The organism is Haloarcula sediminis (genome assembly GCF_035656455.1).
In the GTDB taxonomy this organism is placed as follows: Archaea; Halobacteriota; Halobacteria; order Halobacteriales; family Haloarculaceae; genus Haloarcula; species Haloarcula sediminis.
The window spans coordinates 110,134-220,301 of record NZ_JAYMGA010000005.1 but is presented as its reverse complement, the minus strand read 5'-3'; the positions used below and the strand labels follow the sequence as shown (position 1 = coordinate 220,301).

The following is a 110,168-nucleotide window of genomic DNA, read 5'->3' as shown; positions in this document are numbered from 1 at the left end:
TCCGTTGTGTCGAGGACCGCCTGGACGAGCTGGCGTCGGGTGAACCGGCGACCTTCGAGCCGGTGGGACACACGCCGTCGGTCACGCCCGCGGTAACTATCGACACCGCACCCGAGGGCACCGAGACGGGCGATGCCGACACCGGGGAGCCCGCGCCCCTCCAGCGTCGGTAGTGTCCCCTCGCACCCATCTCAATACACTTATCCCCGGCCGCTGACGTAGCGTGGGTATGAGCACGGTCACGGTCACTCTGCCGGACGGGTCCACGCTCTCGATGGACGAAGGCAGCACGGTCGAGGACGTCGCCTACGAAATCGGACCGGGACTCGGTTCGGACACCGTCGCGGGCGTCGTGGACGGCGACCTGGTGGACAAACACACCCCCCTCACCGAGGACGTCGAACTGGTCATCGTCACACCGCAAAGCGACGAGTACGTCGACGTGTTGCGCCACTCGGCCGCCCACGTTTTCGCCCAGGCGCTCCAGCGGGAGTTCCCCGAGGCGACACTGACCATCGGACCGTGGACCGACGACGGCTTCTACTACGACATCACCGGGGTCGACTTAGACGAGGACGACCTCGAAGACATAGCGGCCGAGGCCGAGGAGATAATCGAGGCCGACTACGACATCGTCCGCGAGGAGGTCTCCCGTGAGGACGCCTTCGAGCGATACGAGGACAACCCGTTCAAGCAGGACATCCTAGAGACCGAGGCCGCCGACGAGGACCCCGTCTCCTTCTACCGGCAGGACGACTTCTACGACCTCTGTCAGGGCCCCCACGTCGAGTCGACGGGCGAGATCGGCGGCTTCGCGCTGCTTGAGATCTCCGCCTCGTTCTGGCGCGGCGACGAGGACAACGAGACGCTGACCCGGGTGTACGGCACCGCCTTCCCGACCGAAGACGGCCTCGAAGAGTACCTGGAGATGCGAAAGCAGGCCCAAGAGCGGGACCACCGGAAGATCGGCCAGGAGATGGACTTGTTCTCCATCGACGAGACCACGGGGCCGGGGCTCCCGCTGTACGAGCCAAACGGCAAGAAGATACTCAACGAGCTCTCCGATTACGTCGGCCAGCTCAACCGCGACGCCGGCTACGACGAGATAGAGACGCCCCACGTCTTCCGCACCGAGCTCTGGAAGAAGTCGGGCCACTACGAGAACTACGTCGACGACATGTTCCTCCTCGATGTGAACGACGAGGAGTACGGGCTCAAGCCGATGAACTGCCCGGGCCACGCGACCATCTTCGACCAGAAATCCTGGTCCTACCGGGACCTCCCCGTGCGGTACTTCGAGGACGGGAAGGTCTACCGCAAGGAACAGCGCGGCGAGCTATCGGGCCTCTCTCGCACCTGGGCCTTTACTATCGACGACGGCCACCTGTTCGTCCGGCCCGACCAGATAGAACAGGAGGTGCTGGCGACCGTCGACATCATCCTCGACACGCTGGATACCTTCAACCTCGATTACACCGTCCAGTTCGCCACCCGCCCCGAGAAGAGCGTCGGCGGCGACGAGATATGGGAGAAAGCCGAAGACCAGCTCGAATCCGTCCTCGACGAGCAGGGCATCGACTACGTCGTCGAGGAGGGCGACGGCGCCTTCTACGGCCCGAAGATCGACTTCGCCTTCGAGGACGCGCTCGGCCGGAACTGGGACGGCCCCACGGTCCAGCTCGATTTCAACATGCCCGAGCGGTTCGATCTGACCTACACCGGCGAGGACAACGAGGACCACCGCCCGGTGATGATACACCGCGCGCTGTATGGCAGCTACGAGCGCTTTTTCATGGTGTTGACCGAACACTACAACGGGAAGTTCCCGCCGTGGCTCGCCCCCGAGCAGGTCCGCATCCTCCCGGTCAGCGACGACAACATCCCCTACTGCGAGCAGTTGCGGGACGAACTCGGCGACTACCGCGTCGAGATAGAGGACCGCTCCTGGACCGTCGGCAAGAAGATTCAGGTCGCCCACGACGACCGCGTCCCCTACATGCTCATCATCGGCGACAACGAGGAGGAAGCCGGCACCATCTCGGTCCGGGACCGCAAGGAGCGCGAGGAGAAGGACATCGAACTCGACGAGTTCGCCGACCACCTCGAAACCGAGGTCGAACAACAGCGGACCGCCGTCACCTTCCTCGCTGGTCGGTAACCCCGTTCGCCGCGTTTCGCTCTCTCCTGTCGGCGTAAAACCATTTTCCGGCCCCACTGGGATTTATCCCGCCGTCTCCCGTCGAGTTGCCACAATGGCAGCACTCTCCACGGGGGCGCTCGTCGTTTTCGCACTCATCGCTGTCGCCCTGACTCTCTTCGTCACCGAGTGGCTCCCGCCGGATATGACCGCACTGGGGGTGCTCGTCTCGCTTGCCGTCCTCGAACCCTACACCGGCGTCCCGGCCCGCGAGGCCATCGCCGGCTTTGCCAGTCCCGCCGTCATCACTATCGTCGCGATGTATATCCTCAGTGCGGGCGTCGAGGCGGCCGGGCTGGTCGACTGGCTCGGCGGGAAGCTGGCCGAGCTGACCGGCGGCGACGAAGGGCGCCTGCTCGCGGCCATCGTCGGAACGACCGGTGTCAGCGCCGGCTTCGTCAACAACACGCCCGTCGTGGCCGTGTTCATCCCGCTCGTGACCGGGCTCTCGGACCGATACGGCATCTCCCCGTCGAAGCTCCTCCTGCCGCTTTCCTTCGCCGCGATGCTGGGCGGGACGCTGACGCTCGTGGGGACCTCGACGAACCTGCTCGCGAGTGACGTCTCCCGGGAGCTTCTCGGTCGGCCGCTCGCGATGTTCACGCTGACGCCGGTCGGGGTCGTCGTGTTGCTGGTGGGAGTCGCCTACCTCCTCACCGTCGGCCGCGCGCTCGTTCCCGAGCGCGTCCCCCCGTCCCAGGACTTCACCGAGGAGTTCGACATGGACCGGCACCTGGCCAGGCTGACGGTCCGCTCGGAGTCGCCGCTGGTCGGGGCTACGGTCGGCGAGACGCTGGATGGCGGCGACCTCCTCGTCGACGACGGCCAGCTCATCACGGACGGCGGACCCGAGGGCGACATCGACGTGGATGTCCTCCAGATAGACCGCGACGGCGAGTCCTTTTTCGCGACGGCGACGGACCGCTCGCTCTCGCCCGGCGACGTACTCACCGTCCGCGGGAGCCGGCAGGCAGTCAACCGGTTCGCCGAGCGGTTCGACCTCCGACAGCTCTCCCGGGACCCGGTCACCGAGTCGATACTGCTCGACCCGGACCACGACGGCGTGCTCGCAGAGGCCGTCGTCCACGCCGAGTCGCGGCTGCTCGGTCGGGAACTGGGCGACATCGACCTGCGCTCGCGGTTCGATACGACCGTCCTGGCCGTCCGCCGCGGGGAGACGGTCATCCGCGAGGCGCTCGACGGCGTCACGCTGGCCGCCGGTGACACGCTGTTGCTCCAGACCCCCGTCGACAAGGTCGGCCATCTGGAGGAGGAGGGGTATCTCCTGCTCACCGACGGGCCGCCTGCGCTGTTCGACGTACACGCCGACGACGGGGCGCCGTCGCTGTCCCCGCAGGCGCTCGTCCCGGTCGGCATCCTCGTCGCCGTCATCGCCCTGGCGGCGGTCGACCTGGTCGACATCTACATCGCCGCGCTGGGCGGCGTCGTCGCGACGGTCGCGACGGGCGCGCTGACGACCGCTCGCGCCTACGACGCCGTCAGCTGGAACGTTATCTTCCTGCTGGCCGGACTGCTCCCGCTCGGCACGGCGATGCAGGCCACGGGCGGGTCGGCGTACGTCGGCGAGTTACTGGCCGGCGCGGCCGGCGTGCTCCCGCCGCTGGCGCTGCTCGCTCTGTTTTACCTGCTGACGGCGGTGCTTGCGAGCATCATCACGCCGGTCGCTACTATCGTCCTGATGGCGCCCATCGCCGTCGCGACGGCACAGGGCGCCGACGTCGCCGGCTTCCCGGTCCTCGTGATGGTGACTTTCGCCGTCGCGACGGCGTTTCTCACGCCCATTGGCTACCAGACGAACCTCATGGTGTATGGCCCCGGGGGGTACCGGTTCACCGACTACGCCCGCGTTGGCGCGCCGCTGCAACTGCTGCTCTGTGCTGTGACGACGCTGTCGGTGGCCGCTATCTGGCCCCCGTAAACGGCGGTGCAGGTCCGCGCGCCCGGTCGGTCGCTATCCCGACTGTTCGTCCTCTTTCAGCTCGTCCAGCTCCGCCTCGACCTCGCTGTCGTCGACGCTGCTGACGGCGTCGTCCTCTAGCTCCGCCTCCAGTTCCGTCTCGACGGCCTCGTCGCCGGCTCCGTCGTCCGTCGTCGCGCTCTCCTCGCCCATCTCGGCTTTCAGCGTGTCCAGCTCGGCGTCGACCTCGCCGCCCTGCTGGACCGCCTCCAGTTCCTTGTCCAGCTGGCTGCGGTCGTCGAGCTGGTTTTCCAGCACGCCGTCCTCGCGGAGCTCGTCCATCGCCTGCGAGCGGGCTTCCATGTCCTCGGTGCGCTCCTCGGCGCGCTCGATGGCCCGGCTCACGTCCTCCATCTCGTCGCCCGCGCCGGTCATGGCCTCGTTGACCCGCACGGAGGCCTTGGCGGCCTCGTGGCGGGCTTTCATCGTCTCCTTTTTGGTCCGGAACTGCTCTATCTGGCGCTGGAGCTCGTCTTTCTGCTCGACCAGCTGGTCCTGCTGGGACTGGAGCTGGGTTATCTGACCGTCCAGCTCCTCTATCTGGCTCATCTTCTGCTTTTTCTTCTCTAGGGCCTTCCGGGCGAGGTCGTCGCGGTCCTGCTCGACGGCCTGGCGGGCCTGGTCGTTGTGCTTCTCGACGTTCTCCTCCAGGCGGCGCTTCTGGATCTCCAGGCGTTTTTTCTGTGTCGTCAGGTCCGCGATGCCCTGCTTGACGTCCTGCAGTTCGTCCCGGAGCTGCTCGTAGCTGTAGTCCAGCGTCTCGGTCGGGTCTTCCGAGCGGTTCAGGACCGCGTTCACCTTCGACCTGATGACGTACGATGCGCGCGAGAGGATTCCCATGACCCACAGTTCGGGTCTCTGACCTTAAACTTCTTTCATGGGTGCGGGTCGACAGCTACACGGCCCTCGTGGCCGACAGCCGAGCCATGAGCGACCCCGTCGTCGTCCCCGGCGGCCGCGATGTCCGCGGGCGCCTCGACAGCTCCGAGGCCGACAGCGCCGTCGTCGCCTGTCCGCCCCATCCGCGACACGGCGGCTCCCGTTCGGACCCGCGGCTCCGGGCGGTGAGCGACGCGCTGGCGCCCGACATCGCCTGTCTCCGGTTCGACTACGGCCCCTGGGACGACCAGCGGGGGCCGGCGCTGTGTGCCGGCGACGCCGAGCACGCCCTCGCCTGGGCCGGGGACCGCTACGACCGCCTCGGCCTGTTCGGCTACAGCTTCGGCGGCGGTGTGGCGCTGCGGGCAGCCGCCCGCACCGACGCGACGCTGGCCGCCTGCTCGGTCCTGGCACCGGCCGCCGAGGCCGACGCGCTCGACGGGGTCGACTGCCCGCTGCAGGTCGTCGTCGGCGAGCGCGACACCGCCGTCGACCCAGCGCCGGTGGCCGACCGCGCGAAGGAGCTGGGTCACACCGTCGAGCGCCGCCCGTCGGGCCACGCCTTCCACGGTGACCACGACCGGGTCGGCCGCCTCGTTGGTGCGTTCTTGAGAGCGCGGCTGTGACGTGGGGGCCGCAGTTGCCGGCCGTGTATTTATTGTTCTATAGTGCACAATAGCGGTATATGTCAACCGCCGACCCGGCCGTCGAGCGGGCGAGCCACGGGGCGGTGTCCCTCGCCGCCGGTTTCCTGGCCGGTTTCGCGCTGTTTCTCGCCATCGGCGCCTCGACGGGCGATGCGGCGTTTTCGGCGCTGGCGCTGGCGGCGCTGGTCGCAGTCACCCGGTTGCTGAGCCGCGGTAGCTGAACCGTGCGTATCCGCTCGACATGCGACGAGCAAGTGGCCTAAAGACTGACTATGGCGGTCGTGCTACCCTAAGTGAGGTGTTTCCGTGAACAGTGGTTCTACAACGAAATCAGACGACGAGACGGAGCTGTCCGAAGACCGTATTTTCACACTCCTATCGATGGGGCGGCGACGCGAACTGCTCCGGACCGTCGACCGGCTCGGCGGGGAGGCGGCCGTCGGCGACGTCACGGCCGAGATAGCCACTGGGGAACACGGCGAGGGCGCGGCGGCTAGCGAACAAAAGGCGGTGTACGTCTCCCTCCACCAGACACATATCCCGCGGCTAGTCGAGGCCGGCGTCTTGGTCACCGACGCCCGTGAGGGGTCCGTGCGGCTGACCGACCGCGGGGACGTGCTGCTCGCGTACCTCCGGTTCGACCCGTCGACACCGAAGGCGGGGCTGCTCTCGCGGGTCCTGCGACCGGGTCGGCACGGGCGGGCGAAGTGACCCGGCGACCCGGACAGTGCCACTCGCTGGCGAAGATGGCGGGGTCCGAAACCGTTTTGAGGGCACGGGAGCCACCGACAGTATGCCGACCGAACCCGAAACGGACTACGACCCGGAACTGGGTCGCAAGTTCATCTTCGTCACCGGCGGCGTGATGTCTGGTCTGGGGAAAGGCATCACCGCCGCAAGCACGGGCCGCCTTCTGAAAAACGCCGGGTTCGACGTGACTGCGGTCAAGATTGACCCGTATCTCAACGTCGACGCCGGGACGATGAACCCCTTCCAGCACGGCGAGGTGTACGTGCTCAAGGACGGTGGGGAGGTCGACCTCGACCTGGGGAACTACGAGCGGTTCCTCGACATCGACATGACCTTCGACCACAACATCACGACGGGCAAGACCTACCAGCACGTCATCGAGAAGGAACGCGCCGGCGATTACCTGGGTCGGACGGTCCAGATTATCCCGCACATCACCGACGACATCAAGCGACGCATCCGGGAGGCCGCCGAGGGCAACGACGTCTGTATCATCGAGGTCGGGGGGACCGTCGGGGACATCGAGGGGATGCCCTACCTCGAAGCGCTGCGCCAGTTCGCACACGAGGAAGACGAGGAGGACATCCTCTTTACCCACGTGACGCTGGTGCCGTACTCGAAAAACGGCGAGCAGAAGACCAAACCGACCCAGCACTCGGTGAAGGAACTCCGGTCTATCGGGCTCCAGCCCGACGTGCTGGTCGGTCGCTGTTCGGACAAGCTCGACATCGACACCAAAGAGAAGATCGCGCTGTTCTGTGACGTCCCCACCGAGGCCGTCTTCTCGAACCCCGACGTCGACGACGTCTATCACGTCCCGCTGATGGTCGAGGAGGAGGGGCTAGACGAGTACGTCATGGAGCGACTCGACATCAAAGACGAGGCCCTGCCCGAGAGCGAGCGGGAGAACCGCTGGCGTAACCTCGTCACCCAGCAGACCGAGGGCGAAGTCGACGTGGCGCTCGTCGGCAAGTACGACCTCGAGGACGCCTACATGTCCGTCCACGAGGCGCTGAAACACGCCGGCCTGGAGAAAAACGTCGACGTCAACGTCGACTGGGTCAACTCCGAGAAGATGCCCGACCACCACGAGTCCCGGATGCGCGAGGCCGACGCCATCGTCGTCCCCGGCGGCTTTGGCACCCGCGGGACCGAGGGCAAGATCGAAGCCATCCGGTACGCCCGCGAGAACGACGTGCCCTACCTGGGGCTGTGTCTGGGCTTCCAGCTTGCGGTCATCGAGTACGCCCGCAACGTCCTGGGGCTTGAGGGGGCCCACTCGGCGGAACTCGACGAGGAGACGCCCCACCCCGTCATCGACATCCTGCCCGAGCAGTACGAGGTCGAGGACATGGGCGGGACGATGCGGCTTGGCGCCCACGAGACCGACATCGAACCGGACACGCTGGCCGCGGCGCTGTACGGCGGCGACTCCTGTACGGAACGCCACCGGCACCGCTACGAGGTGAATCCGGAGTACTTCGAGGAACTGGAGTCCGCCGGGCTGAAGTTCTCCGGACGCTCTGCCAATCGCATGGAGATACTCGAACTCGCGCCCGAGGAGCATCCGTACTTCATCGGCACGCAGTTCCACCCCGAGTTCCGGTCCCGACCCACGAGAGCGAGCCCGCCCTTCGTCGGCCTCCTCGAGGCCGTCGTCGGCGACGAACCGCACGTGTCTGACGACACGGGGACCACGGAGGTGAGCCACTGATGGTCAACCCCGATGAGTTCATCGACGAGAAGATCGAGGAGATAGCCGACGCGGTCGGCGAGAAAAACGCCGTCATCGGCCTCTCCGGTGGCGTCGACTCCTCGACGGCCGCGGCGCTGGCCTACGAGGCCATCGGCGACCAGCTCACCGCCGTCTACGTCGACACCGGCCTCATGCGGAAAGGCGAGACCGACGAGATTCGCGACACGTTCGACTACATGGACTCGCTGCGTATCGTCGACGCGAAAGACCGCTTTCTCGACGAACTCGAAGGCGAGACCGACCCCGAGGAGAAGCGCCACATCATCGGCGAGCAGTTCATCCGGGAGTTCGAGAAGGTCGCCCGCGAGGTCGACGCCGACTACCTCGTCCAGGGGACCATCTACCCCGACCGCATCGAATCGGAGGGGACCATCAAGTCCCACCACAACGTCGGCGGGCTCCCCGAGCGCATCGACTTCGACGGTATCGTCGAGCCGATGCGGGACCTCTACAAGGACGAGGTCCGCGAGGTCGCTCGCGCGCTCGACTTAGAGGAGATAATCTCCGAGCGGATGCCCTTCCCCGGCCCCGGGCTGGCGGTGCGCATCATCGGGGAGGTCACCGAGGAGAAACTGGAGGTGGCCCGCGAGGCCAACCACGTCGTCGAAGAGGAGCTAGAGGAGTACGAACCCTGGCAGGCCCTGGCCGCCGTCATCGGCAAGGCCACGGGCGTCAAGGGCGACAACCGCGTCCACGGCTGGGTCGTCGCCGTCCGCTCCGTCGAATCGCGCGACGGGATGACTGCCCGCGCACAGGAACTCGACTGGGACACCCTCCAGCGGATGCAATCGCGCATCACGGGCGCCCACGAGAACGTCGCCCGCGTCGTCTACGACGTGACACACAAACCGCCCGCGACAATCGAGTACGAATGAACGTCGTCCTCGTCGGGGACGACCCCGAACGGATGCGCGAGGCGCTTGAAAGCGAGGGCTACACGGTCACCGTCGCCGACGTGGGCAACCGCCCCGGCCTGGAGGAGGCCGGCGTCATGGACGCCGAGGTGTACCTGCTGACCGAGATGGCCCAGGCCACCTCTATCGCAGTCGCGAAGGACCTCAACCCCGACTTGCGGGTCGTCGTCTACGCCGAGGGGTCGCTGCCCGACTTCGCCTCCCGCCAGACCGACCTCGTCGTCGACCCCGGCCTGCTGGGGCCCGACGCGGTCGCAGAGGAGCTGTAGCGGCTCGCCGCGCCTGTTTTCAGAGCCGTCCCACCACGTCCGCCAGCCGCTCGCTTCCGCCCGTCTTGAACGGGACGCCGTGGCCCATCCCGGCGATCTCGAACTCGGGCGCCCGTTCGACCAGCGACCGGATGCTCCGCTCGACGTCGTCGGTGTCGTAGCTCAACAGCCACGGCGACGGATGGAAGCGTCCGTCGGCCCGTTCGACGACGAGGTCCCCCAGAAACGCCGCCGAAAGCGTCTCGCTGACGTAGCAGACGTGACCCGGCGTGTGTCCGGGCGTCTCGTAGACGGTGAACGACCCCACGGTGTCGCCGTCTGTCAGCGGCTCGACCGGGTTGTCGGGCGGCGAGACGAGCGGGCGGCCGAGTCGCTGGATGAACCCCTTGTGGTTCGACAGCGGCGCCGTCCGGTCGCCGGTGACGAAGGGAGTGTCTCCCGCACCGACGTAGATGGTCAGGTCGGCGCCGTCGAACGCCGAGAGCCCGCCGACGTGGTCCACGTCGTAGTGTGTGAGCAAAACCCGGTCCAGGTCCCGGAGTTCGAAGCCCGCGTCCCGGAGCCCGCCGATGAGGGCGCTGGCGTGAAAGCGCGTCCCGGTGTCGACCAGCGTCAGGGCGTCGTCGTCGACCAGATAGGCGTTGGTTCCACTGAGGTCGTACCACCACACGTCCTCGGAGAGCGGGGTGACCATAGCGGCCGTTCGGCCTCCGGGTGGAAAATTCGCCCGAAACGCTGGTCAGAACGGCAGCTGCGACCGGACGAACTGGTAGGCCGTCTTCCCCTTCGAGGGGTTGCGAATCCACGCTAGCTCCTCGTCGGTCAGCTCGAAGTCGAATATCGCCATGTTCGCCTCCAGATGCTCGCGGCTCGACGCCTTGGGGATGGCGGCGACGCCCTCCTGCTGGACCAGCCAGCGCAGCGCGACCTGGGCCGGCGACTTGCCGTAGCGGTTGCCGATAGTGACCAGCGCGGGGTCGTCAAGCACGCCCCCGCGTGCCAGCGGGCTGTAAGCCGTCAGCAGGACGTCGTGGATGCGACAGTAGTCCAGTAGTTGCCGCTGGTCCCAGTAGGGGTGGTACTGGACTTGGTCGGTGAGTATCGGGGCGTCCGAGAGCTCGCGGGCCCGGTCGAGGCGGGCCGGTGAGAAGTTGCTGACGCCGATGTGCTCGACCAGCCCGTCGTCGACGAGGTCGTTCATCGCGTCGAGGGTCTCGGAGAGGGGCGCCATCCACGGGGTGTTGGGCCAGTGGATGAGCAGGCAGTCGAGGTAGTCGGTACCGAGGTCGTGCAGGCTCTTGCGGACCGACCGGCGGACGCTTCTGGCGTCCCGGTTGGAACCGTCGAGTTTGGTCACGAGGAACACGTCCTCCCGATCGACGTCGGCGGCCTCGATGCCCCGACCGACCCGGCGCTCGTTGCCGTAGGCCTGTGCGGTGTCGACGTGGCGGTACCCAAGCTCCAGGGCCGTCTCGACCGTCTCGGTACACGCCGGGCCGGTCAGCTGCCAGGTGCCCAGTCCGAGCGCGGGGACCGAGGCGTTCTGGACCTCGATAGCGTCCATACGACACCTACTCCTGCCAGCGGGATAACGGCGACGCCAAAACCGGCGCTATCGTTCGAGGACGGTCCCGCCCGCGCCGACGGCAACGTCAGTGGCGCCGCGGACGACGGCCTGCAGGTTCGCGCCGGTCGGGGTCTGGCGCTGTGTCCAGCCGTCGGCCAGTTCGTACACCGCGCCGCCCCCGCCGACCGTCAGGCCGGCGCCGTCGGCGTCAGTCACCTCGATGTCCCGTAGCCCGGCGTCGCCGGTGTCGGTCGGGGTCCACTCGCTGCCGTCCCAGCGGAAGACCATCCCGCCGCCGCCGCCGGAGACCCGGACGTCGTCGAACCCGTCGCTATCGACGCCGTAGAAGTTGACGTTGGCGTCGGCGAGGCCGGTCTTGTTCCACGTCGAACCGTCCTTTGTTCGGAAGACGGACTTGTTGCCGTCGACGATGTGGCCCGAGCGCTCGTCGCAGAAGTCGACGGCGTTGATGGCCGACCCGGAGCCCGGCGTCACGTAGTCCCACGTCTGGCTCGCGCCGTTCTCGAAGGAGTAGTACAGCTTCCCGGAGTCGCCGGCGACGTAGACGTTCGCCTCGCCGGCCGCGCCGGTCACCGCGACGTCGTTGAAGTTGTTGGTCACGTCGTTGGGCGCGCTGTGGTCGGTGACGACGCCCGTCGAGACGTCGTACTCGCCGATGGCGCCGGAGCTACCGACGAACCACAGCGCCCGCCCGTCGTCGGTGACGTCCGCGCCGTAGAGGTTGTTGCCGTTGCCGGTCGGCCCGCCGTCGAGGACCTTCCTCCAGCCCTCGGCGGCGCGTTCGAGGACGATACCGCCGCCGCCGACGGCGTAGGCGCCCGCGTCGGTGTATTCGACGTCGTGGAGCGTGTTCCCCGTGGGGGCCTCGACGGACTCCCAGCCGCCGGCCGCCAGAGCACTCCCGGGGAGTGCCGTCGTGCCTATCGCCGCTGTCAGTGACGCGCCGATACCTCGGAGGACGTTGCGTCGAGTCGGAGAGCGGTCGGACATTGCACTCGGAGCGTGTGGGGAGTAACACTTGAAGGGGGTTCGTGGTTAATGCCGATTCAGACCGTTTGTACGCTTTGGGGCCGGGATTTCGACGGTTTGAGCCACTCACACCGCTGGAACCAGTACACGCCCGGTCGTCGGGATAAACCGGCCTAAAACGAGTAAAGCGTGACGGCAAAACCGAGTCTGAGCGACAGTCACCCGTCGAGCTGGTCGACCAGCACCGGGGCTTCGGTCGCCAGAATCTCCCTGACCGCCAGCTCGGCCGCCCCGGCGTCGCCGGGCAGACAGAAGACGAGCGTCCCGTCGCTGACGCCGGCCGTCGACCGGACGCCAACGATGCCGGTGCCGACGTGGTCGGCCAGCCGGGCGCGAAACGCCTCGCCAAAGCCCGGCAGCGCCTTCTCCAGCAGCGGATGGACCGCCTCGACGGCCATGTCGTCGGCCGTCAGCCCGACGCCCCCGACCGTGACGACCACGTCGACGGCCTCGCGACCGACCAGCGTGTCGACCATCTCCTGGATGCCGTCGTAGCCGCCACGCAGCCGCTCGCGCCGCACGACCGCGTGTCCGGCCGCCTCGAACGCCGCTGTCACGGTGTCTTCGAGCGCGTCCCGGTCGCCGGACACCGTCACCACAGCCACGTCGACGGACCGACTCGGCGTGGCCCGTGGCGGCGCTTCGGCCGCTGTCTGTTCCGGCTCGCTTTCCGTGAGGGCTTTTTCGGTCTCGGCCGGCTCGTCTCGCCCGGCCGTCTCCCCGAGTGGGTCGGCCGCCTCCGCGTCGGCCGCGTGGGCAGTGGCGTCTGCTGACCGGGACTTGTCCCTGCCTGTCTCGGCCGCCCCCGCCTCGTTCGGGCCCGCATCTTCGGCCAGCGGGTCCGTGCCCGCGGCGTCGGCCGTCTCGGTGACGGCGTCCTCGTCCGGTTCCGCGGTCCTCTCCGCCCCAGCGTCGTCCTCCTCGGAGGCAGCGCCCTCGGCCAGCGGATCGTCGGTCCCCTCCGCCCCAGCGTCGGCCGTCTCGGCGACGGCGTCCTCGTCCGGTTCCGCGGCTTCCTCGTCCCCATCCGTGGCGTCGTCCTTGCTTGCGTCTGTGGTCTCCGACGACGAGTCCGCGTCGTCGGTGGGGCCACGGCGCGTATCGCGGGACTGGAAATCGACCATGCCGGGACAACGGCCTACGCCGAGTAAACGCTTCCCCCGGCGTGACGGGCGCTCCCGACGGACGATAGTTCTGGGGACTAATACGGAAAATTTATGGCGGTTTTGGACGAGAAATAGCGTATGCAAGGGGTCATCCACGTAGTGTGTCACGAATGCCCGTTCGAGGGGCTCTACGCGTCGCCGAGGGCCGCCACGGGGAAACGCGAGGCCCACGAACACGAGCACGACCACCGTGTCAGTCACCTCGAAATCAGCCGTCCGGAGCCGCTGACAGACGCCTGAGTGTGGCCGCCGCCCGAGTCACGGGGCATGTCCCGGACCGCCAGTGTTTTGCGCCCGCTGACCCGACGGTGAGCCATGCAGGCAGTACACCGGGTCCCGGCGCTCGTGCGGCCCACTCGCTCGTTTCAGCGGCCAGCAACGCAGGCGGGTGCGTTCGATGGGTAGCGACGCGACCGACGACGACGACTACGTCCACCGGCCAAGCGGTGAACCGCCCCGCCAGGCGGAGACCGGCGAGGAGTTCGGCACGGAGGGGTGGATACTCGTCGGTATGATTCTCCTTGGCTTTCTCGTCGTCCCCGTCGCCATCTTGCTCCTGCCGGCCGCACAGGGTGTCGTCCGGTCGCTCGGGCTGACACTCCGGGCCGCCTATCTGGCCCTGCCGCTGGTCCCGGCGTTCCTGCTTGGGGCCGTCGCGGTGTGGTCGGCGCTGCGCTCGCGCCGGTCGTAGGCGCGGCCCGCCGTTCGCGAGACCACTGTGACAGGCCGTAGTATCGGAGGCGATACTGGGCCGCGAACGTTTATACCGGCGTCTACCCACCACAAAAGCAAATGGTCTCCGCGCCCCTCGCGGCGGTTCTGCTGGCCGCCGTGGTCGGGATGGGTGTGGCCGTTCTGGCCTGGCTCCACCGCGACCGACCGGGTGCCGGCCCGCTGGCGGCCTTCGTCGTCGCGGCCAGTCTCTGGGCCGTCGCACACGGGCTCGAACTCGTGGTCCCCGGCGTGGTGTTGATGGAGCGACTGCTCCAGATACAGCTCACGCTCTCGGTCGTCGTCCCCGTCGCGTGGCTCGTGACGGTGCTTGAGTACACCGGCCACCCCTACTGGCTCTCCCCCAGACGCGCCGCGCTGTTGTTGATAGAGCCCGCCGTCTTCGTCACGCTGGTGTGGTCGAACGTCACACACCAGTACGTCTGGTACGACGTGACGGTCGTGACCGCCGCCGAGACCTCCACGCTCGTCCCGGTCTGGGGACTGGCTCGCTGGGGGCACCTCGCGTACATGCTCGTGTTGATACTGGCCGGCGGCGTCCTCCTCATCCGGACCATGCTGCGGACTAGCGACCGCTTTCAGGGACAGGTGCTCGCACTGCTGGTCGCCATCACCGTCCCGACGGTCGGCCACTCGATCCACGCGTTCAATCTGGTGCCCGCGCGCTTTGACCCGACGAGCCTGGGATACGTCGTCTCCGGTGTGGTGCTGTCAGGGGCGATGCTCCGCGGTCAGCTGCTAGACGTCGCTCCGATCACGCGCGACCTGGGCCGGGAGGCGGTGTTTGCCGAGATAGATGACGCGGTCATCATCGTCGATGGGTCGGGCCGCATCGTCGACGTCAACGCCGCCGCCACCGTGTTCTTCTCGGAGGCCCCCGCGGCGCTCTCGGGGCGGGAACTGGCCGCCGAGCTGCCCGAACTGGCCGAGACCGTGCCCGAGGAAGGCGAGCGCGCCCAGACGGAGACCCGTCTGGAACACAGCGGCGCCGTCCGATACTACGACGTCCGTATCACGCCGCTGTACCGGTCCTACGGCGTCGTCTCGGGCCACCTCGTCAGCCTCCGGGACGTGACGGACCGCCGCCAGCGCGAGCAGCGCATCGACGTGCTCAACCGACTGCTCAGACACAACATCCGCAACGAGATGAACGTGGTCCGGGGCAACGCCGACCTACTGGCCGACAGCGTCGACCCGGACGAACGGGACCGCATCGACCGCATCGTCCGGACCGTCGACAGCATCGTCGACCGGAGCAACAAGATCGGTCGCGTCTCCGAGGCCCTCGAAAGCGAGCGCGCCGAACCGGTCCGACTTCCGGAGCTACTGGCGACCGCGGTCGCCGAGGCCCGGGACCGCTACCCCCAGGCCGACATCACGCTCGACTGCCCCGAGGAGTGCTGGGTCGACGGCTCGCCGGCGCTCTCGCTCGCGTTCGAGGAACTGCTGGATAACGCTGTAGAGCACAGTGAGGGGGCGCCGACCGTCGACATCACGGTCTCCGTGCGGGACGAGGGTGTCGCCGTCCGCGTCAGTGACGACGGTCCCGGCATCGCCGACCACGAACAGGCCGTTATCCTGGCCGGGGAGGAGACGCCGCTCCAGCACGGTTCCGGCGTCGGGCTCTGGCTCGTCAAATGGCTCGTCCGCAACGTCGGCGGCACGCTCTCCTTTGTCGGCGGCCCGGGGACGACCGTCGAGATAGCGCTTCCGGCGGCGACGCGTCCGGCGGCTGTAGACGGCCAGTCGGCGGTGGACGATACACCACTGGACGATTCGACGGCGGGTAACTCAGCGACGGACGATTCGACGGCGGACGGTCCGTCGACAGTCTGAGCTACCGTTCCTCGTCGCGCCGCATCGCGATTTCGAACCACGGACACAGCCGGAGCTGCCGGTAGTACTCCGGGTGTTCGTCCAGCCGGTCGTAGGGCACCCACATGAGCCCGTCTACCTCCTCGGGGTTGGGAGCAAGCGACGTGTCGGTCAGCGTCGCCTGCAGGACCGCACACACCTCCCACTCCAGGCCGGCGTTCTCGTAGTAGCGTTTGTACTCGAAGCGGTCGGTCACCCGGAGGTCCCCGTACTGGTCCGGAGTGACGCCGAGTTCCTCTTCGAGGCGTTCCTCGGTCGCCTCGACCTGTGTCTGGCCCTCGACGGGATGGGAGGCCACGGTACCGTCCCAGTGGGTGTCCCAGAGGCGTTTGTCGGCCGCCCGCTGGGCCAGCAGGATGCGGTCGTCCTCGTCGAACAGCAGCGCGGTGAACGCCCGATGGCGGATGCCGTCGCCGGTGTGGGCGTCCAGCCGGTTGACAGTCCCCTGTGGGTTGTCGTCGGCGTCGACCGCGATGACATCTTGTTCGGCGTTCCTGTGTGTCTCGGCGGCGTCGGAGGTCATAGCTGCTAGCACACCCGGTGGTGTCTTACGCGCTTCGACTTGCTACGGGGCTCGGGCGGGCAAATACGCCAGGCCCCGCCGCCGAACGCCCGGGGGCCGGCCGACGCTGTGCGCTCGGCCGCGGCAAAACACGCGCGACCGGTGTCAGTCCCAGCGGTCCCCGTCGGTCGGGTCCGGACCGCTGGCGTCGCCGTCCGCGTCGCCTGACTCGCTGGGCCCGCTGGCGATGTCCTCCGGCGTGCCGCTGGTGGCCGTCGTGTCGCCGGCCGCGGTGCGCTGGACGACTTCCATCTTGGTCGGCCCGTCCGGAATCGCCGGCAACTCGCCGATCTCTTCGCGGTAGGCGTCCGCGAAGCCGGTCGCCCAGATGTATGCGACTGCCGACAGCCCGACAAACGTCACGACGAACCCTATCGGAGCGCCGATGATGGTGACTCCTAGGACACCGCTGACGACGCCGACCGCGAAGTTGACCACGACTGCCAGCCCCACGGCCCGCAGCATCACCCTGTTGGTGATAAACGTCCGCAACACGTCGATATCGAAGCCGGCGCTCAGGTCGTCTTTGATGATGAAGTTACAGATCATTATCGGCGCGACGATAGCGATGGCGACGACCCCAACCAGATAGAGGACGCCACCGATGAGCGTCCCGAGCGCCGCGATGGTGCCACTCCCTAAGAGGGCCCCCAGCAGGAGCAACACCCCGGCCGGCAGGAGCGTGACGACCCCGACGACGAGGCCGTATACGAACAGGATGGCGAAGCCCTTCGCGCCGTTGATACTTAGCTGGACGATGTCGTAATCGCCCCATTCCGGCGGCGTCTCGGTGTCCCCCCGCAGGACTCGCCGCATGACCTCCAGTATGTAGCCATACACCGTGAATATCGGGAGGAAGATGAGGAAAGCCAGCAACATCGCCACGCCACCGATCGCGACCCGTTTGACCCAGTCTTCGCCCTGTGTCTGGTAGCGAAGTGCCGCTTCGATCATGTCGTCGTAGCAATTCGCTAATGTCTGTAAATAACTTGTGTCTGTCAGAGACCACTCCCGTCTGCGACTGGGATACGCCTTGGCGGTCTCGATAACGTGATTTATCTCAAACTAGGCGTTGTCTCTCAGTTCTCGCCCTCTGGGGGGTCCTCGACATGGGTCCGTTCCGTCGCTCCGGACACCAACAGCTCGGGACTGTTCGGACCGAAGATGAAGTGGCCGGGGAGTTTTGACCCCAATGACGGCCGGGCCGTCGGTTGGAGTGGGCCAACTCGGATTTGAACCGAGAGCCTCCCGGTTATCAGCCGAGCGCTCAACCTGATTGAGCTATTGGCCCAGGTGAGCGCATTCGATTATTCCCGAGGGGTATAGAAAAGGGTGACGTTTCATCACTGGTAGTGTGAAACCGCCACAGGGGAGTCTGCTGTCGAACGAGTGTCAGCTGTCCTCGCGCTCCTCGAAGTCCACGTCGGTCGCCTTATCGGGGTCGAAGCCGCTGCCGTCGCCACCGGCCGAGCCGCTCGGCCCGGAAGCGCCGGTGTCGGCCGCGCTGTCCTGGTTGGGGAACCCGCCGATGTACACCTGGCCGGAGGCGAAGCCGCCGGTCTTGGCGTCGATGTAGGGGCGGACGGCCCACCGGCGCACCGCCGCCCGAATCGGGATGCGGGTGATGGGAACCGCAAGCAGCAGGCCGACGAAGTCGGTGACGAGCCCGGGCGTGAGGAAGAACGCGCCGGCGGCGACGAGCAGCCCGCCGTCGATGAGTTCGTCGGTCGGGACCTCGCCGGTCGCGAGCTTCTGCTGTATCTTCCGGAGCGTGGTCCGGCCCTCAGCGCGCACGAGCAACATACCGACGAGGGCGGTGAGGACGACCAGCGCCACGATGACCAGCGGTGGGACCGGATAGACGACGCCCGTCGCGAGCGCAACGAGCAGTACCGCGTCGAACAGCGGAATGAGCAACAACAGGGCGATAGCCCGGAGCATACCCCAGATTGCAGGGCCTAGCTCAAACGCTTTTGGATAGCGAGACCGACCAGCGGGAGGTCTCGACAAAGCGCAGCGGCGAGTGTAACGAGCCGCGAGCAGCGAGGTGTCGAACGGAGTGACACCTCGGATTGCGAGCGGGGAACGGAGTGAGCCGCGAGCAGCGAGGCGTTCGTTGTGCTCACGCCTCGAACCGTTACAGTGACCGAAGGGAGCCGTGGAGCGACCGTCGCTACCGCTCGTGAACGCGGACCTCGACGGGGTCGGTCGGCGAGAGCGTGATGCGCATCGCGAGGTCGAGCGGCGGCTCGGTGACGGTCTCGAATCGGTAGCGACCCGCGAGCGTGGCGATGGCGAGTTTCGCTTCCATCCGGGCGAATCGCATCCCGATGCAGTGCCGTGGGCCGCCGCCGAAGGGGTAGTAGGCGTAGTCCGGTAGCTGGGCCTCGAAATCGTCTGTCCAGCGCTCGGGGCGGAAGGCGTCGGGGTCGTCGTACCAGCGGCCGTCGCGGTGGACGAGCCACTGGGGAATCGTCAGCTGGGCGTCCGAGCCGATGTCGTAGCCCCCGAGGGTCACCGGTCGAGTGGGCTGGCGGAAGGTCGTGAACGCGGGCGGATACAGCCGGAGCACTTCGGTCAGTACGTCGTCGAGATACGGCAACTCGAAGAGGTCCTCGGGGGTCGGGTCCGCGCCGTCCAGCACCGAGTCGAGTTCGTCGTGGAGTTTCCGCTGGCGCTCGGGGTGATGGCCCAGCAGGAACCACGCGTAGGTCAGGGTCAGCGCCGTCGTGTCGTGGCCAGCCACCAGAAAGGTAAGCAGCTGGTGGCCCAGCCGTTTCCGGCTCATCGTCGCCTCGTCCAGCGACAGCAACAGCGAGAGGACGTCGTCGCGGGCCTCGCGCTCTTTGGCGCTCTCGGCCCGGCGCTCGGCGATGATGTCGTCGAGCGTCGCCTCGAAGTCCGCGCGGGCCGAGCGGACCCGGCGGTTCGTCGGCGTCGGCACCGCGAGCGGGACGTAGGCCGACAGCGACCGCGGGTCGAGTCGCTCCCGCAACGCCGACAGCAGCGGTTCCAGGGTCCCGGCGGTGCGGTCGATGTCCACGTCGAGCAGCGTCTTCCCCAGCACGCGCAGGGTGTACTCGCGCATCTCGGGCAGCACGTCGACGCGCTCGCCGTCGGCCCAGCCGTCGCCGGTCGCGGCGGCGAAGTCCGTCATCGAGTCGCCGTAGGCCGCTATCTTCTCCCGGTAGAAGGCGGGCTGGAGCGCGGTGCGTTGCTCTTTCCACTCCTCGCCCTCAAGCAGAAAGAGCCCCTCGCCGACGTACTCCCCGAGCGCCCGCTGGAGCAGCGCGCCCTTCTCGTAGTTGCCCGGGTTCGTCACCAGTATCTGCTCGACGAGGTCGGGGTGTGTCACGAAGTAACCGGTCGTCCCCGCGACGTTGTACCCCACCACGTCGGCGTCCATCGCGCCCACGCGGTCGTAAAAGCCAAGCGGGTCCCGCAGCATCGAGAGCGTGTTGTCGAGGACGGGTACGCGGCCCGGGCGTGGCGGCTCGTCACCGGGCGTGACCGGGCCCGGCCGGTCCGCCTCCTGGGTTGCCATTGTATGGGCTTGGGACGGTGGACAGTTCGGTCTTTCGTCCTAGCAACTGTGGTCACAACCATTGTGTCCGTACTCAAACATACTAACAGCCAGAAAGCCCCGAACCGTTCGACTCGGGGTGCTCGCTGCGCTCCTCGCTCGTTACACTCGCTGTGGTGCTTACGTCGCCCGCCTTCGTCGAACGGTTCGCCCCTTTCAGTCCCGCCCGTAGCCGGTTGACCAAACAGTGCTCGGTGGGACTGAAAGGGGCGGCTGGCTTCGGGAACCCCGACGACGCAAGCACCACAGGAACGAACGGAGTGAGTGACGAGGAGCGTGGTTCGAAAGGCGCGCAGCGCCTTTCGTCATCACGAGAGAGCTTCGCTCTCTCGAACGACAGCGAGTCGCGGGACCGAAGCCAGCCGGGGCTTTCTGGCTGTAGACACCAGCGTTGCCGATAGCAACTGAAGTTACCAGTCGACAGACACCCTTCGTTCATCCTAGCCGCACATTTTGTCCAGAGTGACAGCCCCTATGTGTGCCCGTCACCGAGAGCGGGTATGGACGAGTTCGCAGCTGAGACAAAGGTGGAGTGGCGCGAGTGGGGGCCCGAGGCGTTCGAGCGGGCCGCCGACAGCGACAAGCCACTTCTGCTCTCGCTGACGGTCCCCTGGAGCCCGGAGTGTCGGGCGATGGACCGTGGCGTCTTCGGCGAGCCACGCATCGCGGCCAACATCAACGACGGGTTCGTGCCGGTCCGGGTCAACGCCGACCGGAACCCGCTGGTCAGGGAACGCTACACCATGGGCGGGTTCCCGTCGACGGTGTTCCTGACGCCGGCGGGCGAGGTCATCAGCGGCTCGACGTTCCTGGGGCCCGACGGCTTTCGCGGCATTCTCGATTCGGTGCGGGAGTCGTGGGACGCCAAGGGGGCCGCCGCCGGCTCGGTCCCGCGCCAGCTACAGGACGAGGCGCCGCCGGCCGGCAAACTGCGCCCGCGCATCGAGGAGCACATGGTCGAACAGCTGTTGGGGTCGTTCGACGAGGAGTTTGGCGGCTGGGGCTCGGACGTGAAGTTCCCGCTGGCCCGGACCGTCGAGTTCGCGCTGGTGCGGGCCCGCGACCAGGCCACACGCACCCTGGAAGCCATCCAGACCCACCTGCTCGACACCTATGACGGCGGCTTCTACCGCTACGCGACGGGGCGGGACTGGTCGAACCCGCGCAGGGAGAAGCTGTTGGACGAGAACGCGGCGCTGGTACGTGCCTTCGCCCACGGCTACCGCTACACCGGCACCGAGGCCTACCGGGACACGGCCATGCGGACCATAGAGTACTTGACGACCGACCTCTGGACCGGGGACGCCTTCGCGGGCAGCCAGGCCGGCGACGACGACTACTACCAGGCGAGCCCGACCGACCGGGAGGACGCCGACGCCCCACACGTCGACGAGACGGTCTTCGCCGACCGGAACGGCCTCGCCGTCGACGGCCTGCTGTGGGCCCACGCCTACACGGACGACGAGCGGGCAAAGCGCCACGCCCGGCGCGCGCGTGAGTACGTCTGCACACAGCTCGTCGACGGGGACGGCGCGGTGATTCACGACGACGACGCCGACAGCCACCGCGGGCTGCTCATCGACCAGGCCGGAGTCTTGCAGGGGCTGACGACCAGCTGGCAGGTGCTCGGCGAGGGCGGCCCCGCCGCGGCCGTCGCCGACTGGACCGTCGAGCACCGCCAGCAGGACGGCGGCGCGTTCCGCGACGGGCCCGACACCGGCGCCGGCCTCTGTGGCCGCTCTATGCATCCGCTGGACTCGACGGTGGAACTCGCAGACGCCCTCGTGGACCTCGCGGCGCTGACCGGCGAGGACCGGTATCGGGCCGTCGCTCGGGACGCCGTCGAGTCTTTCGCCGGGGCGGCCGAGCGGATGGGCGTCGAGGTGGCCGGCTACGCGGGAGTGGCCGCCCGACTTCGGGACCCACAGCGGCTCGTCGTCGGCACCGAAGCGGGGACTGACCTCCACCGCGCCGCGCTCCGGCTGGCCGACCACGAGACGACTGTGGTACCCGACCCCGACGGCGACGGCGTGGCCCGACACTACGAGGGGCAGTCGGTCACCGCCGAGGGCGAGACCCCGCGGGAACTCGACGCGGCGCTGACCGGGGGCTCGTGAAACAGTAAACCTCCGATTAGTTTTTGTCCACCGACCGTGAGGGTGGCGTATGGCAAGTCTGCGCGACCTGGGCCTCTCGGAGTACGAGGCCCGTGCCTTCCGGTCGCTGCTCGATACCGGACCGACGACGGCCAAGGAGCTGTCCCGGGCCAGCGACGTACCGATGGGACGCATCTACGACGTGCTCAACAGCCTAGAGACCTACCGCCTGGTGCGAAGCCAGACGGCCAGCCGGCCGAAGAAGTACGTCGCCGTCGAGCCCGAGACGGCGCTCGACCGGCTGTTAGACGACAAGAAAGAGGAGCTCGAAGCGAAGGCGGCGCAGTACGAGGACATCGTCTCGGAGCTGGGCGACCAGCTGGAGGCCGGCACCCACGTCGATGAACCGTTCTGGACCGCCGCGGTCGGGCCGGAGGAGACGCTGAACCTCCTGCTTGAGCGGCTGGCCGCCGCCGACGAGCGTATCGTCATCGTCGGCTCCCCGCCCGCACGGCAGCTGGACATCGTCGAGGCGACCGAGCGGGTCGTCGACGAACTGGTCGCCGCCCTGGAACGGGGCGTCGACGTCTCCCTGCTCGTCGAACGGGACCTCTTCGACCGGCTCCCCGAGGGGGTCAACCGCGCGTACTACGAACGGCTCTCGGCGTACGAAAACTACAGCGCCCGCCACAGCGAGCGCGTCTCTACGACGTTCGAACTCCTCGACGACACCGAGGTCTGTATCGAGGTCCCACACCCGATCGGCAGAGACGAGACGTTCGGCGTCATCGACCTGAAAGACCCCTCCTTCACCGCCGATGTGAGCGAGGCCTTCGCCGAGCACTGGGCCGAGGCCACGCCCGTCGGCCCGCCCTGAGAACGGGGCGACTACTGTTCGTCCGCCACTTCGTCACGCAGGTCTTCCAGTTTCGCCACGCGCTCGGCGTGGGCGTTGTGCTGGTGGATGGACTCGTCGTTGGACTGCTCCATGTAGACGATGGCGTCGTCGGGCAGATCCGGGAACCGGTCGACGACGCCCTCGGCCAGCGCCCGGACGCAGTCCTCGACGAACTTCGCGTCCTTGTGGGCCTCGAAGGTCATGTGGTCCTCGTCGGGCCGCTTTGCGAGGTTGTAGATGCGGGCGCTCATCGAGTCCCGGGCGACCTCGATGAGCTCGTTGAGGTCGACCTCTGGGGCCCCGTCGCTCTCGACGGTCAGCGTGGCGTGACCCCGCTGGGAGTGGCCGGCCTGGGGCATCTTCTCTAAGAACTCGTCGATGACCTCGTCCTCGACGGCCATCTGCTGGAGCGTCTCGCGGGCGCGGGCCGCGGACATCCCTTGCGAGCAGGGACAGACGGTCATCCCGGTGACCTGTGCGCCGATCTCCTCGCTGGTGCCGTCCTCGGTCGCCGTCGCCGAGGCGATGATAGTCGCTGTCGACTGGGTGGCCATCTCGCTTTCGGGCGTGGACTCGTGGGTGACGTAGTCGGCTTCCATCCGAACTTCCGCCTTCGTGGTGTAGTCGTGTTTCTCCAGGAGAAGCTCGGCGGCGTCGCCACAGACGTCCTCCACGCGGTAGGCCTCCTCGGACACTGCGGTCTCTAGGGTCTCGTCGATGACCTCCATGTTCCGGGACATGTCCGCGCCCTTCCGCCAGGAGGGGAGGTCGACGAACACTTCGAACTCCGCCATGAGCACGATAGGGTCCCGGTCACGCCGGCCCAGCTTGACGAGCTTCTCGACACCGGTGACACCGACGCGATTGAGACCGACCGTCACGTCCGGACTCGTCGCCTGCACGTCCGGGAGTTGCTGACTCATTGGCCCCGCTTAGGACGAGGCTCGGTTAGTGCTTTCGGAACCCACAGATCGACGAATAGACCGGTGTTACCGGTCCGACGGGGCGACCGGCACAGCGACCTGTCAACCCACAGTCGGCGGGTCTGCCCGCTCGATATCGCGGAACGCCCGGTCGAAGTCCGTCGGCTCGAAGCCGGCCACCAGCTCCGACAGCGCCGCTTTCGCCGCCTCGATGTCGGCTTCGAGTTCGCCGAACCGTTCGCTCTCGGCCAGCTCCTCGAGGGACTTGCTCTCGACCAGGGCGGCCCGTTTGGCCGTCAGCGCGTAGTACTCCCGGAGCTGTTCGTCGTAGGTCAGACACCGAACGAGACGGGCGACTGTCCCCTGTAGCGCCCCCTCGGTGACCGGCTTCTCGATGTAGTCGTCGAAGGGCATCTCGATGATGTCGAAGTCAGCCGCCTCGCCGGTCACCATCGCGACGCGCGTCTCCAGCCCGCGCTCGCGTATAGCTTCTAGCACTTCCGCGCCGGAGAGCTTCGGCAGCCGCCGGTCCAGCAACACGATGTCGACCGACGGCGAGAGCGCTTCGAGCGCCGCCGGGCCGCTGTAGACCGTCTCGACATCGTACTCCCCCTCCAGTTGCGATGCGTAGATCTCCGCCACGTCGACGTCGTCGTCGACGACAAGTATCCGAGCCCCCCCGGGTTCTGACATTGTCTCGGCTTACAGGAGACACAAGGATACCAAAAGCGTTGTGGCACAATCAACACGGCGTCACCCGTGCTCTCGCGGCGTCACTCCCCCACGATATCGTCGTAGCGAGCGCCCGTCTGTTTGAGCGTGGCCGTGGAGTAGAGCCGGTCGTGGTCGACGGGGAGATACGCCGTCGAGAGCTCGTCTATCTTTTCGTCGACGGCGTCAGCCTCCCGACCGTGAATCATCGTAAAGAGGTTGTAGGGCCAGTCCTGTTCAGGTCGGCGCGGGCGGTGGTAACACAGCGTGACGTAGGGGAGTTCGCCGACGCGTTCGCCGAGTTCGTCGAGCCGGTCGTCCGGGACGTCCCAAACCACCATGCAGTTGTTGTCGAAGCCGGTGGTGATGTGATTGACCACGCAGCCGATGCGTTTGACACAGCCGTCGTCCCGAAGCCGCTCGATGGCCGCGAGCACGTCGTCCACGTCGGCCCCGACGGTGGTCGCAATGTCCCGGTAGGGCGTCGCCGAGAGGGGGAACCCCTCCTGTATCGCCAGCAGGAGCCGGCGGTCGAGGTCCGAGAAGTCGGCCGCGGCGTCCTCGCTGATTCGGGTGGCGCTGGCGTCGGTGCCGTCGACTGACTCCCGGGCGAATCTGTCAGCGTTGACCACCGGGAACTCCAGGTCGATGTAGTAGTCGGTCAGCATCGGCAAGACGAGCACCGAACAGCCGGTTTGGGTCTCGATGTCCGCCAGAATCTCGTCGCGCTTCTCGCGGGAACCGGCGGTGACGACGAACCACATGTTCCACTCGTGGTCGCGGGCGTAGTTGTGGTTTACCTGCCGGTAGTCGTTGATGACGGCGGCGACCTCGTCGAACCGGTCCTCGGGGACCGACACTGCGGCCAGTGTCGAGGAGCCGATGACCGGCGGGTTCAACACGGCGCCAAAGCGCCGGAAGATCCCGTCGTCACGGAGCGACTCGACGCGCTCGAGTGCCTCGTCGCCCGGGATACCCAGCTGCTCGCCGACAGCGTCGAAGGGTCGTTCCCGAACTGGGAACCCGCTCTGGAACCCGTCGATGAGTGCGGCGTCGACATCGTCGATACGCTCCTGCCAGTCACCCGCCCGGAGGCTCATTGGTCCGAGTTAGGAGTCGACAGGTGTATCGCTTTCGGGAGCGAGCGGAGTTCCCGCAAAATGAGAACGAAACGGAGGGGCTTTGAAAGCCCAGTTCTAACCGCTCCCCATGGCACAAGCGACCCGCGAGTACGGTGACTGGCCGCTGAAGCGGCTGATGACCGAGGTCGTCGGCTCGGGCCACAAGTCCGCCGACGACATGACCCGCGCGCAGTCCCGGGAGGCCTTTGAGCGCATCCTCGACGGCGAACCGGACCACACCACACTCGGCGCGTTCTGGCTGGCCAACCGGTGGAAGCGAAACACACCCGTAGAGCTGGCCGCGTACGTCGACGTGATGGCAGAGGAGTCAGTCGTCACGGCCGAACCCGAGGCCGACCCCGTCGACTGCGGCGCGAACTACGACGGCAAGGGCCGCTCGGCCATCCTCGGTGTGGCCGCCGGGCTCGTGGCCGCCGCCGCAGGGACCCCTGTGGTCGTCCATTCGGGCGACCGCGTCCCCACACAGAAACAGGACGCCTACAAGCACGTCCTTGACGAGCTGGGCGTCCGAACCGAACTCGACCCCGAAGAGAGCGCAGACATGGTCGACGACGTGGGCTTTGGCTTCTACTACCAGCCCGCGTTCAACCCCGGCATCGACGCTCTCTTCGACCGCCGTGACAACATGGGCGTTCGCTGTTTCGTCAACACCGTCGAGACGCTCGCGAACCCGTCCGGGGCGAGCGTCCACCTCGGTAGCTTCTACCACCTCCCGTTTGCAAAGAAGATGGTCCGCACGCTCATCGAGTCGGAGACGACGGACCTCGAACGGGCGCTGTTCTTCCAGGGGATGGAGGGGTACGACGACGTCCGCCCCGGCGAGACCATCGTTGCCGAGTGGCCCGTCGAGGGCGGCGACGCGGACGAGGATGGCATCGCCGACTTCGAGATCCGTACGGGCGAGTACGGCATGGACGTAACTAGCGACGACCTCGCCGTCGAGGACGTGGCCGGCGAGTCCGCCGAGATCACCGAAGCGGTCCTGACCGGCGAACGCACCGACGGCTTTGCCGACGCCGTCGCGCTCAACGCCGCCCTGCGCATCTACGCTCGCGGGGACGCCGACAGCATCGAAGACGGGCTCGAACAGGCTCGCGCGGCCATCGACGACGGCAGCGCCGCCGACGCGCTCGACGCCCTCCGGGACTTTTAGACGAAAGCGGCTTTTCTCGGGCGGCCCAAACGCCCGTATGGCTTCGACCGACGGGTGGACGGTCCCGCTCGAAGACGAGTCCTGGCGCCACGACACCGTCGAGACGAACGGCGTTCGGCTCCACGCCGTCACCGCCGGCCCCGAGGGCGGCGAGCTGGTCGTGCTTCTGCATGGCTTTCCCGAGTTCTGGTACGCCTGGCGCCACCAGATATCGGCGCTGGTTGAGGCGGGCTATCGCGTCGTCGCGCCGGATATGCGCGGGTACAACCGCTCGGAGAAGCCATCGGGGGTCGACGCCTACCACATCGACGAGCTCGTGGGCGACGTTGCCGGGCTGGTCCACACGTTCGACCGCGAGTCGGCCCACGTCGTCGGCCACGACTGGGGCGGGCTGGTGGCCTGGCAGACCGCTATCGACCGCCCCGCAGTCGTCGACCGGCTGGCGGTCCTGAACGCGCCCCACCCGTCGGCCTACGAGCGCGCGTTGCGCTCGAACCCGGCCCAGCTCGGCAAGTCCTGGTACGTCGGCTTCTTCCAGCTCCCGGGCCTGCCGGAGTGGGCGCTTGGGACGATGGACTTTGCCGCCATCGAGCGACTGCTCGGCGACGGGACGGTCCGGGCCGACGCCTTCTCCGAGACGGATCTCCAGCGCTACAAGCGAGCGCTGGGACAGCCGGGCGCCCGGACGGCGGCGCTCAACTACTACCGGGCGATGGCCCGTCGGACGGCGAAGTTGACGCTGACTCAGGGCGGCGTCGGCGACCTGCCGGTTCGGGCGCCGACACTGCTCGTCTGGGGGGAGCAGGACGCGGCGCTGGACGTCTCCCTGACCGAGGGACTGGCGGAGTGGGTCCCCGACCTTCGCGTCGAACGGCTCCCGGACGCGAGCCACTGGGTCCAGTTCGACGCGCCAGAGCGGGTGAGCGAACTGCTGCTCGACCACCTCGATTGAGCGAGCAGCCGCCACTCCCGCTGCTTCACGGGGCTTACGAGACGCTTTGTGCCTCGCTCTCCCCGTTCCGCATCGAGGGTTCCAGTCACCCTCGCACCGCCCGCGGGACGACGTGTCGGCCTCCCGCGGCGCGCCTCGCAACAGCAGTCAGGACACAGTGGTCATGGCCACGCCCCCGTACAGGAACGCTCGGCCATAGTGGGCAAGTTTTTCCCCGCCGGTGTCCTCCTATCTGTATGAGCGACCTGACAGCGACGCTCCACACGACAGAGGGCGACATCGAAGTGAAACTGTACGAGGACAAGGTTCCAAACACCGTCGAGAACTTCGTCGGGCTGGCCGAGGGCGCCGACGATTACGACTCCGCGGAGGTCGGCCCCGGCACCGGCGCCTGGGAGGACCCCGACTCGGGCGAGAAGCGGATCGACCCGCTGTACACCGACATCGAGATCCACCGCGTTATCGAGGATTTCATGATTCAGATGGGCGACCCGACCGGCACCGGTCGCGGCGGCCCCGGTTACACCTTCGAAGACGAGTTCCACGACGACCTGACCCACGACGAGGCGGGGCTGCTCAGCATGGCCAACCGCGGTCCCGACACCAACGGCTCGCAGTTCTTCATCACGCTGGGCCCCCAGCACCACCTCAACGGCAAGCACGCCGTCTTCGGCGAGGTCACCGACGGGATGGACGTCGTCGAGACAATCGGCAACGCCGACACGGACCCGAACGACGCCCCGACCACGCCTGTCGTCCTCGAATCCGTCGAGATACACCGATAGTTACGCGGTGGGTAACGGCTTTGTCGACGGCGCTCCTTTGCCCGCGCAGTGGCACACATCGACCGACTCACGGTCTATCCGGTAAAGGGGTTGGACCACCTCGACGTAGAGCAGTCGCGGGTGCTCCCCGGGGGGACACTCGAACACGACCGGGAGTTCGCGCTGCTGGACGACGGCGAGCGCGTCAACGCCAAGCAGTCCGACCGCTTTCACGCGCTGTCGACCACTTACGACCCGGAGACGGTGACGCTCCGCGTCACCTCGCCCGAGCGCCGTGAGTTCCCCCTCGACACCGAGACGGGGCGGGCCGAGGCGGCGGCGTGGCTGGCGGACGCGCTCGAACTCGACAGCGACCCCCGGCTCGACCGGCGCACGGACCTGGGACACGTCGACCGACAGTCCATGGGGCCGTCGGTCGTCAGCACCGCGACCCTGGAGGCGGTCGCCGGCTGGTTCGACGGGATGACCGTCGACAGCGCGCGGCGGCGACTGCGCGCGAATATCGAAGTCGGCGGCGTGCCGGCGTTCTGGGAGGACCGTCTCGTCGGTGCGGACGCGCCGGCGTTCCGGGCCGGCGACGTGCGCATCGAGGGAGTAACCCCCTGTGGCCGCTGTGTCGTCCCCTCGCGGGACCCCGACACCGGCGAGCCGACCCCCGAGTTCCGCGAACAGTTCATCACGAAGCGCCGCGAGACCTTCCCCGAGTGGGCCGACAGGGACGCGTTCGACCACTACTACTCGCTGATGGTCATCGCCCGGGTCCCCGAGGCCGACCGCGGGAAGACCGTCGGCGTCGGCGACGACGTCGAACTCGTGGGGTAGGTTCTGCGGAAACCGACAGCGGAAAGACCGTCGACGCGCTACCCGCAGGTATGACAGAGGCCGACGAACCCGTCGACCCCAGCGAGTTCGGGGAGCAGAACGCGCCGCCGGTCGAGGAAATGCCCTACAAGCTCATCTTCGAGGCCAACAAGTGCTTTGGTGCGGGCAAGTGTGCCGAGGTGTCGGTGAACTGGTCGCTGGACCTGGACACCGGCATCGCACAGCCGGACGCCTACTTCTTCGGCGAGGACGACCTGGAACACAACATCGCGGCCGCCGACAGCTGCCCGGCGAAGAAGGACCGCGGCGTCATCCACGTCGTCGACCGCCGGACCAACGAGGAGATCGCGCCCGACCCCAACGGCGACGGCACTCTCTCCGTCGACTGGTAATATCGGGGGCTGTCCCCTCGTGGCGGTGTTCGCTGCCGCGAAACCGCCACGAGCGTCCGGTCGACAGCAACCGAAACCCGTTTTCCCGCGCAGTGTGCAGGGTGAGACGCGCGAGGGTAGCCGAGCCTGGCCAAAGGCGGTGGGCTTAAGACCCGCTCCCGTAGGGGTCCCTGGGTTCGAATCCCAGCCCTCGCACTCTCCTCGATACGCTCGCCGCGAGCGGCGCCACCGGTTTCCGGAACCGAAAACGGGCGCCTGTTTCGGACGCAGTGTCGTCCAGCGAGCGGTCAGCTCGAGTCCTGGGCCACGAACAGGTCGAAACCGGTGTCGGACGGGTCGTCGTCCGGCGTGAGATAGCCCGCCGCGAACGCGGTGTATGCCGTGCCGCCGTTCAGACTCACGTCGAAGTCCGCGACCACGTCGCCGTCGTTGCTCTCGGTGTCGCCCCGCACTTCGACGGTGTAGTCGTTGCCGGGCACTTCGATAGAACCTGACTCCGTGTAGGCGACGCCGTCGAACAGCACGGTGTCACCGCCGGCGGCAGTGACGTCCACCGCGGGCGCGTCGGGTGAGAGGTGGACCAGCCGGAGCCGGGCCGTGTCGCCGCCCGGTGCGCTGGTGTCGTCTTCCAGGATGAGGGGCGCGAACGCTTCGTCGGCGCCGTCGCTTATCTCGCCGGCCGCCGCGACGGTGTAGGCCGTGTCGGCCTCGACGGTAATCGAGTCGTCGAACACCGACGTGCTCTGGTCGCCGGCGGCGGTGATCTCGACGTCGTGGTCGCCGGCGGCGACTTCCAGATAGTCGCTCGTCGCGCCGAAGGGAACGTCTTCGAGCACGGCCGTCCCGTCGACGTACACGTCCACGTTCGGTGCGTCGGGCGACATGTGCGAGACGCGTACCATCGCCATACCCGCCATCTCGCCGCCGTCAGTTTCGGTCTCCGTTCCCGCCGTTGTCCCGGTCTCGCTCCCCGTGGGCGTCCCGTCTCCGCTGCTTCCCCCACAGCCGGCGAGACCGACAGTCGCCGCCGTACCGATACCGAGCAAGACCGTCCGTCGACTTGTATCCGATGACATCACCTGTTCCGAGGAGTGTCGGATATATAATATATTTTGCAACTCGGGCTAAACTCTCACTCAATTTCGGCTCAAGTCCGCCTAGAAAGGTTGTACGTCCCGATACCGCTACATCCTGCCGAAAAGGTTTTATCGACTATTCGCAGAGATATTGCATATGCGACACACGGTCCCGGTGGTCGCTGCTGGGTCGAGCCCACCGGCGTGCCCGCGATGGCTCCCGGTCCCGGAGCGGCGGGACCTCGCCGGCGCTCGCCCCGGAATGTCGGTAGATTCTTTATATGCCCTCCGGAAGCCACTACCGAATGGATACGGTCCTCTGGCAGACGCTTGCCGGCACGCGTGGGGGACCGAACCGCGCCCGCGTCCTTCGTGCGCTGGACGAACAGCCACGCAACGCCAACCAGCTCGCCGATGACCTCGACCTGGCGTACAATACGATTCGACACCATCTGGAGGTTCTCGAAGAGAACGGTGTCGTCACCAGCAGCGACGCCGACTATGGGGTCATCTACCTGCCCAGCGAGCGGGCGCGGAACAACTGGGAGACGGTCGAACGGATACTCACACAGGTGGACGACTGATATGACTCGACCACGACGACGGACCACGGACGGCGGGAGGTGCGAGGCGTCATGAGTCTCGTCCTCGACGTCGCGAGAATCGCCGCCGCTATCAACATCCTGCTGTTGGGTGGCCTCATCGCCATCTGGGTCCGGACGTATCGGGAGATACGTGCGCCCATGACGCTGGGCTCTATCGCCTTCGCCATCTTTCTCCTTGCCGAGAACGCCGTTGCGCTGTACTTCTACTTCAACGCCCCGGCGGGGATGCCGGCCCTGGCGGTCGAGGTGATGGCGGTCCTCCAGGTTCTGGAGGCCGTCGGTATCGCCGCGCTGAGCTACGTCACCTGGAAGTAACGAACGACGCGCTTTTGCGGCCCAGCGCCTTACTGTGGCCAGATGACCGACGTTCCCGACGACGTCGCGGACGTGTTCGACGCCCGCGAGACGTTCGTTCCCGGCGGCAGCGGCTACGTGATCGAGACGACGAGCTTCGAGGGCCACGTCACCGCAAGCGAGGGCGAAAAGTGGCGCACCGACTACGAGGTGACGGTCAGGGCACCGACACTCCAGGCCTCGACGGCCGACGAGGTGGGCCCCGCCGTTCGCGACGGCTGGTTCGAGACGCTGGAACGGCGGCTCGAAGACGCCCCCAAGGCCACCCGCGTCGCGGTCGACCTCGACGACTACACCGTCGAAGAAGACGACGAGGAGGTCGTCGTCACCTATCGCTTCAGCCTGGGTGGGGAACGCGAGGCCGCCGACGTGGCCAAGGCCTTCGTCGAGTACGTCGAAGGGACCTACGTCGAGGGTATCATCCCCGGCTACGAGTACGTCGGCGTCGTCGCCGACCTCATGAGCGCCGCGAGTTCGGGCGGCAGCGAGGGCAGCCGCGGCGGGACGCCGCTGTAGTGGGTACGCCGGTCGCCAGATACGCAGTCGAATCCCTGTTTACGTGTTCGAAAAGTACCGTCAGCAGTGGCCGGGAGTCGCCTCTGTGCGACGACCCGGGGAAGGGCAGGCCTGTCAAGAAAGCATAAGAGAGGGGGAGCGTCCGCGGCCGGAGGTCGCGGTTCGAACGCGGCGCGCGGACTACGGCACGCCGAAGGCGTGCCACGGGAGCACGCCGCGGTTTTTCCCCACGTTTTTGCCCGAACGAGCGCGGCGACGCCGCGCTCGTGACGGTGCAAAAAGTGGTCTCTAGTCCATCGCGATGTACGTCTGCGTGGACTCGACGCCCTCGATCTCCTGGACGTGGGTCGCGGCGACGTCCTTGACGGCGGCGGGGGTGTCGACGCTCACCTTGGCGATGAGGTCGACGTCACCGGCGACGATGTGGGCCTCTTCGACGCCGTCGATGCCCTCGATCGCCTGACGCAGCCGGTCGGCGTCGCCGGTGTGGGCCTTGACCATGACGTAGGCGGTGACCATTCTAGGCACCTCCCAGCGCCTTGGCGGGGCCGCTCTCGCCGACGACGATGCTCCGGACATCCGAGAGGGTGTCGAAGTCGGCCAGCACGACGAGGTGGTCGCCCGCGTCGAGCGTCTCGTCGGGGTCGGGGATGTCAAGCGGCGCGTCGCCTTTCCCGTGGGCGAGCAGGCGAGTGTTTGCGGGCAGTTCGAGTTCGGAGAGCGAGTAGCCTTTCATGGGTGCGGAGTCGGTGATAGTGAACTCGACGAGCTGGAGGTGCTGGGCGATGTCGGCGATGGCGCGGATGTTCCCGCCCAGCAGGGCGTTTTTCGCGGCGATGGCGCCGAGCCGCTCGGGGTAGATGACCTCGTCGACGTCGGACGCGTAGCGCCGGTATATCTCCTCGCGGTAGTCCTCGTCGATACGCATGACGGTGCGACAGCCGTGTTCCTTGCCGATCATACAGGCGACGAAGTTGTCGTTGAGGTCGCCGGTGAGCGCGCCGATGGCGTCCGCTTTGGCCAGGTCGGCCGATTCGAGTGTCGCTTCCAGTGCGCCGTCGCCGGCGATGACGTCGAAGCCGGCAGCTTGGGCCCGCTCGACGGCGCCTTCGTCGCTTTCGATGAGGGTGACGTCGTGTCCGCTCTCCCGCAGTACCCGTGCGGTCCGCAGTCCCACACGGCCAGCACCCACGATAACGTATAGCATAGACGGCAGTACGGGACGGGGACGAATAAAAGTACCCCGCCATTTGTCCCGTTCCAGTGGGAGTCCCGAATCCGAAGCCAGCAACCGCGCGAACGTTTTTGATACTGTGGTACGTCATGACACAGTATGGCATCCGCGTTCATCATGATAAAGACGGTCGCGGGCAAATCCGACGACTTGCTCACGGACGTCCGGGAGACCGAGGGGATAACCGAGGCACACATCGTCGCCGGACGGTACGATATCATCGCCGAGGCCACCGGCGAGGGGGTGTACGACGTGATGCAGTCGGTGTCGACACGCGTCCGTGACCTGGACGGGGTCGCGGATACACGGACCTACATCTGTCTGGAGTAGCGAGACGCCGACCGGAGGACCGTCTTTCGGACGAGCGCTCGGTGACCGAACGGCATCGCAAGCCAGACGCGGCCGGCGAGTCGCGCAGTTCCGACACGGCAAAGGTCGTCGGCCCGCTAGGGCGGGTATGGTCAGCGTCGTCGGACTCGCCGGACTGCTCGTCATCGTGCTGCTCAACAGCGCTGTGACAGCACTCATGACTCGATTTTTCAGGGTTCGGCTGAAAACCAGATGGGGCGGCTTCCTCTACTCCGTCCTGCTCTGTCCGTTCGCGATGTTCGTCGTGTTCATGCTGTTTGCGGTGCTTGGCTTTGGCTCCGGACTGGGGCTCAGCAACGGGACGGCGGTCGCGCTCACGATACTCGTCCCGCTCGCGCTCGGGATGACGTTCGATTACATCTGGATGCCCTCGCCCGACGAGGTCGAACTGCCGACCTCGGCGTAGCTACCGACACACGGCGTCTCTGACCCGCTCGTAGACGGTTTCCGGGTTCTGGGTGGCGTCGACACGGACGAACCGGTCGGGGTCGCTTTCGATGAGTCGCTCGTAGTTCGCCCGGACGTCGGCGAGGTAGTCGGCCGTCTCGAACTTGTTCGTGGCGCCGCTGCGGCGGGCGGCCGTCTCCGGGTCGAGGTCGAGATACACCGTGCGGTCGGGCGGTCGGGTCCAGGGCTCGTGGACCTGTCTGACGTACGCTAGCGGGTCCTCGAAGTGTTCGTTACCCGCCAGGGTGGCGCCTTGGTAGGCGTATCTGGAGTCGGAGTAGCGGTCCGAAACGACCAGCCTGCCGTCGTCGAGGGCGGGTCGGACGGTGTCGGCCAGGTGGGCCGCGTGGTCGGCGGTGTACAAGAAGAGCTCCGCCAGCGAGTCGGCCTCGTCGTCCCCGATAGAGCGCATGACGGCCTCCCCGTACCAGCTATCGGTCGGTTCGCGGGTGAACGTGGCGTCGTCCGGCAGGGCGTCGTCGGCCCGCAGGCGCTCCCACACCGTCGTCTTCCCGCTGCCGTCGAGTCCCTCCAGCGTCACGAGCATACCGGCCCGTCGGCGGCCGGGTACGTAAGCGCCCCGAACCGCCCTGCCCCAACTGGTTTCGCCCTATCTTTACGGTCGTTCGGCGGAAAGGAAGGGTATGGACGTACTTGTAGTCGGCGGGACTGGCTTCGTTGGACAGTATCTCTGCCGGGAACTCGACGACCGCGACCACGACGTGACAGCTCTGTCCAGGGACCCCCACGACGCGGAGCTTCCCGACGGTGTCACACGGACGGAAGGCGACGTGACCGACTACGACAGCATCGAAGGGGCTTTCGAGGGCCGGGACGCCGTCGTTTTCCTGCCCGCGCTCTCGCCGCTTTTCAAGCCCGACGGCGGCGACGAGATGCACGAGGTGGTCCACCTGGGCGGGACCGAGAACTGCGTCAAAGCGGCCGAGGAACACGGCGTTTCACGTTTCCTCCAGATGAGCGCGCTTGGGGCCGACCCCGACGGCGCGACTCACTACCTCCGGGCGAAGGGGAACGCCGAGGCCGTCGTTCGGGACTCCGACCTCGACTGGGTCATCTTCCGGCCCTCGGTCGTCTTCGGTGACGGCGGGGAGTTCGTCTACTTCACCAAGCGGCTCAAGCAGATATTCGCCCCCGGGGTGCCGCTGTACCCGCTGCCCGGCGGCGGGCGGAAGGCCCACTTCCAGCTCATCTGGGTCGACGACCTCGCCCCGATGCTCGCCGACGCGCTAGAGGGCGACGAACACGTCGGCCAGACCTACGAGGTCGGCGGCCCCGAGACGCTGAGTCTGCGGGAGGCCACGGAACTGGTCTTTGCGGCCGAAGGCAAGTCTATCAGTATCGTTCCCCTGCCGATGCCGCTGGCCAAAATCGGGCTCCCGGTGCTTGGCTCGCTCGGGTTCCCCATGGGACGTGACCAGTACGAGGGGCTGGACTTCGACAACACGCCGACGACCAACGACGTCGAAGCCTTCGGTCGCGACCCCGCCTCCTTGCGGTCGTTCCGCTCGTATCTCGGCGTGGAGTAGCTGCCCTGTGTTGTCAGGGTAGATAATTTCTGTCGCTGTTCCTGTCGACTTTCACTACGGTCCGGGTTCGACTCGAACCTGGACAGACTGGCCGTAGCCGCCCGGTACTGCCTGCTGGCGATTTTCGCGCCCGGCGAACGTCAGCGAGCTTTTGTTTCCTGTTCGAACTTTCATCGCTGAGATTTGGGCAAAAAACTTATACGCGCTATCCTACTTACCACTTTCAACCGGAGAACTATATCAATGAAACTCGCGATGATCGGCTTCGGGCAGGCCGGTGGCAAAATCGTGGACAAATTCCTCGAGTACGACGAGAAGACGGGCTCGGGAATCGTCCGCTCGGCCGTGGCCGTCAACACGGCCAAGGCCGACCTGCTGGGGCTAGAACACATACCGGAGGAGAATCGGGTACTCATCGGCCAGGCCCGCGTCAAGGGCCACGGCGTGGGCGCTGACAACGAACTCGGCGCCGAGATCGCCGAGGAGGACATCGACGAGGTCCAGGGGGCCATCGACAACATCCCCGTTCACGAGGTCGACGCGTTCCTCGTCGTCGCCGGGCTCGGCGGCGGGACCGGCTCGGGAGGGTCGCCGGTCGTCGCGAAGCATCTCAAACGCATCTACACCGAGCCCGTCTACGGGCTTGGCGTCCTGCCCGGCAGCGACGAGGGAGGCATCTACACGCTCAATGCTGCCCGGTCGTTCCAGACGTTCGTCCGCGAGGTGGACAACCTCATGGTGTTCGACAACGACGCCTGGCGCCAGACCGGCGAGTCCGTCGAGGGCGGCTACGACACTATCAACGAGGAGATCGTCCGACGGTTTGGGGTCCTCTTTGGTGCCGGCGAGGTCGAGGCCGGCGACAACGTCGCCGAGAGCGTCGTCGACTCCTCCGAGATAATCAACACGCTCGACGGCGGGGGCGTCTCGACTGTCGGCTACGCCTCCGAAGACGTCGAGGTCAGCTCCGGCGGCGGCGGGCTGCTCTCGCGGTTCAAGGGCGACAGTGGTGGCGACGACGGGATGGACACGGCCAACACGACCAACCGAATCACGTCGCTTGTCCGCAAGGCAGCACTCGGACGGCTGACGCTGCCCTGCGAGATAGAGGGCACCGAGCGTGCCCTCCTCGTGATGGCCGGGCCGCCGGAACACCTCAACCGGAAGGGTATCGAGCGCGGGCGCAAGTGGCTCGAAGAGCAGACCGGCTCCATGGAGGTCCGCGGCGGAGACTACCCGACCAACGCCCCGAAGGTCGCCGCATCCATCCTGCTGGCCGGCGTCCACAACGTCCCCCGTATCAAGGAGCTCCAGCAGGTCGCCATCGAGGCTCAGGACAACATCGACGACATCCGCAAGGAAAGCGAAGATAACTTAGAGAACTTGGTTGAAGACGATGAGGATGAACTCGATCCGCTATTCTAGGGCGACCGTTGCACTGCTTTGCGTTGTCGGACTGCTGGCCGTCGCGGGCACAGCGGCTGCTTTCACAGTCTCGACAGAGGGCGACGTGCCCAACGAAACAGCCGTCGGCAACGAGGTGTCGGTGACGTACGTCATCGACGACCCGTACACCGACGCGCCCGACGAGTGGACTCTCACCGGTGAGACCGAACTCGAAAACGTCAGTTGGACCGTGACGGTGCTCCGGGCCGGGAGTCCGGTCTCCGACGGTGAGCAGATATACGGCGGCCAGTCCTTCGAGCGCGACCTCGACATCGACAACAACGGCGACCAGGTGCGCGTCGAACTCACTGGCACGACTCCCTCCATCGGGAACTACACCTACGAGCCGGAGGAACAATATACGGTCGCGAGCCTGACCCGCGTGACCGGGAGCAACGAGAACCAGTTCCGAAACGATTCGGCCCACCACTACACGGACCAGAGCCGTGAGGCGCGACAGGCCATCGACGCCGCTGGAACGGCCATCGAGGAGGCCGGCGGCAACAGCGAGGCCGAGAACCTCCGTTCCAACGCCATCTCCGCCTACGAGAACGGCAACTTCGAGAACGCTATCTCCCTCGCGGACCAGGCCCAGAACACGGCCGAACAGGCCCAGCAGAGCCAGCAGACGACCCAGACGCTGCTGTACGCGGCCGGGGCAGTCGTGTTGCTCCTGCTGGTGGGTGGCGGTGGCTACTACCTCTACAGCCAGTCCAAAGAGGACGACTACAGCAAGCTGTAATGCGACTCGTCGTCCCCGTCTCGGGGTCTGACCCGAAAACCCGACTTTCCCCCGTTCTCACTCCCGAAGAGCGACGCGAGTTCACCGAGTCGATGCTCGCGGACGTGCTGGGGGCACTCGACGCGGCGGGCCACAGCCCCGAGGTCGTCTCGACGGCGCCGGTCGACTGTGACGCGCCGGTCACCGTCGACGACCGGGGACTCGACGCACTGGTGAACGACCTACTTGTCGAGACGGACGGGGCGCTCGCAGTCGTGATGGCGGACCTCCCGCTGCTTACGCCCGCAGCTGTCAGGCAGCTGTTCGACCCCGACGAGGACGTGGTGCTGGCCCCGGGACTGGGCGGCGGGACGAACGCCTTCGTCTGTCGTCATCCCGGCTTTCGGGTGGATTACCACGGCGCGTCGATTCGGGACCACCGGCGTCTCGCCAGCGAAGCGGGGGCGAGTGTCGCGGAGGTAGACTCACGCCGGCTGGCGACCGATATCGACGAAGCGGCCGACCTCGCAGAGGTCCTGCTCCACAGCGACGGTGCCACCGACGACTGGCTCCGCGATGCAGGGTTCGAGCTGGTCGTCGACGACGGCCGCGTCACGGTCGACCGGGCGTAGGAGGTCACCGGAGGCGAGACGCTTACGGTTCTCTGGCCCGAACCAGTGAGCGTGCAGTACGACCGGTTGACCAAGGGAATCGCGGTCGTCTTCGCCGCCCTCACAGCCGTGCTGACCGTGGTCGGGCTCCTCTCCAGCCCGGCCGTGCTCTTTCTGGCGCTGATGTTCGGGGCCTCGACGTATCTGATGTACTACCACCTCAGCGGGAAGATGGCTGCAAGCGTCTACGAGCGCGTCGAACAGCGGGCCGCGACCGACGCTCGCGGCGCCCGCCGTGGCGACGGTCGCGGCGGGTTCGGTGCGGGGCCGCGCGAGGAGTGGGAGCCCCCCCGAGACGGACGGGCGCGCCGGACCGCAGAGCGCGTTCGCCAGGAGCGGGCCCGCCGCCAGGGGGCCCGGCGTGGCCGGCAGCAAGCGCGACAGCGTGTCGCCCAGTCTTCCGGACCCACGCCCGCGGAGGCCTACGACCGGCTCGACCTGTCGCCCGGTGCCGACGAGAGTACGGTCAAGCAGGCCTACCGAGAGCGGGTCAAGGAGACCCACCCGGACACGGACAGTGGAAGCGAACGCGAGTTCAAGCGGGTGCAGGCGGCCTACGAGACGCTCACCGACGATTAGGACCACAACGACCAAACCCACGCCGGGGTCATTCCCCGTATGACAGAGACACCGCCGCTGGTGGTCGATATCGACGGGACGCTCACCGACGAAAGCCGGGCCGTCGACCCGCGCGTGTTCCCGGTGCTGTCCGAGTGGCCCGAGCCGGTCGTCGTCGCGACGGGGAAGGCGATGCCTTACCCCATCGCGCTGTGTGAGTTCGTCGGCATCGACTACACGGTCATCGCGGAGAACGGCGGCGTGGTGTTCGTCGAGGCGACCGACACGCTCCGTATCGAGGGGGACAAGGCGGCGTGTCTCGCCGTCGCCGAGGCGTACCGCGACCTGGGCTATGAGATGGGCTTTGGCGAGGTCGACCTGGCGAACCGCTGGCGGGAGACCGAGGTCGTCGTCGACCTCTCCCAGCCCGCCGAACCCTTGCGACGCCTGGCAGAGGAGCACGGACTCGCGTTTCTGGACACGGGATTTGCCTACCACGTAACGGACCCACGCACCGACAAGGGAACCGGACTAGAGACCGTCTGTGCCGAGTTGGGGCTTGACCCGACGGCGTTTCTCGCGGTCGGCGACTCCGTGAACGACGCGGCGGCGTTCGACGTGGCAGGGGAGTCGGTGGCCGTCGCCAACGCCGACGAGACGGCGCTGGCTCGGGCTGACAGGGTGACCGAGGCGAGCTACGCCGACGGCTTCCTTGAGGCGGTCGAGCCGTACCGGTATAGTGGCCAGTGAAATCCAATGCGCGCTCTACCGCACGGAGCCGTGCGGTCGATGCGTGCACCGTTTCAATCGTCACTACAGGGGCGAACTGGCGACACCGACACGTGGGACAGCGGGGGGCGTGTCGCGCGACGGCAGGCCCCCGCTGGTGGCTGCCCTACATAGGGGCGGCTGGCCCCGGCATCGGGTATAAACCTTCGCTGTGAGAGATAGAGACAATCACCGTACTCAACAGGGGTAAGCGACCCCATACCCGGGGAAAGCTTTTGTCTGGCCCTCCGTTACGGACCCTCATGAGCCCCGACCGGGCCGTCCTCCAGCGCGCGCTGGACCGCGGCGAACAGGAGGGCGGCAGCGTCGAGTTCAAGGAGCGGCTCACCGAGGACCTCCACCTGTCGGAGGGACGCCTGGAGTCGCTTGCCGCACAGCTCCGTCACCGCGTCCTGTCCGGGGACGGCGAGGCCACCTACGTCGTCGGCGTGACCGACGACGGCGGGCTGGCCGGCATCTCCCCGACCGAGTTCTCCGAGTCGATGGACGTGCTGAGCCTGCTCGCCGAGGAGGCGGGCGCCCACATCGAGGAGGTCCAGACGTGGGGCGTCGACAGTGCTGGGGGCGACAGCAGCGAGGACGCCACACAGGGGATCGTCGGCGTCGCCACCATCCGCGAGGGTGCGGTACTGGAGGACGACGACCACATCGTCGTCGGGACGGCGGGCCACGTCGACCACGGCAAGTCCACGCTCGTGGGATCGCTCGTCACTGGCGAGGCCGACGACGGCGAGGGCAACACGAGGGGCTTTCTCGATGTCCAGCCCCACGAGGTCGAACGCGGGCTCTCGGCTGACCTCTCCTATGGCGTCTACGGCTTCGACGGCGACGGGCCGGTCCGGATGGACAACCCCCACCGCAAGACCGACCGGGCCCGCGTCGTCGAGGAGTCCGACCGGCTCGTGAGCTTCGTCGACACCGTCGGCCACGAGCCGTGGCTCCGGACCACGATTCGGGGGCTGGTGGGCCAGAAACTGGACTACGGCCTGCTCACCGTGGCCGCCGACGACGGCGTCACCGAGACGACCCGCGAGCATCTGGGTATACTGTTGGCCACCGAACTCCCGACCATCGTCGCGCTCACGAAGACCGACCTGGTCACCGACGATCGGGTCAGCGAGGTCGAACGCGAGGTCGAGCGGGCGCTGCGGGATGTCGACAAGACGCCGCTGCGGGTCGAGCGCCACGGCGTCGACGCCGCAATCGAGGAGATCTCCGAAACCGTGGTCCCCGTTGTGACGACCAGCGCCGTGACACAGGACGGGCTGGACACGCTCGATGAGATGTTCGAGCGACTCCCCAAAACGGGCGGCGAAGTCGGGGAGTTCCGGCTGTACATCGACCGGACCTACAACGTCCAGGGGGTCGGTGCCGTCGCGTCCGGGACGGTGAAATCCGGCGAGGTCGAGGCCGGCGACGAACTCCTGCTCGGTCCGATGCAGGACGGTGGCTTTCGCGAGGTCGAGGTCCGGTCCATCGAGATGCACTACCACCGCGTCGACGAGGCCAAGGCGGGCCGTATCGTCGGCATCGCGCTCAAGGGGGTCCGGGAGGCCGACATCGAGCGCGGGATGGTGTTGCTCCCCCGCGAAGCCGACCCCCATCCTGTCCGGGAGTTCGAGGCCGAGGTGATGGTGTTGAACCATCCGACCCGAATCGGCGACGGCTACGAGCCGGTCGTTCACCTAGAGACCATCAGCGAGGCCGCGCAGTTCTATCCCGAGGGCGGCCAGTTGCTCCCCGGCGACGCCGGCCGGACGACCGTCCGGTTCAAGTTCCGATCGTACCTGGTCGAGGAAGGCCAGAAGTTCGTCTTCCGCGAGGGCCGCTCGAAAGGCGTCGGCACGGTCACCGACGTGGGGGCGGAGTAGCCGCTGTTAGGTACCCTCGCTTTATCCGTCGAGCGACTCCGTCGTCGCATGGAGCTGCTCGTCTTCGGTGCCAGTGGCCGCGTCGGTGAGCGCCTCTGTGCGTCCGCCGTCGCCGACGGCCACAGTGTAACAGCCTTCGTCCGTGACGCTGCCCGGGCGCCCGACGGGGCCTCGGTCGTCGAGGGTGACGTGACAGACTCCGACGCCGTGACTGACGCCGTCGGCGACCAGGACGCCGTCTGTAGCGCGCTTGCTCCCGATGACAGCGTAGCGCCCGCCGTACTCGATACCGGCATCGGAAACCTCGTCGCGGCGATGGAAGCCAGCGGCGCCGAGCGCCTGGTCGCCGTCGCCGCCGCGGGGATCCTTCAGGCTACGCCGGGACGGCTCCGCCTCGATCTGGCCGGCTTTCCGGAGCCGCTGCGACCGCTCGCCGCCGTCTACCGGGCGGTGTACGACCGACTCCGCCCCTCGGGGCTCAACTGGACGCTCGTCTGTCCGCCGCGGATGCCCGACGGCCCGCCGACGAACCACTACCGAACCGCAGTCGACTACCTCCCGGAGGGTGGCCAGTCGGTCTCGACCGGCGACGTGGCGTCGTTCGTCTACCAGGCGGCCGTCGACGGGCGCCATAGCCGTGAACGAGTCGGCATCGCCTACTGAGAAACGGCAAAGTGCCCGTCCTCGACGGTGAGACAGCCGAACACCACCGCCCAGTCTAGCAACTGTTCGACCCGCTCCCGCCAGTTTCGCTCCCACGCAGGGTCGCGCTCGCGCTCCCAGCGCGGAATCGCCTCGCGCACCGCCTCGAAGGCCGCCGCGGGGCTGTCCGCCCCCGTCTCTACGGCCCTGAACAGCTCGTCGACGAGGAACACCCGGTCGTGGTAGGCCGTCGCCAGCGCGTCGCGGTCCAGGCCGTTGCGGGTACGGTGATACCCCCTGTCGGTCTCGGTGACCAGCCCGAGCGCCCGCAGGAAGGTCAGGTACTCACGGGCCCGCTCGCGGTCGCCCACGTCGGTCGCGCGCTGGATAGCCAGACAACAGTCCGCGGCGTCGTCAGGGACGAGCGGTACCGCTGCCCGCACTGTTCGGAGAAAGTCGAGCGAGCGCGCCGGCGGAGCGACCTTGTAGCGCACAGTGGCCCCCTAGAGCCCGAAGCTCTCGGCCAGTACGTCGCCGCTCGTCTCGCCGACGACGTGGGTGTCGCCCCCGACTACGTCCACCGTGACTTTCGCCGGCCCGAACAGCTCGACGGGTAGCTCGGCGAACGCCCAGTCGACGTCCTCGAAGACCCCTTCGAGCGGTCGGCCGTACTCCGCGCCCGCGACGGAGGGTATCTCGTCGACGTCGATGTCGTCGACCGGCTCGTCGACGGTCAGGTGGACCTCGCTCCCGTAGGCCAGCGCGTCCGTGGTCCGGGCCATCGCCGACGCCTCGTCGGCGGCCACGGGGGCGACCGGCGCGCGCCCGTTCGCCGAGAGCACTTCCGCCGGGTCGTAGCCCAGCTCGGCCAGCCGGAAGACGGCGAGTTCGGCGGCCCGCGCCGCACTCACGACGCTCCCGGTGACACTCGCGGTGGCGAAGGCCGGCAGGAACACCCCCGTCTCGGGGACGCCGGTCCGCTCGGCCACCTGCGCGGCGACGGCCTGGTCGGGCAACTGGTCGGTCTCGACCGCGAGGACGGCGAACTGCTCCTCTTCCCGATAGCCGATGCGTCCGAAGATGTCCTCTTCGGCGACCAGCGCCCGGGCCGGCCCGCTCCCCAGCCCCTCGAAGTTCTCTGTCGTCAGCTCCCAGCCGCCTTTCTGGGAGCAGAGCAGCGCCAGCGCCGGGTGGTCCGTCGCGAGTTCGACGTGTGTCAGCGGGGCGTCCCCGACGCGTTCCATTCCGGTCTGGACCGTCGCCAGCCCGGCCGTCTGGAGTTCGGCCAGCACCAGCCCGGCCTCGACGGCGCCGGGGACCTCGACCCCGAAGTCGAGCACCGCGGCGTCGCCCTCTAAGGCGTGGACGTCTATCGTCAGTTCGTCGGCGAAGTCGATGGCCTCGTCGACCAGCTCCGTGGCCATCCGGTTGAGCGTGTTCATACCCCGCTTTCGCCAGCCGGCCTTTTATACGAATTGTTGTCGTCTCTTTTCGGTATCGCGGGCCCAGGTACCGCGACCACCGGCAAACAGCTACGACAATCCGGATTAATCGCCCCCTTCGCCGCCGCTCCGTGCCGCCCGCCCCAGTTCGTCCTCGACCCGGTCGACCTTCTCGCCCGCGCGCTGGTCGACCCCGCGCTTGTCGTCGATTTTCAGGAACGTCTCGACGCGGTCGGACTGGGCACCGACGGCCTCGTGGGCGGCGTGGGCCGCCGCGAACAGCTCCCCGCTGTCGTCGGCCTCGATGATGGTCCCCATCGGCGTCGTCTCGTACTCGACGTCGAAATCGTCCAGCGCGGCCACCGCGTCTGCGACGTAGGGAGCCATGCTCTCCTCGACGACCGGTGCGACGGACAGGAACCCGATACAGGTCATACGCCCGCCTGGGCCCGGCCGCCCCTAACGCTGGTGCTTGTCGGCGCCCGAGCCGTCCAGTCTGAACATTTATTGTAGTCCAACACACACGTTGTGACAAATGTCGGCTGGGGGGAACGTCCTCGTCGTCGAAGACGACGACGAACTCCGGGCGGTGTACGACCGGGTGCTCTCCGAGTTCTACTCGGTCTCGACGGCCGCGAGTGGGGCCCGGGCCGTCGAGACGGTGACTGACGACACCGACGCCGTCGTGGTCGACCGACCGCTCCCGGAGATGCCTGTGGCCGCGCTCGCCAGCGCGCTCACGAGCCGATACGACGACTGCTGTGTCGGGCTCGTGACCGGTTGCGAGCCCCACTTCGATGTCTCCCGGTGGCTGGGCGTCGACGACTATCTGGTAAAGCCCGTGACCACCGAACAGCTGCGAGCCACCGTCGACCGACTCATCGCGCTGGCCGAGTACGGCTGTATCTACCGGCGACTGAGCCAGAAGCGCGTCAGAAAGAGCGTGCTGGTTCAGGAGAAACCGGCCGCCGAACTCAGCCGGTGCGACAAATTCCAGCGTCTCGAGGCCGAGATCGACCGACTGGAGGCCGAACTTGACGACATCGCCGACGAAGTGAGCGAGACGACGCGCGGCCTGACACACTGAATCGGCACCACGACGGCTGAACCGGCCGGGAGCGCGCTCTGTCGCGCGACCCGGGGACGGGCAGGGCTGTCTGAGTAATCGTACGCCGAGCGCAGCGAGGCGTTTCACCGGAATCGAACGGTGCGCGGTCGCTTGCGACGCGAGAGACGAACGGCGCACTGCACCGTGAGTCAGTGAGATTCGGCCGTTTTCCCCCACGTTTTGTGAGGCGCCGGCTGCGGGCCGGCGGCCCGCAACCGAACGACGCGGCGGCTTTGCCGCCACGCTCTCCCCGCAGCGAGCATAGGCCCGCGAGGACACCCGACGCGATTCGAGAGCGCGCGACGCGCTCTCTCGTCATGCCGAGACGGCTTTGCCGTCTCGTAGCAACGTAAAAAGCGGGAACGCGCTGGCTGGGATTTGAATCACGGGAAGACGTTCCGGTTCGCTTCGCTCACGGACTGCGACTTCCCTGAGTCAAATCCAGGGGCGGCTTCACGACTCACGGATGCCGAGCACACGCTATGCGGTACTCGGCGGCGTTGTTCGTCGTAGAAATGCGCTGGCTGGGATTTGAACCGGAGCCAGACGTTCCAGTTCGCTTCGCTCACGGGCTGCGTCTGGCAGGGCTCAAATCCCAGTTGCACTGCACGATATACAGAACGCGACGCGATGAAACGCGTCGCTTGAGAGTTTGTATGTAGAGAAGTGCGCTGGCTGGGATTTGAACCCAGGTTGTGACCATGGCAAGGTCACGTGATACCAACTACACTACCAGCGCTCACTTCGTTCGCCCTGACCCTCGCGACCACGTGGGGTCGCTCGGTACCAGCGCGCACCGTTTCGCACGTCGCCTCTCTGCATTCCAAAGTGGCGGGGGTGATAGTAAAAAGCCTTCCGCTTTGCGGGGAAAATCGCGGGGCGGAACGGGGCCGTTCGTGCGGGAAGTCACCACGGTGCGAACTTTCGGAAGCGGCAAACTGTGGGTTGTCGATTCAGGTGGGAGGGGGGCCGTAGTGGCGTGTGAACGCGTCTCAACGCACGCGCGAAGCGGGGTCTTTTTACCGTAGGGACGGAGTAGTATCGCTACAGTCTAGTGGCGTGACGTGGAAGCGTCACGGCATGACGACCAGCGTACTCGTGCCCGACTCCCTCACACGGGAAGCCGAGGACCGCCGCGAGGCGACTCGGAAGCTCGGATACGTGGCCCGCGCGGCCACGGTGTTCCGGGTGGACCGGCTGACAGTGTATCCCGACCCGGACGGTCGGGGCAAGTGGGAAGACGGGTTCGTCGAAACCGTGCTGCGGTACGCCGCGACGCCGCCACACCTCCGAAAGGAGATGTGGGGCAAGCGGGACGAACTAGAGTACGTCGGCGTCCTGCCGCCGCTCCGCGTGCGTTCACAGACCGGCTCCGGATCCGAGGGTTCGGGGTCGTTAAGACAGGGAATCGTGACCGAGGTCGGAGCTGATGGGCGCGTACGGGTCAATTGCGGTATGCAACACCCGATCTCCCTTCCCGTCCCAGCGGATATGGACGTGGAAGCCGGGGAGCGCGTGACCGTCAGGGTCTCTTCGCGACGGCCGGTCCGGGCGAAACTCGTCGACGCCCCCACGTCGGGGTTCGACGTCGTTTCCGCGGACCTCGACATGGCACTCTCGCGTGACGACGCCGGACTCACCATCGCGTCATCGCGGTACGGTGAGCCGGCAACGACTCGTCGCCTGGGCGAACTGGCCCAACGACGGGACACCGAGGGCGGCATGACAGTCGCCTTCGGGGCACCCGAGCGTGGGTTACCGTCCATACTCGATGTGGACCCGGACGCCGTCGGGGACCAGCAGCACGACGAAACCACAGGGTTCGACCTCTGGCTGAATACGGTTCCGAACCAGGGCAGCGAGGTCGTGCGAACGGAAGAAGCACTGTTCGCCTCCCTCGCCTGTCTAACCCTCACGGAGTAAACGAATGCCACAACCAAGCAGACCACGCAAAGGCTCGCTGGGCTTCGGCCCGCGCAAGCGCTCGACGAGCGAGACGCCTCGCTTCAACAGCTGGCCCTCTGACGACGGCCAGCCGGGCGTCCAGGGGTTCGCCGGCTACAAGGCGGGCATGACACACGTCGTGCTCGTCAACGACGAACCCAACTCCCCCCGCGAGGGGATGGAGGAGACTGTCCCGGTGACAGTCGTCGAGACGCCGCCGATGCGCGCCGTCGCCCTGCGTGCGTACGAAGACACGCCGTACGGTCAGCGTCCGCTGACGGAGGTCTGGACCGACGAGTTCCACTCGGATCTCGACCGGACCCTCAACCTGCCGGAGGACCACGACCCGGACGCTGCTGAGGAACAGGTACGCGACGCTCTCGAAGACGGCCGACTGGGCGATGTGCGTCTCATCACGCACACCGTCCCCGACGCCGTCCCGAGCGTCCCGAAGAAAAAGCCCGACGTGATGGAGACTCGCGTCGGCGGTGGGTCCATTTCGGACCGCCTCGACCACGCCCTCGAACTCGTCGACGACGGTGGCGAGCACTCGATGAACGACGTCTTCCGCGCCGGTGAGTACACCGACGTGGCGGGCGTCACCAAGGGCAAAGGGACACAGGGTCCCGTCAAGCGCTGGGGCGTCCAAAAGCGGAAGGGCAAACACGCCCGCCAGGGCTGGCGCCGACGCATCGGCAACCTCGGCCCGTGGAACCCATCTCGCGTGCGCTCGACGGTCCCCCAGCAGGGGCAGACCGGCTACCACCAGCGCACGGAGCTGAACAAGCGCCTCATCGATATCGGTGAGGGCGACGAGGCCTCCGTCGACGGCGGCTTCGTCAACTACGGCGAGGTCGACGGGCCCTACACGCTCGTGAAAGGATCGGTCCCCGGCCCGGACAAGCGCCTGGTGCGTTTCCGGCCCGCGGTCCGACCCAACGACCAGCCGCGCCTCGACCCCGAGGTGCGCTTTGTCTCCACCGAATCGAATCAGGGATAATCCATGCAGGCAACAATCCACAATCTGGACGGCGAGGCCGACGGCGAGGTCGAGCTCCCCGATGTCTTCGAGACACCGGTGCGACCCGACCTCATCGCCAAGGCCGTACACGCCGCCCAGGCAAACCGAAAGCAGGACTACGGTACCGACGAGTACGCCGGACTGCGAACGCCGGCCGAGTCGTTCGGTAGCGGCCGCGGGCAGGCACACGTCCCCCAACAGGACGGCCGTGCCCGCCGCGTCCCGCAGGCGGTCAAGGGCCGCGCGGCCCACCCGCCCAAAGCCGAGAAGGACCGCTCTGTCGACATCAACGACAAGGAGCGCCAGCTCGCGGTGCGGTCGGCGCTCGCCGCCACGACGGACGCCGAACTCGTCGCCGAGCGCGGCCACGAGTTCGACCGCGATGAGGTCCCCGTCGTCGTCTCCGACGACTTCGAGGACCTGGTCAAGACCCAGGAGGTCCTGGGGCTGCTCGAAGCGCTCGACGTCGCGGCAGACATCGAGCGCGCCGACGAGACCAAGATCAAGGCCGGGAAGGGCTCGATGCGCGGTCGGAAGTACCGCCGCCCCTCCTCTATCCTCTTCGTGACCAGCGACGAGCCGTCGAAGGCGGCCCGCAACCTCGCGGGCGTCGACGTGGCCACGGCCCGGGAGGTCAATGCCGAAGACCTCGCACCCGGCGCCGCGCCCGGTCGACTCACCGTCTTCACCGAGTCCGCACTCGAGGAGGTGTCCGAGCGATGAGCTGGGACGTGATCCGATACCCACACGTCACCGAGAAGGCCATGAACGACATGGACTTCCAGAACAAGCTCCAGTTCGTCGTCGACGACGCCGCCGGCAAGCCGGAGGTCGCCGAGGCCGTCGAAGAACAGTACGACGTGACCGTCGTCGGCGTGAACACACAGAACACGATGGACGGCGAGAAGAAGGCCGTCGTTCGCCTCTCAGAGGACGACGACGCGCAGGAAGTCGCCTCCAGAATTGGGGTGTTCTAACGATGGGACGACGAATTCAGGGACAACGACGCGGTCGCGGGACGTCCACGTTCCGGGCGCCCTCGCACCGCTACAAGGCGGACCTTCAGCACCGGAAAGTCGAAGACGGCGACGTTATCTCCGGGACCGTGGTCGACATCGAACACGACCCGGCCCGCTCGGCGCCCATCGCGGCCGTCGAGTTCGAAGACGACGACCACCGCCTCGTGCTCGCGCCGGAAGGCGTGGGCGTGGGCGACGAACTGCAGGTCGGCGTCAGCGCCGAGATCGCCCCCGGGAACACGCTCCCACTCGCGGAGATCCCCGAGGGGGTTCCGGTGTGTAACGTCGAGTCCAGCCCCGGTGACGGTGGCCGCTTTGCCCGTTCCTCGGGCGTCAACGCCACGCTGCTCACCCACGACCGCAATGTTGCGGTCGTGAAGCTCCCCTCCGGGGAGATGAAGCGACTGGACCCGCAGTGTCGCGCGACCATCGGCGTCGTCGCCGGTGGCGGCCGGACGGACAAGCCGTTCGTCAAGGCCGGCAACAAGCATCACAAGATGAAAGCCCGCGGGACGAAGTACCCACGCGTCCGTGGTGTCGCGATGAACGCCGTCGACCACCCCTTCGGTGGCGGCGGCCGACAGCACCCGGGCAAGCCAAAGTCCATCTCCCGCAACGCACCGCCGGGCCGCAAAGTCGGGGACATCGCCTCGAAGCGGACCGGTCGAGGTGGTAACGAATGAGTTCGGAATACCAGATCGGCCACGAGGGGGACTTCACCTTCCGGGGCCACACGCTCGACGAGCTGCAGGACATGGAGCTCGAAGAAGTCGCGGAACTGCTCCCCGCTCGCCAGCGGCGAAGTATCAAGCGCGGTCTGACCGAGGAAAAGCAGAAGCTCCTCGAAAAGGCCCGCGACGCCGAGGAGGAGGCGACGGCCAACAACCCAATCCGGACGCACCTGCGCGACATGCCGGTGCTGCCGGTGATGGTGAACCTCACCTTCGCCGTCCACAACGGTCAGGAGTTCGAGCGCGTGCGAGTCGAGCCGGAGATGCTCGGCCACTACCTCGGTGAGTTCCAGCTCACCCGCAGCTCGGTCGAACACGGTCAGGCCGGTATCGGGGCGACACGCTCCTCGAAATTCGTACCGCTCAAATAATATGGGAATCAGCTACTCAGTCGACGCCGACCCGGACACCACCGCGAAAGCGATGCTTCGGGAGCGGCAGATGAGCTTCAAGCACAGCAAGGCTATCGCCCGCGAGATCAAGGGCAAGACGGCCGGCGAGGCCGTCGAGTTCCTCGATAGCGTTATCGCCGGCGACCAGCCGATCGCGTTCAAACAGCACAACTCGGGTGTCGGCCACAAATCGAAAGTCGACGGCTGGGACGCGGGCCGGTTCCCCAAGAAGGCCAGCGAGGCCTTCCAGGACCTGCTCACGAACGCCATCGGCAACGCCGACCACCAGGGCTTCGACGGCGAGGCCATGGAGATCATGCACGTCGCCGCCCACAAGGTCGGCGAGTCGCAGGGTCGCAAACCGCGCGCGATGGGCCGGGCCTCCGCCTGGAACACGCCACAGGTCGACGTCGAACTCGTCTTAGAGGAGGTCGAAGGCTAATGGCCGACGAACAGCAGTTCATCGAGGACGGGCTTCAGCGGACCCAGATCGACGAGTTCTTCGCAGAGGAACTCGGTCGCGCCGGCTACGGCGGCATGGACGTCGCCAAGACCCCGATGGGCACGCAGATCGTCCTCAAAGCCGAAAAGCCAGGGATGGTCATCGGCAAGGGCGGGAAGAACATCCGGAAGATCACGACGGAACTCGAGGAGCGGTTCGACCTCGACGACCCGCAGATCGACGTCCAGGAAGTCGAGGAGCCGGACCTCAACGCCCGCATCGTCGCGGACCGCCTGGGCAACGCCCTCGAACGTGGCTGGTACTTCCGCAAGGCCGGCCACACCACCATCGACCGCATCATGGAGTCGGGCGCACTCGGTGCCGAGATCGTCCTCTCCGGGAAGGTCACCGGTGCCCGCTCGCGCGTCGAGAAGTTCAACCGCGGCTACATCAAGCACAACGGCGAACCCGCCGAGGACATCGTCGACAGCGGCGTCGGCGTCGCGGTGATGAAGCTGGGCACCATCGGTGTCCAGGTGCGTATCATCCCGCCGGAGGCGGAGCTGCCCGACGACTTCGAGGTCTACGACGACGTCGAGGTCGAGGACTACGTCGCCGACACGGACGGGGAAAGCGTCGAGGAACTCCTCGAAGGCGAACCCGAAGAGGCCACCGAGGCCGAGGAAGCGGCCGACGAGGCCACCGAGGCCGACGCGGACGAGGCCGCTCCCGACGAAGAGGTCATCGAGGAAGAGGTCGACATCCCCACTGACGACGACGTGGAAGAGGTCGACGTCGACGAACTCGAAGAGGCCGTCGACGAGGAACTCGACGAGGAGACCGAGGCCGAAGCGGAGGAGCTCATGGACGAGATGGACGACGAGTCCGACGAAGAGGAGGCTGAGGAGTAATGGCCGTCCTCCACGTCCAGGAGATCCGCGACATGACCCCCGCCGAGCGAGAGGCGGAGCTCGAGGACCTCAAGACGGAGCTGCTCAACGCTCGCGCCACGCTGGCGGCGGGCGGCGCCCCGGACAACCCGGGTCGCATCAAGGAACTGAAGAAGGCCATCGCCCGAATCAAGACGATTCAGGGCGAAGAAGGCGACCTCCAGACGGAGGACGAATAATGCCACTGACACCCGAGACGCTCACACGACACGAACTCGTCGGCCTCGACGTCGAGGTCGTCGCGGCGTCCAACCCGGACGCGGTCGGCATCAGCGGTTCGGTCGTCATGGAGACGACCCAGCTGCTGACGGTAGAGCGAGACGCTCGGGTGTGGCACGTGCCGAAGGACAGCGCGACGTTCGCCTTCGACGTGGACGGACAGACCGTCCGCGTCGAGGGCGACCGACTCGTCGCCCGTCCCGCTCGACGCACAGCGAACGCAGGTGAATCCAAATGGCGCTAGGACTGAACGTACAGGAACCGGAGACGGCCTGTTCCGACCAGAACTGCCCCTTCCACGGAGAGCTCTCCGTGCGCGGGCAGACACTGGAAGGAGAGGTCGCCTCCACTGACATGGAGAAGACCGTCGTCGTCGAACGCGAGTACGACGTGAAGGTGCCCAAATACGACCGCTTCATGAAGCGGCGGAGCCGCGTCCCGGCTCACGCACCGGACTGTCTCGACCTCGCGGTCGGTGACACGGTCACGATAGCAGAGTGTCGACCGCTCTCGAAAACGAAGAGCCACGTCGTTGTGGCTATCGAGGACGGTGAGCAATAATGGAGGCGCTCAACGCCGACGTCACCCAGGGCCTGGAGAAAGGCTCGCTGATCACGTGTGCCGACAACACCGGCGCACGCCAGCTAAAAGTCATCTCCGTCCACGGCTACTCGGGGACGAAAAACCGCCATCCGAAGGCGGGGCTGGGCGACAAGATCACGGTCTCGGTCACCAAGGGGACGCCCGAAATGCGTCGCCAGGTGCTCGAAGCCGTCGTCGTCCGCCAGCGCAAACCGATCCGCCGTCCCGACGGCACCCGCGTCAAGTTCGAAGACAACGCGGCCGTCATCGTGGACGAGAACGAGGACCCGCGCGGGACCGAGCTGAAAGGCCCCATCTCGCGGGAAGTCGCGGAACGGTTCGGGAGTGTCGCCTCCGCAGCGACGATGATCGTATAGAACCATGACAACGCAACCAGACAAACAGCGAAAGAGCGACCGAGACGCTCCGCTGCACGAGCGACACAAGCAGGTGCGGGCCACGCTGTCGGCCGACCTCCGCGAGGAGTACGGCCAGCGCAACGTCCGCGTCAACGCCGGGGACACCGTCGAGGTGCTCCGTGGCGACTACGCCGGCGAGGACGGCGAAGTCCTCACCGTCGACCTCACGGATGCCGTCATCCACGTGGAAGACGTCACCCTAGAGACCACCGACGGCGAGGAAGTCCCTCGCCCGCTCGACACCTCGAACGTCCGGGTCACAGACCTGAACCTCGAGGACGAGCTTCGAGAGGAGCGTCTCGAATCGGAGGATGATTCCGCATGAGCAAGCATCAGAAGCGACTGTCGGTGCCAAACAGCTGGCCCGTCGAGCGCAAGACGGCAACGTTTACGGTCAAGGCCGGCGCCGGCCCGCACGGTGAGTCGGGGGTCCCCCTCCTCATCGTCCTGCGGGACGTGCTGGGCTACGCCGACAACCGCAAGGAAGCGCGCTACGCGCTCAACGAGGACAACGTCCTCATCAACGGGAAGGCCGTCTCCGACGAGGAACGGCCCGTCGGGATGTTCGACATCATGGCCTTCACCGAGCGCGAGGAGTACTACCGCGTCTTCCCCGGCGAGGGCGGACGGCTGGCGCTGACGGCCATCGAGGCCGACGCCGCCGAGTCCAAGCTCGGGAAGATCGTCAACAAGACCAACGTCGCCGGCGGCGACGTCCAACTGGGCCTCCACGACGGTGAGACGCTCATCGTCGAGGACGGCGACCAGTACTCGGGCGGCGACTCGATCGTCGTCGACAACGAGACCAGCGAGGTCATCGCCCACTTCGAGTACGAGGAGGGCGCGCTCGTCACAGCCGTCGACGGCGCCCACGCGGGCGAAATCGGCGAGATAGACGAGATTCAGGTCACGCCCGGCTCGGCCCAGAACAACGTTCTGGTGTCCCAGGAGGGCGACGACGGCGGCTTCGAGACGGTCGAGGAGTACGTCGTCGTCATCGACGAGAACTTCACGGGTGATGACGATGAGTAGTGACACTGACTCGGCCGACTTCCACGAGATGCGCGAGCCGAGCGTCGAGAAGGTCGTCGTCCATATGGGCATCGGCCACGGTGGCCAGGACCTGGCCAACGCCGAGGACATCATCACCGAGATTACGGGTCAGAGCCCGGTTCGGACGCGAGCGAAGCGGACCGTCGGCGAGTTCGACATCCGCCAGGGCGACCCCATCGGCGCGAAGGTCACCCTGCGTGGCGACGACGCCGAGGCGTTCCTCGAAACTGCGCTGCCTCTCGCCGAACTGGCTTCGGGCCAGTTCGACGACACCGGCAACTTCAGTTTCGGTATCGAGGAACACACCGAGTTCCCGAGCCAGGAGTACGACCCGAGTATCGGAATCTACGGGCTGGACGTGACGGTCAACCTCGTCCGCCCCGGCTACCGCGTCGCCAAGCGGGACAAGGCGTCCCGCTCGATTCCCTCGAACCACCGACTCAACCCGGACGATGCGGTCGCCTTTATCGAGTCGACTTTCGACGTTGAGGTGAGCGAATGAGCGAAAGTGAAACCCAACAGGCCGAAGACGAGCGTACGGGCCAGCTCGAGTCCTGTCAGCGCTGCGGGCGCGAGCAGGGACTCGTCGGCAAGTACGACATCTGGCTGTGTCGCCAGTGCTTCCGGGAGATCTCCCGGGGCATGGGCTTTAGGAAGTACAGCTAACAATGACAGGAAACGACCCATTCGCCAACGCACTGTCGGCACTCAACAACGCCGAGAGCGTCGGGCATCTGGAGCAGACGGTATCGCCCGCCTCGAACGAGATCGGTAGCGTACTCGAGGTCTTCTACGACCGCGGGTACATCGACGGGTTCACATTCGTCGACGACGGCAAAGCCGGTGAGTTCGAGGTCGAACTGAAAGGAGCCATCAACGAGTGTGGTCCGGTCAAGCCCCGCTATTCGGCGGGCGCAGACGAGTTCGAGAAGTGGGAGAAGCGGTTCCTCCCCGCCCGTGACTACGGGACTCTCGTCGTGACGACCAGCCACGGAGTCATGAGCCACTACGAGGCTCGTGAGGAAGGCGTCGGTGGCCAAGTAATCGCGTACGTGTACTAACAATGCCACGAGTAGAACTGGAGATTCCGGAGGACGTGTCCGTCTCCCAGGACCATCTCGACCTCACGGTCGAGGGTCCCAACGGGACGGTCACACGTCGGCTCTGGTATCCCGACATCGACGTCACAGTCGCGGACGACGTCGTCGCGGTCGAGTCCGACGAGGACGACGCCAAGACGATGTCGACCATCGGGACCTTCGAGAGCCACATAGAGAACATGTTCCACGGCGTCGTCGAGGGGTGGGAGTACGAGATGGAAGTCTTCTACTCTCACTTCCCGATGCAGGTCGACGTCAACGGTGACGAGGTCGTCATCGAGAACTTCCTCGGCGAGAAGGCCGCCCGTCGGACCACCGTTCACGGTGACACCGACGTGTCGGTCGACGGCGAGGAGCTGACCGTGACCGGCCCCGACATCGAGGCCGTCGGCCAGACCGCCGCGGACATCGAACAGCTCACACGCATCAACGACAAGGACGTGCGTGTGTTCCAAGACGGGGTGTACATCACCCAGAAGCCGTCCCGAGGTGACGCCTGATGGCGGACGACGAGTACGCCGAACTCACCGACATCAGCGGCGTCGGCGACGCGAAAGCCGATGCCCTCCGCGAGGCGGGCTTCGAGACGGTCGAGGACATCCGCGCTGCCGACCAGTCGGAACTGGCCGAGGCCAACGGCGTCGGCAACGCGCTGGCCGCCCGAATCAAGGCCGACGTCGGCGGTCTCGAAGTCGAGACCGAGACCGAGGCCGAGGTCGAAGAGGAAGGCGAAGACGAGGCCGCAGACGAGGACGTGGAGACGGAGCTCCAGCCCCGCGGGCTCGCCGACAAGACGCCCGACCTCGACGACGAGACGGCCCGACTGCTGGCCCAGCGACACCGCGTCGGCGGCCCGCAGTTCAACCGACAGGACCACCACAAGAAAAAGCGCGTTTCGACGTCCTGGCGCAAGCCACGCGGCGACCTCTCGAAACAGCGCCGCGGTATCAAGGGCAAGGGAGCCACCGTCGAGGCCGGCTTCCGAACGCCCAAGGCTGCCCGTGGCAAACACCCCTCGGGCTTCGAGGAAGTCCGTGTCCACAACACGGACGACCTGGAGGGCGTCGACGGCGACGTCGAGGCCGTCCGCATCGCCTCGAAGGTCGGCGCCCGCAAGCGCGAGCGCATCGAGGAGGAAGCCGAGGACGCGGGTATCCGCGTGCTAAACCCCACCTACGTCGAAGTCGAGGTGAACGAGTAATGACGGATCTGTCCGCACAGAAGCGACTCGCATCGGACATCCTCGACGTCGGGAAGAACCGCGTCTGGTTCAACCCCGACCGCCAGGGTGACATCGCCGACGCCATCACTCGCGAGGACGTTCGCGAGCTGGTCGAGGAGGGTGCCATCACGGCCAAAGACAAGAAGGGCAACTCCCGCGGTCGCGCACGCGAGCGCCAGGAGAAGCAGGCCTACGGCCACCAGAAGGGAGCCGGTTCCCGGAAGGGCAAGGCCGGGGCCCGACAGAACGAGAAGGAGAACTGGGCGTCCCGCATTCGCGCACAGCGAAAGAAGCTGCGCGAGCTGCGCGACGACGGCACACTCTCGACATCGCAGTACCGCGACCTGTACGATCAGGCCGGCGGTGGCGAGTTCGACAGTGTCGCCGACCTACAACGTTACATCGACGCAAACCACGGTGACGAATAATGGCGACAGGACCACGATACAAGGTGCCGATGCGGCGACGCCGCGAGGCCCGAACGGATTACCATCAGCGGTTGCGCCTGCTGAAATCCGGCAAGCCCCGCCTTGTCGCTCGAAAGAGCAACAAGCACACCAGGGCGCAGCTGGTGACTCTCGGACCTGACGGCGACCGCACGCTTGCGGCAGCACAGTCGGGCGACCTCGAGGAGTACGGCTGGGAGGCGCCGACGGGCAACATGCCCGCGGCCTACCTCACCGGGCTGCTCGCCGGGCTTCGCGCGCTGGACGCTGGCGTCGAGGAAGCGGTGCTCGACATCGGCCTTAACACCCCGACCCCCGGAAGCAAAGTGTTCGCAATACAGGAAGGCGCTATCGACGCCGGCCTCGAAGTTCCCCACAACGACGACGTACTCGCCGACTGGCAGCGCACGCGCGGTAGCCACATCGCCGAGTACGCCGAGATGCTGGACGAACCGCTGTACAGCGGGGACTTCGACGCTGCAGACCTCCCGGAGCATTTCGACGAGATTCGGGAGACACTACTGGAAGGTGACATCGAACTATGAGTGCCAATAACGGCTGGGAACCCCGCACACGCCTCGGCAAGCAGGTTGTCGAGGGCGAAATCGACTCCATGCAGGAGGCGCTGAACTCGGGGCTTCCCCTGAAAGAATCGGAAGTCGTCGACCAGCTCGTTCCCGACCTGGAAGACGAAGTGCTGGACATCAACATGGTCCAGCGGATGACCGACTCCGGCCGGCGCGTGAAGTTCCGCTGTGTCGTCGCAGTCGGCAACCGCGACGGGCTGGTCGGCTACGCCGAAGGGCGCGACGACCAGGTCGGCGGTGCCATCCAGAAGGCCATCGACGTGGCCAAGCTGAACATCATCGACGTCTCCCGTGGCTGTGGGTCCTGGGAGTGTGGCTGTGGCCGTCCGCACACGGTCGCGCTGCGCACCGAGGGCAAGGCCGGAAGCGTCGAAGTCGAGCTCCAGCCCGCCCCGCGCGGGCTGGGCCTTGCCGGCGGGGAGACCGTCCGCAAGGTGCTCGAACTCGCCGGCATTGAGGACATCTGGACCCGCTCGTCGGGTAACACGCGCACCACGGTCAACTTCGCGAAGGCCACCTTCAACGCCCTGCAGAACACGGCCGAGGCCCGCGTCCCCGAGCGTACCTTCGAGAAGCGCGAGGTGATCGAGTGATGCAAGCACTCGTCCAGATTCGTGGCGACGTGAACATGGATACGGACATCCACGACACGCTGAAGATGCTGAACATCCACCACGTCAACCACTGTACGTTCGTCCCGGACACGGACGCGTACAACGGGATGGTGTCGAAGGTCAACGACTTCGTCGCCTTCGGCGAACCCAGCCAGGAGACCGTCGAGCTACTCATCGAGACGCGCGCCGAGCCCGCCGAGGGCGACGCCGACGTCGACGACGAGTGGGTCGCCGACAACACCGACTATGACGACATCGAGAGCCTGGCGTGGGCTCTCATCTCCGAGGAGACGACGCTGCAAGAGCAGGGTCTCTCCCCGACACTCCGTCTGCACCCGCCACGGGGCGGCCACGACGGCATCAAACACCCGACCAAGGAGGGCGGTGAACTCGGGCGACACGACACCGAGGGCATCGACGCGCTCCTGGAGGCGATGCGATAATGACGAGCAAGAAACGACGACAGCGTGGGTCGCGCACGCACGGTGGCGGCTCGCACAAGAACCGACGCGGCGCCGGACACCGCGGTGGTCGCGGGGCCGCCGGCCGCGACAAGCACGAGTTCCACAACCACGAGCCGCTGGGCAAGAGCGGGTTCAAGCGCCCCGAACAGTCCCAGGAAGAGGTCGCGACGGTCGACGTCCGCGAGCTCGACGAGAACGCCGTGCTGTACGCGGCCGACGGGCTCGCCGAGGAGGCCGGCGACGGCTACATCATCGACGCCCGCGAGGTCGTCGACGAGGCCGAGGACGCCGATCTGGTGAAGGTGCTCGGTGCGGGACAGGTCCGCAACGAACTCACCCTCATCGCCGACGACTTCTCGGCCGGCGCGGTCGAGAAGGTCGAAGACGCGGGCGGCACCACAAAGTTGACCGAGTTCGGTGAGGAACGGCAGGCAGATGCCGACACCGACGACGAATCGGACGACGAGGAATAAGAGTAAACAATGAGCTGGAAGGACACCGCCGAACCACTGCTCGTGCGGATGCCGGCAGTCCGCCGTCCGGAAGGACACGTCCCGTTCAAGCGGAAACTCGCGTGGACGGGTGGCGTGTTGATACTGTATTTCTTCCTGACGAACGTGAAGCTGTTCGGCCTCGACATCGACGCGAGCCAGCAGGTCTTCGGTCGATTCGGGTCGATTCTGGCCTCGGGCCAGGGGAGTATCATGCAGCTGGGTATCGGGCCCATCGTCACCGCGTCCATCGTGTTGCAGTTGCTCGGTGGGGCCAACCTGCTCGGATTGAACACGCAGGACGACCCGCGGGACCAGATACTCTACCAGGGGCTCCAGAAGCTGCTGGTGATCGTGATGATCTGCCTGACGGGGCTCCCGATGGTCTTTGCGGCGAACTTCCTGCCGCCGGACACGGCCATCGCCCAGTCGCTGGGTATCGGGACGACCGGCGTGCAGGCGCTCATCTTCGCCCAGATGTTCGTCGGCGGTGTCCTCATCCTGTTCATGGACGAGGTCATCTCCAAGTGGGGCGTCGGCTCCGGTATCGGGCTGTTCATCGTCGCCGGCGTCAGCCAGCGACTGCTGGGCGGCCTGCTTTCGACCCCCTTCATCGGCAACCAGAACGGTATCATCTACACGTGGTACCTGTTCATCACGGGCCAGCAGGCGACGGGCTCGCTGTTTACGGCGTCGGGTATCCAGACGCTGTTCCTCTCGCCCGGTGGCGGCCGACTGCTCGCGCTGATAACGACCGTGCTCATCTTCGCGGTCGTCGTCTACGCGGAGTCGGTCCGTGTCGAGATTCCGCTCTCGAACGCGCGGGTGAAGGGCGCGCGCGGCCGCTTCCCCGTGAAGCTCATCTACGCCAGCGTCCTGCCGATGATCCTCGTCCGCGCGCTCCAGGCCAACATCCAGTTCCTGGGGCGCATCCTCGACCAGCAGGTCGCGAACCTACCGGGCTTTCTCGGCACCTACAACAATGCCGGGCAGCCGGTGGGCGGGCTGTTCTACTACCTGGCGCCCATCCAGTCACCCGGTGACTGGATGTGGTTCCTGGACGCGACGACGAACCCCGTCTGGCAGATCCTCGTCCGTATCGGCGTGGACCTCACCTTCATGCTGGTCGGCGGGGCCATCTTCGCGGTCTTCTGGGTCGAGACAACCGACATGGGTCCGGAAGCCACCGCGAAGCAGATCCACAACTCCGGGATGCAGATCCCCGGCTTCCGCCAGAACGTCGGCGTCATCGAGAAGGTGCTCGAACGCTACATCCCGCAGGTCACCGTCATCGGCGGTGCCCTCGTCGGACTGCTTGCCGTCATGGCCAACATGATGGGCACTATCGGGAACGTCTCCGGGACGGGGCTGCTGCTTACGGTCTCTATCACGTACAAGCTGTACGAGGAGATCGCCGAGGAGCAGCTCATGGAGATGCACCCGATGATGCGCCAGATGTTCGGATAGAACCGCCGAATATCTACACTTCTTTATTTTATCAACTGCTGGTGAGCGGCTGCTCTGTCTTCAACCTTCCTTCGTTAGGGGGTGGTCGGCGTGAGCCATATCGCGACTGCTCCGCACGAGTGCGAGGGCAATCTTATCTTCACCGAGCACGGCCTGAGCCCGTACTGGGTCGTGAGCAAGCTGCTTTTCGACGGATTCGATGGCTACTCTGGAGAGATAGAGACGGCTCTCGCGGGGAGTACCTGGACGGTCAACCTGAAGTACCAGAAAGGTGGTATCGCCCCGCGTCCCGACGATCCTGTCGACGTAGACCGGCTATACGAGTTCCGCATAGGGCTCTATGAGGAAGGCGAAAGCCAGCGGAAGGCAAACTATCTAATTCAGCCCCGCTTCACCGGGATGAAGCACTACGAAACGGGCGACCGTATCAGCAGCCCATTTGACCACGCGAGTAACGCCGAGGGCGTCAACATTCACTTTAGCGGGTCGAACTTTGAGCCGAAAGAGTACTACCAGCTACTGCCCCAGGTGCTCAGCGTTCTCGCGAACGAGGGGGGGATGCGCGTCAACTCCGACTATTTCGCCACGCAACCCCACGAAATGAGCAACATCACGACCTTCGAGCGCTACGTTCGACTCCGGCGGTCGATGAGCCCCAAAGTGGTCGGACAGTCGGGTATCATGCAACGGTATCTCCACCTCTGTGCTACCGAAGAGGGGAGCCGGTTCGAGTACAAGGTCGACAACGAGGAGATTGTCGGAAAGAACCACCGGGCCGTTCTCCCAAAACAAGACGCCAAGCGACTGATATCCGGCCACCAGTACGGCAAGCAAGTCAAGCACTACCACCCCAAGCACGTCCGGAAGAAAGACGAGACGGATCCGCTCTTCCATCCCAAGATCGGCGTGCTCGTGAAGAAGTCGCTGAATAATGGAAACGCCATCAAGTGGGCACAGAAGGAGGAACTCCGGCGGGAGATTGAGGAGGCACTAATCAACACCCTCTATTGGGCCGACGTTCCGACGAGAGCGGATCCCACTACCTTCGTCCCGGACCACCACTTCGCCGTTAAGCCTGCCCAGTCGCCCGTGAGTTTCGAGCAGGACCCGACCCCGGAGATGGAGGCACAGCAAGAAGCACTGCTTGTCACCCAGATGCGGGACCTCTGTGACAGCGACGTAGCCGTCCTTGAGACGCTCGTGACTGACGGGGGGAAGCAACACCCCGAAGGGATAGCCGAGACGACTGAGTACGGTGTCAGCACGATCTACCGGGCCCTCGACCGACTAGACGGATTGATCCGTAACGAGAACGCGACAGTTACCTTTGCCACCAAGAAGATCGAACAGGAGATTGCGGCTATTGTCGAGAAAACCGAGCACCACATCGAGAACGCGGCCGGCCGAGTCGCCAGCCTGCTGGGGATGGAAGCGAGGCAAGCGTCGTCGAGCGCGTGGCAACAGTGGTGCAACAAGTACGCCGCAAAGGTATCAAGAGACGACGAAACCGGAGAGCTGACCCTCCGCATCGATACGATGCTATCCCGACTCAAGAGCACGTCTTGCCCTCGACTGGACGATGTCCTACACGAAGCCATCAAAGCATGGCGCAGGGTCGGCCGGGATCCGCTGGAACTCCGGGGCGCCAACCTGGAATGGCGGAGCAGTGGCGGCTCCTGGAACAGCGGCATAGTCGGCGCTTCCGTGGGCTAACGAGCCGACTGATGAGTGGCAACACTGTCGACCCCGGCGAATACGCGGCAAAATAGGCCTTTTTCTTGAGTTTAGGCGGAGTATTGCTTCGGAGACTGTCGGCAGAGTCGCTACTTCGGCAGTTCTGTATCGGGTACTGGTCCCATTCAGTGGGACAGACCCCTTAGGGAGTGTGCCTAAGGGCACGAGCGAAAAAACATACCCCGCACCGCAGCAGGTTCCAGTTGATCCACTCGAAACGGGGGTTGGTCGGCTGGGCCGTCCGGGAGTTTTATCATGTCCCCTATCGGGATTGTCAGTATATCTATGGGAACGTTAGCACTTGATATCGAAACTGCAAGCCCGTTCGAGGAACCCGACCGCGGAGACAACGATACCCGCTTCTACGAATGGGTTTCTGTTGGGCTGGCCTACAGCGACGACACGCTCAACGAACCGGACACTGCTGTCCTCTTCCGGCGTGGTGGATGGGAAGCGGAGCATACTGCTGACCTATTCCGTAGAATGATTGATTGGTGCGATGGGCGGGATATTGAACGAACGCTGACCTACAACGGTGCCTACTTCGACCTGAAGCACTTGCTCAACTGGGCCGAAGAACTCGACGGGTCCGGGGAACCGTCTAGTCTCATGGCTGATTTGAAGGCATCTTGCCCCAACCATATCGACCTCGCGAAGGCGGCCACAGCACAGCATAAGGACGAACTTCAGGAGGGCCAGCCGATACTTCCTGATTTTATTGCATACGATCTTGAGAATATCGACAACGACAGCGTTTGGTACAATGACTACAATTTTGATAAGGACTACTGGGAGCGGTTAGGGATTGAGGACAAGTTTGTCCAGGGGAGCCATGTCGGCCAAGTTCTCGGAGAAAAATATGTTGAAGGCGTGGTAGCCGGGCTGGAAGAGACCAAGACACACAACGAACTAGAGCGCCTCCTCTACGACTACAGCATCAGCGACATCGCCGACTTGTTCACTCTCTACGATTCGCTCGGTGGTGAGCAGCTGAAGAGTGACTTCCTCTACCCAATCGAGGAAGTCGAGCGATGAGTGACATCCCCGACCTCCCGCCCGAGGACGCCGAGATCGTGGACGAAATAATGAGCGCCCACGACTACGACTCCCTCAAGAAAACCCAGCAACTGGCTTTTGAAGACGGTATATTGGCCCCTGGGAACCATCTCCTCGTCGCCGAAACGGGCAACGGTAAGACCCTTTGTGCCGAGGCGGTCACGAAGAAGCAGCTGGATCAGGGCGGCCGTGTCGCGTATCTGGTGCCGTCGCGCCAGTTGGTCCGAGACAAACGGGAATCGATGCAAGAATGGGGTAGCGACGAGTACCGAATCTACTCGGGACCGAGTGCCTACCAGTCCGGCGATGTGATCGTTGCGACGTTCGACTCGTTCTATCGCGCAATTCTCCAAGACAAAGGCAGCGCTCGCAATCTCGACCTGGTGGTCCTTGACGACTTCCACGAGATCTATGGGGGTTTTCGCGGGCCGGGTATCGAGAAAGCGATCGCCGCCGCGATGTACGAAGGTATCGAGATCTTCTCGATGAGTGCCACCCTGGGGAACCCGCAGGAACTCGCCGACTGGATGGACGCCGATCTTACGGTCAGCCCAGAAGGGCGTGAGATTGAAATCAAGGAAGAGGTCGTCGGTGTTGGCCCCCAGGAGAAGAAGGACGCCCTCACCAATTTCATCCGCTCAGAGCAGGACAAAGCGCCCTTCCTCGTCTTCAACTACGCCAAATCATGGACGGAGTCCCGAGCGGAGGAAGTCGCCAAGACCCGAATATTCGCCGATGCATCCGACCGGAATTTCATGGAGGAAATGGAGCGCAAGAGCCAGGGAGAGATAACCAGTACACTCGAAGACTTGGCCCGGATGATGGACGGTGGGGTGGCTTTCCACCATAGCGACCTGCCCCAGGATGTGAAGGAGTGGATCGTCGACCTCTACGAAGAGGGGGAAATCAAGTGCCTCTTCGCGACGACGACCATCGCCTATGGTTTTGATGCGCCAGTCCAGTCGGTCATCGTCGCCGATATCAAGCGGGGCCCGAACTTCGTCGGGGTATACGAATACGTCCAGTGGATCGGCCGAGCCGCCAGGCCGGGATACGGCTACGACGAGGGCTATGCGTTCACTCTGACCGACGACCCGGAGGAGACGATCGAGCGGTACTTCGAGCCGCACAGGGAGCTGGAGCCGGTGACGACACACATCGAGAACGACGAGCGCTTCCGGTGGTTGCTGCTGGAGTTGGTCACGACCGGCTGGGACACGCCCCACGAGATCGAGGCCTTCGTCAAGGAGATGCTGTATTGGCAGCAGATGAAACAGATCGGTGCCTGGGGCCGAGAACACTCCTCGAAGGACGAACGGCTCAACAGCCGCCTCAGAGAGACCGCTGACTGGCTCTTAGACCTGGATTTCATTACGGAGAAGGACACGGCCCGACAGTTCCAACCGACGCCGCTCGGTGAGGGGACAATCGAGTTTGCCTTCAACTCGTTCAGCAACGCAACGTTGGCGGGTATCCGGAACTTCTACGATTGGCTCGAAGACCTCGGAACCGGGAACCTCACCCGGCTCAATCTCGTCTATCAGACCACCATACTCGCCGACCGAAAAATCGATAGGAACTGTTCTGACGAGCTGGAGGGCCTACTACAGGAGCATGAGCTGCCCGTCGACGAGTACGGAATCACGGCCGGTATTCTCCGATGGTACTGGATCAAGAACCTCGACATCCGGGAGATAGAGCAGCGGACGGGCGTTGACGGCGCCTATATCTCCTCTGATGCACGGCGTGTTGCCGACACGCTGGACGCGACCAAGTATCTCATCGACGCCTCTCCGGAGGTTCACCGCCCGGAGTGGCTGGACATCATGACCTTCCGCATCGAGCGCGGCGTTCGCCGCGACGAGGTCCCGCTTGTCGAGAACGTCAGGGGTCTCGGGCGTCACCGGGTCCGAAAGCTTCGGGAATATCTTAGCCGCCCAGATATTGCCGGTGTTGATGAGATGCCCGACGGATCGCTCTGGGAGCAGCTGACTGCCTTCTACGACGGCTTGGATAACCCTGATTTCTTCGTCGACACACTGAGCGGCAACGTATCCGGTGTCGGGAAACGGACTGCTGACCGGATCGAAGAGTTCGTCAGGGATGGATCGGTCGACGATGAGTATCTGGAGACCGATGACAAAGGTGCCAGTACAGCAAACGAAAGTTCCGGCTCCACCGGGGATTACACCAGAGGGACCAGTCTCGACGACTTTTGAACCTAATCTGTCGGTATCTTATCGGAAAAGGGTAGATGGCTTCGGTAATTGTCTCATAAAATCGACCCCATCAGTATCTATTTATACGGAATCGCTAACACAACATTATGGGCCAGGCCGATGTCAATTGTATTAAATGCGACAAGAATTTTCAGGTTGATACTCGCTACTTCCAGAAATTTGGTGAGGATCCTGTTTGTCGGGACTGCGCAATCCATACCGAATGCCAATCCTGTAGTCGCGGGCTTCGATTGGCACCATCCCGGTATCAGGAGCTTGGTGGTGACCCGGTTATTTGTACTGACTGCGATCAACAACCGAGTGCTCCATCCGCTGCACAGGCACAACAGAGCCGGCCGTCTTCGGCACAGAGTTCGAGCGGTGGATCGTTCTGGACCGGCTTGAGTATCGGCGAAAAAATCGTTTTCCCGGTCCTGTTCGTCGCCTTGGTCGGAATGGCCTATTTAGAACTCTTTGCTAATTTGAATGGTGACGCATTTACCACGCCTATCGCCGGTGTAACGGTTCTGCTCGTCTGGCTCTACCGACGCGGAAGAAAGCACCGTTGAACATTGGCTTCTTTTCCAAGGCGTGATAGAACGAGTTATCTGAGATAGTTCTAGCTTTGACACAATAAGCCTTATACGTTCTATCAATCTATGCTAATATCCTGACTTTCGTGGAAGTTAGGCTATTTACTGGTTTTCCATCCCCTCGCGCTCAACATATACGTCCATATCTTCAGATAGCTCTTCTAATTCCATCATGATTGAATCTTGATAGTGTTTGAGATCACTTTCATCTTTTGATGATAGGTATTTAAGCAGAATCTCTGAAAATTCTAGACGATATTCGAACTTTTCGTTGAGAACATTTTGCATTTCTTCTATCTCCCTAACATCTCCTTGAACATCATTGTTTGCTGCAGCCTTTAGATGACCAATAAAACTTCCTATAATCCCACTATCAATATCTTTCTTTAAATCTTCGTCTTCTATGACTTCATTGAACGTCTTTTTCATGAACTGTACTATTCTTTTGCGATGCGCCAGTCGATACTCGTCAAATTCCCCGGTGTCGACTTTTATGAATGTATCTCCTGCATAAATAACATTCAAATTGGCAAATATATCGGTTTTTTCTTCTGCTCCTTCTTCGATAGTCCGCTCACTCACCTCACCACTCATTAGTACTCGGATTACGTCCTGTCTTAATAATGGAAGGTCACACTCATCTTCTTTTAAATATAAATAAATCCCAAGAGGTACTAATAATAGTGGGACTATTAGCCAGCTCAGTCCTAATCCTACCACTATTGACCAAGCTGCATGAGGACCATATGGCTTGTATTCAAGAGAACCAGAACCTATCCCTTCATAATCTGAGTTGGCAGTTAGTCGACCTTCAACCCGACCAGTTTTTGATCCGACCTCCTCACTTGTGATACTGAAGGAGGTGCTTTGATCGCCGTGAGTCGTATATTTGAAATCTCCGTCTTTCTGAATTTCTTCCAAGCTCCTTTTTAAAGAACGAAAGAACTCTCTTGGATTGATACCACGGTAGTCTCCTTCGGTAAACTTAGTTACTTTTCTAAGGTCTTTTCGGGAATAGTCAAATGATTCGCTATTATCTCGCATATATCATATCCATTTTGATTTATAAAAAGCCTATCGGAAACTTGTACTGAATTGAACTTATATTATCTTAGTATATGATTTTTTGAAGCCACTTATCATATTTGAACCAGTGTTCTGGGTCTATCTACGATATATTTCGACATATTCTCTATATCATTAATATTTTCAACTGATTTGATAAAACTGTAGCGACAGTATGAGAACTGTTTTGTATTCTTTTCCTCTTCCCTACTCGTGTTCCGGTTTCTAGAATAACATCTGGTTCCGGTTCTATCGCAGGACTACGTCGGAAAGGGTTAACCGGCTGGTAGTCTCTTGATGGTACATAATGAGCCACGAGCAGGAGACACTGCCGGGAGCCGACGGCGATTCGACTCTCGACCTCGATACACTGGAGACCCACCTCTGGGAAGCTGCCGATATTCTACGCGGAAGTATCGACTCTGCCGACTACAAGAACTACATTTTCGGTCTGCTCTTTCTGAAGCGGGTCAACGACCGCTTCGAGGAGGAGACCGAGGAGATCGCTGAGGAGCACGGCATCCCCGAGGAGATGGTCGAGGACGACCGCGACCTCCACAAAGAGTTCTGGGTGCCTGAGAGGGCCCGCTGGGACCACATCACTGCCCAGGAGTCCGACATCGGCGCGGCGCTCAACAAGGCCCTGGAGTCGATTGAGGACGAGAACGACGAGATAGCCGACCGAGTGCTCAGCAGCATCGACTACAACGACAAGGACCGGCTCGGCGACCAGGTGCTCGACAAACTCGTCACACACTTCAGCACCCACCGCTACCGGAACGTCGACTTGGAGGACCCCGACATCTTCGGCCGGGCCTACGAGTACCTCATCCGCCAGTTCGCCGACGACGCGGGCAAGAAGGGTGGCGAGTTCTACACGCCCCGCGAGGTCGTCGAGCTAATCGTCGAGTGCGTCGACCCGGAGCCGGGCGATCGCGTCTATGACCCCTGCTGTGGCTCCGGTGGGATGCTCATCTACTCCGCCCAGCACGTCGCCGACAATGGCGGCTCGATGACCGATCTCTCACTCTACGGCCAGGAGCGGAACCTCAACACCTGGGCCATCGGCCAGATGAATATGCTGCTCCACGAGGTGAAAGACGCCCAGATCGCTAAGGGCGACACGATCACCAGCCCGCAGTTTGTCACCCAGCACGACGAACTCGAACAGTTCGATAAGGTGATTGCCAACCCGATGTGGAACCAGAAGGAATGGAGTAAGAACTGGGTACAGGACAATGAGCCGTATGATCGCTTTCCGTATGGGCTCCCGCCATCTAACCGGGGCGATTGGGCCTGGATTCAGCTGATGCTTGCCTCGCTGAACGAGAACGGGAAGATGGGCGTCGTGATGGACAACGGCGTATTGTTCCGTTCGCGGTCTGAGAAGAAAATTCGCAAGCCGATGTTAGAGGACGATCTGATTGAAGCAGTCATCGCATTGCCTGAGAACCTGTTCTACAACACTGGATCGCCTGGATGCATCCTCATTCTCAACAAGGACAAGCCGGAAGAGCGTGAGGGGACAGTCCAATTCATTTATACTGAGGATGAAGAGCTGCGTGAGTCAGGTGTGCAGGTGTATGAGGAGTTATCGAACCAGAACCGCCTCACTGAGGAAGGCGTTGTGCATATTGCAGAGACCTACCGTGAGCGTCGAGAAGAGCCACACCACTCCCGAGTCGTCGACTTGGAAGAAATCGAGGAGAACAATTGGAATCTGAACGTCCCGCGGTACGTGGATACAACGGAGCCCGAGGACCCGATCGATGTAAGTCAGAAGCTCGATGAATTGGAAACACTGGAGACGGAACTCCAAGAGACGGACGAACTATTGTTGACATACTTGGAGGAGATGAACTACCGATGAGCGAGTCAATTGAGAGCGAGGTAAATGAACCTCGTGATGGGTACAAACAGGTCCAGTTAGGACCGAAGGAATTTAGTATTCCAGAAGAGTGGCGAGTTCGGACAGTTGCGGAAGTCACGGAGAACCTTGACAGACAGAGAGAGCCAATAAAATCCTCGAATAGAGAGAACGGTGATGTTCCCTACTATGGCGCAACGGGACAGATAGATTCTGTTTCTGGACATATATTTGATGAAAAGTTAGTACTGATTGGGGAGGATGGAGCTGACTGGTCACCATTTGGTGGGACGGCATATATTATAGAAGGGAAAAGCTGGGTCAACAATCATGTCCATGTTCTAAGAGCAACAGATGTTGTTGAGGAGTACTTAGCTTACTTCTTTGAGTATGTGGATATGCGGCACGTCATTTCTGGAACAAACAGAGGTAAATTAAATCAAGGAGAACTTAATTCATTTCCGGTTCTAACCCCACCAATCCCTGAGCAACAGCGGATTGCTGCTGTGCTCTCGATTTTGACTGAAGAGATAGACCAAACCGAGAGGCTAATTGAGACGGCAGAAGAACTGAAACAGGGTTTTTTCCAAGATATATATTTATCACCTGAGCACGGTGCTACCACCACTAAAAAGCCCAAGAATGTACCGGACAATTGGGATGTAAAAAAGCTTGATGAACTATGCGAAATAGGTGGGGGAAGTACACCAAAAAGATCGAATCCGGAATACTGGAATGGGGACACACCGTGGTGCTCTCCGAAAGAATTTGACAAACGAGGAATCATTGAAGAGACAGAGGATCAGGTTACTCAGGAGGGGATAAATGAAGCCCCACTCACAATATATCCTGCGAATAGCACACTTGTCCCTGTACGTAGTAACGTAATCAAGCGGAGGCTCCCGATCGGCAAGATCACGATCCCGTCAACGATAAATCAGGACCTCAAAGCTCTCGTGCCTGACGAAGAACAAATCGATCCGGAGTATCTATTTCAGGTATTGCATTACAATTCCGAACGAATTCGGCTGACTTGTCGTAAGTCTGGAACTACTATTGATAGTATCGACACGACTGCCCTATCGAAGTACGAAATCATGGTTCCAGAACTGCAAAAACAAAGATATTTTTCTCAAATTCTTTCTACAATAGATAAAAAGATAAAATTGGAGGAACATCACAAACAGAAGCTCGAAGAACTTAGACGTGGCCTAATGCAGGATCTTCTTACTGGCGCGGTACGGACACCAACAGGTCTGCTCGATTAATATGCCAAACGAGTACGAGACGACCGAACAGCCCGCTCTCGACGCTTTCGAGACTCTCCGTTGGGAGGTCGTCGATCGGACGCAAGAGCCATGGGACGATCCAAGAACGAAGCGTTCCGATGTAGTCCTCGAACCCCGACTACGGGCTGCCATCGACCGGCTGAATCCGTGGATTGACGAGAACAATCTGAACAAGGTCGTCCGAGAAATCAAACAGGTTACGGGCCGCAACACGATGCACGAGAACCAGCAGATCCACCAACTACTGGTTCAGCATACCTCCATTGTCCAGGACGAGGGCCACGGCAAGAAGCACCAGACTGTCAAGTTAATCGACTACGAGAATCCCGAGAACAACGACTTCTTCGCTATCAATCAGTTCGGCGTCGAAGGCGATCGGGAGACGATACTGCCGGACATCGTCGCGTTCGTCAATGGGTTGCCGCTGGGTGTGATCGAGTGCAAGGATCCGACAATTGGCCCGCCCGACGGAAACAAGGCCAAATCCGACGCTCTTGACCAGATCACCCGCTACCAGAACCAACGAGACGGAGAAAAAGAAGGCGCTGAAGAGCTATTCCGGTACAACCAGTTCTCGGTTGCGACGTGGTACGAGGGGGCGCTGATGGGCTCCTACGGGACGCCATGGGACCAATACAAGCCGTGGCGGGACGCCTATCCCGTCGACGACGAGTATCTGGAAGACCTCTTCGGACTCGATGGATACGTTCCCGACCAGTACCGGATGATATACGCGCTCTTCGAGCCGGAGCGCCTGCTTGACCAGCTGCGACACTTCACTGTCTTCGAGGAGGACACAGACGGCATCAAGAAGATGGTCGCCCGGTATCAGCAGTATCGGGCGACACACCGGGCCTTGGAGGCTATCCGCGAGCGAGAACGCCGTGAAGCTCCTGGCGGCGTCATCTGGCATACCCAGGGGTCGGGCAAATCGCTCACGATGCTGTTCCTCGGGCTGAAGCTCCGCCGGCAGAAGGACAACCCGACGCTCCTGCTCGTCACCGACCGCCAGGCACTCGATACGCAAATCCATTCGACCTTCGAGCAGTGCGGCTTCCCGAATCCGGTCCAAGCCGACGACAAAGACGAGCTACGGGACGCACTCAAACAGAACGCCGGCCAGACGATTACCACCCTTATCCAGAAGTTCCAGCTGTCGGAAGACGAGTCTCCCGAAGACTATCCCGATGGTTTCCCCGAACTATCGCGGGATGACGACATCTACGTAATGGTCGACGAGGCCCACCGGACCCAGTACAAGCAGCTGGCGAACAATATGCGTACCGCGCTCCCCAACGCCTTCTACGTCGGATTCACTGGGACGCCAATCGAGAAAGAGGAGCGGGACACCCGCCGCACCTTCGGCAACTACATCGACACGTACACCATCGACCAATCGCTCGAAGACAACACCACCGTCGAGATCCTCTATCAGGGCCGTCTGGCCGATGTACATCTTGACGGGGCAGACCTCGACGAAGTCTTCGACGAGGTGTTTGAAGGCTACAGCGAGGCCGAAAAGGCAGAAATCAAGAAGCGCTACGCAAGTGAGCGAGACCTCGCCGAAGCGGAGAATCGGATCGACCGAGTAGCTGAGGACATCGTCGACCACTTCGATAACGACATCGCCCGACCGTTCAAGGGCATGGTCGTCACGACCAGCAAGCGGGCAGCAATCACCTACAAGAACCGGCTCGACGCCCACGACGGCCCCGAGTCGCGGGTCGTCATCTCGAAGGACCACAATGACCCCGAGGATATCAAAGAGATAGCGCCGAGCGACCAGGAACTCCGAGATATCAAGGACTCCTTCACAAGTGAAGGCGAGGACGACGAGGGCAACGTCCAGTTGCTCGTGGTCTGCGATATGCTGCTGACCGGCTTCGACGCGCCGATCGCCCAGGTGATGTATCTCGACAAGCCGCTGAAGGAGCATAACCTCCTGCAAGCGATTGCACGGGTCAACCGACCCTACGAAGACAAGAATCACGGCCTCATCGTCGACTACTACGGCGTCTCGGACGACCTCAAAGAAGCGCTGGCGATGTTCAGCGCCGAGGACGTGGAGCGGGCGATGGTCCCGCTGGAAGACAAGAAGCCGGAACTGGAGGCGGCTCACAACAAGGCCGTCGCCTTCTTCGAGGACCTCGACGACGTGGAGGCGTGTCTTCAGTCGCTTGAGCCGGACGACCGGCGTGTGGAGTTCAACAACGCCTTCAGACGCTTCTCGAAGTTGATGGACATCGTGATGCCCGACCCGATGGCAAACCCGTACCAGGGCGACCTGGAGAGGCTAACGGAGATACACGCCAAAGCGAAGAAGCGGTATCGCGACGACACGATGAACATCGAGGGCTGCGGTGCCAAAGTTCGCGAGCTGATCCACGACCATATCGGCTCGTCCGGGATCGAGGTACTGAACGACGAGCCGGTCTCCGTAATGCAGTCCGAGGAGTTCGACGCGAGAGTTGAAGGCCTAGAAAGCGACGAGGCAAGAGCGAGCGAAATGAGGCACGCGATCAAACACGAACTAAACGTTCGCTATGACGAAGACCCCGTCCAGTACGGTTCCCTCCAGGAGCGGGTAGAGGAATTGATCCAAGAGTACAAACAGAAGCGTCTCACTGACCAGGAGATAATCGACCAGCTCCGCGACGTGATGGACGAAATGCGCTCACGAGACCGTGAGGCCGAAAAAAAGGGCCTCGCCGGCTCGACGGAGCTGTCGTTCTACCACGCTGTTGAGAAGGTCCTCGACAAGGGCGACCGCGATATAGACCAGGGCCAGTTGCTCGAACTGACCCGTGCAACCGTTGCAGCGGTCGAGGAGCACGCCTCTATCGTCGAATGGAAACAGAAGGTCAACGTTCAGAAGGCGATGCGCCGCGACGTTAAGATCCAACTGTACAAGGTTGACGCGGACCTATCCAAAGAAGAGCGTGACGAGCTGACGAATCGGGTCATCAACTTGGCACGGCAGCACTATGGAGCATGAGCAAAAAGTACCATATCGGTCAAACGGTTGTCCCCTACGAAATCCGGTATTCGGAGAACAGGGAGACCTTTCAGCTATCTCTCGATGAGTCGATGGAGTTGGAGGTCAGGGCACCGATTTCGGCGAAGATAGACGAGGTTGAGGCGGTCCTCGACGACCGAAAGGACTGGATCTTGGACAAGCTATACGGTCTTGCTGAGCAGTCCGATACGCCCCGACAGAAAGAGTTCCTCAGTGGTGAGAAGTTGCAGTACCGTGGCCGTCAGTACCGCTTAAACGTCACTGAGGCGGATGTCCCGGAGCCACAGCTTTCGTTTGACGGGAACGAGTTTACCCTCAAACTCCACCGCTTTGACGCTCCTGGTGATAGTGTAAGCATCCGACGGAAGCGGCAGGCAGTCGTTGATTGGTACATCCAGCGAGCCGGTGAAGAGCTACCGGAACGGGTGGACCGCTTCGCTCCAAAATTGGGGACACAGTACGATTCCATAGAAGTCACTGAAATCGATGACCGATGGGGTGAATACGAGAACGGAATCATCCGTTTGAATTGGCGGTTGATACTTTCGCCGGTTCGTATTCAGGACTACGTTATTGTCCACGAATTGGCCCATGAAGTTCATGACCGCCATTCCGATTCGTTTTGGAATACAGTCGGGACGCTTATTCCGGACTACGAGGACCGGCGTGAGTGGTTGCGATTGAATGGGAACACTTTGACCGTCTAGTTTGCCCAATCTATTTACTAGATAACTACATATGTATACCTGTGACTTCGCACGTTTCCTGCCGAGTTCCCGAGGGCCTCGGCGAAAAAGTGGACGAAGCGGCGGCCGAATCTGATGCTACCCGGTCCGATGTTCTCCGCCAAGCACTTCGACAATACATTGATGAGAAGCGAGCTATAGCTGAAGCCGATAATTCACCGGCTGAACAGTCAGATGGTACGCGTAGCGGCTCCTCGTCGTCCTTCCTTCAGACCAGCCCATACGACCCGACGGAGGACTTGTGATTGGCAAGAGGCTGGCCTGTCGTGTGGCCTTCCGGGTGATAGTAACAGCACACCGGAAAGCCGACTATCGAAAAGCTCTGTCCGAGTTAGACGGAGATGTATACGACCCACTCGCCGAGTTCGAATAGCCGGCCAATCATCCCGGTCTCGGATCCCGCACGACGTACTACCATTTCTACCATTAATTCGGATATCTGAGCCGGCCAAAACCCAGGAATTATTTTTGTCTCGACCCGGCCCAATGGTCGGCTATGATTATGCGATGAGGTGCCATAGCCGAGTCATCAGTTACTCCTCGGTGTCGTTCCCATCGGTTCGTTCGATAGCTCCACCGGCGTATATGCCGGGAAACTCCGGCCCAGTCTCTTCCAGCTTCTCAAGATCCTCCGGGTCGAGTTTACCGGCCTGGACTAACGCGCCGATTTCGGCCGGTGTCAAACTATCCCCCTCCCCTTGTTGAACCCGTGTATACAGCTCCTCAACGTTGGGTTCATAGTCGATATCGATATCAACCGTCACGTCGTTCGCCTTCCCGGACCAGCGCCCGGATATGTCGTAGTTGGCGCCTTCGTAGAGGGCGCGCTCAAGGATATCTTCCATGCGACTGGTATCTTGGCCGATCGCGGTGTAGGCGAAGGCAATCATGGAGGACAAGGCCGTATTCAGCTCTTCAGTCTCGAAAGCTTCGATTACCTTCTTCCATTCTGGTTCCTCCAGCAGCAGCCACAGAAGATTGAAATCCCGCACCCCTTCGATTGTTCGCTCCCGGATCTCTTGCCGGCGATTCAGTTCTGTTTGGCTATGGCTGTAATCCTTCAGGCCACACAAGTAGTCGCGGTCGGTCGGTGACAGAATACCCCTTGGTCGGTCGACGGGCTTCAAACCTGACTCACCTGTGAGGCTCCCATCGCTGTCTTCGATACCACTAAACAAGTCCGGGATATCGTCGTCATTTTCTTCGGCCATGCAAGTCGAATATCTCCTAACTATGGTTCTGTAGTCGGACGAAATAGTTTTGTCGGTGGCCTCTCCTTGTATACGCAAGCGTGGCCCGGCTATCGACGGCGAACAGGCTGTTCGCCAGGTCGTAAGGTGGTCACGTCGGGACCGGTGAAACCCGGCCCTGAAGAAGCGTAACACTCCGAGGCGAAACGATCGATGTCGGCGGCACCCGGCCAAGGACTCCGCCGACATCTGAAGCAAAGCGACCGGACAGACCGACCATGACGGTCGACCATCACCGGCTACCAACAAGTCGGATTCCGACTAACAAAATGGTTTCGGGCCATTCGTCGGGAACTGCCTAATTGGCCGGTCTGTCCGATAGCGGATTCCGGGATAACCCGGCAATCATCGGACGACATGATCGACAAAACCGACCACGACGGTATTGAGGAAGCGCACAACGAAGAAAAGGCGGAATCGCCTAACGTCACCGACAACGGAAAACAGGACACAGTCGAGGAGCTGGTACAAACACACCTGGATACCTTCGTCGAATTGGCCGAATCCGATCTACCAGTGGCTGAAGACGCTGAGAGAGCTATTGCCCTCACCGACGGAGGAAAAGACCTGTGAGCTGTTCAAACGTCCAGCAGCCTTCGTCTGAGTTCGGGGGAGTCTTCGACCAATCGCCGGAGCTCCAAGACGGCACTTGCCAATTCTCCGTCGGCCATTGCAGCCGATTCGACGATCCGGTCGTCTTGTTCGCTGATGGCTTCCTCGGTTTCTTTCGTCGTCGGCGCTCCACATCGAGGACAGAATTGGGCCGTCGCCTTGAGAGTCTCTCGGCAGTTCCCGCAGGTCTTCGGTTGAGTAGGCCCGTCCTCTGTTTCCGATTCGTCGATGAAACCGGCCTTGACCCGCATCCCTTCGTTTCGCTGCCGGTCCGTGGTGTGGTCGTAAGCTTCCAGCATCCGGTCGCTAGCCCAGCCGGCGATGTGCTGGATCTGTTGGGGGGTGTAGCCCTGTCTGGAGAGCCGGGTGATAGCACTGTGTCGGAAGTTGTGCGGATTAACCGGCTTCTCGATACCGGCCCGGCGACCACAAGCACGGAGTGCGTCACGCAGTCGATCGTTACTGAGGGCACACTCCTGCGGGGAATCCCGGTCATACCCTCTAAGGATCGGCCAGAGCGGAGCTTCCGGACGGGGATCGGGGTGATATTGGTTTACCCAGTTCCGGATTTCGGCTCGGCTCTGGAGAATCGGGTAGCGCTTATCAGGGGCTCCTTTGTGTCCGTTCCCGTTCGGATTCGGCGTAAAGTAGGGCCGCTGTGTGTCGAGGTCGTGGATGTCTTTGATCCGGAGTTGGGAAGCCATCGAAACCCGAGCCCCGGTATCGGCCAGGAATTCAATGATAGCCGGGTCACGCGGGTTCTTCGCGTGTTGTTTCAGCTTCTCGATGTCGTCGTCATCGAGCATCTTGTCCTCGTTGACGCGGCTCACCGATTGAGACGTGATATCGATGCTGTCGTAGAACTCGAAGTCCGGGAAGTCGGGTTGCCTATCAAGCCACTGAAAGAATATTCGGAGGGCTCGCTTGTAGTTGTATATGCCGCCTCCGTTAGGGTCGAGGCCATAGCCACCCTGGGATTTCGGGCTCGTGAGGGTGCTTATCAGGGTTCGGAAGCCGGTGAGATCCATTTCGACCAGGGACGTGTCGGCCCGCACGGCGGCGTTCCGGAGACTACTGAGATCCGAGTAGAGGGTATTCGGTTCCCGATTTTGGTTTCCCTGCCGCTCGATACGGACGAAATCGGTGATTGCCTCTTTGTCACGGTCGGAGATATCGGCCTGGTCCAGCAGCTCCCACTGTCGGTTCAACTTCTTTTTCGTGTTGTTGGTGTCGTTGACGTTCACCGTATATTGCCTAACAGCGGGCAGATATTAAGTGCTTTTGTCCTAAAACGCGCCAGATGTTCGGCTGACCGGGTCTGCATTTTTTCAGCGGCTGCGCTCGCACGTCGACACACTCTCGCCGGTGCCAGCGGTGCTGCCGTTCTCACGGACCGGGCACCGCGGTATCGTCGCTGGGTCCGTGGTGTCACCGTCGACACTCGCGGGGCAGTCAGGCGAACGCACGCCGTCGCCGCCCGTCGTTTAGTACCGAGCGCGACAGTGGCCCGTCGGCTGTGACAGTTGACTGGAGTACAGCGGCGGGGCCAGCGGGTGTCTGCTGGCCGGTGACATGCGGTGCGGTGTACACCTGTGACCGCGTCGGTATCCGGTTCCGCGTCATCAGCCGGCAACAGAACAGCGTGTGTCGTCGTTGTGACCCCGTCAGTCAGAATCCGGGCTGGTCGCGGCTCTCAGCTCTCCGCTTCCCAGCTGAACAGTTCCGCCTCGACTTCGTTGTTCAGCGCCCGAAGCTCCTCGCCGACGTCCTCGCCGACGGGCATCTCCGCGCGCGCCTGCTCGATGATGCTCCGGACCTTCGGGAACGGCCCCATCTGTGCGCCGTTGGTCGCGGGCGTGTCGGAGGACTGCTGGAACTGGTCGAAGGCGGTGGCAAAGTGAGGGTTCTCGTCGAACCAGCCCTCGCTGCGAAGCAGGTCGGCGGCGCCGTCACAGACCGGGAAGTACCCCGTCTCGCGGTGCCAGCGGGCCTGTTGTTCGGGCTCTAAGAGCCACGAGAGGAACTCGCCGGCGGCCTGCTCGACGTCCGGGTCGAGGTTATCGCCGATCCACAGCGAGGCACCGCCGACGAGGACGCCGTTTCGCTCCTCCAGCACGGGGAGATAGCCGGTCTTCAGGTCGAAGTCGGCGCCGGACTGGATAGAGCCAAGCGAGGACGTCGAGCCGATGAGCATGGCGGCCCGCTCGTCGTGGAACGTCTTCTTTGCCGTCCCGCGGGCCTTGATACCGCTGTTGTGGTAGAGCCCGTCCGCTTCCATGTCGGTCCACCACTGGAAGAGGTCGTGGCCGAAGTCGCTGTCGAGGTAGGCCTCGTCGGGGACGCCGGCGCGGCCGTTCTGCTCGTTGACCAGCTCCTGACCGGCCTCGGCGAACCACTGCTCGACGAACCAGGAGTAGTTCGCGAAGGTGATGCCGTAGTCGACGACGCCGGCGTCGACGAGTTGCTCGCTGGCCGCTCGGACCTCCGCAAACGTCTCCGGCGGGTTCTCGGGGTCCAGTCCGGCGGCCTCGAAGGCGTCGCTGTTGAGACACAACACGGGGTTCGAGGAGTTGAACGGCACCGACTGTAGCTCCCCGTCGACGGTGTAGTAGTCCGAGACGGAGTCGGTCAGCGACGACTTCGCGGCCTTCGGGAGGATGCGCTCGGCCGGCTTGAACGCCCCCGACAGCCGGGCTTGCATGCTCCCGATCTCGTTTATCTGGGCGATAGCGGGCATCTCCTCGGTCCCGGCGGCGGCCAGGCTCTCGTCTAAGACACCGTCGTAGCTGCCCAGCGAGGAGAGTCGGAAGTGGACCGACCCGTGTTGCTCCTCGAACTCGCGGGCGAAGTCATGGAGCAGGAGGGACTTGGCCCCACCCATCGCGTGCCAGAAGTCGATGACGGTGTCGCCTTTCGACATCGTGTGTTTCTGTCGCTCGCCAGTCGTGAACTGCGCGGCTGTCGAACCGAGCTCCTCGGCCTGTTGGGACATCACGCCGACCTCCTGGGTGACGTCCGCGAGCGACGCGGCCTGGCTTTCGGCCGCGTCGGCGACCGTCTCGGCCTCCGCAGTCGTCTCCTCGCTGACGGCGCTGACCTCGTCGACCATCGAGACGACCGACTGCGTGGTCTGGGCCTGCTGGTCGACCGCGTCGTCTATCTCCTTGATCGAGGAGTTGACCTGTTCTATCATGTGTACTACGTCATCGAGCCCGTCGATGGTCGAGTCGACCGCGCTACCCGCCTGTGAGACGACCTCCTGGGTCTCGTACATGTTCTCGACGGTGGTCTCGGTCTGCTCGCGCACCTCGGAGACGGTCGAACTGATCTCGTCGGTCGCTTCCTTGGTCTCGTTGGCTAGGTCCTTGACCTCGTTTGCGACGACGGCAAAGCCCGCGCCCGCATCGCCCGCCCGGGCCGCCTCGATGTTGGCGTTCAGCGCGAGCATGTTCGTGTCGTCGGCCACGTCGTTGATGAACTCGGTAATCTCCTCTATGTCGCCCATCAGAGCGGAGAGCTGTTCGACCTGTGTCACCATCTCCTCGGTCTTTGCCTCCATCGCTTCGAGGTCCTCGATGGCCTTGGACGCGGCTTCCTGGGCGGTGTCGCCGCTCTCGACGGAGGTCTCGGCAGTGTTTGCGACCTCCGTCGCCGAGGCCGCGACCTCCTGGATGGTCGCTGAGATAGAGCGCATCTCGTCGCCGACCTGCTGGAGGTGTTCGTTTTGCTCGTGGGCGCCGTCGGCGATCTCGCTGATAGACTGGCTCACCTGCTCGCCCTCTTGCTCGACTTTCTCTACTTCCTCTTTGACCTCGGAGGTGGACTCGTCGACGGACGTGCTGACCTTCTTGACCTGCTTGAGCATCGTGTTCCACTCGTCGAGCATCCGGTTGTAGCTGGAGACGAAATCGACGACGGAGTCGACGTCGGAGTCGATATCGGCCCGGCGGGTCAGATCGCCCGAGGCGTTGGCGCTGACGACGCCCTGTAGCTCGGCCAGGGAGCCCTCGAGGTCGTACAGACGGCGTTGCTGGTCCTCGACGGTGTCTTCAAGCTCTTCGGCGCGACTCCGGGCCTGGTCGCGCTCGTTTCGGACCTCCCGGAACTTCGCACGCAGCTCGCTGTCCGACAGCGACTCGATGTCGATTTCCTCCTCCGTCTCCGACGACGAGGGCTTGACCACGCCGCCGTCCGCGGTCGGGTCGCCACCCGTGCTCTCACCACTGCGATTATCGCTCATACTGGTACATCTATAATGGGCGTATTAAGCCTCGCGTTCACATTTCACGGAGTAATAATCGGTGGCGCTGCATACGGAGAAAATATCGTCACTGGCGCTGGGCTCGGACCCTCCGCCGACTCCGGGGCCGGACCTGATCTATCACAGACCGTATGACCTCCCGTTCCGTCGGTATGACACCGAACTGCTTTCCGAACCGCTATGCCGGCTCGTTGGAGACAACGAGGCCGATCCGTTCGTGCTGACGGAGTGTGCGTGACGGTCCGGTGTTATTGCTTCCGCGGTGTGACGATGCGCCGACGTGGTACCCACGGTTGACTGGTTGTGGCGCCGACCGAGGGGGCTAGAAAAGCCGTTCGAGCAGCCCGCGGTCGCGGTGTTTCTCCGCCATCAGCACCGAACAGTCCACCTCGTCGACGACGTCCAGGACGAGCGACCTGGAGACGAGCCGACGGAGGAGTCCCTCCTCGGTGGCGCCGATGAGCAAGAGCGTGTGGTCGGCGGCGGCGTCCTCGATGGCCGTCTCGACGTCGCCGGACTTGACGAGCAGCTCGGCGTCGTCGAGCCCGTTGTCCGCGGCCCACTCTTCGAGGAAGGCCTCGCCGGCTGCCGGGTCGTCGTCGACGTTCAACAGGGTCACCTCGGAGCCGTACTCGGCCTGAAGCAGTTTCGCCACCGACGCCGACAGCTCGGAGTCGGGGCCGCCGGCGGTCGGTAGCAGGATTCGCGAGGGGTCGAACCCGCGGTCACGCAAGACGAGGAAGTCACAGGGGACCGCTTCGGTGAGTTCGTCCATGGCCGATTCCGCTCGGCCGGGTGAGCCGTGTGAGTCGGGGCCCCAGCCCATCACGACCTGGTCGGCGTCGTGCGTACGCGCAGCGTCGAAGATGGCCTCGTAGGACTTGTGTGAGAGGATGGTGTGGGTCTCGACCTCGACGCCGAACGTCTCCGCGTCCTCGCGGGCCCGGTTCAGGAGGTGTTGTGAGCTCTCGTCTATCTCGTCGCTCCGGTCGGCTGCGCTTGCCAGTGCGGTCTGGTCCGGGACGGTGACGATGTGGGTCGCGACGACGGTTCCGCCGCGCTGTTTGGCCATCGCGCTGGCGAGTGTGATCAGCTCCTTTTCGTGTTCGGGGTTGGCCAGCGGGACCATCACGCGGTACTGCCCGCCGTCAGGAACTGGGGACACGACATCGGCGGCGTCGACAATCTGGTCGGGTAACTCCTCCTCCCGGCGCTGAATGTAATCGGAGAGCACGCCTTTTTGTGTCGTCTTACCGCGTGCATACACGAAGTACCACACGACCGCTACGAGCACGAATGCGCCCGAGAGCGCGATTTCCGTCCCGTCCATGAATGCGACGAGGCCCAGCGAGAGGACGGCGCCGAGTATCGGGGTTATCGGGTAGAACGGGACCTCGAAGTCGGGGTCGTACTCGGGGACGTCCGCCTCCCGGAACACGATGAGCCCCACGTTCAACAGCGCGTAGACGATGAGATGCAGGACGCTGGCCGCCTTCGCGAGCACTTCGATATCACGGCCGAGCGCGGCGATGAAGACAATGATGAGTCCGCCGGTAACCAGAATCGACCGGTAGGGCGTCGCGTAGTTGGGGTGGATCTCGTTGAGCCAGTTCGTGACGATCTTGTCACGCCCCATGGCGAAGTTGATGCGGGCCGAGGCGAGGATCGAGGCGTTGGCCGAGGAGGCCGTCGCCAGTAGCGCTCCGATCGTCATCACCGCCGCCGAGCCCGCGGCGATACCCCCTATCGGCCCTATCGAGGCGGGGAAGGCCACTTCCGCGGCCTGTGCGACCGGCGCGTCCTGACTGAGTTCCGGCCACGGAATCACACCGAGCATCGTCGTCACCAGAATCGCGTAGATGACGGTGACGATGGCGACGCTCCCGATGATGGCGATTGGGAGGTTCCGGCCCGGGTTCTTGAGTTCCTCGGCGACGGTCGCTATCTTCGCATAGCCCAGGAACGAGACGAACACGAGCGCCGTCGCCGGGAGGATCGTGCCGGGTCCGGACGGCGCGAGCCCACCGGAGCCGACCAAGGTCGCGTAGTCAAACGAGAGGAAGCCGGCGATAGCGAACGCAGTGAGAATCAAAAGCAGGATGGAGACGATGACGGTCTGGATGCCGCCGGTCTCCTTTGCGCCGATGTAGTTGACGCCGACGAAGACGAGCCCGGCGACCAGCGCGCCGACCTGTATCGGATTCAGGAACGCGATGGCCGGCAACCCGACGAAGACCGCCAGATACTGGCCAAAGCCGATACAGTAAAACGCCGAGGCGAAGGCAAGTCCCATCCAGTCACCCATTCCCGCGATGGAGCCAAACATCGGCCCGAGGGACTTGTTGATGTAGTAGTACCCCCCGCCGGCTTTCGGCATCGCCGTCCCGAGTTCCGACACCGACATCGCGTTCACCATCGCTATCACGCCGCCGACGACGAACGAGACGACGACGATGGGGCCGACACCGCTGTCGGCGTTTACCGCGACGCCGGGCAACACGAAGATACCGGCGCCGATCATCGTCCCGATGCCGATGGTCATCGCCGAGACGAGGCCGAGGTCCTTTGCGAGCTCGTCGTCAGTCATCTGTGTCCTCACGCGGCAGTGCGATGACGGGGATGTCTGCGTTCGTTACGAGCTTCAGGGAGAGGTCCCCGGAGAGGAACTTCATGAGTCGCCCGCCGTCCCGGGCACGGTAGGCGATGGCGCTGGCGTCGACCGCGTCGGCGGCGTCGAATATCTCGGCCGCGATATCCCGCCCGTACGCGGTGTGGTCGTCGGCGTCGGGGAACACGGAGCGGACGGCGACGTAGGACGCTTCGGCCAGTTCTTCGGACTGCTCGACCGGGGTCTTGTCGGGGACGCCTTCGCCCTTCTCGACGACGTGGAGGGCTGTCACCCGTTCGGGGCTATAGGGTTCAAGTGCGGTAGCCGTCGCCCGTGCGTCATCTTCGTTGGCGACGGGGAGGAGGACGTGGGAGAGAAGACACTGGCTTCCGTTATCGGGTCCACTGTTCATACTGTGGCCTACGGGCACTATCTGTTAAGAGTGTATGTCTTGCCCCCGGTCGTCGTTGCTTACGGGTTCAGCCCGTAGATGGCCGAGCGGACGAACACGAGTACCGGGATAATCTCCAGGCGACCGATCCACATGTTGAACAGGAACATCGTCTCCGCCAGCGGGTGCATCGAGGGGCCGGTGATACCCGAGGAGAGGCCGACGTTGCCCTGGGCGCTGGCGACCTCGAAGAGCGCGTCGGCGTAGCCAAAGTCGGGACCGGCGAGGTTGACGAGCACGAGGCTGCTGACGGCGAGAAAGAGCACCCACAGCAAGGTCACGATAGCGGCCTCGCTGAACTCCTGGTTCATCTCCGACTGGTCGAGTACGCGGCCGTCGATGCGGGTCGTGATGACGGCGTTCTTCGGGAGGAAAACCTGCGAGAACTGCCAGATGATGCCCCGGACGACAGTGTAGCCCCGGATTATTTTGATACCGCCGACCGTCGACCCCGCGGCCCCGCCCAGCGTCATCGCACCGACTACCATCACCTTTCCGCCGGCCACCCAGCGGCCGATAGGGGCCGACTGGAACCCCGTACAGGAGAGCGCGGACACCCACTGGAAGACGGAGTCCCGCACCGCGTCGAGTTGCCCGGCGCTGAGAATCGGCACCGAGACGGGGAGAAAGGACTGCGTGGCGAAGGCGTCGGCGCTCGCCGAGACGGTCAGTGCGTTCTGTAGCGAGAGGACGATGACGCCCAGCCCGAGCAGGACGAACAGCCAGCGCGTCTGGAGGTCGGTGACCAGTTCGCGCCACTCCCTGTCGTGGAGGACGAGATAGTGAATCGGGAACGCGATTGCCCCCAGTATCATGATGGGCAGCAGGGCCAACTCCACCAGCGCGGAGTCGTAGGTCGCGATGGAGTTGTCCGTCACGGAGAACCCGCCCGTGGTGAGGCCGGTCATCGCGTGATTGAGCGCCTGCCAGGCGGCCTCCCACAGCGGGAGCTGACTCCCGTAGTCGCTTGCGGTGATAGCCCAGAACAGGAGGAGGAAGCCAAACAGGGTGTAGCCGACGACCAGTTTCCACACCGTCCGGACGGTCGAGACGATACTGGGGTGGATCTTCTCCTCGCGGGCCTCGCTCCGGTAGAGGGCGTAACTCCCGCTCCCGGGTCGTGCGAGAATCGAGACCGTCAGGACGATGACGCCGACACCGCCGACCCACTGGATGAACGAACGCCACCACTGAACGGCACGGGGCAGCGACGGTTCGTGGATGGCCATCGTCAGACCGCTGCCGGTCCAGCCGCTCATGCTCTCGAAGAGGGCGTGCAGCGGGTTCCGGAAGTACGCCAGACTGGAGACGGTCGTCGTCCCGCCGACGCGGATCGGCTCCCACGCGCTCGTGTCAGTCCCGACCGGGACGAACGACGCCATCACCTCGGGCGGTGTGAACCACGCGGTCAGGAAGAACGGGAGCGCCCCGAAGGTCGCTACCATGAACCAGCCGCCGGCGGCGATGACCATCCCGTGTTTCATCGCCGGCACCGGCGCGTCGGCAAAGCGGTGGTTCGCCAGCCAGCCGAGGCCGGCCGTGATACCCCCCGCGGTAATGAACCCGAGCGCGGCGTGTAACTCCCGGAATCCGAGCGCGATGACCGCCGTGATGACCATCAGCCCCGCCTCCATCAGGAGGAGCGAGCCGATGTCGCGGGCGATTATTCGGAGGTCCGTCGGCAACGTGCCGTCGGTCCGTCGTGACATGTCAGTTGTGGTCCTCGGTGTGGCCGAAGACGTCAGTTACCTCGGGGGTCGCCCCTGTCGCAGAGTAGACCGTCAGCAGGTCGTCGGGTTCGATGCGTGTATTACCACGCGGGGTTATCGGTTCGTCGCTCGCCTCCCGCTCGATTGCGACGATGAGTACCTCGGCGTCCAGCAGGCCCGCGTCGTTGGCCTCCTGTAATGTTTTGCCCGCTATCGGCGCTCCCTGCTTGACAGTTATCTCGAACACCTCGGCCTGTTCGCCGATACGCATGAAGTCGACGATAGACGGGCGCTTGACCGCCCGGTAGAGATACTCGGCGATGAGCCGCTGGGGGTTCTGCATCGTGTTCACTCCGATCTGGCGGAACAGCCCCATGTGTTCGGGGTTGTGGACGACCGACACCACTTCCGGCACGTCGAGCTCCTGGGCCAGCAGGCAGACCATGATATTCGTCGCGTCCTGGTCCGTCGTCGAGACGAGCGCATCGGCTCGGTCGATGCCCGCGTCGGCGAGCGTCTCCTTCGAGGTCGCGTCGTCGTTGATGACCAGACAGTCGAACTCCCGTGACGCCTGCTCGGCCTTGGCCGCGTCCCGCTCGATGACGACGACCTCGTTGCCACCGGCGGTCGCGATCTCGATGAGCGGCGTGCCGATGTCACCAGCCCCAACGATGACGATGTACATTCGTTCCGTCGTTCTGAACCGACCCCTGAAAGAGTACCGTTCTTCGAAACGCCGGGCAGCGTCTCACAGATGGAAATACACTTGACGCGGCCGACAGAAGGGGTCCGATATGAACACGGCAGAGGGTTGCCGATGTACGTCGTAATCGTCGGTGCCGGCGAAGTCGGCTCGGCCATCGCCGAGAGCCTCGCGGCGAATCACGACGTCGCCGTCATCGACATCGACGGCGACCGCGTGGAACAGCTGATGTACGAGGCCGACGTACTGGGCATCGAGGGGGACGGAGCGGACCTCGACACCCTGCGGGAGGCAAACATCGGCCAGGCCGACATCGTCATCGCCAGCACGGACGACGACGAGACGAACATCGTCACCTGCGGGACGACGATGACCGTCACGGACGCCTTCACGATCTCGCGGGTCAAGAGCGCGAAGTTCCTCCGGACCTGGCAACAGTCCGAGCGGGCCTTCGGCGTCGACCACATGGTCGCGACGAACCTGCTGACCGCCGAGTCCATCGCTCGTGTGGTCGGACTGCCGGCGGCACAGGACGTCGAGACCTTCGCCGACGGCGCGGTCCAGATGGCGGAGTTCGAGATATCCGAATCGAGCCCAGTCGCCAATCTGACTGTCGAAGAGGCCGACCGGTACGAGTCGCTCACCTTCGCGGCCATACTCCGGGAGGACAACGTCGTCATCCCCGGCGGCGAGACAGTGCTAGAGCCCGGGGACGACGTCGTCGTCATCGGGAGCCCCGAGAGCGTCCAGACCTTCTCGCACGAACTCGAACCCGACAGCGATGGCGCGCGCAACATCCTCATCGTCGGCGGGAGCGACGTGGGCTATCACACCGCCCGACTGCTACAGGAACGGGGTCTGAAACCCCGGCTTGTCGAACGCGACCCCGAGCGGGCCAGGGAAATCGCCGAGGCCCTCAGCGGCACCACCGTTCTGGAGAGCGACGCGACCGACCGGGAGTTCCTCGAACGGGAACACATCGAGGACGTCGATATCGTCGTTACGGCCCTGGAAAACGACGAGAAGAACCTGCTTGCGGGGCTGCTTGCCAAGCGCCTGGGCGCGGAGCGTGCGGTCGCTGTCGTCGACGCGGGGGAGTACGTCCCGCTGTTCGAGGCCGTCGGCGTCGACGTCGCTGTCAATCCACGTGAGGCGACCGCAGAGGAGATAACCCGTTTCACCCGCGAGCAACACGCCGAGAACGTCGCCATCATTGAGTCCGACCGCGCCGAGGTCATGGAGATAGAGATAGACGAAGAGAGCGTCCTCGTCGACCGCCCGATTCGCGAGTCCGTCGCCGACTTCCCCAAGGGCGTCGTCATCGGCGCTATCACCCGCGACGGCAAGCGTATCATCCCCCGCGGTGACACGGTCATCGAACTTGGAGACCACGTCGTCGTGTTCGTCGACGTGGAGTGCCTTGAGGAAGCCACCAGCAAACTGTGAACTGAGAACGGGGGATTTTTCGCAGTCGAGACTGGAGGGTACGCTAATGGACGGTGGTCGGTGATGTCAGTCCGCGTCGACTGGCGACAGAGCGTCGCGTTTACCGGCACGGTCATCAAGTATCTCGCCATCGCGATGCTGGTCCCGCTGGCGGTCAGCGTCATCTACGGCGAGGGCCTCGGCACGTTTCTGGTCTCTATCGCAATCACCGTCGCGGTCGGCGTCGCGCTGGAGCAACTTGATGACGATCCCCAGCTGGGCGCCCGCGAGGCGCTGTTGCTGGTCTCGCTGTCGTGGGGCGCCGTCGCCATCATCGGGGCGGTCCCCTATGTCATCGCGGGCTATGGCACCGAGTCGACCCTTCGACACCCGGTCAACGCCCTCTTCGAGTCGATGTCCGGATTTACGACGACCGGAGCCACCGTTACCGGAGAGATATCGTTCGACCGCCACTCACACGCCCTGTTGATGTGGCGCCAGCTAACCCAGTGGCTGGGGGGGATGGGTATCATCGTCCTGATGGTCGCTATCCTCCCGGAGGCTGCGGTCAACGGCGCACAGCTCATCGACTCCGAGGCGCCCGGACCGGAACTCCAGAAGTTGACACCCAAAATCGCCGAGACGGCGCGGCTGCTCTGGCTATTCTACCTCGGTTTCACCGTCCTGTACGCCGTCCTGTTGGTGGGGCTCCACTACGCGGAGCTGGCCCCGGAGATGAACCTCTACAACGCTATCGCCCACGCCTTCACGACCCTGCCGACCGGCGGCTTCTCCCCGCAGGCTCAGAGCATCGCCTACTTTTCCCCGGCCGTCCAGTGGCTCGTCATCCCCTTTATGCTCATCGCCGGGATGAACTTTGCTCTCTTCTATTTCCTGTTGCAGGACAACTACGCGGCCTTCCTCAAGGACCGCGAACTCCAGGCGTATCTCGGTGCCAACGCCGGGATGGCGCTCATCCTCTGGGGCTTTCTCTTTACGGGGTCGGCGCCGCCGCTTGGCGACCTCGGGGGAATCACGCAGGGCGCCCTAGAGAACTCCCTTCGCCAGGCGACGTTCCAGATAGCGTCGCTGCTGAACTCCACCGGCTACGCGACGAGTAATTTCGCCCAGTGGGACACGACCTCACAGGCGCTTCTGGTGTTCGCGATGTTCATCGGCGGCTCGGCCGGTTCCACGGGCGGCGGCGTGAAGGTCGTCCGCTGGCTGGTCGTCCTGAAGTCCATCCGCCGGCAACTGTTCACGACCGCCCACCCCAGCGCCGTCAAACCGGTCCGGCTGGGCGGGCACGTCATCGACGAGGACGTCATCAGCGCTATCTACGGGTTTACCCTGCTGTACCTGCTCACTTTCGGCGTAGCGACCATGCTTCTCATGCTCGATGCGAGCCGCGTCGGCCTGGAGATGACGCTGCTCGAAGCGCTCAGCGCGAGCCTGGCCACCATCGGCAACATCGGCCCCGGCTTTGGCTTTCTCGGCCCGTTCGGCAGCTACGTCGAGTTCCCCGCGACCAGCAAGCTCCTGATGATACTCCTGATGTGGTTCGGACGACTGGAGATCATCCCCGTCTTCGTTATGTTCACCGGTGCGTTCTGGAACGAGTAGCCTCGTCCCACCGGTACGCCTATACAGCGTCTCGCCCACACTCCTCCTGCATGCCCCGTGACACGTTCGAGGCGAGACTCGACAGGCTCCGGGCCGATATCTGCGAGATGGGCCGTGATGTCACCGACCGTCTCGACCGCGCGGTCACCGCCTACGCACAGCGTGACCCCGCGGCCGGACGGGCCGTCGCCGACGGCGACGACGCGATAAACGAGCGCTATCTCGACCTCGAAGCCGAGTGTATCGACCTGGTCGCGCTACAACAGCCGGTCGCCTCGGATCTGCGACTCGTCGTCGCCTCGTTCAAGATACTCACCGACCTCGAACGCGTCGGTGACCTGGCGACGAACCTCGGCGGCTACGTCGACGCGATGGCTGGCGACGCCGTCCCGTCGGTCCCTATCACCGGCATTGGCGAGATGGCACTGGGCCAGCTAGAGGAGGCGCTTGCCGCCTACGAGGCCGGCGACCCACAGCGGTGTCGCGATGTCGCCGCCGCCGACACCGACCTCGACCAGCGCTGTGGGGCCGCCACGGACGACCTCGTGCGCTCGCTGATGAACCGCTCGCCCGACGACGACGTGGCCGCGACGCTTGCCGACACCAAACGGTATCTGCTGACCGTTCGGGACCTCGAACGCGCCGGCGACCACGCGGTCAACATCGCCGCCCGCACGCTGTATATGACCGAGAACGACGCCAGCCTCATCTACTAGCGTCTGAAACGCGGGGCGACACTAGCACTCCACGCACGGCCGCTCCACAGCACGGCTCTAAGGCACGGCCGACCAGCGCAGGGCTGTCTATATATCCCACAGAATACTATCATCGGATTAATGGAAAGGCTGATACGGCCGGCCCTGAGAATCCCGACAATGGCACGCGAATCCTATCAGGAACTCCTCGAATCACTGCGCGAGGATATCCTCTACATGTCTGAACTCGTCCTCGACCGGTTGCGACTGGGCCTCTCCGCGCTCGAACAGAAAGACCAGGAGCTCGCCTGGGAGGTCATCGAGGGCGACGACGAGATAAACCAGCTCTATCTCGACCTCGAACAGGACTGCATCGACCTGCTGGCGCTCCAGCAGCCGGTCGCGTCGGACCTGCGGTTTATCGCCGCCTCGTTCAAGATCATCACCGACCTCGAACGCATCGGCGATCTGGCGACGAACCTCGGGGAGTACTCCCTGGAGGCCGAACGCGACGTCTTCCCGGAGGTCGACATCCAGGACATCGCGAGCGTGACCATCGAGATGGTCGAGGACGCGATGGACGCCTACGACGGAAAGGACTCGGAGCTGTGTTACACCATCAGCGACACCGACGACGTGGTCGACGAGCGGTGTGAGGCCGCCTCCGAGGCCGTGGTCCGTGACCTCATCGAACGGGAGATAGACGCAGACTCCAGCGGCGAGGAGATAGAGCAGCTGATGACCGACGTCTCCAGGCTCCTGCTGACGATCCGGGACATCGAGCGCGTCGGCGACCACGCCGTCAATATCGCCGCCCGGACGCTGTATATGGTGGAAAACGACGCCGACCTCATCTACTGAACCTTTTTGCTCGTCGGGGTTCCTCGCGGCGCAAAGCGCCGCTGCGGGACCCCTCCTCGAAAAACGTTCGTGAAAAAGGCCGGCCGCTCGTTCCACTCGCGCCCGGTGTCCTGCGGGAGCACCGCGACCGCAGGGCTTGTCAGAGCTTGCTCTAACAGTGAAACGCCTCGCTCCGCTCGCCGTACGCTCTCCGCGAATCCACTCCCCAGCCGACTGCGTTGCTCGACTCGCTGCGCTCGTCTGTGTGACTCGTCCGCCGAAAGACTCGCGCTACTCCCGAAGACCGCGCACACTGTCGTCCCACGGGGGCGCGACAGCGCGCGTCGACCGCTGTCGCTGTCAGTCCAGATTTCGCGTCGGCTCGGCGGCCTCCCCGCCGGCCAGCCCCGCGTCCGTGATGGCAAACTGGACGGTGTCGCCGGCGGCCTTGGCGCGGTGTTTCTCCAGCGTGGCTCGGCGGTTCCCGCCGCGAAAGCGGTCCAGTCGGAGGATAGCGCCGGACCAGTGGTTCAGCGTGTGGCCGCCAAGCGCCGTCGAGCGGTCGCTGTCGGGGTCGGTGAAGACCTGATTGGTGAAGACGACGGCGATGTCGTGTTTGCGCGCAAGCGAGAGCAGGTGCGTAATCTGGCGAGCCACGTCCCGCAGCGTCTCGCCGCCGTCGTCGTCGTCCCGGCGGAGGCGATAGAAGCCGGTCGCGCTGTCCAGCACGATCAGTTCGACCTCGGCGGCGAACTCCGCGGCGTCCTGGACGGCCTCGGTCTGTTCGTCGTAGTCGTAGGCCTCCGAGACGATGAGCCGGCCGGCGAGGTCGTCGACGGTCTGGCTCGTCCCCTCGGCGCGGCCCCGGGCGATCTGGGCCATCCGGTCGGGTGAGAGCCCTTCCGTGTCGATGTAGAGGGCGGCGTTGCCGGCGGCCGCGACCTCGATGGCCGCCGACAGCGCCAGGTTCGTCTTGCCGGCGGCCGGCGGGCCGTACACCTGCGTGACGGCGCCGCGTTCTAGCCCCCCGCCCAGCAGCTCGTCGACCGGGCTACAGCCGGTCGGCACGTAGTCGCTCACGAGCACGGGTTGGGCGTATTCGGGTATAAACGCTCGCACCCGCGGTCAGGCTGCGGAGACGTAGTTCGCGATGGTGTCCTCGACGGCCTCGGGGTCGTCCAGGTCCGCGAGCGCGAACCGGGTGTCTACCAACCACGGGCGATGGAGGACGAGCGCGTCGTCGGTCCGGCTGTAGCCGTCGAAGGCGTCCCAGCCGACGAGTCGCCTGGCGACCGGTAACCGCTGTTCCAGGCCGGCGGGGCTGACGGTGTAGTCCCGTTCCTCCGTCGAGGTGTAGGTGACGACTCCGAGCGGGAGCAGCAGCTGGCCCGCGAGCCGGAGCGCGAACCAGTCAGCCAGGAGGCCGGCGACGAAACAGGCCCCCGTGATGAGCGTGAACGCGCCGACGGCGAGGGCCAGTCGCTTCCGCAACGGGGCCGGCCAGCCGGCACGGAACTCACGTTCGATGTCGACGCCGTCGAGGACCGCGACGGTGTGGCGGGTTCGGGCCATCACCCCGAGGACGAGGCCGACGACCATCGCGCCCAGCCCGCCGAAGAACGCCAGCACGCCCACGACGCCGGTGGCCGACACGCTGGCGAACCCGCCGAGCGCGTAGGCCACGGGTATCGCGGCCGGGAGCCACCGGGCCCGCGTCGCGCCGAGCAGGACCGCTGTCCCGTCCCAGCGGGCGGTCGCGAGCCAGCCGAGTCCCACGACGCCGGCGAACGCGACGACGGCGACACCGTACAGCAGGCCCGCGCTCTCGATCCCGAGCCCCACGGTCCCGAACACCGCGAGCGGGGCGACCAGCAGCCCGAGATACGCTCCGACGAGGACGCCCCAGAGTGGATCGCTCGACTGCTGGTCCGATTCGGTGGCGGGACACATGAGTTCGACTTCACAGTGGGGCGAAAAAACAGTTGTCCGTCGAGCGGCGCCTTCCTGCGGTCGCTGGCCCCGAAAAGCCAGCAATAGTAAGTAGTCACCGGCCCAACGTCGACCAGTGATCGTCGTTGCCACGGGTGACTTCGAACTCTACCACGGCGTGGTCACGGAGCTGCGCGACCGTGGCGTCGACTTTACCACCATCGAGCCCGGCGACGAGTGGCCCGACGACGCTGCCGTCGCCTTGGTGGCGGCCGGCGAGCGAACCGAGATTCCCGACGGCGTCGAACTGGTTCAGGCCGACCCCGAGCGGCCCCGGCGCGCGGTCGAGGACGCTATCGCGGCGCTGCGTGGCGAGTCGGGTCGCACCGTTATCGGCATCGACCCCGGCGAACGGCCGGGCATCGCAATCTTGCACGGCGAGACGGTCGTGGCGGCCTTCCAGGTTCCCGCCGCCGACGCCGCCGAGGTGGTCCGCCGCGAGGTCGAGGACGCCGCCGACCCCGTGGTGCGCATCGGCGACGGCGCCCGGCTGGTCGGGTCACGAGTCATCGACGACATCGAGGACACACCGGTCGAACTCGTCGACGAAACCGGGACGACGCCGTATCTCGGCAGCGGCGCCCGCGGGATGGGCGACGTGCTGGCGGCGGTCAACATCGCCCGTCGCGAGGGCGAGGCGATAGCGAGCCGGGACGTAGAACCCACGGCGGGCGAGCTACAGCGAATCAAGGACCGCTCCCGCGAGGCGAGCGACACGAACCGGGAAATCGACGCCGACCTCGCCCGCCGGGTCGCCGCCGGCGAGCTGACTATCGAGGAGGCGCTGGCCGAACACGGCGGCACACCGGTCGACGAGGACGGCGGCCCGGACCCCACCGACCGCTGACACGGCCGGTCGGGCTCACTCCCGGACCGTCTCCTCGGCCCGCCGCATGACCGCCCGCACCGGCAGGTCAGTGGCCTCGGCGACGGCCGCCGCGTCGTCGAACTCACAGCTCACGTCGTACACCGCGCCGTCGGTGTCGCTTGCGACCTTCACCGTCACCTCGTAGCTGTCGCCGTCGACGGCGAGCGTGACCGTCTCGAAGGCCCGCTCGGCGACCCAGCGGTGGCCCGCGCCGTGTTCCCGGATGCCCAGTGTCCCGGTCTCCTCGGCGAGCCGACGGGCGACCCGGTCGGCGTCGTCCGGCTTGCAGATGACCTTCACCAGATGGCCCGGCCGGGCCTTCTTCATCGTCAGCGGGACGATAGAGACATCCCGCGCCCCCGCCGCCGATAGCGACCGCTGGAGGTCGCCCAGTACCTCAGGGGCCGCGTCGTCGAGGTTCGTCTCCAGGACGGTGATATCGTCCCGTTGCAGCCCGCCCGACCCGTCCCCGACCATCGCCCGCAGGACGTTCGGGCGCTCCTCGAACTCGCGGGCGCCGGCACCGTACCCCGACGTGTCCACGGTCAGCGACGGGAGCGCTTCGACGCCCTCGGCTAGGTGGGCGAGAATCGCCGCGCCGGTCGGGGTCACAAGCTCCGTCTCCACGGGCCCGCCCCGAAGCGCCCAGTCGGCCCGCTCGGCTATTTCGACGACCGCCGGCGTCGGCACGGGGTAGGCGCCGTGACTCATCGAGACGGTGCCGCCGCCGGCCGACAGCGGCGTTGTCACGACCCGCTCGACGTCCAGGTCCGAAAGCAGGAGGGCGGCGCCGACCACGTCGGCGATAGCGTCGTCGGCCCCGACCTCGTGGAAGTGAGTGTCCTCGAGGTCGGTCCCGTGGACCGCGGCCTCCGCTTCGCCCAGAATCTCGAAGATAGCCAGCGCATCCCTCTCGACGCCCGCCGGGAGGTCCATCCCCTCGACGATGTCGACGACCTCCGGATACGTGCGGTGTGGGCCGTGGCCCTCTGCGTGGGTGTGGGCGTCGTGGCTATGACTGTGCCCGTGGCCGCCGTCGTCGCCGTGTTCTTCGCGGTCGTTGTCTTCGCCGCCGTCGTCCGCCGGCGGGTCGGTCAGCAGGACCTCGACGCCGGTGGCGCCGATGCCGCTGCGGTCGACCGCAGAGACGACGTACTCGACGTCCAGTGCCCGCTCTACCGGTGTGAGGGCGTCGCGGTCGGCGCCGGCGGCCAGCAGTGCCCCCAGAATCATATCGCCGGCCGCGCCCATCCGGCCGTCGAAGGCGAGTGTTCGCATACCCGAATCTGGACGTGGAGAGACAAAAACCTGCGAGACTGCACTCGGGAAGGTTGCTGAGCTGTCAGTCACTGCTCCGCACAGCCCGAAAGCACCGGTTGGTCAAACAGCGCTGGGTGGGACTGAAAGCGGTCGGGGGCTTTCTGGCTGTTCACGGGATGGTCGAGACACCTTGCTAGCGGGGCGTTCTGGCCGTCCTAATCCGCGGTCGAACGAGTAGAAACGACTATTCTTAGGTTCGGCGGACGATGTGGACGTCGTAGGCGTCCGCGTCGTCGAGTTCGGAGATGGGGACGACCACGTCGTCGGTGTCGGCAGTGCCGAGGAAGACGACCTCGGCGTCGACGTCGCGGGCCACGCGGCGGATGGTCTCGGAGAGCTCGTTGGCCGAGTAGGCGCTGACGTCCTCGTAGTTCAGTTCGGCGTCGTCGGTCGCTTCCTCTATCTTCCGGCGGAGGTCGCTCGCGGCGGTCTCGGCGGCGAAGTCCTCGCTGGGGTCGACACGGAGACGCCGGACGGCGTAGTCCGTACCGGTCGGGACGAGGCTGACCGCGACGACGTCAGTGTCCATCGCGGACGCGTACTCGACGGCGCGGTCGAGAGCGGCATCGGCTAGGGGCGAACCGTCGAAGGGAACGAGAAATACCATGCCCTCGACTTCTATGGCCAGCCTTATCAAACGCGGCGGTGGCGGCAGTCAGTGTCGCCTTTCGGGTCCGGGCGCCGGCGAGGCCGACGAGTCGCGGCCGCCGGGCGGGCGACCGACGGCGGATGCCATCGACCGGCTCACCGCCCGCTGTCGAGTGTCGCCTTTCGGCTGGCGCGACCGGCAGGTAGCTGGCCCGTACCTCCGGTGGACGTGGCGCATGATAGCAGTACTCATATAAACCCGTCGCTGCTCGTCGCACCCGCCGGTAGCATAAAGCATATCTCCCGCGGTGACGGACTTCTTGGTAGTCTCACTCTATGAACGAAGTGCAACTAGAAGTGGCGAAAGCGTACCCGAACGACTCGGGTCGTGGCATCGCCCGTCTTGACCCCGATACGTTGTTGCATCTCAAGCTCTCGCCCGGTGATATCATCGAGATCGAGGGGAGCGATACGACGGCAGCGAAGGTGTGGCGCGCGGACCGGCAGGACTGGAACACGGATACGGTGCGAATCGACGGGTTCACGCGACAGAACGCCGACGTGGGCATCGGCGAGCGCGTGACCATCCGGAAGGCGGAGGCGGAGAAGGCCGACAAGCTCGTGTTGGCTCCGCCAGAGGAGGCGTCGGTGCAGTTTGGCTCCGACGCCGCCGGCATGGTCAAACGCCAGATTCTGAAGCGGCCGGTCGTCGAGCGCGACATCGTCCCCGTTATGAGTAGCACGAACCACCCGTTCATGCGCTCGCCCGGGCAAGCGATCCCGCTCATCGCCGTCGAGACCGAGCCCGACGGCGTCTGTCTCATCACCGAGGACACCGAGGTCGAGCTCCGCGAGGAGCCGATATCGGGCTTCGAGAAGACCGGCGGCGGCATCACCTACGAGGACATCGGCGGGCTCCAGAACGAGATTCAACGCGTTCGGGAGATGGTCGAACTGCCGATGAAACACCCCCAGATATTCAAGAAGCTCGGCATCGAGCCGCCCCAGGGGGTCTTGCTCCACGGGCCGCCGGGCACCGGGAAGACGTTGCTCGCCAAGGCGGTCGCCAACGAGACCTCCGCCAGTTTCTTCTCTATCGCCGGGCCGGAGATAATCTCGAAGTACTACGGCGAATCCGAACAGCAGCTCCGGGAGATATTCGAGGACGCCAGCGAGGAGTCCCCCGCTATCATCTTCATCGACGAACTGGACTCCATCGCGCCCAAGCGCGAGGACGTGACCGGCGAGGTCGAACGCCGCGTCGTCGCCCAGCTGTTGACGATGATGGACGGCCTGGAGAGCCGGGGCCAGGTCATCGTCATCGCCGCCACGAACCGCGTCGACAGCGTCGACCCCGCCCTGCGTCGACCGGGTCGGTTCGACCGCGAGATCGAGATCGGCGTCCCCGACGAGGTGGGCCGCGAGGAGATCCTCCAGATCCACACTCGCGGGATGCCCCTCTCGGACGACGTGACCCTCTCGAAGCTGGCCACCGACACCCACGGCTTCGTCGGTGCCGACATCGAGAGCCTGACCAAGGAAGCGGCGATGAAGGCGCTGCGCCGGTACCTCCCCGAGATCGATCTGGACGAGGAGGATATCCCGCCGAGCCTCATCGACCGCATGATAATCAAACGGGAGGACTTCAAGGGCGCGCTCAACGAGGTCTCCCCGAGCGCTATGCGGGAGGTGCTGGTCGAGCTGCCGAAGATGTCCTGGGACAGCGTCGGCGGCCTCAACGAGGCCAAAGAGCAGGTCCAGGAGGCAGTGGAGTGGCCGATGAGCTCCCCCGAGAAGTTCGAGCGCATGGGCGTGACGCCGCCCTCCGGCGTGTTGCTGTACGGCCCGCCCGGCACCGGCAAGACGCTGATGGCCAAAGCCGTCGCCAACGAGACCGACGCCAACTTCATCAGCGTGCGTGGCCCGCAGCTGCTCTCCAAGTGGGTCGGCGAGTCGGAGAAGGCCATCCGCCAGACCTTCCGCAAGGCTCGCCAGGTCGCCCCGACCATCATCTTCTTCGACGAGCTGGACTCCCTGGCACCGGGCCGGGGCGGGGAGATGGGGTCGAACGTCTCCGAGCGCGTCGTCAACCAGCTCCTGACGGAACTGGACGGACTGGAGGAGATGGAAGACGTGATGGTCATCGGCGCGACCAACCGGCCGGACATGATCGACCCCGCGCTCATCCGCTCGGGCCGGTTCGACCGCCTCGTGATGATCGGCGAGCCCGACGTCGACGGCCGCGAGCAGATCCTGCGTATCCACACCGACGACACGCCGCTGGCCCCCGACGTGAGCCTGCGCGAGCTGGCCGAACGCTCCAGTGGCTTCGTCGGCTCGGACCTCGAATCTATCACCCGCGAGGCGGCCATCGAGGCCCTGCGGGAGTCCGACGACGCCGAGGAAGTCGAGATGCGCCACTTCCGCCAGGCGATGGAGAGCGTCAGGCCGACGATCACCGACGACATCCGCGACTACTACGAGCAGATGCAAGAGGAGTTCAAGGGCGGCTCCAACCCGCAGCGCCAGCCCGGCGGCAGCGGCCGTATCGGCTTCCAGTGAACCGTTTAGTTCGTCGGGTTCGCGCCTAACGGCGCGACCCACTCCTCGCAAAACGTTCATGAAAACGCGGGAATCGCGAAGCGATTCCCGTGAAACCGCTCGCCAGCGGCGAGCGGTCTGCTTCCGGAGCGCCTGCCCTTCCCCGGCTCGCGGCACGGAGGCCGCTCACGGCCACGCCGTGGGTCAGTTCCCGAACAGCGACCTGTCCGCTCTCCGACTCGGGACCGTCTCTCAGTCCTCCATCTGCTTCGTCATGTGTTCGGCACTTAGGGGGGTGGCTGTGGGGAGTTCGCCGACGTCCATCTGCTGCTGGCCGGTCCCGTCCGGTGTCGGGAGGTTCTCTTTCGACGCGCGCATGTCAATTCTTGCCACTGCTAACCTGCGACAGAGAGCGTCTTAGCGCATCTGTCCACTTGCTGGTCTCACTCCCAGCGTGAGGACCCACGGCTCACAGCACCCGTAGCCGATACCCCTCGATAGCCGTTTCGTCGACCACACGTCCGGTTTCGACCGCTGTGTCGACGATGTCCGCGACGAACGCTTTCGGGACCTCGACACTGATGAAATCCGTCTCGCCGGGGACGGTCAGGCGGGCCATCGTCCGGTCGGTCCCGTCGTCGTTGTAGATGCTTCCGACCTTCTCGCCATCCCGCAAGAACCGGAGTGTCACGTCCGTCGCGTCGAGGCGGTCGAAGCTGACCTCGAAGACCATCCGGTCGTCTTCGATGCGGGCGAGCAGCCGACCGTCGTGTTCCGTGACCAGCATGCTATATCGTTGGAACCGACGACCTATAGGCGACGTGTCCCTGCTCACTCATGGTTCATCCGTTCATATCTCGCGCTATATACTGACTGAACGTTTCTGAACTAGCTCGGTTTATATCTCGAAAAACACTTTTGACGGTAGACACGCAACATCTGGTACAGCATGCAACTCGACCCGTCCGCGGTCGGTACCGACCAGACGGTCCCACCCATCGCGGCGCCGGTCGCCGTCGACCCGGCTGCCACAGCATCGTGAACGCGGCGACACACCCCACTCCCATGACTCCTGATTCCCCACCAGCCGATAGTCCGCCGAAAGCCACGCTCTTCTGTCCGGAGTGTAGCCACAGCAGTCGGTGCGACGGCGACTGGACGCGAGCCAGAAGCGGCCGGACCGTCCACTACCTCTGTCCGGACTGTCACGCGGAGATAACGACCCGTCCGGCATCGGCCGAACCGACAGTGGCGCCGGTCACCGAGTTCTGGGTCCGCTGGACCGACACCGTCCAGACGTTACAGAGCGCCTGGTTGCAAACGTTCCTTCGGACGTGAAAACGCCGGTCGGCGGCCGACTACAGCTCGCCCAGTTTCCGGAGTAGCTGGCCGCGGTACTCCTCGTCGGCCTGGACGCCTTTCCGTTCGAGGACGTTCCGCTCTAGCTTATCGAGCGCGACGTTGAAGGCCATCTCGGCGCCGTACCCCTCGCCGGAGCCGGCCGCCTGGCCCTTGTTGGTCCGCAGGCGGATCTGGCACTGGATGAGCGGGGTGCCACGGAGCTTCTCCTTGTGCTCGTGGAAGCGGACGTGGGCGTGCTGGACCTGCATCGCCCCGTACTTGTCCGCCACGGCGCTGATGTCGGCGCGGATGTCCTCGCGGGAGATGGTGTCCAGCAGGGAGATGTTCGTAATCTGGACGTCCATGTGGTCCTCCTCGGTGAACGTCAGCGCCCGGAGCACGTCGGTCTTGGTGACGATACCGATGACGTGGTTCGCGTCATCGGTCACCACCAGGCCGCCGAAGTCCCGCTCCAGCATCCGGGCGACGGCGTCCCGGACGGAGTCGCTCGGCTCGGCCGTCTCGACCGGGCTGCTCATGATGTCGTAGACGGGCATGTCAAGCACCCGCTCTATCTCGCCCGAGCGGTCGCCGCGGGTGGCCTTGTCCATATCCCGGACCACGACGTCGACGATGTCGTGGCGGGTGACCATCCCGGTGAGGCCGTCGGCGTCGTCGAGTACCGGGAGCCGGGAGATGCTGTGTTTCCGCAGGAGGTTGACGATCTGCCCGACGTTGGTGTCTTCCTCGATGGTGATGACGTCCTCCGTGTAGATCTGCTCGATGGTCAGTGCGTCGAGGTTATCGAGGACGGCTTCCAGGATGGCGTCCTCGGTGATGATGCCCCAGAGCTCCTCGCCCTGAAACACCGGCGCCACCTTGGTCCCGCCCTCGACGAGGACCCGGGCGACCTTGCGCACGTCGGCCGTCCGCTCGACCTTGGGCGCCGAGCGGACCATCGCCCCAGCCTTCGCGTCGTCCTCGACGTGGGACTGCACCAACTGTTTCTGCGTGATGACGCCAGCGTACTCGCCGCCCTCGGTGACGATGATGCCCTTCGGGTTCTCCCGCTCGAAGATGGCACGCACCTTCCCGAGCCGCTTGTTGGCGTCGACCTCGACAAACTCTCTCGTGGCAATGTCAGAAATATCCATCGTGCTTCCCGATCTGAGATAACACGTGAAGGGTTATCAAGCTTGGTTTAGTTCCCGCCCCGCGGGACCGGGGACAACGTTTAGGACTGCCGAGCCCTCTGTGAGATATGCTCCCCGATATCAGCGTGTTCGGTCCCTACACGTATCTGGTGACGGAAGTGGTCTTTGGGACCGTCGCACTGGCCCTGCTGTGGCGGGCCGACGCGTTGGGCCGGGCCGGCAAGACCATCCTCGCGCTGTACCCTATCGCCTACGTCTGGGACTGGTACACGCTGGAGGTCGGCGTCTTCGCGATCAAGCTCCGGACCGGCGTCGACCTGCTCGGTATTCCCATCGAAGAACACATCTTCATGGTTGTCGTCCCCGCACTCGTCATCGGCCTCCACGAGACCCTCCACGGCGAGTAACGGCGCCGTCGTCGGCCCCTGTCTCACCAGGTTTTAGGTGATTATATCCTCCCGAGAGGTGCATACACTTCCCACGGAACGTATATGTAGCTCTCTCTTCACGTTACGGATATATGAGTCAGACCGCACCCTACGTCGAACTGTACGTCCGGTCGATGCTCCCCGACGGCGCCGGCTCGCGCCAGGAGAGTGTCCTCGACAAACTGGACGAACTGGAGCGCGAAGACGAGATAGCCGGCTACAACGTCGTCGTCTGGGGCAAGCAGATCGCCCCCGAGTCCGCCGCCGCGGGCACGGAGGAGGGCCGCTACATCCTCAACCGCGTCGCCGAGTTCAAACAGTGGGCGCTCTCGAACAACGTCTCCCTGGAATCGTTCTACCAGCGGACCGACGTCGACTCCGAGGCCGCTGACTCGCCCTTCGAGGCGATGGTGCTCCCGGTCATGGGACTGGCTGAGTACGACGGTGACGAACTGGCACACGTCGCGCCGTGTACCGACGGCGAGACGGTCCACACCATCGCCGACCGGCTGGAGCGTCTGGAAGCCGGCGACCCACCGGCGCTCGACCAGCGAGCGGCGACCCCGATATCGTCCGATTAGGCGCCCAGCTCGCGGGCGTACGAGCCGACGGCGTCGTCACCGGTCAGGGCGGTCACGACCTCGTCGGCCTCGACGGCCAGCTCGTAGGCCGGGCGCCCCTTGCCGACCGCGTCCTCGGTTTCCGCCGTCGCCAGCAGTCCCGCCTCCGACAGCGACCCCAGCGCCGAAATCACTTCCTGGCGCTCGATGCCGCCGAACGCGTCGCGTTCGCCCTCGCCGAGACGGTCTTTCGCCGTCGTGGTCACGTCGTAGGAGTGGGCTGGGGTCTCCTCTGCCGCCGACAGCTCGGCGACGGAGAGCAGGACAAACTGCTCGAACGACGTGACCGAATCAAGTGTCGTATCCATACATGTAGCTCTGTTGGATAGTGTAAGAAAGTACTGGAAGACGGCGGAGCGGACGTTCATATACGAAGCCCGGACCAGCCCCAGCCGGGGATGGACCGACGCTACAGGGACGCCGACTTTCTCCGGCGACGATACGTAGAGGAGCGACAGTCTGCGAGCGATATCGCCGCCGATTGCGGGGTCACGTCGAGCACCATCTCGCGGTGGCTCGCCCGTCACGATATCGAGCGAGAACCCCAGTACAAAGACTGTGGCTGGCTCCGTGACCAGTACATCGAACAGGGACGCCTGCAGCAGGTTATCGCCGACGACTGCGGCGTGACGAAATCGCCATCTCGCACTGGCTCTCTCGCCACGGTATCACGGACGGCGCGTCGTACGAACGGACCACGTGTGCAAACTGCGACGAACACTTCCGATACGCGCCCTCGCTTCGCGATGGGGTGTACTGCTCGAACGCCTGCGCCAACGACCAGCGAAAGCGCCAGGTCACGGTCGAGTGTGTCGGCTGTGGTGAACGGTTCGAGCGGCGTGAGTCACTGGAGACCGAGTACTGTTCGATGGGTTGTTGGGGGGAAGATATCCGAATAGAGGGTGATTTCTACTGCGGTATCTGGAACGAACAGCGACGGAAGGCACTCGAACGGGACGGGTACGAATGTGTGGAATGTGGCATCAGCAACGACGAACACAAAGCCCGTTTTGGACGAGAACTTGACGTGCACCACTGCGTTCCAGTGAGGCAGTTCGCAAAGTGGGACTGTCCAATCCGGGACGCACATTCCTTACGCAATCTTGTCACTTATTGCAGAACTCACCATCCAGATGCTCTAGGAACGACAGTAAATCCTGAATGAGAATTAATCTCTCCCCCGCTTTGTGTTGGAAAATTGAAAAATGGGTTCGGGCGGATTTGAACCGCCGGCCTCCTCCATGTCAAGGAGGTGTCATAACCGACCTAGACCACGAACCCTCACTGCCTCGTGCAACCAATCCTTGCCGGGGGGTACAATTGAAGCTTTCGAATTCCGGACCCGCACGCCGTCTGTTGGTTCGGAACACACTGGTGGCCCGATAGGCTTAAGTCAGTGTGCAGATTTGTACATCACAACACGAAAGAGGACATTGGTGACCACTATGCAGGATTACATCGAGCGCGTTACGGACGGCGAGGACCTGACACAGGACGAGGCACGCGAGGTCGCGACGCTCGTCTTCGAGGAAGCCACCGAGGCCCAGATCGGGGCGCTGCTGTCGGCGCTGCGGGCGAAAGGCGAGACCGAGGCCGAGATATCCGGCTTCGCACAGGGGATGCGCGACGCGGCCCGGACTATCCAGCCCGACCGCGAGGGGCTGGTCGACACCTGTGGCACCGGCGGCGACGACTACAACACTATCAACGTCTCGACGACCAGCGCCATCGTCGCGGCGGGGGCGGGCGTTCCTATCGCCAAGCACGGCAACTACTCGGTCTCCTCCTCGTCGGGCAGCGCCGACGTGCTGGAGGTCGCCGGGGTCGACGTGGACGCGGAGCCGCCGGCCGTCGAGGAGCGCATCGAGCGCGACGGCATCGGGTTCATGCTCGCGCCCGTCTTCCACCCGGCCATGAAGGCCGTCATCGGCCCGCGAAAGGAACTCGGGATGCGGACCGTCTTCAACATCCTCGGGCCGCTGACGAACCCCGCGGGAGCCGAGGCACAGGTGCTCGGGGTGTACGACCCCGACCTGGTGCCGGTGCTCGCGGAGGCGCTGGCGCGACTGGACACCGAGCGGGCCCTCGTCGTCCACGGCAGCGGGCTGGACGAAATCGCCATCCACGACGAGACCACCGTGGCGGAGGTCACCGGGGACGCCATCTCGGAGTACACGCTCACGCCCGCGGATCTCGGCCTCGAACGCCACGACATTGACGCCGTCGCCGGCGGGTCGCCAGAGGCAAACGCCGAGGACCTCCGCGGTATCGTCTCCGGCGAGGTCACCGGCGCGAAACGGGACATCATCCTCGCGAACGCGGGCGCGGCCATCTACGTCGCCGGCGTCGCCGAGAGCCACGAGGCGGGCGTCGACCTGGCCCGGGAGGCCATCGAGTCGGGCGACGCCGCCGCGAAGCTGGAGGACCTGATCGGGGAATGACGCGCGCGAAGATCTGTGGTGTGACCAGTGCCGAGGACCGGGACGCCGTCGTCGCGGCCGGCGCGGACGCCGTCGGCGTCATCCACGGTGTCCCGGTGGACACTCCCCGAGAGGTGGACGAGGACACGGCCCGCGCTCTCGTCGCCGGCGTCCCGCCGCTCGCGACGAGCGTGCTGGTGACGATGCCGACGACGGTCCAGGAAGCCGTCAAGCGCATCGACGAAATCGAACCCGACGCCGTGCAGGTCCACGACGGGCTCACTCCGGCCGAGCTTGGCGCGCTCTCCCGTCGCGTGAGCCAGCAGCTCCTCGCCGTGGTCGACCCCGAGGCCGACGACGTTGAGGCCTATGCCGACCACGCCGACGCGCTGTTGGTCGACTCCGTCGACGACGAGGGCGCGGGCGGCACCGGCGAGACCCACGACTGGGAGCGTACCCGAGAGCTCGTCGCCGCCCTCGACGCGCCGGTGATTCTGGCTGGCGGGCTCACCCCGGAGAACGTCGCCGGGGCCGTCCGTACTGTCCGGCCGTTCGCCGTGGATACGGCAAGCGGCGTAGAGAGCGCGGGCGGCGAGAAGGACCACGACGCAGTCCGTCGCTTCGTCGCGAACGCCGCGGGTGTGACAGCCGACGAGGAGGTGTCGGCGTGACTCTCGATATCTCCCGCGAACAGTTCGTCGAACACGCCGAGGCCGACCGGCCGGTGGTAGTGCGTGCCGCGGCCGACATCGATGTCGACCTCGACCCGCTGTCGGCCTACGCGGCGCTGTCGGGCCGGACCAGCGACGCTACCGAGAGCGACTACACGTTCCTGCTTGAGAGCGCCGAGAAGGTCGCCTCTAGCGACCCCGACGGCGCCTTCGCTCCGGAGACGGACGACCGCCACGCCCGGTTTTCCTTCGTGGGTTACGACCCGCGGGCGGTCGTCACGGTCACGGGCGACGACAGCGAGGTCGAGGTGTTCGACGACCGCTACGCGGACCTGGTGACCACTGACGGCGGCGACGTCCTTGACGACCTCCGGGCGGCGATGCCCGACGTCGAACTGCGGGGGTTCCCCGAGATGGACCGCCAGCACCTCGACGGCGGGCTCGTGGGCTTTCTCGCCTACGACGCCGTCTACGACCTCTGGCTCGACGAGGTCGGGATGGAACGGCCTGACTCCCGGTTCCCGGACGCGCAGTTCGTCCTGACCACGTCGACGCTGCGGTTCGACCACGTCGAAGACACCGTCGAACTCGTCTTCACGCCCGTCGTCCGCGCCGACGAGGACGCCGGCGAGCGCTACGACGAACTGCTCGCCGAAGCCGACCGCGTCGAGGCGGCGCTGACCGGGGCCGACGAACTCGACACCGGCGGCTTCGAGCGGGCGGCCGAGGTGGCCGGCCCCCAGGACGAGTACGAGGACGCCGTCTCCCGGGCCAAGGAGTACGTCCTCTCGGGGGACATCTACCAAGGCGTCGTCTCCCGGACTCGCGAGTTATACGGCGATATCGACCCGCTGGGGCTGTACGCGGCCCTGCGGGAAGTGAACCCCTCGCCGTATATGTATCTGCTTGGCCACGACGACCTGAGCATCGTCGGGGCCAGCCCGGAGACGCTGGTCTCGGTGGCCGGCGACCGCGTCGTCTCGAACCCCATCGCGGGGACCTGCCCACGAGGGAACTCGCCAGTCGAGGACCGACGGCTGGCCGGCGAGATGCTCGCCGACGGCAAAGAGCGGGCCGAACACACGATGCTGGTCGACCTGGCCAGAAACGACGTACGCCGGGTCTCCGAGGCCGGTAGCGTCCGCGTCGAGGAGTTCATGAACGTCCTCAAGTACAGCCACGTCCAGCACATCGAGTCCACGGTGACGGGGACGCTGGCACCGGAGTGTGACGCCTTCGACGCCGCGCGGGCGACCTTCCCCGCGGGGACGCTCTCGGGCGCGCCCAAAATCCGCGCGATGGAGATAATCGACGAGCTGGAACGCTCCCCCCGGGGCCCCTACGGCGGCGGCGTGGGCTACTTCGACTGGGGCGGGGACACCGACTTCGCTATCGTCATCCGGTCGGCAACGGTCGAGGAGGGGGTCGCACTGCCCGACGACAGCGACCCGGTCCACGACCGCGTCACCGTCCAAGCCGGGGCCGGTATCGTCGCCGACTCGGACCCCGAGAGCGAGTACGTCGAGACCGAACAGAAGATGGACGGCGTGCTGGCGGCCGTCGAGCGCATCGAGCGCGAGGGCGGGGCCGCTTCGACCGTTGCCGACGAACCGGGGGCGGGTCGATGAGCGCCGACGCCACGGCGGAGGGGCCGGGCGACCAGCCCCGCGTCCTCTTCATCGATAACTTCGATTCTTTCACCTACAACCTCGTCGAGTACGTCTCCGAACACGCGGAGACCGACGTCGTCCGCAACACGGCCTCGCTGGCGGACGTCCGGGCCTTCGACCCCGACGCTATCGTCATCTCGCCGGGTCCGGGCCACCCCAAGAACGACCGGGACGTGGGCGTGACGATGGACGTGCTCCGGGAGCTCAGTCCCGACGTGCCGACGCTTGGCGTCTGTCTCGGCCTAGAGGCGGCCGTCTACGCCTACGGCGGCACCGTCGGCCGCGCGCCCGAACCCATCCACGGGAAGGCCTTCCCCATCGACCACGACGGCGAGGGCGTCTTCGCCGGGCTGGACCAGGGGCTACAGGGCGGGCGCTACCACTCCCTTATCGCGACCGAGGTGCCCGAGGAGTTCGAGGTATCGGCCACGACGACGACCGATGAGGGGACCGAACTGGTGATGGGCGTTCGCCACCGCGAGTACCCCATCGAAGCCGTCCAGTTCCACCCCGAGTCGGTGCTGACGGCGGTCGGCCACGACGTCATCGAGAACTTCCTCGACGGGCTCTAGAGCACGCCAAAGCCGAGCAGGCTCAGCAGCCACAGCACTGCGACGGCGATGATGGCGATGATGACGAGCCGCCACGCGACTTTCATCACCAGGCGACCGACGAGCAGGACGACCGCAATCAGGACGAGCCCGATGAGCAGCGACTCGAGCGTCCCGAACCCACCGAGTTGCAACAGGGCGAACATACTCGCTGTGACACACAGCGGACACAAATACTTCGTGGCTCCGCCGGCAGTGGTAAAATAAACCTGAGACGCCGTCGGCACAGCGCGCACCGCAAGAGGGCGACGGCTCGCGAAGAAAACCGCCGGACGGCGTCGTGTCTGACGGTGAGCGAGCTGGCAAGATTTGCGACAACTCCGGCGGCTATCTCCACCTGAAACCCCCACTAGTTTCGACTGGATTTCCCGGCTCTTTCGGGCGGTTTGTCGACCCCGGTTTCCACTTTCACTGCGGTCTGCTCACCATTATTAGCTAACCTGCGTTGCTAGTGGTTACACGCGGCTCTGCCGAACGGGTCGCCGCGGACGACTCACGCGGGGCGTTGTAGATTACACCAACACCGACACACCGGTATATCGCTACAGCGACCCGTATCACACTGGCCGTAGTCGCGACTCTCAGCCGACTGCGGCCGCCACCGAGCGCAGAAAAACAACCATTATACGACACCGATGAATACGTATTCGCCGTCAGAAATGACCGGAACATGGAACACGCCAGAATGGGGTATAGCCCGACAGCGCCACGCTGTCGACGGAGGACAGACGCATGAGTAAGGGCGAACTCGGCGCCGACGAACTCACGCTTCCGATCAAGCGCACCGAGGGGGACACGCTCGAAGACCGGCTGACAGGAAACGCCTACAACAACATCCTGCCCGCACGGTACCTCCGCAAGGACTCGAACGGGGACCTCGTCGAGAGCCCCGAGGACCTCTTCGAACGGGTCGCGAAGAACGTCGCCCTCGCCGAGGCCGTCTTCGAGGCCGAAAAGCAGGACCTCGAAATCACGGTCACGCCGGACCAGGTCAAACCCGACCACCCGCGCCGTGACGAGCTCGCGGCCGAGGTCTTCGGGAAGGGGACAACCGTCGACGACGACGCCGAGACGACCCTCTCTGTCTACAACGTCAACAAGTTCGCCTACGACACCGTCGTCCCGGAGCTGCCCGACTCGGTCCGGAGCCACGTCGAGTCGACGGCCGACGCCTTCCAGGAGCAGATGGAGCGACTCTCCTTTATGCCGAACTCGCCGACGCTGATGAACGCCGGCGACGAGCTCCAGCAGCTCTCGGCGTGTTTCGTCGACTCGCCCGCCGACGACATCGACGACATCCACCAGACCGCAAAGGAAGCCGCCCAGGTGTTCCAGTCCGGCGGCGGGATGGGCTATGCGTTCTGGAAGCTGCGCCCCTACGGCGACCCCGTCGGCTCGACCGGCGGCATCGCCTCCGGCCCCATCACCTTCATGCGGACCTACGACCAGATGTGCGAGACCATCGCCCAGGGCGGCGCCCGACGGGGCGCACAGATGGGCGTCATGCGTGTCTCCCATCCGGACGTCATCCAGTTCATCCACGCCAAGAACAAGGACGTCTCCCTGGCCGAGACGCTGCGCCTGAACGACCCCGACGACTTCACGCACAACTCCTTCGCCGAGGCCCTCGAAGAGGCCCGCGAGCTCATCGACGACGACGGCAAGGTGCCAAAGCACCTCCGCAACGCCGTCGAGGGCCACCTCTCGAATTTCAACATCTCGGTGGGTATCACCGACGACTTCATGGAGGCCTACAAGAACGGCGAGGAGTTCACCTTCACCAACCCCCGTACGGAGGAACCCCACATCGCCACCGCCGAAACGAAGGAGCTGTACGACATGTTCGACCTCGGCGAGTACGTCGAGGTCGGCGAGGAGCTCTCGATTCCGGCGGAGAAGCTGTTCGAGCGCATCGTCCAGGGCGCCCACGAGAACGGCGAACCGGGCGTCATCTACCTCGAACGCGTCAACAAGCAACACTCCTTCGACGTCGAGGAACATCCCGACCACCAGATTCTCGCCACGAACCCCTGCGGCGAGCAACCGCTTGAGGAGTACGAGGCCTGCAACCTCGGTCACATCAACCTCTCGACGCTCGCGTCGCTTGACGCCCCGGACTACCGCGTCTGGGCCGACGAGCACGGCGACGAGTACGACTCCCAGGAGGCGGCTATCTCCGCGTTCCTCGACGAGGCGATGGACATGGACGAACTCGACGACCGCATCGAGCTCGGGACCCGCTTCCTCGAGAACGTCGTCACGATGTCCGACTTCCCGGTCGAGAAGATAGAGCAGAAGGTCCGCGAGATGCGGAAGATCGGCCTGGGCATCATGGGGCTGGCCCAGCTGTACATCCAGCTCGGCGTCGAGTACGGCTCCCCCGAGGCCAACGAGATCGCCCGCCAGGTCATGCGCCACATCAACCACGGTTCCAAGCAGGCGAGCCACGAGCTCGCACAGGACCGCGGGACCTTCGAGGAGTGGGACAACTCCAAGTACGCGAGTCCCACCGAGTACGCCGAGTGGTTCGAGAAACAGACCGGCGAGGACGCCGACGACTGGGCCGACGGCTACCCCATCCGGAACCACAACACGACGACCATCGCGCCGACCGGCACCACGTCGATGATCGGCAACACCACCGGCGGGTGTGAGCCCATCTACAACGTCGCCTACTACAAGAACGTCTCCGACGACGTCCAGGGCGACGAGATGCTCGTCGAGTTCGACGACTACTTCCTCCGAGCCTTAGAGGAGAACGGCCTCGACGTCGAGGCCGTCAAGCAGGAGGCCCAAGAGCAGATGGCCAACAACGAGTTCGACGGCGTCGACGGCCTGACGACGGTGCCCGACGCCCTCGGTGAGCTGTTTGTCACCACCGGCGACCTCTCGGCCCGCGACCACGCCGGCATCCAGGTCGCCTGCCAGGAGGGCGTCGACTCGGCTATCTCGAAGACCGTCAACGCCCCCAACGACTCCACCATCGAGGACGCCGCCGAGGTGTTCCAGTACATCTACGACCACGGCGGCAAGGGCGTCACCTACTACCGCGACGGCACCCGCAGCAAGCAGGTGCTGACGACGCGGGCCCAGAACACCGAGTTCTCGGACATGGATACCGAGGAACTGGTCGCCCAGCTCGAAGAGATGTTCGGCGGTATCGAGGGCTTCCTCGAGGACGACGCCGTCCAGGCCGCACTCGACGACTCCGTCGAGAGCCTCCTCGCCGACGCCGACGGCGAGGACAACGAGTTCGCCCGCAAGCGCTCCCGTCCGGACGTGCTCCACGGTGTCACCCAGCGCATCGACACCGGCTACGGGAAGCTCTACGTCAACATCAACGAGGACCCCGAGGCCGAGCGCCCCTTCGAGCTCTTTGCCAACATCGGGAACTCCGGTGGCTTCACCGCCTCCTTCACCGAGGCGCTGGCAAAGACCATCTCGACGGCGCTGCGCAGCGGCGTCGACCCCGAGGAGATCGCCGACGAGCTGCAGGGCATCCGGTCGCCGAAGGTCGCCTGGGACAAGGGCGAGCAGATCCAGTCCATCCCGGACGCCATCGGTACGGCCCTGCGTCGCTACCTCGACGGCGACGTCGACAAGGCCTACCCGCAGCAGGTCACCCTGGAGGAGACCGCCGAAGGGGAAGACCGCGAGCGGTCGGCCTCCCACCAGACTGACGGCGGTCCGGAGTCCATCGACTCCGGAGCACATCAGACGCAGTCTGATGGCGGTCTGCAGGCCGGCGACGCGAGCGTCGACGCCAACGTGGACGCCGGTCCGGAGTCCATCGACTCCGGCGCAAACCAGGCCCAGTCTGACGGCCC

118 protein-coding genes and 4 tRNA genes (2 of these 122 only partly in view) are annotated in these 110,168 nt (G+C 64.6%); 83 read left to right on the top strand and 39 right to left on the bottom strand.

Going from position 1 to position 110,168, the window contains the following annotated elements:
- The 3 genes from VJ162_RS10190 to VJ162_RS10180 all read left to right on the top strand — a co-directional run.
- Positions 1-173: the final stretch of an HTH domain-containing protein gene (locus VJ162_RS10190; RefSeq protein ID WP_324664003.1), read on the top strand. 409 nt of this gene lie to the left of the window's left edge; only the last 173 of its 582 coding nucleotides appear in the window; its start codon lies off the left edge, out of view; it ends in the stop codon at positions 171-173.
- Between the two features lie 56 nt (positions 174-229).
- Positions 230-2,158 carry a threonine--tRNA ligase gene (gene thrS, locus VJ162_RS10185; RefSeq protein ID WP_324664001.1) on the top strand — a complete coding sequence of 643 codons (1,929 nt, stop codon included), beginning with the start codon at positions 230-232 and terminating at the stop codon, positions 2,156-2,158.
- Between the two features lie 94 nt (positions 2,159-2,252).
- A complete protein-coding gene (locus VJ162_RS10180; RefSeq protein WP_324664000.1) occupies positions 2,253-4,136 on the top strand; it encodes an SLC13 family permease in 1,884 nt (627 codons plus the stop codon).
- 33 nt (positions 4,137-4,169) lie between these two features.
- Here VJ162_RS10180 and VJ162_RS10175 read toward each other — a convergent pair whose 3' ends face one another.
- Entirely contained in the window at positions 4,170-5,015 is an 846-nt protein-coding gene (locus VJ162_RS10175; protein WP_324663999.1) for a PspA/IM30 family protein, read from the bottom strand.
- An 86-nt stretch (positions 5,016-5,101) separates the two neighbouring features.
- On the opposite strand from VJ162_RS10175, the gene VJ162_RS10170 reads away from it, so the two are divergent.
- From VJ162_RS10170 to VJ162_RS10145, 6 genes are all read left to right on the top strand, one after another.
- A complete protein-coding gene (locus VJ162_RS10170; protein WP_324663998.1) occupies positions 5,102-5,680 on the top strand; it encodes a dienelactone hydrolase family protein in 579 nt (192 codons plus the stop codon).
- A gap of 59 nt (positions 5,681-5,739) precedes the next feature.
- Entirely contained in the window at positions 5,740-5,922 is a 183-nt protein-coding gene (locus VJ162_RS10165) for a hypothetical protein (RefSeq protein WP_324663997.1), read from the top strand.
- A gap of 85 nt (positions 5,923-6,007) precedes the next feature.
- Complete coding sequence (locus VJ162_RS10160) at positions 6,008-6,412, top strand: DUF7344 domain-containing protein (RefSeq protein ID WP_324663996.1); 405 nt, start codon at positions 6,008-6,010, stop codon at positions 6,410-6,412.
- Positions 6,413-6,494: 82 nt separating this feature from the next.
- A complete protein-coding gene (pyrG, locus tag VJ162_RS10155; RefSeq protein ID WP_324663995.1) occupies positions 6,495-8,165 on the top strand; it encodes a glutamine hydrolyzing CTP synthase in 1,671 nt (556 codons plus the stop codon).
- On the top strand, positions 8,165-9,082 hold the full coding sequence (guaA, locus tag VJ162_RS10150) for a glutamine-hydrolyzing GMP synthase (RefSeq protein ID WP_324663994.1): 918 nt from the start codon (positions 8,165-8,167) through the stop codon (positions 9,080-9,082). The genes pyrG and guaA overlap by 1 nt, the downstream gene beginning before the upstream one ends.
- On the top strand, positions 9,079-9,390 hold the full coding sequence (locus VJ162_RS10145; RefSeq protein ID WP_324663993.1) for a DUF7126 family protein: 312 nt from the start codon (positions 9,079-9,081) through the stop codon (positions 9,388-9,390). Before guaA ends, VJ162_RS10145 begins: the two co-directional genes overlap by 4 nt.
- Positions 9,391-9,409: 19 nt before the next feature.
- Here VJ162_RS10145 and VJ162_RS10140 read toward each other — a convergent pair whose 3' ends face one another.
- The 4 genes from VJ162_RS10140 to VJ162_RS10125 all read right to left on the bottom strand — a co-directional run bounded on the left by VJ162_RS10140 (position 9,410) and on the right by VJ162_RS10125 (position 13,131).
- A complete protein-coding gene (locus tag VJ162_RS10140; RefSeq protein ID WP_324663992.1) occupies positions 9,410-10,084 on the bottom strand; it encodes an MBL fold metallo-hydrolase in 675 nt (224 codons plus the stop codon).
- A 45-nt stretch (positions 10,085-10,129) separates the two neighbouring features.
- Entirely contained in the window at positions 10,130-10,954 is an 825-nt protein-coding gene (locus VJ162_RS10135; protein WP_324663991.1) for an aldo/keto reductase, read from the bottom strand.
- A gap of 48 nt (positions 10,955-11,002) precedes the next feature.
- Complete coding sequence (locus VJ162_RS10130; protein WP_324663990.1) at positions 11,003-11,968, bottom strand: beta propeller repeat protein; 966 nt, start codon at positions 11,966-11,968, stop codon at positions 11,003-11,005.
- 197 nt (positions 11,969-12,165) lie between these two features.
- On the bottom strand, positions 12,166-13,131 hold the full coding sequence (locus VJ162_RS10125; RefSeq protein WP_324663989.1) for a molybdopterin-binding protein: 966 nt from the start codon (positions 13,129-13,131) through the stop codon (positions 12,166-12,168).
- 120 nt (positions 13,132-13,251) lie between these two features.
- On the opposite strand from VJ162_RS10125, the gene VJ162_RS10120 reads away from it, so the two are divergent.
- From VJ162_RS10120 to VJ162_RS10110, 3 genes are all read left to right on the top strand, one after another.
- Entirely contained in the window at positions 13,252-13,413 is a 162-nt protein-coding gene (locus VJ162_RS10120; protein ID WP_324663988.1) for a hypothetical protein, read from the top strand.
- 157 nt (positions 13,414-13,570) lie between these two features.
- Complete coding sequence (locus VJ162_RS10115; protein ID WP_324663987.1) at positions 13,571-13,864, top strand: hypothetical protein; 294 nt, start codon at positions 13,571-13,573, stop codon at positions 13,862-13,864.
- 101 nt (positions 13,865-13,965) lie between these two features.
- Positions 13,966-15,741: a histidine kinase N-terminal 7TM domain-containing protein gene (locus VJ162_RS10110; protein ID WP_324663986.1), complete on the top strand. Its 1,776-nt coding sequence runs from the start codon at positions 13,966-13,968 to the stop codon at positions 15,739-15,741.
- Between the two features lies 1 nt (position 15,742).
- Here VJ162_RS10110 and idi read toward each other — a convergent pair whose 3' ends face one another.
- The 5 genes from idi to VJ162_RS10085 all read right to left on the bottom strand — a co-directional run bounded on the left by idi (position 15,743) and on the right by VJ162_RS10085 (position 19,886).
- Entirely contained in the window at positions 15,743-16,303 is a 561-nt protein-coding gene (gene idi, locus VJ162_RS10105; RefSeq protein ID WP_324663985.1) for an isopentenyl-diphosphate Delta-isomerase, read from the bottom strand.
- 144 nt (positions 16,304-16,447) lie between these two features.
- Entirely contained in the window at positions 16,448-17,296 is an 849-nt protein-coding gene (locus VJ162_RS10100; RefSeq protein ID WP_324663984.1) for a DUF4013 domain-containing protein, read from the bottom strand.
- Between the two features lie 263 nt (positions 17,297-17,559).
- Positions 17,560-17,633, bottom strand: a tRNA-Ile gene (locus VJ162_RS10095).
- Between the two features lie 101 nt (positions 17,634-17,734).
- Positions 17,735-18,283, bottom strand: coding sequence for an FxsA family protein (locus VJ162_RS10090; protein WP_324663983.1), 549 nt, complete (start codon positions 18,281-18,283; stop codon positions 17,735-17,737).
- Positions 18,284-18,515: 232 nt separating this feature from the next.
- Positions 18,516-19,886: a cytochrome P450 gene (locus VJ162_RS10085; protein ID WP_324663982.1), complete on the bottom strand. Its 1,371-nt coding sequence runs from the start codon at positions 19,884-19,886 to the stop codon at positions 18,516-18,518.
- Positions 19,887-20,425: 539 nt separating this feature from the next.
- Here VJ162_RS10085 and VJ162_RS10080 point away from each other — a divergent pair.
- Together VJ162_RS10080 and VJ162_RS10075 are read left to right on the top strand one after the other, a co-directional pair.
- Complete coding sequence (locus VJ162_RS10080) at positions 20,426-22,042, top strand: DUF255 domain-containing protein (RefSeq protein WP_324663981.1); 1,617 nt, start codon at positions 20,426-20,428, stop codon at positions 22,040-22,042.
- A 49-nt stretch (positions 22,043-22,091) separates the two neighbouring features.
- Entirely contained in the window at positions 22,092-22,898 is an 807-nt protein-coding gene (locus VJ162_RS10075; RefSeq protein ID WP_324663980.1) for a TrmB family transcriptional regulator, read from the top strand.
- An 11-nt stretch (positions 22,899-22,909) separates the two neighbouring features.
- Here VJ162_RS10075 and mptA read toward each other — a convergent pair whose 3' ends face one another.
- From mptA to ahbB, 3 genes are all read right to left on the bottom strand, one after another.
- Positions 22,910-23,842 (bottom strand): GTP cyclohydrolase MptA, encoded by a 933-nt coding sequence (gene mptA, locus VJ162_RS10070; RefSeq protein WP_324663978.1) that lies wholly within the window; start codon positions 23,840-23,842, stop codon positions 22,910-22,912.
- Positions 23,843-23,944: 102 nt separating this feature from the next.
- Complete coding sequence (locus VJ162_RS10065; RefSeq protein WP_324663977.1) at positions 23,945-24,535, bottom strand: response regulator; 591 nt, start codon at positions 24,533-24,535, stop codon at positions 23,945-23,947.
- Positions 24,536-24,615: 80 nt separating this feature from the next.
- The gene (ahbB, locus tag VJ162_RS10060; protein ID WP_324663976.1) at positions 24,616-25,653 is read right to left on the bottom strand and encodes a siroheme decarboxylase subunit beta; all 1,038 of its coding nucleotides are present in this window, start codon (positions 25,651-25,653) and stop codon (positions 24,616-24,618) included.
- A gap of 109 nt (positions 25,654-25,762) precedes the next feature.
- Here ahbB and VJ162_RS10055 point away from each other — a divergent pair, with 109 nt between their 5' ends.
- The 6 genes from VJ162_RS10055 (at position 25,763) to VJ162_RS10030 (ending at position 29,994) form a co-directional block, all read left to right on the top strand.
- Entirely contained in the window at positions 25,763-26,848 is a 1,086-nt protein-coding gene (locus VJ162_RS10055; RefSeq protein ID WP_324663975.1) for an anthranilate phosphoribosyltransferase, read from the top strand.
- A 37-nt stretch (positions 26,849-26,885) separates the two neighbouring features.
- Positions 26,886-27,800, top strand: a complete 915-nt coding sequence (locus VJ162_RS10050) for an alpha/beta fold hydrolase (protein WP_324663974.1) — start codon at positions 26,886-26,888, stop codon at positions 27,798-27,800.
- 236 nt (positions 27,801-28,036) lie between these two features.
- Entirely contained in the window at positions 28,037-28,585 is a 549-nt protein-coding gene (locus VJ162_RS10045) for a peptidylprolyl isomerase (protein ID WP_324663973.1), read from the top strand.
- Between the two features lie 48 nt (positions 28,586-28,633).
- On the top strand, positions 28,634-29,407 hold the full coding sequence (locus VJ162_RS10040) for an MOSC domain-containing protein (protein WP_324663972.1): 774 nt from the start codon (positions 28,634-28,636) through the stop codon (positions 29,405-29,407).
- A gap of 50 nt (positions 29,408-29,457) precedes the next feature.
- Positions 29,458-29,799, top strand: a complete 342-nt coding sequence (locus tag VJ162_RS10035; protein WP_324663971.1) for a ferredoxin — start codon at positions 29,458-29,460, stop codon at positions 29,797-29,799.
- Between the two features lie 110 nt (positions 29,800-29,909).
- A tRNA-Leu gene (locus VJ162_RS10030) sits at positions 29,910-29,994 on the top strand.
- Between the two features lie 92 nt (positions 29,995-30,086).
- On the opposite strand, the gene VJ162_RS10025 is transcribed toward VJ162_RS10030, so the two are convergent.
- A complete protein-coding gene (locus VJ162_RS10025) occupies positions 30,087-30,875 on the bottom strand; it encodes a DUF4397 domain-containing protein (RefSeq protein WP_324663970.1) in 789 nt (262 codons plus the stop codon).
- A gap of 305 nt (positions 30,876-31,180) precedes the next feature.
- On the opposite strand from VJ162_RS10025, the gene VJ162_RS10020 reads away from it, so the two are divergent.
- From VJ162_RS10020 to VJ162_RS10010, 3 genes are read left to right on the top strand one after another with little or no spacing between them, the layout of a single operon-like run.
- Positions 31,181-31,459 carry an ArsR/SmtB family transcription factor gene (locus VJ162_RS10020; protein WP_324663969.1) on the top strand — a complete coding sequence of 93 codons (279 nt, stop codon included), beginning with the start codon at positions 31,181-31,183 and terminating at the stop codon, positions 31,457-31,459.
- Positions 31,460-31,510: 51 nt separating this feature from the next.
- The gene (locus VJ162_RS10015; RefSeq protein WP_324663968.1) at positions 31,511-31,795 is read left to right on the top strand and encodes a hypothetical protein; all 285 of its coding nucleotides are present in this window, start codon (positions 31,511-31,513) and stop codon (positions 31,793-31,795) included.
- A 42-nt stretch (positions 31,796-31,837) separates the two neighbouring features.
- Positions 31,838-32,350 carry a DUF5813 family protein gene (locus VJ162_RS10010; protein WP_324663967.1) on the top strand — a complete coding sequence of 171 codons (513 nt, stop codon included), beginning with the start codon at positions 31,838-31,840 and terminating at the stop codon, positions 32,348-32,350.
- 288 nt (positions 32,351-32,638) lie between these two features.
- On the opposite strand, the gene VJ162_RS10005 is transcribed toward VJ162_RS10010, so the two are convergent.
- The gene (locus tag VJ162_RS10005) at positions 32,639-32,869 is read right to left on the bottom strand and encodes an Lrp/AsnC family transcriptional regulator (protein WP_324663966.1); all 231 of its coding nucleotides are present in this window, start codon (positions 32,867-32,869) and stop codon (positions 32,639-32,641) included.
- Between the two features lies 1 nt (position 32,870).
- Positions 32,871-33,557, bottom strand: a complete 687-nt coding sequence (locus tag VJ162_RS10000) for a potassium channel family protein (RefSeq protein WP_324663965.1) — start codon at positions 33,555-33,557, stop codon at positions 32,871-32,873.
- 126 nt (positions 33,558-33,683) lie between these two features.
- Between VJ162_RS10000 and VJ162_RS09995 the strand changes: the two genes are divergently transcribed.
- Entirely contained in the window at positions 33,684-33,914 is a 231-nt protein-coding gene (locus VJ162_RS09995; RefSeq protein WP_324663964.1) for an Lrp/AsnC ligand binding domain-containing protein, read from the top strand.
- A gap of 127 nt (positions 33,915-34,041) precedes the next feature.
- Positions 34,042-34,359 carry a hypothetical protein gene (locus VJ162_RS09990; protein WP_324663963.1) on the top strand — a complete coding sequence of 106 codons (318 nt, stop codon included), beginning with the start codon at positions 34,042-34,044 and terminating at the stop codon, positions 34,357-34,359.
- On the opposite strand, the gene tmk is transcribed toward VJ162_RS09990, so the two are convergent.
- Positions 34,360-34,947 (bottom strand): dTMP kinase, encoded by a 588-nt coding sequence (gene tmk / locus VJ162_RS09985; RefSeq protein WP_324663962.1) that lies wholly within the window; start codon positions 34,945-34,947, stop codon positions 34,360-34,362.
- A gap of 97 nt (positions 34,948-35,044) precedes the next feature.
- Between tmk and VJ162_RS09980 the strand changes: the two genes are divergently transcribed.
- The 8 genes from VJ162_RS09980 (at position 35,045) to VJ162_RS09945 (ending at position 42,666) form a co-directional block, all read left to right on the top strand.
- Positions 35,045-35,947: a complex I NDUFA9 subunit family protein gene (locus tag VJ162_RS09980; protein WP_324663961.1), complete on the top strand. Its 903-nt coding sequence runs from the start codon at positions 35,045-35,047 to the stop codon at positions 35,945-35,947.
- A gap of 243 nt (positions 35,948-36,190) precedes the next feature.
- Positions 36,191-37,372 carry a tubulin/FtsZ family protein gene (locus VJ162_RS09975; RefSeq protein WP_324663960.1) on the top strand — a complete coding sequence of 394 codons (1,182 nt, stop codon included), beginning with the start codon at positions 36,191-36,193 and terminating at the stop codon, positions 37,370-37,372.
- On the top strand, positions 37,350-38,135 hold the full coding sequence (locus VJ162_RS09970; RefSeq protein ID WP_324663959.1) for a hypothetical protein: 786 nt from the start codon (positions 37,350-37,352) through the stop codon (positions 38,133-38,135). The genes VJ162_RS09975 and VJ162_RS09970 overlap by 23 nt, the downstream gene beginning before the upstream one ends.
- Positions 38,135-38,746 carry a 2-phospho-L-lactate guanylyltransferase gene (gene cofC, locus VJ162_RS09965; RefSeq protein WP_324663958.1) on the top strand — a complete coding sequence of 204 codons (612 nt, stop codon included), beginning with the start codon at positions 38,135-38,137 and terminating at the stop codon, positions 38,744-38,746. The genes VJ162_RS09970 and cofC overlap by 1 nt, the downstream gene beginning before the upstream one ends.
- Positions 38,747-38,797: 51 nt before the next feature.
- Positions 38,798-39,364 (top strand): J domain-containing protein, encoded by a 567-nt coding sequence (locus VJ162_RS09960; RefSeq protein WP_324663957.1) that lies wholly within the window; start codon positions 38,798-38,800, stop codon positions 39,362-39,364.
- Positions 39,365-39,403: 39 nt separating this feature from the next.
- The gene (locus VJ162_RS09955; RefSeq protein WP_324663956.1) at positions 39,404-40,093 is read left to right on the top strand and encodes a phosphoglycolate phosphatase; all 690 of its coding nucleotides are present in this window, start codon (positions 39,404-39,406) and stop codon (positions 40,091-40,093) included.
- 281 nt (positions 40,094-40,374) lie between these two features.
- Positions 40,375-42,003: a GTPBP1 family GTP-binding protein gene (locus tag VJ162_RS09950; protein ID WP_324663955.1), complete on the top strand. Its 1,629-nt coding sequence runs from the start codon at positions 40,375-40,377 to the stop codon at positions 42,001-42,003.
- Positions 42,004-42,051: 48 nt separating this feature from the next.
- Positions 42,052-42,666 carry an NAD(P)-dependent oxidoreductase gene (locus VJ162_RS09945; protein WP_324663954.1) on the top strand — a complete coding sequence of 205 codons (615 nt, stop codon included), beginning with the start codon at positions 42,052-42,054 and terminating at the stop codon, positions 42,664-42,666.
- On the opposite strand, the gene VJ162_RS09940 is transcribed toward VJ162_RS09945, so the two are convergent.
- The 3 genes from VJ162_RS09940 to VJ162_RS09930 all read right to left on the bottom strand — a co-directional run bounded on the left by VJ162_RS09940 (position 42,660) and on the right by VJ162_RS09930 (position 44,522).
- Positions 42,660-43,139, bottom strand: coding sequence for a hypothetical protein (locus VJ162_RS09940; protein ID WP_324663953.1), 480 nt, complete (start codon positions 43,137-43,139; stop codon positions 42,660-42,662). The genes VJ162_RS09945 and VJ162_RS09940 overlap by 7 nt on opposite strands.
- 9 nt (positions 43,140-43,148) lie before the next feature.
- Positions 43,149-44,087, bottom strand: coding sequence for a methenyltetrahydromethanopterin cyclohydrolase (gene mch / locus VJ162_RS09935; protein WP_324663952.1), 939 nt, complete (start codon positions 44,085-44,087; stop codon positions 43,149-43,151).
- Positions 44,088-44,192: 105 nt separating this feature from the next.
- Positions 44,193-44,522, bottom strand: coding sequence for an MTH1187 family thiamine-binding protein (locus tag VJ162_RS09930; RefSeq protein WP_324663951.1), 330 nt, complete (start codon positions 44,520-44,522; stop codon positions 44,193-44,195).
- A 100-nt stretch (positions 44,523-44,622) separates the two neighbouring features.
- Between VJ162_RS09930 and VJ162_RS09925 the strand changes: the two genes are divergently transcribed.
- Complete coding sequence (locus VJ162_RS09925; RefSeq protein ID WP_324663950.1) at positions 44,623-45,174, top strand: response regulator; 552 nt, start codon at positions 44,623-44,625, stop codon at positions 45,172-45,174.
- Between the two features lie 688 nt (positions 45,175-45,862).
- Here VJ162_RS09925 and VJ162_RS09920 read toward each other — a convergent pair.
- Positions 45,863-45,934, bottom strand: a tRNA-Gly gene (locus VJ162_RS09920).
- Between the two features lie 341 nt (positions 45,935-46,275).
- Here VJ162_RS09920 and VJ162_RS09915 point away from each other — a divergent pair.
- From VJ162_RS09915 to VJ162_RS09775, 29 genes are all read left to right on the top strand, one after another.
- Complete coding sequence (locus VJ162_RS09915; protein ID WP_324663949.1) at positions 46,276-47,118, top strand: RNA methyltransferase; 843 nt, start codon at positions 46,276-46,278, stop codon at positions 47,116-47,118.
- 4 nt (positions 47,119-47,122) lie between these two features.
- Complete coding sequence (gene rpl3p / locus VJ162_RS09910; protein WP_324663948.1) at positions 47,123-48,139, top strand: 50S ribosomal protein L3; 1,017 nt, start codon at positions 47,123-47,125, stop codon at positions 48,137-48,139.
- Positions 48,140-48,142: 3 nt separating this feature from the next.
- Positions 48,143-48,883: a 50S ribosomal protein L4 gene (gene rpl4p / locus VJ162_RS09905; RefSeq protein ID WP_324663947.1), complete on the top strand. Its 741-nt coding sequence runs from the start codon at positions 48,143-48,145 to the stop codon at positions 48,881-48,883.
- Positions 48,880-49,137: a 50S ribosomal protein L23 gene (locus VJ162_RS09900; RefSeq protein ID WP_262180516.1), complete on the top strand. Its 258-nt coding sequence runs from the start codon at positions 48,880-48,882 to the stop codon at positions 49,135-49,137. The genes rpl4p and VJ162_RS09900 overlap by 4 nt, the downstream gene beginning before the upstream one ends.
- Positions 49,138-49,139: 2 nt before the next feature.
- Positions 49,140-49,862: a 50S ribosomal protein L2 gene (locus VJ162_RS09895; protein ID WP_324663946.1), complete on the top strand. Its 723-nt coding sequence runs from the start codon at positions 49,140-49,142 to the stop codon at positions 49,860-49,862.
- A complete protein-coding gene (locus VJ162_RS09890) occupies positions 49,859-50,281 on the top strand; it encodes a 30S ribosomal protein S19 (protein ID WP_324663945.1) in 423 nt (140 codons plus the stop codon). The genes VJ162_RS09895 and VJ162_RS09890 overlap by 4 nt, the downstream gene beginning before the upstream one ends.
- A 1-nt stretch (position 50,282) precedes the next feature.
- Positions 50,283-50,744: a 50S ribosomal protein L22 gene (locus VJ162_RS09885; protein WP_324663944.1), complete on the top strand. Its 462-nt coding sequence runs from the start codon at positions 50,283-50,285 to the stop codon at positions 50,742-50,744.
- Positions 50,744-51,655, top strand: coding sequence for a 30S ribosomal protein S3 (locus VJ162_RS09880; RefSeq protein WP_324663943.1), 912 nt, complete (start codon positions 50,744-50,746; stop codon positions 51,653-51,655). The genes VJ162_RS09885 and VJ162_RS09880 overlap by 1 nt, the downstream gene beginning before the upstream one ends.
- Positions 51,655-51,873, top strand: a complete 219-nt coding sequence (rpmC, locus tag VJ162_RS09875; RefSeq protein WP_324663942.1) for a 50S ribosomal protein L29 — start codon at positions 51,655-51,657, stop codon at positions 51,871-51,873. Before VJ162_RS09880 ends, rpmC begins: the two co-directional genes overlap by 1 nt.
- Positions 51,873-52,157, top strand: a complete 285-nt coding sequence (locus tag VJ162_RS09870) for a ribonuclease P protein component 1 (protein ID WP_324663941.1) — start codon at positions 51,873-51,875, stop codon at positions 52,155-52,157. The genes rpmC and VJ162_RS09870 overlap by 1 nt, the downstream gene beginning before the upstream one ends.
- Positions 52,148-52,474: a 30S ribosomal protein S17 gene (locus tag VJ162_RS09865; RefSeq protein ID WP_262180529.1), complete on the top strand. Its 327-nt coding sequence runs from the start codon at positions 52,148-52,150 to the stop codon at positions 52,472-52,474. Before VJ162_RS09870 ends, VJ162_RS09865 begins: the two co-directional genes overlap by 10 nt.
- Positions 52,474-52,872: a 50S ribosomal protein L14 gene (locus VJ162_RS09860; protein WP_262180531.1), complete on the top strand. Its 399-nt coding sequence runs from the start codon at positions 52,474-52,476 to the stop codon at positions 52,870-52,872. The genes VJ162_RS09865 and VJ162_RS09860 overlap by 1 nt, the downstream gene beginning before the upstream one ends.
- A 4-nt stretch (positions 52,873-52,876) precedes the next feature.
- Positions 52,877-53,239 carry a 50S ribosomal protein L24 gene (rplX, locus tag VJ162_RS09855; RefSeq protein WP_324663940.1) on the top strand — a complete coding sequence of 121 codons (363 nt, stop codon included), beginning with the start codon at positions 52,877-52,879 and terminating at the stop codon, positions 53,237-53,239.
- Positions 53,236-53,946: a 30S ribosomal protein S4e gene (locus VJ162_RS09850; RefSeq protein ID WP_324663939.1), complete on the top strand. Its 711-nt coding sequence runs from the start codon at positions 53,236-53,238 to the stop codon at positions 53,944-53,946. The genes rplX and VJ162_RS09850 overlap by 4 nt, the downstream gene beginning before the upstream one ends.
- On the top strand, positions 53,939-54,469 hold the full coding sequence (locus VJ162_RS09845) for a 50S ribosomal protein L5 (protein WP_324663938.1): 531 nt from the start codon (positions 53,939-53,941) through the stop codon (positions 54,467-54,469). Before VJ162_RS09850 ends, VJ162_RS09845 begins: the two co-directional genes overlap by 8 nt.
- Positions 54,466-54,633 (top strand): 30S ribosomal protein S14, encoded by a 168-nt coding sequence (locus VJ162_RS09840; RefSeq protein ID WP_324663937.1) that lies wholly within the window; start codon positions 54,466-54,468, stop codon positions 54,631-54,633. The genes VJ162_RS09845 and VJ162_RS09840 overlap by 4 nt, the downstream gene beginning before the upstream one ends.
- Before the next feature lie 2 nt (positions 54,634-54,635).
- Positions 54,636-55,028, top strand: a complete 393-nt coding sequence (locus tag VJ162_RS09835; protein WP_262180541.1) for a 30S ribosomal protein S8 — start codon at positions 54,636-54,638, stop codon at positions 55,026-55,028.
- A 2-nt stretch (positions 55,029-55,030) separates the two neighbouring features.
- Positions 55,031-55,567 (top strand): 50S ribosomal protein L6, encoded by a 537-nt coding sequence (locus tag VJ162_RS09830; protein ID WP_324663936.1) that lies wholly within the window; start codon positions 55,031-55,033, stop codon positions 55,565-55,567.
- Positions 55,567-56,268: a 50S ribosomal protein L32e gene (locus VJ162_RS09825; RefSeq protein WP_324663935.1), complete on the top strand. Its 702-nt coding sequence runs from the start codon at positions 55,567-55,569 to the stop codon at positions 56,266-56,268. The genes VJ162_RS09830 and VJ162_RS09825 overlap by 1 nt, the downstream gene beginning before the upstream one ends.
- Positions 56,268-56,717, top strand: coding sequence for a 50S ribosomal protein L19e (locus VJ162_RS09820; RefSeq protein ID WP_324663934.1), 450 nt, complete (start codon positions 56,268-56,270; stop codon positions 56,715-56,717). The genes VJ162_RS09825 and VJ162_RS09820 overlap by 1 nt, the downstream gene beginning before the upstream one ends.
- Positions 56,717-57,280 (top strand): 50S ribosomal protein L18, encoded by a 564-nt coding sequence (locus VJ162_RS09815; RefSeq protein WP_324663933.1) that lies wholly within the window; start codon positions 56,717-56,719, stop codon positions 57,278-57,280. The genes VJ162_RS09820 and VJ162_RS09815 overlap by 1 nt, the downstream gene beginning before the upstream one ends.
- Complete coding sequence (locus tag VJ162_RS09810; protein ID WP_324663932.1) at positions 57,277-57,915, top strand: 30S ribosomal protein S5; 639 nt, start codon at positions 57,277-57,279, stop codon at positions 57,913-57,915. Before VJ162_RS09815 ends, VJ162_RS09810 begins: the two co-directional genes overlap by 4 nt.
- Positions 57,915-58,379, top strand: coding sequence for a 50S ribosomal protein L30 (rpmD, locus tag VJ162_RS09805; RefSeq protein ID WP_324663931.1), 465 nt, complete (start codon positions 57,915-57,917; stop codon positions 58,377-58,379). Before VJ162_RS09810 ends, rpmD begins: the two co-directional genes overlap by 1 nt.
- The gene (locus VJ162_RS09800) at positions 58,379-58,873 is read left to right on the top strand and encodes an uL15m family ribosomal protein (RefSeq protein WP_324663930.1); all 495 of its coding nucleotides are present in this window, start codon (positions 58,379-58,381) and stop codon (positions 58,871-58,873) included. The genes rpmD and VJ162_RS09800 overlap by 1 nt, the downstream gene beginning before the upstream one ends.
- A 9-nt stretch (positions 58,874-58,882) precedes the next feature.
- Positions 58,883-60,358, top strand: a complete 1,476-nt coding sequence (secY, locus tag VJ162_RS09795; protein ID WP_324663929.1) for a preprotein translocase subunit SecY — start codon at positions 58,883-58,885, stop codon at positions 60,356-60,358.
- Between the two features lie 90 nt (positions 60,359-60,448).
- Entirely contained in the window at positions 60,449-62,071 is a 1,623-nt protein-coding gene (locus tag VJ162_RS09790) for a DUF7845 domain-containing protein (protein WP_324663928.1), read from the top strand.
- A gap of 276 nt (positions 62,072-62,347) precedes the next feature.
- Positions 62,348-63,127, top strand: a complete 780-nt coding sequence (locus VJ162_RS09785; RefSeq protein WP_324663927.1) for a hypothetical protein — start codon at positions 62,348-62,350, stop codon at positions 63,125-63,127.
- Positions 63,124-65,367, top strand: coding sequence for a DEAD/DEAH box helicase (locus VJ162_RS09780; protein WP_324663926.1), 2,244 nt, complete (start codon positions 63,124-63,126; stop codon positions 65,365-65,367). Before VJ162_RS09785 ends, VJ162_RS09780 begins: the two co-directional genes overlap by 4 nt.
- A 107-nt stretch (positions 65,368-65,474) precedes the next feature.
- Entirely contained in the window at positions 65,475-65,936 is a 462-nt protein-coding gene (locus VJ162_RS09775) for a hypothetical protein (protein ID WP_324663925.1), read from the top strand.
- 126 nt (positions 65,937-66,062) lie between these two features.
- Here VJ162_RS09775 and VJ162_RS09770 read toward each other — a convergent pair whose 3' ends face one another.
- Positions 66,063-67,004 carry a hypothetical protein gene (locus tag VJ162_RS09770; RefSeq protein ID WP_324663924.1) on the bottom strand — a complete coding sequence of 314 codons (942 nt, stop codon included), beginning with the start codon at positions 67,002-67,004 and terminating at the stop codon, positions 66,063-66,065.
- 328 nt (positions 67,005-67,332) lie between these two features.
- Between VJ162_RS09770 and VJ162_RS09765 the strand changes: the two genes are divergently transcribed.
- From VJ162_RS09765 to VJ162_RS18485, 5 genes are read left to right on the top strand one after another with little or no spacing between them, the layout of a single operon-like run.
- Complete coding sequence (locus VJ162_RS09765; protein WP_324663923.1) at positions 67,333-68,895, top strand: class I SAM-dependent DNA methyltransferase; 1,563 nt, start codon at positions 67,333-67,335, stop codon at positions 68,893-68,895.
- Positions 68,892-70,160, top strand: coding sequence for a restriction endonuclease subunit S (locus VJ162_RS09760; RefSeq protein WP_324663922.1), 1,269 nt, complete (start codon positions 68,892-68,894; stop codon positions 70,158-70,160). The genes VJ162_RS09765 and VJ162_RS09760 overlap by 4 nt, the downstream gene beginning before the upstream one ends.
- 1 nt (position 70,161) lies before the next feature.
- A complete protein-coding gene (locus VJ162_RS09755; RefSeq protein ID WP_324663921.1) occupies positions 70,162-73,176 on the top strand; it encodes a type I restriction endonuclease subunit R in 3,015 nt (1,004 codons plus the stop codon).
- Positions 73,173-73,904 carry a M48 family metallopeptidase gene (locus tag VJ162_RS09750; protein WP_324663920.1) on the top strand — a complete coding sequence of 244 codons (732 nt, stop codon included), beginning with the start codon at positions 73,173-73,175 and terminating at the stop codon, positions 73,902-73,904. The genes VJ162_RS09755 and VJ162_RS09750 overlap by 4 nt, the downstream gene beginning before the upstream one ends.
- Positions 73,868-74,188, top strand: a complete 321-nt coding sequence (locus VJ162_RS18485; protein WP_407066852.1) for a CopG family ribbon-helix-helix protein — start codon at positions 73,868-73,870, stop codon at positions 74,186-74,188. The genes VJ162_RS09750 and VJ162_RS18485 overlap by 37 nt, the downstream gene beginning before the upstream one ends.
- A 288-nt stretch (positions 74,189-74,476) precedes the next feature.
- Here VJ162_RS18485 and VJ162_RS09745 read toward each other — a convergent pair whose 3' ends face one another.
- Positions 74,477-75,154 (bottom strand): hypothetical protein, encoded by a 678-nt coding sequence (locus VJ162_RS09745; protein WP_324663919.1) that lies wholly within the window; start codon positions 75,152-75,154, stop codon positions 74,477-74,479.
- Positions 75,155-75,550: 396 nt separating this feature from the next.
- Between VJ162_RS09745 and VJ162_RS09740 the strand changes: the two genes are divergently transcribed.
- Positions 75,551-75,766 carry a hypothetical protein gene (locus VJ162_RS09740; protein WP_324663918.1) on the top strand — a complete coding sequence of 72 codons (216 nt, stop codon included), beginning with the start codon at positions 75,551-75,553 and terminating at the stop codon, positions 75,764-75,766.
- 5 nt (positions 75,767-75,771) lie between these two features.
- Here VJ162_RS09740 and VJ162_RS09735 read toward each other — a convergent pair whose 3' ends face one another.
- The 6 genes from VJ162_RS09735 to VJ162_RS09710 all read right to left on the bottom strand — a co-directional run bounded on the left by VJ162_RS09735 (position 75,772) and on the right by VJ162_RS09710 (position 85,519).
- On the bottom strand, positions 75,772-77,049 hold the full coding sequence (locus tag VJ162_RS09735) for a tyrosine-type recombinase/integrase (protein WP_324663917.1): 1,278 nt from the start codon (positions 77,047-77,049) through the stop codon (positions 75,772-75,774).
- A 449-nt stretch (positions 77,050-77,498) separates the two neighbouring features.
- Positions 77,499-80,045, bottom strand: coding sequence for an extracellular solute-binding protein (locus VJ162_RS09730; RefSeq protein ID WP_324663916.1), 2,547 nt, complete (start codon positions 80,043-80,045; stop codon positions 77,499-77,501).
- Positions 80,046-80,388: 343 nt separating this feature from the next.
- On the bottom strand, positions 80,389-82,653 hold the full coding sequence (locus VJ162_RS09725) for an amino acid permease (protein WP_324663915.1): 2,265 nt from the start codon (positions 82,651-82,653) through the stop codon (positions 80,389-80,391).
- Positions 82,646-83,086: a universal stress protein gene (locus tag VJ162_RS09720; RefSeq protein WP_324663914.1), complete on the bottom strand. Its 441-nt coding sequence runs from the start codon at positions 83,084-83,086 to the stop codon at positions 82,646-82,648. The genes VJ162_RS09725 and VJ162_RS09720 overlap by 8 nt, the downstream gene beginning before the upstream one ends.
- 59 nt (positions 83,087-83,145) lie before the next feature.
- The gene (locus VJ162_RS09715) at positions 83,146-84,834 is read right to left on the bottom strand and encodes a potassium transporter TrkG (RefSeq protein WP_324663913.1); all 1,689 of its coding nucleotides are present in this window, start codon (positions 84,832-84,834) and stop codon (positions 83,146-83,148) included.
- Position 84,835: 1 nt separating this feature from the next.
- On the bottom strand, positions 84,836-85,519 hold the full coding sequence (locus tag VJ162_RS09710) for a potassium channel family protein (RefSeq protein ID WP_324663912.1): 684 nt from the start codon (positions 85,517-85,519) through the stop codon (positions 84,836-84,838).
- A 132-nt stretch (positions 85,520-85,651) separates the two neighbouring features.
- On the opposite strand from VJ162_RS09710, the gene trkA reads away from it, so the two are divergent.
- The 4 genes from trkA (at position 85,652) to phoU (VJ162_RS09690) (ending at position 90,141) form a co-directional block, all read left to right on the top strand.
- The gene (gene trkA, locus VJ162_RS09705) at positions 85,652-86,983 is read left to right on the top strand and encodes a Trk system potassium transporter TrkA (RefSeq protein WP_324663911.1); all 1,332 of its coding nucleotides are present in this window, start codon (positions 85,652-85,654) and stop codon (positions 86,981-86,983) included.
- Between the two features lie 63 nt (positions 86,984-87,046).
- Positions 87,047-88,585, top strand: coding sequence for a TrkH family potassium uptake protein (locus VJ162_RS09700; RefSeq protein ID WP_324663910.1), 1,539 nt, complete (start codon positions 87,047-87,049; stop codon positions 88,583-88,585).
- A 50-nt stretch (positions 88,586-88,635) separates the two neighbouring features.
- Positions 88,636-89,301 carry a phosphate signaling complex protein PhoU gene (phoU, locus tag VJ162_RS09695; RefSeq protein WP_324663909.1) on the top strand — a complete coding sequence of 222 codons (666 nt, stop codon included), beginning with the start codon at positions 88,636-88,638 and terminating at the stop codon, positions 89,299-89,301.
- Between the two features lie 159 nt (positions 89,302-89,460).
- A complete protein-coding gene (phoU, locus tag VJ162_RS09690; RefSeq protein WP_324663908.1) occupies positions 89,461-90,141 on the top strand; it encodes a phosphate signaling complex protein PhoU in 681 nt (226 codons plus the stop codon).
- Between the two features lie 339 nt (positions 90,142-90,480).
- Here the strand turns inward: phoU (VJ162_RS09690) and radB are convergent, their stop codons facing one another.
- On the bottom strand, positions 90,481-91,200 hold the full coding sequence (gene radB / locus VJ162_RS09685) for a DNA repair and recombination protein RadB (protein ID WP_324663907.1): 720 nt from the start codon (positions 91,198-91,200) through the stop codon (positions 90,481-90,483).
- Positions 91,201-91,245: 45 nt separating this feature from the next.
- A complete protein-coding gene (locus VJ162_RS09680; protein WP_324663906.1) occupies positions 91,246-92,070 on the bottom strand; it encodes a hypothetical protein in 825 nt (274 codons plus the stop codon).
- 115 nt (positions 92,071-92,185) lie between these two features.
- Here VJ162_RS09680 and VJ162_RS09675 point away from each other — a divergent pair, with 115 nt between their 5' ends.
- On the top strand, positions 92,186-92,956 hold the full coding sequence (locus VJ162_RS09675) for a hypothetical protein (protein WP_324663905.1): 771 nt from the start codon (positions 92,186-92,188) through the stop codon (positions 92,954-92,956).
- 15 nt (positions 92,957-92,971) lie between these two features.
- Here VJ162_RS09675 and larC read toward each other — a convergent pair whose 3' ends face one another.
- Together larC and VJ162_RS09665 are read right to left on the bottom strand one after the other, a co-directional pair.
- On the bottom strand, positions 92,972-94,255 hold the full coding sequence (larC, locus tag VJ162_RS09670; RefSeq protein ID WP_324663904.1) for a nickel pincer cofactor biosynthesis protein LarC: 1,284 nt from the start codon (positions 94,253-94,255) through the stop codon (positions 92,972-92,974).
- A gap of 232 nt (positions 94,256-94,487) precedes the next feature.
- A complete protein-coding gene (locus VJ162_RS09665; RefSeq protein ID WP_324663903.1) occupies positions 94,488-94,904 on the bottom strand; it encodes a universal stress protein in 417 nt (138 codons plus the stop codon).
- Between VJ162_RS09665 and VJ162_RS09660 the strand changes: the two genes are divergently transcribed.
- Together VJ162_RS09660 and VJ162_RS09655 are read left to right on the top strand one after the other, a co-directional pair.
- Positions 94,903-95,142 carry a hypothetical protein gene (locus tag VJ162_RS09660; protein ID WP_324663902.1) on the top strand — a complete coding sequence of 80 codons (240 nt, stop codon included), beginning with the start codon at positions 94,903-94,905 and terminating at the stop codon, positions 95,140-95,142. The genes VJ162_RS09665 and VJ162_RS09660 overlap by 2 nt on opposite strands.
- A 79-nt stretch (positions 95,143-95,221) precedes the next feature.
- Positions 95,222-97,447 carry a CDC48 family AAA ATPase gene (locus tag VJ162_RS09655; protein ID WP_324663901.1) on the top strand — a complete coding sequence of 742 codons (2,226 nt, stop codon included), beginning with the start codon at positions 95,222-95,224 and terminating at the stop codon, positions 97,445-97,447.
- A 231-nt stretch (positions 97,448-97,678) separates the two neighbouring features.
- Here the strand turns inward: VJ162_RS09655 and VJ162_RS09650 are convergent, their stop codons facing one another.
- From VJ162_RS09650 to VJ162_RS09640, 3 genes are all read right to left on the bottom strand, one after another.
- Positions 97,679-97,819, bottom strand: a complete 141-nt coding sequence (locus VJ162_RS09650; protein WP_324663900.1) for a hypothetical protein — start codon at positions 97,817-97,819, stop codon at positions 97,679-97,681.
- 76 nt (positions 97,820-97,895) lie between these two features.
- Positions 97,896-98,213 carry a hypothetical protein gene (locus VJ162_RS09645; RefSeq protein ID WP_324663899.1) on the bottom strand — a complete coding sequence of 106 codons (318 nt, stop codon included), beginning with the start codon at positions 98,211-98,213 and terminating at the stop codon, positions 97,896-97,898.
- 571 nt (positions 98,214-98,784) lie between these two features.
- The gene (locus VJ162_RS09640) at positions 98,785-99,921 is read right to left on the bottom strand and encodes a CBS domain-containing protein (protein WP_324663898.1); all 1,137 of its coding nucleotides are present in this window, start codon (positions 99,919-99,921) and stop codon (positions 98,785-98,787) included.
- A gap of 107 nt (positions 99,922-100,028) precedes the next feature.
- On the opposite strand from VJ162_RS09640, the gene VJ162_RS09635 reads away from it, so the two are divergent.
- Together VJ162_RS09635 and VJ162_RS09630 are read left to right on the top strand one after the other, a co-directional pair.
- Positions 100,029-100,328, top strand: coding sequence for a lycopene cyclase domain-containing protein (locus tag VJ162_RS09635; RefSeq protein WP_324663897.1), 300 nt, complete (start codon positions 100,029-100,031; stop codon positions 100,326-100,328).
- A 113-nt stretch (positions 100,329-100,441) separates the two neighbouring features.
- Complete coding sequence (locus VJ162_RS09630; RefSeq protein WP_324663896.1) at positions 100,442-100,930, top strand: HTH domain-containing protein; 489 nt, start codon at positions 100,442-100,444, stop codon at positions 100,928-100,930.
- On the opposite strand, the gene VJ162_RS09625 is transcribed toward VJ162_RS09630, so the two are convergent.
- Both VJ162_RS09625 and VJ162_RS09620 read right to left on the bottom strand, forming a co-directional pair.
- The gene (locus tag VJ162_RS09625; RefSeq protein ID WP_324663895.1) at positions 100,927-101,277 is read right to left on the bottom strand and encodes a hypothetical protein; all 351 of its coding nucleotides are present in this window, start codon (positions 101,275-101,277) and stop codon (positions 100,927-100,929) included. The genes VJ162_RS09630 and VJ162_RS09625 overlap by 4 nt on opposite strands.
- A gap of 898 nt (positions 101,278-102,175) precedes the next feature.
- Positions 102,176-102,250, bottom strand: a tRNA-Val gene (locus VJ162_RS09620).
- A gap of 164 nt (positions 102,251-102,414) precedes the next feature.
- Here VJ162_RS09620 and trpD point away from each other — a divergent pair.
- From trpD to trpG, 4 genes are read left to right on the top strand one after another with little or no spacing between them, the layout of a single operon-like run.
- Complete coding sequence (gene trpD, locus VJ162_RS09615) at positions 102,415-103,410, top strand: anthranilate phosphoribosyltransferase (RefSeq protein WP_324663894.1); 996 nt, start codon at positions 102,415-102,417, stop codon at positions 103,408-103,410.
- On the top strand, positions 103,407-104,060 hold the full coding sequence (locus VJ162_RS09610; RefSeq protein WP_324663893.1) for a phosphoribosylanthranilate isomerase: 654 nt from the start codon (positions 103,407-103,409) through the stop codon (positions 104,058-104,060). The genes trpD and VJ162_RS09610 overlap by 4 nt, the downstream gene beginning before the upstream one ends.
- Positions 104,057-105,688 carry an anthranilate synthase component I gene (gene trpE / locus VJ162_RS09605; protein WP_324663892.1) on the top strand — a complete coding sequence of 544 codons (1,632 nt, stop codon included), beginning with the start codon at positions 104,057-104,059 and terminating at the stop codon, positions 105,686-105,688. Before VJ162_RS09610 ends, trpE begins: the two co-directional genes overlap by 4 nt.
- Entirely contained in the window at positions 105,685-106,302 is a 618-nt protein-coding gene (gene trpG / locus VJ162_RS09600; RefSeq protein ID WP_324663891.1) for an anthranilate synthase component II, read from the top strand. Before trpE ends, trpG begins: the two co-directional genes overlap by 4 nt.
- On the opposite strand, the gene VJ162_RS09595 is transcribed toward trpG, so the two are convergent.
- A complete protein-coding gene (locus VJ162_RS09595; RefSeq protein WP_324663890.1) occupies positions 106,299-106,487 on the bottom strand; it encodes a hypothetical protein in 189 nt (62 codons plus the stop codon). The genes trpG and VJ162_RS09595 overlap by 4 nt on opposite strands.
- A gap of 586 nt (positions 106,488-107,073) precedes the next feature.
- On the opposite strand from VJ162_RS09595, the gene VJ162_RS09590 reads away from it, so the two are divergent.
- Positions 107,074-110,168: the 5' portion of an adenosylcobalamin-dependent ribonucleoside-diphosphate reductase gene (locus VJ162_RS09590; RefSeq protein WP_324663889.1), read on the top strand. It continues 142 nt past the right edge of the window; only the first 3,095 of its 3,237 coding nucleotides appear in the window; its start codon is at positions 107,074-107,076; its stop codon lies beyond the right edge, outside the window.

What these genes read in the sequence shown, in the direction of transcription:
- VJ162_RS09655 (WP_324663901.1), top strand. Translation starts at nt 95,222, where the DNA reads ATGAACGAAGTGCAACTAGAAGTGGCGAAAGCGTACCCGAACGACTCG.
- VJ162_RS09720 (WP_324663914.1), bottom strand. Translation starts at nt 83,086, where the DNA reads ATGAACAGTGGACCCGATAACGGAAGCCAGTGTCTTCTCTCCCACGTC.
- pyrG (WP_324663995.1), top strand. Translation starts at nt 6,495, where the DNA reads ATGCCGACCGAACCCGAAACGGACTACGACCCGGAACTGGGTCGCAAG.
- rplX (WP_324663940.1), top strand. Translation starts at nt 52,877, where the DNA reads ATGACAACGCAACCAGACAAACAGCGAAAGAGCGACCGAGACGCTCCG.
- VJ162_RS09745 (WP_324663919.1), bottom strand. Translation starts at nt 75,154, where the DNA reads ATGGCCGAAGAAAATGACGACGATATCCCGGACTTGTTTAGTGGTATC.
- VJ162_RS10005 (WP_324663966.1), bottom strand. Translation starts at nt 32,869, where the DNA reads ATGGTCACCGCCTACGTCATGGTCAAGGCCCACACCGGCGACGCCGAC.
- larC (WP_324663904.1), bottom strand. Translation starts at nt 94,255, where the DNA reads ATGCGAACACTCGCCTTCGACGGCCGGATGGGCGCGGCCGGCGATATG.
- ahbB (WP_324663976.1), bottom strand. Translation starts at nt 25,653, where the DNA reads ATGAGCCTCCGGGCGGGTGACTGGCAGGAGCGTATCGACGATGTCGAC.
- VJ162_RS09975 (WP_324663960.1), top strand. Translation starts at nt 36,191, where the DNA reads ATGAAACTCGCGATGATCGGCTTCGGGCAGGCCGGTGGCAAAATCGTG.
- guaA (WP_324663994.1), top strand. Translation starts at nt 8,165, where the DNA reads ATGGTCAACCCCGATGAGTTCATCGACGAGAAGATCGAGGAGATAGCC.
- VJ162_RS09810 (WP_324663932.1), top strand. Translation starts at nt 57,277, where the DNA reads ATGAGTGCCAATAACGGCTGGGAACCCCGCACACGCCTCGGCAAGCAG.
- VJ162_RS09980 (WP_324663961.1), top strand. Translation starts at nt 35,045, where the DNA reads ATGGACGTACTTGTAGTCGGCGGGACTGGCTTCGTTGGACAGTATCTC.
- VJ162_RS09880 (WP_324663943.1), top strand. Translation starts at nt 50,744, where the DNA reads ATGGCCGACGAACAGCAGTTCATCGAGGACGGGCTTCAGCGGACCCAG.
- VJ162_RS09630 (WP_324663896.1), top strand. Translation starts at nt 100,442, where the DNA reads ATGAGTCAGACCGCACCCTACGTCGAACTGTACGTCCGGTCGATGCTC.
- VJ162_RS09930 (WP_324663951.1), bottom strand. Translation starts at nt 44,522, where the DNA reads ATGACCTGTATCGGGTTCCTGTCCGTCGCACCGGTCGTCGAGGAGAGC.
- mptA (WP_324663978.1), bottom strand. Translation starts at nt 23,842, where the DNA reads ATGAGTCAGCAACTCCCGGACGTGCAGGCGACGAGTCCGGACGTGACG.
- VJ162_RS09895 (WP_324663946.1), top strand. Translation starts at nt 49,140, where the DNA reads ATGGGACGACGAATTCAGGGACAACGACGCGGTCGCGGGACGTCCACG.
- VJ162_RS10175 (WP_324663999.1), bottom strand. Translation starts at nt 5,015, where the DNA reads ATGGGAATCCTCTCGCGCGCATCGTACGTCATCAGGTCGAAGGTGAAC.
- VJ162_RS10000 (WP_324663965.1), bottom strand. Translation starts at nt 33,557, where the DNA reads ATGCTATACGTTATCGTGGGTGCTGGCCGTGTGGGACTGCGGACCGCA.
- VJ162_RS10115 (WP_324663987.1), top strand. Translation starts at nt 13,571, where the DNA reads ATGGGTAGCGACGCGACCGACGACGACGACTACGTCCACCGGCCAAGC.
- VJ162_RS09945 (WP_324663954.1), top strand. Translation starts at nt 42,052, where the DNA reads ATGGAGCTGCTCGTCTTCGGTGCCAGTGGCCGCGTCGGTGAGCGCCTC.
- VJ162_RS10135 (WP_324663991.1), bottom strand. Translation starts at nt 10,954, where the DNA reads ATGGACGCTATCGAGGTCCAGAACGCCTCGGTCCCCGCGCTCGGACTG.
- phoU (WP_324663908.1), top strand. Translation starts at nt 89,461, where the DNA reads ATGGCACGCGAATCCTATCAGGAACTCCTCGAATCACTGCGCGAGGAT.
- trpG (WP_324663891.1), top strand. Translation starts at nt 105,685, where the DNA reads ATGAGCGCCGACGCCACGGCGGAGGGGCCGGGCGACCAGCCCCGCGTC.
- VJ162_RS09990 (WP_324663963.1), top strand. Translation starts at nt 34,042, where the DNA reads ATGGTCAGCGTCGTCGGACTCGCCGGACTGCTCGTCATCGTGCTGCTC.
- VJ162_RS09660 (WP_324663902.1), top strand. Translation starts at nt 94,903, where the DNA reads ATGCCCTCGACTTCTATGGCCAGCCTTATCAAACGCGGCGGTGGCGGC.
- VJ162_RS10170 (WP_324663998.1), top strand. Translation starts at nt 5,102, where the DNA reads ATGAGCGACCCCGTCGTCGTCCCCGGCGGCCGCGATGTCCGCGGGCGC.
- VJ162_RS09825 (WP_324663935.1), top strand. Translation starts at nt 55,567, where the DNA reads ATGGCGGACGACGAGTACGCCGAACTCACCGACATCAGCGGCGTCGGC.
- rpl4p (WP_324663947.1), top strand. Translation starts at nt 48,143, where the DNA reads ATGCAGGCAACAATCCACAATCTGGACGGCGAGGCCGACGGCGAGGTC.
- VJ162_RS09750 (WP_324663920.1), top strand. Translation starts at nt 73,173, where the DNA reads ATGAGCAAAAAGTACCATATCGGTCAAACGGTTGTCCCCTACGAAATC.
- VJ162_RS10080 (WP_324663981.1), top strand. Translation starts at nt 20,426, where the DNA reads ATGGACGAGTTCGCAGCTGAGACAAAGGTGGAGTGGCGCGAGTGGGGG.
- VJ162_RS10125 (WP_324663989.1), bottom strand. Translation starts at nt 13,131, where the DNA reads ATGGTCGATTTCCAGTCCCGCGATACGCGCCGTGGCCCCACCGACGAC.
- VJ162_RS09955 (WP_324663956.1), top strand. Translation starts at nt 39,404, where the DNA reads ATGACAGAGACACCGCCGCTGGTGGTCGATATCGACGGGACGCTCACC.
- VJ162_RS09860 (WP_262180531.1), top strand. Translation starts at nt 52,474, where the DNA reads ATGGAGGCGCTCAACGCCGACGTCACCCAGGGCCTGGAGAAAGGCTCG.
- VJ162_RS09800 (WP_324663930.1), top strand. Translation starts at nt 58,379, where the DNA reads ATGACGAGCAAGAAACGACGACAGCGTGGGTCGCGCACGCACGGTGGC.
- VJ162_RS09755 (WP_324663921.1), top strand. Translation starts at nt 70,162, where the DNA reads ATGCCAAACGAGTACGAGACGACCGAACAGCCCGCTCTCGACGCTTTC.
- VJ162_RS10050 (WP_324663974.1), top strand. Translation starts at nt 26,886, where the DNA reads ATGGCTTCGACCGACGGGTGGACGGTCCCGCTCGAAGACGAGTCCTGG.
- VJ162_RS10110 (WP_324663986.1), top strand. Translation starts at nt 13,966, where the DNA reads ATGGTCTCCGCGCCCCTCGCGGCGGTTCTGCTGGCCGCCGTGGTCGGG.
- VJ162_RS09995 (WP_324663964.1), top strand. Translation starts at nt 33,684, where the DNA reads ATGGCATCCGCGTTCATCATGATAAAGACGGTCGCGGGCAAATCCGAC.
- VJ162_RS09890 (WP_324663945.1), top strand. Translation starts at nt 49,859, where the DNA reads ATGAGTTCGGAATACCAGATCGGCCACGAGGGGGACTTCACCTTCCGG.
- VJ162_RS10140 (WP_324663992.1), bottom strand. Translation starts at nt 10,084, where the DNA reads ATGGTCACCCCGCTCTCCGAGGACGTGTGGTGGTACGACCTCAGTGGA.
- VJ162_RS09635 (WP_324663897.1), top strand. Translation starts at nt 100,029, where the DNA reads ATGCTCCCCGATATCAGCGTGTTCGGTCCCTACACGTATCTGGTGACG.
- VJ162_RS09730 (WP_324663916.1), bottom strand. Translation starts at nt 80,045, where the DNA reads ATGAGCGATAATCGCAGTGGTGAGAGCACGGGTGGCGACCCGACCGCG.
- VJ162_RS10075 (WP_324663980.1), top strand. Translation starts at nt 22,092, where the DNA reads ATGGCAAGTCTGCGCGACCTGGGCCTCTCGGAGTACGAGGCCCGTGCC.
- cofC (WP_324663958.1), top strand. Translation starts at nt 38,135, where the DNA reads ATGCGACTCGTCGTCCCCGTCTCGGGGTCTGACCCGAAAACCCGACTT.
- rpl3p (WP_324663948.1), top strand. Translation starts at nt 47,123, where the DNA reads ATGCCACAACCAAGCAGACCACGCAAAGGCTCGCTGGGCTTCGGCCCG.
- VJ162_RS09835 (WP_262180541.1), top strand. Translation starts at nt 54,636, where the DNA reads ATGACAGGAAACGACCCATTCGCCAACGCACTGTCGGCACTCAACAAC.
- rpmD (WP_324663931.1), top strand. Translation starts at nt 57,915, where the DNA reads ATGCAAGCACTCGTCCAGATTCGTGGCGACGTGAACATGGATACGGAC.
- VJ162_RS10065 (WP_324663977.1), bottom strand. Translation starts at nt 24,535, where the DNA reads ATGTCAGAACCCGGGGGGGCTCGGATACTTGTCGTCGACGACGACGTC.
- tmk (WP_324663962.1), bottom strand. Translation starts at nt 34,947, where the DNA reads ATGCTCGTGACGCTGGAGGGACTCGACGGCAGCGGGAAGACGACGGTG.
- VJ162_RS09850 (WP_324663939.1), top strand. Translation starts at nt 53,236, where the DNA reads ATGAGCAAGCATCAGAAGCGACTGTCGGTGCCAAACAGCTGGCCCGTC.
- VJ162_RS09740 (WP_324663918.1), top strand. Translation starts at nt 75,551, where the DNA reads ATGATCGACAAAACCGACCACGACGGTATTGAGGAAGCGCACAACGAA.
- VJ162_RS09625 (WP_324663895.1), bottom strand. Translation starts at nt 101,277, where the DNA reads ATGGATACGACACTTGATTCGGTCACGTCGTTCGAGCAGTTTGTCCTG.
- VJ162_RS10035 (WP_324663971.1), top strand. Translation starts at nt 29,458, where the DNA reads ATGACAGAGGCCGACGAACCCGTCGACCCCAGCGAGTTCGGGGAGCAG.
- VJ162_RS10090 (WP_324663983.1), bottom strand. Translation starts at nt 18,283, where the DNA reads ATGCTCCGGGCTATCGCCCTGTTGTTGCTCATTCCGCTGTTCGACGCG.
- VJ162_RS10145 (WP_324663993.1), top strand. Translation starts at nt 9,079, where the DNA reads ATGAACGTCGTCCTCGTCGGGGACGACCCCGAACGGATGCGCGAGGCG.
- thrS (WP_324664001.1), top strand. Translation starts at nt 230, where the DNA reads ATGAGCACGGTCACGGTCACTCTGCCGGACGGGTCCACGCTCTCGATG.
- VJ162_RS09700 (WP_324663910.1), top strand. Translation starts at nt 87,047, where the DNA reads ATGTCAGTCCGCGTCGACTGGCGACAGAGCGTCGCGTTTACCGGCACG.
- VJ162_RS10015 (WP_324663968.1), top strand. Translation starts at nt 31,511, where the DNA reads ATGAGTCTCGTCCTCGACGTCGCGAGAATCGCCGCCGCTATCAACATC.
- VJ162_RS09665 (WP_324663903.1), bottom strand. Translation starts at nt 94,904, where the DNA reads ATGGTATTTCTCGTTCCCTTCGACGGTTCGCCCCTAGCCGATGCCGCT.
- VJ162_RS09845 (WP_324663938.1), top strand. Translation starts at nt 53,939, where the DNA reads ATGAGTAGTGACACTGACTCGGCCGACTTCCACGAGATGCGCGAGCCG.
- VJ162_RS10055 (WP_324663975.1), top strand. Translation starts at nt 25,763, where the DNA reads ATGGCACAAGCGACCCGCGAGTACGGTGACTGGCCGCTGAAGCGGCTG.
- VJ162_RS10010 (WP_324663967.1), top strand. Translation starts at nt 31,838, where the DNA reads ATGACCGACGTTCCCGACGACGTCGCGGACGTGTTCGACGCCCGCGAG.
- VJ162_RS09885 (WP_324663944.1), top strand. Translation starts at nt 50,283, where the DNA reads ATGGGAATCAGCTACTCAGTCGACGCCGACCCGGACACCACCGCGAAA.
- VJ162_RS09710 (WP_324663912.1), bottom strand. Translation starts at nt 85,519, where the DNA reads ATGTACATCGTCATCGTTGGGGCTGGTGACATCGGCACGCCGCTCATC.
- VJ162_RS10085 (WP_324663982.1), bottom strand. Translation starts at nt 19,886, where the DNA reads ATGGCAACCCAGGAGGCGGACCGGCCGGGCCCGGTCACGCCCGGTGAC.
- VJ162_RS09785 (WP_324663927.1), top strand. Translation starts at nt 62,348, where the DNA reads ATGTCCCCTATCGGGATTGTCAGTATATCTATGGGAACGTTAGCACTT.
- VJ162_RS09820 (WP_324663934.1), top strand. Translation starts at nt 56,268, where the DNA reads ATGACGGATCTGTCCGCACAGAAGCGACTCGCATCGGACATCCTCGAC.
- VJ162_RS09760 (WP_324663922.1), top strand. Translation starts at nt 68,892, where the DNA reads ATGAGCGAGTCAATTGAGAGCGAGGTAAATGAACCTCGTGATGGGTAC.
- VJ162_RS09640 (WP_324663898.1), bottom strand. Translation starts at nt 99,921, where the DNA reads ATGGATATTTCTGACATTGCCACGAGAGAGTTTGTCGAGGTCGACGCC.
- VJ162_RS09870 (WP_324663941.1), top strand. Translation starts at nt 51,873, where the DNA reads ATGCCACTGACACCCGAGACGCTCACACGACACGAACTCGTCGGCCTC.
- VJ162_RS09775 (WP_324663925.1), top strand. Translation starts at nt 65,475, where the DNA reads ATGGGCCAGGCCGATGTCAATTGTATTAAATGCGACAAGAATTTTCAG.
- VJ162_RS09765 (WP_324663923.1), top strand. Translation starts at nt 67,333, where the DNA reads ATGAGCCACGAGCAGGAGACACTGCCGGGAGCCGACGGCGATTCGACT.
- rpmC (WP_324663942.1), top strand. Translation starts at nt 51,655, where the DNA reads ATGGCCGTCCTCCACGTCCAGGAGATCCGCGACATGACCCCCGCCGAG.
- VJ162_RS09680 (WP_324663906.1), bottom strand. Translation starts at nt 92,070, where the DNA reads ATGTGTCCCGCCACCGAATCGGACCAGCAGTCGAGCGATCCACTCTGG.
- trkA (WP_324663911.1), top strand. Translation starts at nt 85,652, where the DNA reads ATGTACGTCGTAATCGTCGGTGCCGGCGAAGTCGGCTCGGCCATCGCC.
- VJ162_RS09595 (WP_324663890.1), bottom strand. Translation starts at nt 106,487, where the DNA reads ATGTTCGCCCTGTTGCAACTCGGTGGGTTCGGGACGCTCGAGTCGCTG.
- VJ162_RS09950 (WP_324663955.1), top strand. Translation starts at nt 40,375, where the DNA reads ATGAGCCCCGACCGGGCCGTCCTCCAGCGCGCGCTGGACCGCGGCGAA.
- VJ162_RS09925 (WP_324663950.1), top strand. Translation starts at nt 44,623, where the DNA reads ATGTCGGCTGGGGGGAACGTCCTCGTCGTCGAAGACGACGACGAACTC.
- VJ162_RS10180 (WP_324664000.1), top strand. Translation starts at nt 2,253, where the DNA reads ATGGCAGCACTCTCCACGGGGGCGCTCGTCGTTTTCGCACTCATCGCT.
- VJ162_RS10020 (WP_324663969.1), top strand. Translation starts at nt 31,181, where the DNA reads ATGGATACGGTCCTCTGGCAGACGCTTGCCGGCACGCGTGGGGGACCG.
- VJ162_RS09840 (WP_324663937.1), top strand. Translation starts at nt 54,466, where the DNA reads ATGAGCGAAAGTGAAACCCAACAGGCCGAAGACGAGCGTACGGGCCAG.
- VJ162_RS10120 (WP_324663988.1), top strand. Translation starts at nt 13,252, where the DNA reads ATGCAAGGGGTCATCCACGTAGTGTGTCACGAATGCCCGTTCGAGGGG.
- VJ162_RS09970 (WP_324663959.1), top strand. Translation starts at nt 37,350, where the DNA reads ATGAACTCGATCCGCTATTCTAGGGCGACCGTTGCACTGCTTTGCGTT.
- VJ162_RS09915 (WP_324663949.1), top strand. Translation starts at nt 46,276, where the DNA reads ATGACGACCAGCGTACTCGTGCCCGACTCCCTCACACGGGAAGCCGAG.
- VJ162_RS09610 (WP_324663893.1), top strand. Translation starts at nt 103,407, where the DNA reads ATGACGCGCGCGAAGATCTGTGGTGTGACCAGTGCCGAGGACCGGGAC.
- VJ162_RS09780 (WP_324663926.1), top strand. Translation starts at nt 63,124, where the DNA reads ATGAGTGACATCCCCGACCTCCCGCCCGAGGACGCCGAGATCGTGGAC.
- VJ162_RS09770 (WP_324663924.1), bottom strand. Translation starts at nt 67,004, where the DNA reads ATGCGAGATAATAGCGAATCATTTGACTATTCCCGAAAAGACCTTAGA.
- VJ162_RS10130 (WP_324663990.1), bottom strand. Translation starts at nt 11,968, where the DNA reads ATGTCCGACCGCTCTCCGACTCGACGCAACGTCCTCCGAGGTATCGGC.
- VJ162_RS10045 (WP_324663973.1), top strand. Translation starts at nt 28,037, where the DNA reads ATGAGCGACCTGACAGCGACGCTCCACACGACAGAGGGCGACATCGAA.
- trpD (WP_324663894.1), top strand. Translation starts at nt 102,415, where the DNA reads ATGCAGGATTACATCGAGCGCGTTACGGACGGCGAGGACCTGACACAG.
- VJ162_RS10165 (WP_324663997.1), top strand. Translation starts at nt 5,740, where the DNA reads ATGTCAACCGCCGACCCGGCCGTCGAGCGGGCGAGCCACGGGGCGGTG.
- VJ162_RS10100 (WP_324663984.1), bottom strand. Translation starts at nt 17,296, where the DNA reads ATGATCGAAGCGGCACTTCGCTACCAGACACAGGGCGAAGACTGGGTC.
- idi (WP_324663985.1), bottom strand. Translation starts at nt 16,303, where the DNA reads ATGACCTCCGACGCCGCCGAGACACACAGGAACGCCGAACAAGATGTC.
- secY (WP_324663929.1), top strand. Translation starts at nt 58,883, where the DNA reads ATGAGCTGGAAGGACACCGCCGAACCACTGCTCGTGCGGATGCCGGCA.
- mch (WP_324663952.1), bottom strand. Translation starts at nt 44,087, where the DNA reads ATGAACACGCTCAACCGGATGGCCACGGAGCTGGTCGACGAGGCCATC.
- VJ162_RS09815 (WP_324663933.1), top strand. Translation starts at nt 56,717, where the DNA reads ATGGCGACAGGACCACGATACAAGGTGCCGATGCGGCGACGCCGCGAG.
- VJ162_RS09725 (WP_324663915.1), bottom strand. Translation starts at nt 82,653, where the DNA reads ATGACTGACGACGAGCTCGCAAAGGACCTCGGCCTCGTCTCGGCGATG.
- VJ162_RS09715 (WP_324663913.1), bottom strand. Translation starts at nt 84,834, where the DNA reads ATGTCACGACGGACCGACGGCACGTTGCCGACGGACCTCCGAATAATC.
- phoU (WP_324663909.1), top strand. Translation starts at nt 88,636, where the DNA reads ATGCCCCGTGACACGTTCGAGGCGAGACTCGACAGGCTCCGGGCCGAT.
- VJ162_RS10025 (WP_324663970.1), bottom strand. Translation starts at nt 30,875, where the DNA reads ATGTCATCGGATACAAGTCGACGGACGGTCTTGCTCGGTATCGGTACG.
- VJ162_RS09900 (WP_262180516.1), top strand. Translation starts at nt 48,880, where the DNA reads ATGAGCTGGGACGTGATCCGATACCCACACGTCACCGAGAAGGCCATG.
- VJ162_RS09645 (WP_324663899.1), bottom strand. Translation starts at nt 98,213, where the DNA reads ATGCTGGTCACGGAACACGACGGTCGGCTGCTCGCCCGCATCGAAGAC.
- VJ162_RS09830 (WP_324663936.1), top strand. Translation starts at nt 55,031, where the DNA reads ATGCCACGAGTAGAACTGGAGATTCCGGAGGACGTGTCCGTCTCCCAG.
- VJ162_RS09865 (WP_262180529.1), top strand. Translation starts at nt 52,148, where the DNA reads ATGGCGCTAGGACTGAACGTACAGGAACCGGAGACGGCCTGTTCCGAC.